Origin of the sequence: Bradyrhizobium sp. Mp27 (assembly GCF_029953005.1) — a bacterium.
In the GTDB taxonomy this organism is placed as follows: Bacteria; Pseudomonadota; Alphaproteobacteria; order Rhizobiales; family Xanthobacteraceae; genus Bradyrhizobium; species Bradyrhizobium barranii.
Genome location: NZ_JASAUS010000022.1, coordinates 1 through 82,089 on the forward strand (window position 1 = coordinate 1; position 82,089 = coordinate 82,089).

Sequence of the window (82,089 nt, forward strand, 5' to 3'; positions counted from 1 at the left end):
TGAAGCTCTTGCCCGGGAAACAAACTCAAACTAACAGTCCCTTGTCCTGCCTCGCGGGTGGAGGAATTTGACTGACCACACCCGGAGGAATTTGAAGTGACCCGCGGGGGCTGCGGCGCTCGCGTGGCTGTGGCCTAATGCCTGGGCCCGCTGGCAGCGCCGCAACCGCCGCTATCTGGGCCTGAGCTTTGCGACCTCCCACGCCATCCACGCAGGCGCGATCGTTGCCTTCGCCAAAATGGACCCGGCCGGCTTTGCGGAGGCGACTTCAACCGCCTCCTACATCTTTGGCGGCATCGGCTATGCGTTCATCATCGCCATGAGCGCGACCTCGTTCGACCGCACCGTCGCGCAGCTCGGGCCGCAGGCCTGGCGCGTGCTGCACCTCGTCGGCGGCTATTACCTCTGGTTCCAGTTCATGGTGTCGTTCGGCAAGCGCGTGCCGGCGATGCCGCTCTATGCCGCCTTCCTCATTCCGCTGCTCGCCGTGATGGCGCTGCGGCTGATCGCGATGGCCGCCCACCCCCGCCGACGCACGGCCGAAGCGAGCTGAACGTCGATCAGCCCTGCGGCAGGAACCCGAGGCGCTTGGCAATGATGCGATCGACGGTCCGTTTCGGCAGCAATGCGCCGATCAGATGGCGCAGCGGGTCCGGCGTGATCTGGTAGCGCACCTTGGGGCTCGCGGCGGTCAGCGCCTCGAACACGATTTCGGCGATCCGCTCGGCCGGCAGACCCTTCGCACCGAGGTCCATCATGAACGCCATGACCTTGTTCAGCGCCGGCAGATAGGGCGAGTTCTGGTAGACGGAGAGATCGATCTCTTCGGCCTTGCTCCAGATCGGCGTCTTCACTGCGCCCGGGGCGACAATGATGACGTCGATCCCGAACAGCATCAGCTCGCGCCGCAGGCTCTCGGACAGGCCTTCGATGGCGTGCTTGGAGGTGCAGTAAGGCGCCGACAGCGGATTGCCGTTCTTGCCGGCGACCGAGCTGATCATCACGATCCGCCCCTTCGGCCCCTTCAGCGATGGGTCCGCGCCGAGCAGCGGCCCGAAGGCTTGCGTCGCGATGACCGGGCCGATGACGTTGATGTCGATCTGGCGGCGGAAATCGTCGACCGACAATTCCAGGACCGGGCCCGCGACCGCAATGCCGGCATTGTTGACGAGGCCCGCCAGCGTCTCGCCAGCCAGCACCTCGCGAACCTGGCGCGCAGCGGCGAGCACGGCGGCCTCGTCGGTAACGTCGAACAGGAGCGGCGTGAAGTTCGCGCCGAACTCACCCTTGAGCCGGTCGGCGTCGGCCTGCTTGCGGACGCTGCCGAAGACGCGGTAGCCGCGCCCGATCAGAAATTTCGCAATGGCCCAGCCGATGCCGGTGGACGCGCCGGTGACGACGACAGATCGCATAGACCCCTCCCCCTCAAGTTCCCGCGATCATGGAGAGAAGGATGTGTCAGTGCAATCCCAACCAACGCTCAAAGGGACGTCGCGGGTGTCGATTCTTAAGATGAAGCGGCGCGCGAACTTCGCGACATGAGATTGGTTGCGCCGTGAGGATGCAGATGAAGATCCGAATCCTCGATCTTGAAGACGCTGGGCTTTTGGCGATCGCGAGCTTCTGGAGAAGTTATGAAAACGACGCGAGACCAAGAATGTGGTTTAGGCGTCAGTTCTTCGCGCTCAGAGGGCATGTCAGCTCGCGAAGAATTTGAATGAAGCAGCAATGCTTCGCGCGAGATGAAAGGAGCAAGACCGCCGTTCGCGATCTCGCTCCGATGTAGTCGAGAAGGTTTAAAATTTGGTTTGGCGAGCGAAGCTTGTGTTTCGCTCGTCATTCCGGGGCGCGACGAAGTCGCGAACCCGGAATGACGGCGCAGCCGTCAGTTCTTGCTCTTGTCGACCAGCGCGCCCTTCTTGATCCAGGGCATCATGTCACGGAGCTTCGCGCCGACTTCCTCGATCGGATGCGCGGCGAGCTTGGCGCGGGTCGCCTTGAACGAGGTCTGGTTGACCTTGTTTTCGAGCATCCAGTCGCGGGCGAACTTGCCGCCCTGGATGTCGGCGAGAACGCGCTTCATCTCGGCCTTGGTCTCCGCGGTGACGATGCGCGGACCGGTGACGTACTCGCCGTACTCCGCGGTGTTGGAGATCGAGTAGTTCATGTTGGCGATGCCACCTTCATAGATCAGGTCGACGATCAGCTTCACTTCGTGCAGGCACTCGAAATAGGCCATCTCCGGGGCGTAACCGGCTTCGACCAAGGTCTCGTAGCCGGCCTTGATCAGTTCGACCAGGCCGCCGCAGAGCACGACCTGCTCGCCGAACAGGTCGGTCTCGCACTCTTCCTTGAAGGTGGTCTCGATGATGCCCGCACGACCGCCGCCGACAGCGGAGGCGTAGGAGAGGCCGAGGTCATGGGCATTGCCCGAGACGTCCTTGGCGATCGCGATCAGGCAGGGCACGCCGCCGCCGCGCTGATACTCGGAGCGCACGGTGTGGCCGGGCCCCTTCGGCGCGATCATGAGCACGTCGAGGTCGGCGCGCGGGTCGAGCAGGTTGAAGTGGACGTTGAGGCCATGCGCGAACACGAGGGCGGCGCCCTTCTTCATGTTGCCGTGCAGGTGCTCGCGATAGATGTCGCCCTGGAGCTCGTCCGGGGTCAGCATCATGACGAGGTCGGCCCATTTGGCGGCTTCGGCGACTTCCATCACCTTGAAGCCGGCGGCTTCCGCCTTCTTGACCGAGCCCGAGTCCTTGCGCAGCGCAATGGCGACTTCCTTGACGCCGGAGTCCTTGAGGTTGAGCGCATGGGCGTGGCCCTGGCTGCCATAGCCGACGATGGCGACCTTCTTGCCCTTGATCAGGTTCAGGTCGGCGTCGCGATCGTAATAAACACGCATAGTCGTTTCCTCGTTCAGGGCCAGAATCGGCCAAAGGTCAGTGTCCGAAGGGTGAAATTTGCGGATTTCGGGGGCTGTCTAGAGCATTTTCAGCCCCTAGGGAAACCCGTTTCTGCATGGAAATCCGCGACATCATGCATCCATGAAAACGGGGTAGAGGGAGGCGAGCAGCAGGAGCGCCATCACGATATTGAAAGCGCGAACCAGCCGCTCCGAGGTCAGTACCGGTCGTAGTGCAGTGCCGAACAGGGCCCAGACCACCGTCGAGACCGTGCCGACGAGCAGGCTGATCAGGGTCTGGATCGCGATGTTCAGGGGGAATTGGGCGATGGCCGCATAGGCGGTGATGGTGCCGATCACGATCACCCAGCCCTTGGCGTTGATCCACTGGAACATCGCCGCGCCCCAGAAGGTCATCGGGCCACGGCCGTCCTCCTCGCCCGGCTTGGCCGGCCCCGAGAAGGCGATCACCGCGGCGAGGTAGATCAGGTAGGCGGCGCCGGCATATTTCAGGATGCTCTGGAGGATGGGATAGGCCAGAAACACCGTGCCGAGCCCGAGGCCGACGGCGCCGACCATGAAGGCGAAGCCGATCGTGATGCCGGCGATATGCGGGATGGTGCGGCGGAAGCCGTAAGTCAGTCCCGACGACAGCAGCATGATGTTGTTCGGCCCCGGCGTGAAGAACATCACGAGGGCGAAGATGATGAAGGCATAGAGCAGCGACTGGGACATGCTCACCTCACGCGGTCTTCGGCAGCGGCTGCGGGCGCCTCGCCAGCACCATCACCGCGATGCCGCCGATGACTGTCAGCATCCCGGCCAGCCGCAACGGGCCGAACTTCTCGCCAAACACGATGCTGGAAGCGGCCGAGCCGACGAACGGCACCAGCAGCGCGAACGGCACCACTTGAGCGGCTGGATAATCACGCAGCAGCCGGCCCCACAGCCAATAGGCGATGCTGGTCGAGATGGCGCCGATCGCCAGCAGGCACACGAGGCCAGTCGGCGACATATGGATCAGCGACTGGAAGGTCGGCGCCGGCCCGTTGACGACCAGCGCCAGCGCGAACATCGGCGCGCCACGGGCGCCGCGCAGCAGGAGATTGCCGACGGCAAAGCAAATCGGGGCGATCATCAGCACCGCGAAGGCACCAACGCTGAAATCGTAACCGACGGTGCCGCAGATCAAGAGCAGGCCGACTGCGGCGACGACGATGCCAAGCGTCTGCACCGGCGTCGGCCGCTCGCCGAATGCGATCGCGGCAAAGCCGATGGTGAACAACGCCTGGCTCTGCACGACGACGCTGGTCAACCCCACCGGCACACCGTGGGCGATGCCATAGGCCTGGCTCAGGAACTGGCCGAGGAACAGCGTGAAGCTGATCGCGATCAGCAGCGACCAGGCGATCTTCGGCTTGGGAATGAACAGGCAAGGCACCGCGGCAATGGTGAAGCGCATCGCCGTCATCAGCTCCGGCGAAAACTCGTCGAGCGCGATCCGGCTCGCCACGAAGGCAAGCCCCCAGATGACCGCCACCAGAATGGCGATGAAGATATCGGCCGGCTTCATTGTTGTTCTCGGTTCTGCTTTGTCGCGCAGCCCTGTTTGTTGTTCTGTTCTAGCCTTGCTCGCCGGCTTTCGGTTTCCGCAGCAGATAAGTGCCGTGCATGGGCGCGTGGTAGTCGACCGAGACCAGCGTGAAGCCGACATCGGTCAGCATCCGTTCCATCACCCAGCCGAAGGTGGAATATTCGTCGCGCATGTGCGTGACGACGCTTTCGCGCGAAAAATCGTGGTTCTTGATATGGAAGTCGGCCCATTGCTCGACGTCGCGCTCGATGGCGTCGGGCATCGAGGCGTAGACGATGTCGCGCAGATAGAAGCTCGCGCCCGGCTTCAGTGCACGGTGGATCCGCGACATCGCCACCGCCTTCCAGAAATCCGGCAGATGGTGCAGCGTGAACTCGCTGACGATCAGATCGTAGGATTCCGGCTGGTAGGCGAAGCTGAGCAAGCCGGCCGACTGCGTGCGCACCGGCGCCTTGCGGTCGCGGGCGTAGATCTCGGCGAGCGCCAGCATCGCCGGCGAGATGTCGATGGCGTCCACCTCGGCACCCATCAGCGCCGCTTCGGTCGCGAGCACGCCGTTGCCACAGCCGATATCCGCGATGCGCCAGCCGCGCTGCACCCCGAGCATTTTCAGCGCGGCGCGCGCCCGCAGATCGGCATCGTCATGGGCGTCGTAGATCGAGGCCACTGCGGGCTCGATCCCCATCCGGTTGCGCTCGTTGTAGTACCAGTCGCGCGCCAGCATGGCTCACATCCCCTCAGGCCCGCGGCCAATCGCGGCAACGCCGGTGCGCGACACCTCGACAAGGCCGAGCGGGCGCATCAGGTCGATAAACTGGTTGATCTTGTCCGTATTGCCTGTGATCTCGAACACAAAGCTCTCGGTGGTGGCGTCGATCACGCGGGCGCGGAACGCATCCGCCAGCCGCAGCGCCTCGACACGATGCTCGCCCTGCCCGCGCACCTTCACCATCGCAAGCTCGCGCTCGATCGAGCGCTTGGTCAGGGTCATGTCGACGACGCGATAGACCGGGATCATGCGGTCGAGCTGGTGCTTGATCTGCTCGATCACCATCGGCGTGCCCGTGGTGACGATGGTGATGCGCGACAAGTGCTTCTGGCTCTCGGTCTCCGAGACGGTGAGACTTTCGATGTTGTAGCCGCGCCCGGAGAACAGCCCGATGACGCGCGCGAGCACGCCCGGCTCGTTCTGCACGAGCACCGAGAGCGTATGCGTCTCGTTCGGATCGTGGCGGTCTTCGATGAAATAGGCGGATGCCGGCTGGTTCATGGTCGTCCCCTCTTGTCTCTCCGTCACGCCATCGCTGGCGCCTCTCCCCCGACCCAACTGCGGAACAGATCGAAATCGATATTGCCGCCGGACAGCACGAGACCGACGCGCTTTCCTGACAGCTTGGTCTTCTCCTGAAGCGCCGCGGCGAGCGAGGCTGCGCCGGCACCTTCGGCGAGATTGTGCGTGTCGGTCCAGTAGGCGCGGATCGCGGCGGCGACCTCGTCGTCGGAAACCTGCACGATGCGCGCGGCCCCCTTCCGGATCAGCGCGAACGCGTCTGCGTCGGGAATGCGCGTTGCCATGCCGTCGGCCAGCGTGTTGCTGGTCTTCGTCGTCACGACTTTGCCGGCCGCGAACGACAGCGCGTAGGACGGCGCTTCGGTCGACTGCACGCCGACGATCTCGGTCTTCAGGCCGAGCAGGTCGCGCGCCATGATGCAGCCGGAGATTCCAGAGCCCTGCCCGATCGGCACATAGAGAACATCGAGATCCGGCGCCGTCCGGAACAGTTCGAGCGCATAGGTGGCGACGCCGAGCACGAGATCCGGATGGAACGACGGCACCATATGCAGGCCGGTAAACTGCGCGCGCCGCTGCGCCTCTTCGGCGGCCGCCTGAAAGTCCTCGCCATGCTCGACCAGCTCGGCGCCAAACGCCTTCATCGCCCGGTTCTTCTCGACCGAGTTGCCGCGCGGCACGTAGATCACTGCCGGCACGCCGTGGCGGCTCGCGGCAAAGGCCAGGCTCTGGCCATGGTTGCCCCGCGTCGCCGAGATGATGCCGGGTGTATTCGGCCGCTCGCGCTTCAGCCTTTCGAGATAGACGAGACCGCCGCGCACCTTGAAGGCGCCGATCGGCGTATGGTTCTCGTGCTTGACGATGACCTGCGTCCCGAGGCGCTCGGCGAGCAGCGGCCAGCCGCGTGCCGGCGTCGCCGGCACCGCCTGCCCCACGATCGCATGTGCGCGCTCGAGCTCCGTCAGGTCGAACATGACGTCACACCAGCGCCTTGCCGCCGGCGAACGCCTTTGCTGTGGCCTCGTCGTTCGCCTGCTCAGGCAACAGCATCTCGTTGTGCGCCTTGCCGGAGGGGATCATCGGGAAGCAGTTTTCGAGCGCCGCGACGCGGCAGTCGAACAGCACCGGACGCTTGACCGAGATCATCTCCTGGATGGCACCGTCGAGATCGGAGGGCTTGTGCACCTGGATGCCGACGCCGCCATAGGCTTCCGCGAGCTTGACGAAATCCGGCAACGCCTCCGAATAGGAATGCGACAGCCGGTTGCCGTGCAGCAGCTGCTGCCATTGCCGCACCATGCCCATGTACTGGTTGTTCAGGATGAATATCTTGATCGGTAGTTCGTACTGAACCGCCGTCGACATCTCCTGCATCGTCATCTGCACCGAGGCATCGCCCGCGATATCGATGACGAGGCTGTCGGGATGGGCAACCTGCACGCCGATCGCGGCCGGCAGGCCGTAGCCCATGGTGCCGAGACCGCCCGACGTCATCCAGCGATGCGGCTCCTCGAAACCGAAGAACTGCGCCGCCCACATCTGGTGCTGGCCGACTTCCGTCGTGATGTAAGTGTCCCTGCCGCGCGTCGCCTCGAACAGGCTCTGGATCGCGTGTTGCGGCAGGATCACGTCGTTGCTCTTCTTGTAATAGAGCGAATTGCGGGCGCGCCACTGCGCGATCTGCTGCCACCAGGCCTTGATGTCGGGCTTCTTCGCTTCCGCCTTGAACACCTGGAGGATGTCGCCGAGGATGTTGCCGCAGTCGCCGATGATCGGCACGTCGACACGGATGTTCTTGTTGATCGAGGACGGATCGATGTCGATGTGGATCTTCTTCGAGCCCGGCGAGAACGCATCGACGCGGCCGGTGATGCGGTCGTCGAAGCGCGCGCCGACGCACAGCATGACGTCGCAATCGTGCATGGTCATGTTGGCTTCATAGGTGCCGTGCATGCCGAGCATGCCGAGCCAGTTCTTGCCCGACGCCGGATAGGCACCCAGACCCATCAGCGTGGAGGTGATCGGGAAGCCGGTGACCTCAACCAGCTCACGCAGGAGCTTGGTCGCCTCGGGGCCGGAATTGATGACGCCGCCACCGCTGTAGATCACCGGACGCTTGGCATTGGCGAGCAGCGACACGGCCTTGCGGATCTGCGTCGCGTCGCCCTTCACGCGCGGCGCGTAGGAGCGGTGCACGTCCGACTTGCGCGGCGGATGATAGGTGCCGGTCGCGAACTGCACGTCCTTGGGCACGTCGACGAGCACCGGGCCGGGACGGCCGGAGGTCGCGACATAGAAGGCCTCGTGCAGCACCTTGGCGAGATCGTTGACGTCGCGCACCAGCCAATTGTGCTTGGTGCAGGGCCGCGTGATGCCGACCGTGTCGCACTCCTGGAAAGCGTCGTTGCCGATCAGATGCGTCGGCACCTGGCCGGAGATGCAGACCAGCGGGATCGAGTCCATCAGCGCGTCGGTCAGCGGCGTCACCATGTTGGTGGCGCCGGGACCGGAGGTCACCAGTGCAACGCCCGGCTTGCCGGTCGAGCGCGCATAGCCCTCGGCGGCGTGGCCCGCGCCCTGCTCGTGGCGGACCAGGATGTGCTGGACCTCGCTCTGCTGGAAGATCTCGTCATAGATCGGAAGCACGGCGCCACCGGGATAGCCGAAAATGTCGGTCACGCCATGATCGATGAGCGCGCGGACGATCATCGCGGCGCCGGTCATCTGGTTCGGATCGTGGCTCTTGTCGCTCATTGTCTTGCTCCGGATGCGCTGTTGTCAGCGGCTTCGTTCGTGTCGGGTTCGGGAAATAAAAAAGGCCCCGAAGAGGGCCCATGCACACCGCCTGTCTTGGATGGCAGCTAGCCACCCCCGGCGGTGTGCCTGGGTACGACGGCGATAAGGAGTTTGGTAATAATGTTACGCATGGCAGGCGCTCGGCTTCCCAAAGGTTGCGCGAAACATAACGGCCAAAGCCCGGATGTCAAGGCGATGCGGCCGTTCCCGCGCGATTTTGGCAGTGTAGCGGTGTTCCCGGGGTTCGGCGAGAGGTAAATGCGGGAACCCGGGCACAAAAGCGCGTCAGTCCCCGCTCGTCATTCCGGGGGCGATGTTTCGCATCGCCCCGGAATGACGATGGAGCGAGGCCCTCACCCCTCTTCCCGCTCCGCATTCACGATGGCGGCGAGCCACCCCCTCGCCTCCTCGGGTTTGACCCATTCGAATTCGGGCAATTGGTGCCGGAACCAGGTGAATTGCCGCTTGGCGTAGTGGCGGGTGTCGGCGCGACCGATCATGGCGGCATCGTCCAGGCCGATCTCACCGCGCAGATGCCGGATCAGGGCCGGCACGCCATGGGCTTTCATCGCCGGCAGCAGCGGATCGAGATGTCTTGCGGCGAGCCGCTCAACCTCCCTCAACGCGCCGGCACCGAGCATGGCATCGAAACGGGCATCGATGCGGGCATAGAGCTCGTCGCGCTCGGGGGCGAGAAACACCGCGTGAAAACTGTCCTTGGGCAGCAGCGGCGGCTGGCCTTCATGGTGCCAGTCGAGCAGCGAACGGCCCGTCGCTTCGACCACTTCGAGCGCGCGCGCGATCCGGGTGCGGTCGCGCAGGTTCAATCGTTCCGCGGCGCGCGGATCACGGCGTGCAAGTTCCTCATGCAGCGCCTCGACGCCGTTCTGCTCCAGCCGCGCGCGCACGCCCTCACGTATTTCGGCGGGAATCGGCGGCACCACGGAGAGCCCCGCCGTCAGCGCCTTGAAATAAAGGCCCGTACCGCCGATGAAGATCGGCAGGCGGCCTTCGGCTTTCGCCTCTTCCAGCGCATTCGTCGCGTCGACCACCCAGGCGCCGGCCGAGAAATTCACGGCCGCATCGACGTGGCCGTAGAGACGGTGCGGCGCACGTCCTTCCTCGCCATGTGTGGGGCGCGCGGTGATGATGCGGAGGTCGCGATAGACCTGCATGGAATCGGCATTGATGACGATTCCGCCCGTACTCAGGGCAAGCTCGACCGCCAGCGCCGACTTGCCGCTGGCGGTCGGGCCTGCGATAAGCACGGCCTTGCCAACATGCCTTCTGCTGACTTGCCCCTCGCTCACGAAAACCTCAAATGTCCCTCGTCGCCACGCTGATCTGCAATCCCGACAATCCCGCGCTCGACAGCACCATCGTCGACGGCGCCCGCGCCGTGCTGCCCCAGGCGCAACCTGCGCACTGGCTGTTCGACGGGGTTGCGGTCGACATTCCCTTCGGCGCGCAGGATAACCTCCAAGGCGACCGTCACGCCATCGAACAGCGGTTGCGCGAGCTTCGCGGCGACCTTCCCATCGACATCGTGGTGCAGCCAGTCGGCTTCCGGCGCAAGAAGCTTTTTCTCGCCGACATGGATTCCACCATGATCGGCCAGGAATGCATCGACGAGCTCGCCGATCTCGTCGGGATGAAGGCCCACGTGGCCGCCATCACGGAACGCGCGATGCGCGGCGAGATCGAGTTCGAGCCGGCGCTGCGCGAGCGCGTCGCGCTGCTGAAGGACCTTCCCGCCGGCGTGGTCGACGAGGTGCTGGCCAAGCGCATCACGTTGACGCCGGGCGGCCGCGAACTGGTCGCGACCATGCGCGCCCACGGCGCCTATACCTGTCTCGTCTCGGGCGGCTTCACGCTGTTCACGCGCGCGGTCGCCGCCAAGCTCGGCTTCCAGGAGAACCGCGCCAACGAGCTCGTCGTCCGCGACGGCAAGTTCACCGGCGAGGTCAAGGAGCCGATTTTGGGCCGCGCGGCAAAGCTTGCAACGCTGGTGGACCTGATGGAGTCGTTCGATCTCGACGACATCGACTCGGTCGTGGTCGGCGATGGCGCCAACGATCTCGCGATGATCCAGGCGGCGGGGCTGGGCGTGGCGTATCACGCCAAGCCAGCGGTCGCGGCTGCGGCCGCCGCGCGGATCGACCATGGCGATCTCACCGCGCTGCTTTATGCGCAGGGGTATCGGCGGGACGAGTTCGTGGAGGCGTAAATCTCAACATCGTCATGCCCGGGCTCGTCCCGGGCATCCACGTCTTGGTCGGTCCACGTTGCAAAGGCGTGGATGGCCGGGTCAAGCCCGGCCATGACGAGCAGCAAGAGCGAGTGCCCTTTACTGCACGCTCAGCGCCACAAACCGCAGCTCGCCGTCGGCGTTGGAGACGAGCAGCAGCACGGACTTCTTGCCGTCCTTCTTGAGCTGGTCGACCCGCTTCTGGACGTCGGCGCCGCTCGACACCGCTTCCTGCGCAACCTCGACGATGACGTCGCCGGCGGAGAGGCGCTTCTCGGCAGCGTCCGAATTGGCCTCGACATTGGTGACGACCACGCCCTTGACGCTGTCCTTGATCTTGTAGCGCGTGCGCAAATCCTTGCTGAGCGCCGCAAGATCGAGACCGAGCGCCTTCTGCGTCACCAGCTTCTCGGGCGCCGGCTCGTCGGTCTTCACCGCGGCCTGCACCTTGTCGGGATCCTGGAGACGGCCGAGCGTGACCTTCTTGGTCTCCTCCTGGCCCTTGCGGATGATGACGACATCGACTTCCTTGCCGACCGCCGTGTCGGCGACGACGCGGGAGAGATCCTTGGGGTCCTTGACGTCCTTGCCGTCGAACTTGACGACGACATCGCCGGGCTCGATGCCGGCGGGCTTGGCCGGGCCCTTGTCGTCGACGCCGGCGACCAGCGCGCCGCGCGCGGGCTTGATGTTGAGGCTCTCGGCGATCTCGTCGGTAACGCTCTGGATGCGCACGCCGAGCCAGCCGCGGCGCAGTTCGCCGAACTGGCGGAGCTGGTCGACCACCGCGACAACCGTCTTCGACGGCACGGCAAAGCCGATGCCGATCGAGCCGCCGGAGGGCGAGATGATCAGCGTGTTGACGCCGATGACGTCGCCATCGAGGTTGAACAGCGGACCGCCGGAATTGCCGCGGTTGATGGAGGCGTCGGTCTGGATATAGCTGTCATACGGCCCCGAGGAGATGTCGCGGTTCTTGGCCGAGACGATACCAGCCGTCACCGTGCCGCCGAGGCTGAACGGATTGCCGATCGCGATCACCCAGTCGCCGAGGCGCAGCTTGTCGGAGTCGCCGAACTTCACGGCAACCAGCGGCTTCGGCGGCTTGAACTTCAGCACGGCGAGGTCGGTCTTCTTGTCGACGCCAACCAGGTCGGCCTTGATCTTGGTGCCGTCGTTGAGGATGACGTTGATCTCGTCGGCGTCCGCGATGACGTGGTTGTTGGTGACGACGACGCCGGCGGTGTCGATGATGAAGCCGGAGCCGAGCGAGTTGGTCTTGCGGGGCGGGTTGTCACCGCGCTCGCCGCCCTTGCTGCCGCCGCCGGGGCCGCGGCGGTTCTTGAAGAAGTCGTCGAAGAACTCCTCGAAGGGCGAGCCGGGCGGCAGTTGCGGCATGGTGTTGCTGCCGCCGCCCTTGGCTTCGACGGTCTGCGAGGTCGAGATGTTGACGACCGCGTCGATCACCTTCTCGGCGACGTCGGCGATCCCGTCCGGGCCGCGCGCGAGGGCCGGCGTGCCGAACGCGCTGAATGCACTGACGGCGAGCGCGGCCAGCCCTAAGCGCAAGCGGGTCGGGGCAATGGTGGCAGCGGTCATTGGTATCTCCAGAGAAAAGGATCAGGCGCCAAGGATTCGCCTCCAAGACTGCGCTCGAACGGGGGGACGGCGCAAGCGCGGAGCTTAACGGGCCTCAAGACCCGGATATTACGGCGAAAACCAGTCTCTCGCCTTCACTTTGGCGTTGGCGTGGCGCCTAAATCGGACGGCGCATAACCCAGATCAAGACCAGGCCGGCCACGGCCGAACCGATTCCAACCGCCCGCAGGATATTGTCCGGCGTAGCGATGGCGCTTTTCATGGCCTTGCGCATCCAGTTGGGACTTGCCGCGAACATCAAGCCTTCCAGCACGAACAGGATGCCTAAGCCGATGAGGAAGTCGGCGAACGCAATGGACCTCATCGGAATGGAACCTCCCGTTGTGCTGTTCTTGTCTGGACGAGGGGCGGCAGAACTGCCGCCCCCTGTCTAGCTCACGGCTTCGCCGGCGTCTCGGTCGCCGTCTTGCCGGACGGGTTACCAAAGAACCGGAAGAAATCCGAGTCCGGCCGCAGCAGGAAGCGGGTGTCGTTCGCGCGCAGCCCGTTCTCGTAGGCTGTCATCGACCGGTAGAAGGCGAAGAAGTCGGCGTCCCTGCCGTAGGCTTCCGCGAACAGGCGGTTGCGCTCGGCGTCGCCGACGCCGCGGATCTGCTCGGCCTGCGATTTGGCTTCCGCCTCGATCACGGTCGCCTCGCGGTCGGCCTTGGAGCGGATCTCCTGTGCCTTCTGGCCGCCCTGCGCACGGAACTCGGCGGCTTCGCGCTCGCGCTCGGTCTTCATGCGCTGGTAGACCGCCTGGCTGTTCTGCTCCGGCAGGTCGGCACGGCGGATCCGGACGTCGACGACCTGGATACCGTAGCCGTCGGCCTCGCGATCGAGCTGGTCGCGGATGCGCTGCATCAGCTTCTCGCGGTCGTCGCGCACCACGTTGATGAAGGTGACCTCGCCGAGCACGCGGCGCAGCGCCGCGTTCAGGAGCGTGGTGAGCTGGATGTTGGCGGCCTGGATCGAGCCGACGCTCTGGTAGAAGCGCAGCGCGTCCTTGATGCGGTAACGCGCGAAGGCGTCGACCACGAGCCGCTTCTGGTCGGACGCGATCGCTTCCTGCGACGGGTTCTCCAGATCGAGGATCCGCTTGTCGATGTTGATCACCGAATTCCACGGCGCCTTGAAGTGCAGGCCGGGCGCGGTGACGACGTCGACGGGACGGCCGAACTGCAGCACGATGGTCTGCTCGGTCTGTTGCACCGTGAACAGCGACATGTAGCCGACGATCACGACGAGCAGGAGGGCGAGCAGCGTGACGATACCTGTGACCGGAGACCTCATCGGTTGCCTCCGCTCGACTGCTGACCGGTGGTAGGCGGCCGCTTGGTCGTCAACTCATTGAGCGGCAGATAGGGCACGACGCCCTGGCCCGAGGGGCCGCCGTCATAGACGAGCTTGTCGGCGCCGCCGAGCACGCGCTCCATCGTCTCCAGATAGATCCGTTCACGCGTCACGTCGGGCGCCTTCTTGTATTCTTCGTAAACCTTCAGGAAGCGGGAGCTCTGGCCCTTGGCCTCGGCGACCGTCTGCTCCCTGTAGCCTTCGGCGGCCTGCGTGATCTGCGCCGCACGTCCGCGGGCCTGCGGCACGACCTGGTTGGCGTAGGTCTGCGCCTCGTTCTGCAGCTGCTCGAGATTGGCGCGCGCCGCCTGGACGTCGCGGAACGCGTCGATCACCTGCGCCGGCGGGTCGACCTTCTGCATCTGCACCTGGCTGATGAGAATACCAGCGCCGTAGCTGTCCAGGGTCCTCTGGATCAACTCCTGCACGCCCTGTTCGGTGACGTTGCGCGCACCGGTCAGGATCGGCTGAATCTGCGAACGGCCGATCACCTCGCGCATCGCGCTCTCGGAGACCGCCTTCACGGTGCCTTCGGGATTCTGGATGTTGAAGAGGAAGTCGCCGACGCCGTCCGGCTTGATGCGCCAGAGCACGGTGAAGTCGACGTCGACGATGTTCTCGTCGCCGGTCAGCATCAGGCTCTCTTCCGGCACGTCACGAATGGAGCGGCCGCGCCGCGCCGGATCGTCGATCAGCGTCATGCCGATGGAGATCGTGTTGACGCGCAACGCCTTCGGCAGCAGCACGGTTTCGATCGGATAGGGCAGATGATAGTTCAGACCCGGCTGCACGGTGCGGACATGCTTGCCGAAGCGCAGCACGACGCCGAGCTCTTCGGATTGCACCCGGAAGAAGCCCGACAGCAGCCAGAACGCGATGATGAGCAGGACGATCAGCGTGATGCCGATGCCGGAGAAATAGCCGCCCGGCATGATCTGCTGGAGGCGGTCCTGGCCGCGCCGCAGAAGGTCTTCCAGATCCGGCGGCCTTGGCCCGACCGGTTGCGGGCCGTTGCCCCATGGTCCCTTCGGACCCGAGCCCCATGGGCCACCGCCCTGATTCTTCCACGGCATTCGACGCTCTCCTCGGCAGGGTGAAAATCGCCCCCGCCCGCTTTGTCCGGTCCGGCTTTATAGGGGACAGGCAAGTCCCTTACAACGCGGCCCGGGCTGTCCTTCGAGCTATGCTCGGGCACGAAAAAGTCAATGTAAACATTGACGAATGCGGTTAATTGCCCGCCCGCCGACGATATGTCACATAGGAGTAGTCGGCGCTGTCGTCGGGTCCGGCAGGATGACGGATGCGCCCAACCTCATCCCACTCTGCCTTGTCGATGTCGAAATGCGTGTCGCCTTCGGGGCGCGCATGCACTTCGGTGATTTCGAGGCGATCGGCGCGATCGAGCCATTGCCGATAGATCTCGGCGCCACCGATCACCGCGATCTCGGCGACCGAACGCCGCAGGGCATCGCCAAGCGCAACCGCGCCCGCATCGGCAGCCGATGTCGTGACGATGGCGCCATTGGCGCGATAATCCGCATCGCGCGTGATGACGATGTTGGTACGGCCAGGAAGCGGCCGGCGCAGGGTTTCGAAGGTCTTGCGGCCCATGATCACGGGCTTGCCGATCGTGAGCGCCTTGAAGCGCGCCATGTCGGATTTCAATCGCCACGGGAATCCGTTGCCGGCGCCAATGACGCCGTTCTCCGCAATTGCGACGACGAAGACGATCTCCATCAGGACGCGCCCCCTGCAAGCCGTGTCAGCGCAGGGCCCGTGACGCGGCACAGCGTCCAGTCGTCCATCATGACGGCGCCGAGCGATTTGTAGAACGCGATCGACGGCGCATTCCAGTCGAGCACCGCCCATTGCAAGCGCGACCAGCCGTTGTCGACGCATTCCTTGGCGAGATGGACCAGCAGCGCCTTGCCGAGGCCCCTGCCCCGATGCGACGGCCGCACATACAAATCTTCGAGATAGATGCCGTGGCGGCCGCTGAAGGTGGAGAAATTGAGAAACCACACCGCGAAGCCGACCGGCTCGCCGTTCCACTCGGCGACCGCACAAAAGAGCCGCGGATCGTTGCCGAACAGCGCTTCCGCAATCATCGCCTCGGTCGCCACGACCTCGTGCGAGAGTTTTTCGTATTCGGCGAGTTCGCGGATGAAGGCAAGAACGAGCCCGGCTTCACCGGGACGCGCGCGGCGGATGTTCAACGACATCGGCGCTAGACCGCGACCGCCGCCTTGATGTGCGGATGCGGGTCGTAGCCGACGAGCTCGAAATCCTCGTAGCGGAAGGAGAAGATGTCCTTCACCTCGGGATTGATCCGCATCACCGGCAGCGTCCGCGGCGCGCGCGTGAGTTGGAGCCGCGCCTGCTCCAGGTGATTGGAATAGAGATGGGTATCGCCGAGCGAGTGCACGAAGTCGCCGGGCTTCAATCCCGTGACCTGCGCGACCATCATCGTCAGCAGCGCATAGGACGCGATGTTGAAGGGCACGCCGAGGAACACATCGGCCGAGCGCTGATAGAGCTGGCAGGACAATTTGCCGTTGGCGACATAGAACTGGAACAGCAGGTGGCAGGGCGGCAGCGCCATCTTCTCGACGTCGGCGGGATTCCAGGCTGTGACGATCAGCCGGCGCGAGTCCGGGGTGCGCTTGATCATGTCGATGACATTGGCGATCTGGTCGATGCTGCGCCCGTCGGCCGTGGGCCAAGAGCGCCATTGATGGCCGTAGACCGGCCCGAGATTGCCATCGGCGTCCGCCCACTCGTCCCAGATGGTGACGCCGTTGTCGCGCAGATATTTGATGTTGGTGTCGCCCTTCAGGAACCACAGCAGCTCATGCACGATCGCCTTCAGCGGCAGCCGCTTGGTGGTCAGCATCGGGAAGCCGGCGGACAGGTTGAAGCGCATCTGATGGCCGAACACCGACAGCGTACCGGTGCCGGTCCGGTCGGTCTTCTCGGCGCCGTCTGAAAGAATCCGCTCGAGCAGGTCCTGATACTGGTGCATGTGCCATTGAGCCTTTGGGGAGGCGGCGAACTTAACGGCGCGCCCCGCGCTACGACAGCAGCGATTCGCTGCTTAAGCGCATTATACCCCGAAAAGTGACTGTTCCCGGCGCAAACAAAAAGGGGCGGAACTTGCGTCCCGCCCCTCGCCTATCGGCTTGAAAGTGCTGGTTAAGTTGCCGGCTTGAGCACCGGGGTCCACTTCGCGATCTCGTTCTTGACGAGGGTCGCCAGCGCCTCCGGCGTCCGGTCCTTGGGGCCCGGAATGACGCTGCCGAGCTCGAGCAGGCGCTTCTTCACGGTCTCGTCGTCGAGCGCCTTGATGGCGGCGGCGTTCAGGCTCGCGATGATCGCGGGCGAAGTTCCCTTCGGCGCGAACATCGCGTTCCAGGCCTGGGCCTGGAAGGCAGGCAGGCCGGCCTCCGCCGTGGTCGGCACGTTCGGCAGCGACGGATTGCGCTCGGCCGTCGCAATCGCATAGGCCTTGATGGTGCCGGCATTGATCTGCGGCACCGCATTGACGATCTGGTCGCACATGTAATCGACCTGTCCGGCCACCAGCGCATTCATCGCGGGCCCCGTGCCGTTGAAGGGCACGCCGACCGGCTTGACGTCGAGGATCGAGTGCAGGAGCTCGCAGGAGACGTGCGAGACCGAACCGACGCCGGCATGCGCGGCGTTGACCTTCTCGGCGTTCGCTTTCACGTAGGCGACGAACTCCTTGAGGTCTTTCGGCGGAAAGTCCTTGCGCGCCAGGATCAGGATCGGCGTGCCCGCGAGCAGCGCGACCGGCTCAAAATCCTTTTCCGGGTGGTAGGCGAGTTTCGGATAGAGCGGCACGGAGGCGGCATGCGTGCCCATATGCCCGGTAATGAGCGTATAGCCGTCATTGGCCGCGCGCGCAGCGCGCGTGGTCGCGGTGGTGCCGCCAGCGCCGACCACGTTCTCGATGATGATGCTCTGTCCGAGCGTCTGCGCCATGTGCCCGGTGACGATGCGCGAAATCACGTCGGTCGGTCCGCCGGCCGCGAACGGCACGATCATGGTGATGCTGCGCGTCGGATAGGTCTGCGCGTCCGCCGGTGCGACAAAGGCGCACAACGATGCGAACGCCGCAGCACATGCGCCCGCAAGCGCGCGAATGGAAGTCATCTCGATCCCCTCGGACGTAAAACAAAAATGCGGCCACAGGGCCGGCATTTTCATTTCACGAAGCGGTCACACAAGTCGATTCGACTTCCGAATGCGGCGTGCGGACGCAGGGCGCCGCGACGACGCAGGCGCGGTCAGTTCTCGGATTCGGTGAACACCTCGTCGCGCTTGGCGCGCAGCACCGGCAGGACCGTGAGGATCAGCAGAAACGCCGCGATCGCCAGCAGCACCGCCGACAACGGACGCGTCAGGAACACGCTCCAGTCGCCGCGCGAAATCAGCAGCGCACGACGCAGGTTCTCTTCCATCAGCGGTCCGAGCACCATGCCGAGCAGCAGCGGCGCCGGCTCGAAATCGTGCTTGATCAGCCAGTAGCCGACCAGACCGAAGACGCCCGCGAGGATGACGTCGACCGGTGCGTTGTTCACCGAGTAGATGCCGATCGCGCAGAAGATCACGATCGAGGGGAACATCAGCCGGTAAGGCACGCGCAGCAGCCGCACCCAGATTCCGACGAGCGGCAGGTTGATGATGATCAGCATCAGATTGCCGATCCACATCGAGGCGATCATGCCCCAGACCAGATCCGGCTGCTTCTGCATGACCTGCGGGCCCGGCACGATGCCGTGGATGGTCATCGCGCCGACCATCAGCGCCATCACCGCGTTCGGCGGGATGCCGAGCGTCAGCAGCGGAATGAACGAGGTCTGCGCCGCGGCGTTGTTGGCGCTTTCCGGCCCCGCCACGCCCTCGATCGCGCCGCGGCCGAACCGCGACGGGTTCTTGGCGAGCTTCTTCTCGAGCGTATAGGCGGCAAACGACGCGATGACCGCGCCGCCGCCCGGCAGAATGCCGAGGATCGAGCCGAGCACCGTGCCGCGCAGGATTGCAGGCGCCGAGTCGGTCAGGTCTTTCCTGGTCGGCATCAGGCCGGTGATCTTCTGCTGCACGAGATCGCGATTCATCTCGGCGCCGGCGTCGAGATTGCGGATGATCTCGGCGAAGCCGAATACACCCATCGCCACCGTCGCGAAGCCGAGGCCGTCGGCGAGCTCCGGAATGTTGAAGGCCATGCGCGAGGCGCCGGTCTCGATGTCCGAGCCGACGATCGAGAGCAGCAGGCCGAACACGATCATCGCGATCGCCTTCAGCACCGAGCCTTTGGCCAGCACCACCGCGAAGATCAGGCCGAGCACCATCAGCGAGAAATACTCGGCCGGACCGAACGCCAGCGCGAGCTTCGTGAGCGGCGCGCCGAGGACGGCGATCAAAACGGTCGCAACGCAGCCAGCGAAGAACGAGCCGATCGCGGCGATCGCCAGCGCCGGGCCGGCGCGGCCCTGCTTGGCCATCTGGTGGCCGTCGATGGCGGTGACGACCGATGTCGCCTCACCGGGTATGTTGACCAGGATCGACGTGGTCGAGCCGCCATATTGGGCGCCGTAATAGATGCCGGCGAGCATGATCAGCGCACCGACCGGCGGCAGGCCGAAAGTGATCGGCAGCAGCATCGCGACCGTCGCGATGGTGCCGATGCCCGGCAGCACGCCGACCAGCGTGCCCACGAGGGCGCCGATCAGGCACATCAGCAGGTTGATCGGAGAGAACGCGACGGCAAAACCGTGAGCGAGGTTGGCAAAGAGCTCCATTACACCCTCACTGAACTAGGAAACGCGGGAACATCGGCATCGGCAACCCGAGCACGTACGGGAACAGGATTGCGCAGCCGAGCGTCAGGCAGGCGCCGACGATGGCGGCCTCCAGCCAGCGCGTCTCATGCGAGCCCAGCGCTGCAATCATGAAGCTCACGAAGGCCGTGACCACGAGGCCGAGCGGCCGGATCGCCAGCGCGAAAAACAGGATCGCGACCATCACGAACAGAGGCCCGCGCCAGGAATAATGGGCCATCGCCGGCCCATCGGTCAGAAGGCCCGTCAAGGCGATGCCGGCCGACAAGGCCACCAGCAATCCACCGAACATCCGCGGTGCCGTGCCGGCGCCGAAGGAGAAGCCGCGCATGCCCTGCAGATCGCTCGACGCCCACAGCGCGAACAGGGCGAGCGCCATCAGGATGACGCCACCGACATAGTCCTGCGCCGACCGGATCGTCATGAACAGCGTGAGGATCGCCACAGCAAACAGCGGATAGGAATAGATCAGCGCCAGCAGCACATCGGATGACGCCTTCTTGGTGCCGCCACCGAACGATCCGAATATGGCACTGGGCGCGCCGGCGAGCAGCGCCGTCGCATGGCCGGTTACGACCTGCAGTGGGCCGCGCCCGGCACCCCAGCCGAAGATCGTCCCGATCGACCAGATGAATTCGAAAATCTGCGGCGCTATCGCCAGCAGGCAGAAGCCGAGCGCCACCGCCGTGTTTCGGGTGGCAGTCGCCGAGTGGCCCATCGTGTCGGCCATGCTTGTCTCCTCCGCGACTTCTAAGTCACGAGCACTGTTGTTCTAATCGGCTGGAAAAGGATCCCCCCGCCCGGATCACTGCCTAGCGATTTTCATCACACAATGCCAGCAAAACCAAACAGGCCTCCGGCGAGCAGAAGCCAGAGTGGATTGATGCGCGAGACGGATGCGAGCACTGCAACCGCCGCGGTCAGAAGCAGCGCAGCAAAGGTGCGATCGGTCGACTGGGCCAGGATCAGGGCGCTGGCTGCCATCAATCCAATCGATAGCGGAACCAGTGCAGTCTGAATCAAGGCTGGCCAGCGCGATTGGCTGGGCCGGCGCAACAGACGGCTGACATAATAGGCAAGCAGCGCCGTCGGCAGGCACATCGCCAGCGTTGCCGCCAGCGCGCCGGGGATGCCGGCGACGGCATAGCCGATTAACGTGACGATAAGTACGTTCGGACCTGGCGAGAGCTGTGCGATCGCATAGGCGTCGGCGAACTGCTTCTCGGTCATCCAGTGATGCACGTCGACCGCGATGCGGTGCATCTCCGGCACCGCCGCCGCAGCGCCGCCGACTGCGAACAGCGACATTAGACCAAAGGTGGAGATCAGCGCCCAGATCGGGTTTTCGCTGTTCATGCTGCTACCTTCCGCCGCACCCAATATGTGACGCCGATACTGATGGGAATCGCGACCAGCAGCACCGCCTGGAGCGGCAGGCGAAGCACGCCGATCGCAACGAACACGCCGAGCATGAGAATGAGCACGACGACGTCCATCCGCTTGAGCAGTGGCATCATCATGCGGAAGACCACCGCGATCAGCAGCCCGACCGCCGCGCAGGAGATGCCCGCGAGAATCCGGCGCAGCACCTCCACGTCGCCGAACCGGGCGTAGATGATCGCAAGCACCGTCATGATCACCGTCGGCGGCAGCAACAGCCCGGTAAAAGCGGCAACGCCGCCGGCGATGCCGCGCAGCCGCGACCCGAACACCATCGACAGGTTGACGATGTTGGGCCCTGGCAGGAAATGGCAGAGCGCAAAGGTCTCGTTGAACTCGTCCGCCGTCATCCAGCGTGCTGATCGACGATGGCGTGGCGGGCAAACACCAGGACCCCGCCGAAGCCGGCCAGCGACATCCGGGCGAAGGCCAGGAACAGCGCGACGAGGCCGGGCGGAGGAGCGTGGGCGGCTGGATGGTCCAGCTCTTGATCTGGCTCTTGATCCGGCTCTTGGGCGGCCGGTGCTGAATCCGTGGACATGTCAGGAGCTTAGAACGCTGGCCGTCCCAGGACCAAGATCATACGGAGGCGCGGCCGGAACTATCCAAAGGGAACCGTGGGATCGCCGCTCGAAACACCTGTCATTTGAAACCTTTGCCCCCTATATTGGGGGTGCCGGTTCGCCGGCTATGGAAATAAACGGTCGTCGCAATAAACCATTCGGACCCGGGGGCGGTACCCGGCGCCTCCACCAAAGCCCACCAGCGGGCTCACCCAGAGCGGGTTTTGGCGGGGGCGAAATAGGATCGACGAGGGCGTAAAGGGCGTGCTTTTTCCCGGTATTGTTCCGCCGTTATCGGGCTACTGCAATAGTTGCCAACGACAACTTTGCTCCGGTTGCTCAGGCTGCGTAACGCAGTTTGAAAGACCATCTTAAAGTCCTAACGGGTTAAGCTCCGTTAGGCGGGGTTCGGAGGCACCTGGCAACAGAAGCCTCCACTTACCTCTTATTTCCTTCCCGGCGGGGACTCCTGCTGACCCGTCAGGCGCGGTACTATTGCGGCTTGGCGAGTCGGGCCGGCAGGGCCCAACTCCTGGAATGCAACAGGACCACCATGGCGACCGATCATATCCGATACGATGTGCTGGCCCGCGACGCGCTGCGCGGCGTGCTGCGGAAGGTGCTGACCGATGCCGCGTCCCATGGACTGCCGGGCGAGCACCATTTCTTCATCACCTTCGTGTCGAAGGCCGAGGGCGTGAAGCTGTCGTCGCGGCTCCTGGCGCAATACCCGGAAGAGATGACGATCATCCTCCAGCACCAGTTCTGGGATCTGACCGTGCTCGAGGACCGTTTCGAGGTCGGCCTGTCCTTCGGCGGCATTCCGGAGCGGCTGATCGTGCCGTTCAGCGCGATCAAGAGCTTCCTCGATCCGTCCGTGAAGTTCGGCCTCCAGTTCGACACCTCCGATGTCGCCGAGGTCTCGCCCGAGACATTGCCGGCCGCTCCCGCGCCGTCGGCCGTCGCGGTGCCCGCGCCTGCCAGCGAGCCGGCGGAAAGCGCTGAGGAGCCGACCGCCCCGAACCAGGGCGGCGCCGAGGTGGTGCGGCTCGATCGTTTCCGCAAGAAATGATCTAGGTTGGACGCGAAACGGTCGCGCCCGGCCAAACTGCCGATATAGAAGAGCACATCAAGAGGCTGCACGGCATTCCGTGCCGCAGAATGGATGTGCTCATGGCCAAGACTGCTCGCTCGAACACTGCTCGCTCGAAGACTGCCCGCCCCGCCAGCCGCACCGAGACCGACAGTTTCGGCCCCATCGAGGTCCCCGCCGATCGCTATTGGGGGGCGCAGACCGAACGCTCGCGCCAGAATTTCCGCATCGGCATCGACCGCATGCCGATCGAGCTCGTGCATGCGCTCGGCATCGTCAAGCTCGCCGCCGCACAATCCAACCTCGCGCTCGGCCTGCTCGACCAGCGCCGGGGCAAAGCCATCATCCGCGCCGCGCGCGAGGTGATCGAGGGCAAGCTGGACGATCATTTCCCGCTTGTCGTGTGGCAGACCGGCTCGGGCACGCAGAGCAACATGAACCTCAACGAGGTCATCGCCAACCGCGCCAATGAGCTGCTCGGCGGCGAGCTCGGCGCCAAGGAGCCGGTGCATCCCAACGATCACGTCAACATGAGCCAGTCGTCGAACGACTCGTTCCCGACCGCGATGCACATCGCGGCCGCGAGCCGCATCAATGCCGATCTCGTCCCTGCCCTCGGCGAGCTGCTGCGCGCGCTCCGCAAGAAGGAGAAGGAGTTCGCAAAAATCGTCAAGATCGGGCGGACACACACCCAGGACGCCACGCCGCTGACGCTCGGCCAGGAATTTTCCGGCTACGCCGCGCAGGTCGAAAGCGGCATCGCCCGCCTCAAGGTCGCGGTGAAGGACCTCTATCCGCTGGCCCAGGGCGGTACCGCCGTCGGCACCGGCCTCAACTCCAAGCCGCGCTTCGCAAGACTATTCGCAAAGCACGTTACCGGGATTACGAAGCTACCCTTCACCAGCGCCGCCAACAAATTCGAGGCGCTGGCCTCGAACGACGCCTATGTGCTGGCGCACGGCGCCATCAATTCCGTCGCGACAGGCCTGTTCAAGATCGCCAACGACATCCGCCTGCTCGGATCGGGCCCGCGCTCGGGCCTCGGCGAACTGATCCTGCCGGAGAACGAGCCGGGCTCCTCGATCATGCCCGGCAAGGTCAACCCGACGCAGTGCGAGGCGATGACGATGGTGTGCTGCCAGGTGTTCGGGAATCACACCGCGATCACAGTCGCCGGCAGCCAGGGCCATTTCGAGCTCAACGTCTACAAGCCCGTGCTCGCCTACAACATGCTGCACTCGATCCGGCTGATGGCGGACGCCGCGCGCTCCTTCACCGAACATTGCGTCAGCGGCATCCGCGCCGACGAAAAGCGCATCAGGGAGCTGATGCAGCGCTCGCTGATGCTGGTGACCGCGCTCGCCCCGAAGATCGGCTACGACAACGCCGCCAAGGTGGCGAAGACCGCGCATGCCAACGGCACCACGCTGAAGGAGGAGGCGCTGCGGCTCGGCTTCGTCTCGGCTGACGAGTTCGACCGGCTGGTGCAGCCGGAGAAAATGACGCGGCCTGGATGAATTCCGAATTCCGATAGTCATCCGTAATGATACGGTGCCTTGGGGCTCATAAATATAAGGCTTAAGGGCCGGGATTTGATTACCGTCAATGTTGTGGCGAGGCGGCGTGCTACGCAGGCCTCTCTGCCCTTTGACGGGGCTAATTCATCGTTTGGTGGCCCAAGGGGCCAATTGACGAGGACGAGCGAATGGCGATCAAGTCTCATAGGGCGCAACACGGCACCCAGTTTCTGAATGTTTCATCCAGCCTGAAGAGGAGCGGATGATGGAGACGCGGCATGGGGAACGTCATCAACCTGAATCGTTTCAGGAAGCGCGCCGAGCGGGAAGCATCGGCGAAGCAGGCGGACACCAATCGGGCGAAGTTCGGCCGCACGAAGGCGGAGCGGTCGGCGGAGGAGACGCGCGCGGACAAGGCGAAGGCGCATCTGGACCAGCATCAGATCGATCGCGAGGATCAGTCATGAAGTCGCCCGTGGTGAAACGGTCGATCGTGGTCGCCGGCCACAAGACCAGCGTCAGCCTGGAAGAGGCGTTCTGGAACGGCATGAAGGAGATCTCGGGCCTGCGCAACATGACGCTGTCCGAGCTGGTCGGCGAGATCGACGGCAACCGCCAGCAGGGCAATCTGTCCTCGGCGATCCGCCTGTTCGTCCTCGACTACTTCAAGAGCCGCGCCATGGCCGCCATCCAGCCGGAAAAGGTCCCGGCCCAGTAGCCGTTGGGCGTCCTCCAAGGGCGCCTCACGGTTCTGCACTTTAAAATCACTCTAAGGTGCAGTTTCAGCCGACCCGCGCGCTTGACCTCACTGCCCTGCGTTGAAAATACAGGGCATGACCGACACCAATGACACGCGTTCGCGGATTCCGCTGGGCCTGGCCCAGCGCGGCTATATCGGCGTCATCCAACACCTTTCCGCCGGGGATGCGGGCTCGGCGCTCTCGGACATCGAGCTCGAGAGCCGGCTGATCGAGCTTGGCTTCGTCGAGGGCGCCCGGGTCGAGGTCCTGCACGAGGGCCTGGTCGGGCGCGACCCGATCGCCGTCCGTGTCGACAACATCACGATTGCGGTCCGCCGTCGTGAAGCCATGGCCATCATTGTCGCCTAGATAGCGACCGGAAATCCGATCCCATGGAAGCTCCTCTGCTGCATCTCGCCCTGGTGGGCACGCCGAACAGCGGCAAGACGTCACTGTTCAACGCGCTGACCGGCAGCCGACAGAAGGTCGCGAACTATCCGGGCGTCACCGTCGAGCGCAAGGAAGGCTTCTTCGTCACGCCGCTGGGACGCCAGGTCTCGGTGGTCGACCTGCCCGGCACCTACTCGCTGCGCGGCCGCAGCCCGGACGAGGAGATCACCCGCGACTTCGTGCTCGGCAAGGCGTCCGGCGAGACCGTTCCCGACCTCGTGCTGTGCGTGGCCGACTCGACCAATCTGCGCCTGACCATCCGCCTGCTGCTGGAGCTGAAGCGCACCGGCCGGCCGATGATCCTCGTGCTCAACATGTTCGACATCGCGAGCCGCCGCGGCATCACCGTCGACGTGGAGCGGCTCGCCAAGGAGCTCGGCGTGCCCGTGGTCACCTCGATCGCGGTGCGCAAGAGCGGCACGGCCGATCTGTTGGCGCTGACGGACGAGATCTCGGCGAAACTCGCCGCGGAGCCGCGGGAGAACAGCTGGCGCGCGCTCAGCGTCGCCGAGCTGCGCGCCACCCAGCGCGAGGCCGACCGCATCATCGCCGACTGCGTCAGCCTGCCTGCTAGGCCCGACACCTGGACCGCACGGATCGATGCCGTTGTGCTGCATCCGGTCGGCGGCCTGATCGTGCTCGCTCTCATCCTGTTCGTGATGTTCCAGGCGGTGTTCGCCTGGGCGCAGCCGCTGATGGACCTGCTCAACAACGGCTTCGACGCGCTCGGCGAATTCGTGCACGCCACCCTGCCCGCCGGCCTGCTGCAGAGCTTCCTTCAGAACGGCGTGATATCAGGCGTCGGCAGCGTCATCGTGTTCCTGCCGCAGATCATCATCATTTTCCTGTTCATCCTGCTGCTGGAAGACTTCGGCTACATGGCGCGCGCCGCGTTCCTGATGGACCGCATCATGGGCGGCGCCGGCCTGCACGGCCGCGCTTTCATTCCGCTGCTGTCGAGCTTTGCCTGCGCCATTCCCGGCATCATGGCGACGCGCGTGATCGACAACAAGCGCGACCGGCTGACCACGATCCTGATCGCGCCGCTGATGACCTGCTCGGCGCGCATTCCCGTCTACACGCTGATCATCTCCGCCTTCATTCCGGCCAGGGACGTCTGGGGCTTCATCAACCTCCAGGGCCTCGTGATGTTCGGCCTCTACGCCGCCGGCATCACCAGCGCGCTGCTCGTCTCGTTCCTGATCAAATTCTTCATGCTGCGCGACTTTGCGCCGGCGCCGTTCATGCTGGAGCTGCCGGACTACAAGATGCCGCGGCTGAAATCGATCGTGATCGGCGTCTACACGCGGGCAAAGATGTTCCTCTACCGCGCCGGCACCACGATCTTCTCGATGATGGTGCTGATCTGGTTTCTGGCCTCGTTCCCGCAGCCGCCCGCGGGCGCCACCGAGCCGGCGATCGACTTCAGCCTGGCCGCGATCATCGGCAAGGCGCTCGAGCCGCTGCTCGCGCCGGTCGGCTTCAACTGGCAGATCGCGGTCGCGCTGATCCCGGGCATGGCGGCGCGCGAGGTCGCGGTCGCAGCGCTCGGCACCGTGTACGCGATCGAAGGCGGCAAGGAAGCCGCCGAGCAGATCGGCCAGGTGCTGGCGACGAAATGGTCGCTCGCGACCGCGCTGTCGATGCTGGCCTGGTACATCTTCGCCCCGCAATGCGCATCCACGCTCGCCGTGATCCGGCGCGAGACCGGAAGCTGGACCTGGATGGCCGTGACCTTCTTCTACATGCTGGTGCTCGCCTATGCCGCGAGCCTCCTGACCTACAACGTCGCGGTCGCGTTAGGGGCGGGATAAGGCCCCCTCAAACCAAAACTGCGAAAACAACCCCATGCACAGTAGACGTGGGTTGTGAAATCAATGGCTTACGCATTTGCAAAAACCACCCGGGCCAAGGACTAATGCGCGCCGGTTGCACCGTCGGGCAAAACACTGGCACAATGGTATCGTCGAAGAATTGCCAAGACCGGGATCAGGATCGGGATAGAGATCCGCTAGCGCGGATACCACTGACCGCGAGGGTCATACTGATGCGCGAAGGCGTAGCTCGGATTGACGCCGCAATAGGCACTGATCCCTGAAGCGGTTGCCATGCACTGCTCATAGGTCGCGAATTGGCAATTGCCTGGGTATCCCCAAATCCGCCCCTGCAAGCAGTAGCTATTAGGAACACCCGGGGCGACGTTGCCATGGCGATACTGGCGTTCGGCCGCGGACGAGATCGAGGCTGCCGACACCAGAATTGAGCTAACCGATAGAATTGCGAAAAGTAGGCGGGTCATCTTCATCTCCTGATTTAAGTTCCGTCGGATGCTGCGCGCCAACCTGCCTTCTGGCTGCGAACATCAACACAATTGGGCGCGCGCGGTCCCAACGAAAATCAACGGATCTAAGGCAGGGGGCACGAGGCCGCACACACGAATGCGGCTGCTGCCGCAGTAAGTCGTCTTGCATCCATAGTTGTCTCCGTGAGCTGGTGAAGTCCAGCCATCGAAGCATGGAAACCTTACGAGGCCTCACGTTGCGCTAGATCAAGGCGGCGTATCGCGACATGCCAAACCTCGTCCTGTCCGTTGGTACAATGAACCTTAGGACGATAGTCACTCGTCCCGCTTTCGAACAAGCTCGATATCAGGAACAACAAGAGCCGCGCGACACTGTCCCCGTTTCAGCACATGCTCCGCGACTGACGAACCCGATCGCTATGAGATTGAGGAGTTGGTCCAATGCTGATGCACGCAACGCCGGTCTCCCTTCCCCGCCCGCATTCTCTTAGCGAACTCGGAATGACCGCCGCCTCGAATCCGGTGGTCAGCCTGCGCGAATTCACCTACAGGCGCGACAGCGAGATCTACGGCGAGAAGGAGCCCGCCGAATACATCTACCAGGTCAAGTCAGGCACAGTACGAAGCTACAAGCTGCTGTCCGACGGGCGCCGGCAGATCAATGCGTTTCATGTTCCCGGCGACACCTTCGGACTGACGAATGGCGGTGTCCATCGCTTCACGACGGAAGCGGTGACGGACACGACCGTGCAGCTGATCAGGCGGGAGAGCCTCGACGCTGTTGCCGGGAGCGACGGCACCTTGGCCGGAAGCCTGCTCCATATGACCACGACGAATCTCCGGCATGCCGAGGACCACATGCTGCTGCTTGGACGCAAGACGTCGCTGGAGCGGGTTGCTGCCTTTCTGATCGAAATGGACAGGCGGCTCACGGCCGCAGGCGTCCTCGCGCTGCCGATGTCGAGGCGTGACATCGCGGATTATCTCGGTATGACGCTCGAGACCGTCTCGCGATCTCTCTCGCACTTGCGCGCGCTTGGGATCCTCGGTTTCATCGACAACAACCAGCGTCACATCGTGCTCTTGGACAGACGACAACTCGCCGGGTTCGACCGTCGGAACTGACGCCGGAAGCGGCGGACATCCTCGCGTTTTCGCGCTTCCCATGAAAAAGGCCCCGGTCCATGCCGGGGCCTGAAGTCACTGGGAAGACACAGGCTCAGTAGCGAGCACCATAACCAGCACCATAACCGCCGAAGCGATAGTTCACGCGAACCGTGACCATGTCGATATCCTGGGTGACACCGCTGCCGGTGAGGGTGAACCCACCGGGTGTGACCACGCCTGCGAAGGAGGTGTTGTCACGCCCCATCCAGAGGTGGTCGTATTCGACACCGACCGTCCAGTTCGGGCTGAAGCCATACTCCCAGCCAACACCCAGGGCACCGCCCCAGCGCGTGTGACCTGCCGAGGCGAGGCCGACGCCTGTGACGTTGTTGAAGATGTCAAAGCGATTGCGCGTCACGGCGGCGCCGCCCTTCACGTAGAGCAGTGAGGCGTTCCATGCCCAACCGAGCTGAGCCGTGAACAGCCCGATCGCATCGGTCTTGCCCGTGGTCGAGATAAACGGATCGATCACGCTGACGCGTGTGTTCTTGATCTCAGCCCAATCACCCTGGGCTTCCAGGCCGAGCACGAACTGATTGGTCTGCCAGCGATACCCGATCTGTCCACCGACGAGGCCTCCGGAGCGATCGGCGCAACCACTTGCGACGTTGCCTGCGGGCGTTATCAAATCGACGCAACCGTGGCTCTGCCCCCAGCCTCCGTTGGCGCCGATGTAAAATCCGGTCCAGTTGTAAACCGCCACCACCGGTGCCGGCGGCGGCGCCTTGACGGCCATATCGGCCGCCATGGCCGGAGCCGCCATGCTCAGCGCAGCGAAGCCGATCGCCGCGATCGAAAGCTTTTTCTTCATCGTTTCGTCCCCTTTGCTCAAATCTCGTCCGTCAAAAAAGCGAGCCCTTATGCAGGCTGGCGTGCATAAGTGCTGCGAACAGCCTGAAGTCTATGCGCGAGGGGGTTCCTGGCCCGTACCAAAATGGCAACACGCAAACGCCATCGCTATGCACGGCAATGTGCTTAGTCGGTATTCACAGCTCCGGGCGGTGCGGCGCTGTCCTGTCCTTCCGCAAGCCACGCGTTGATGTCGGACGCTGGAATGAGCCGCCTGGGCAGGTGGGGATTGATCGTGCCCGCAAAGACAGCGAGGCCTTCGTCGAGTTTTGCGCGCGCGAACAGCTTTGCGTCGTGCTCCGTCACAAACGTCCTTGTCTCGCGAGGACTCCGCTGTCTCGGCAGGATGCCCCGCTTTTGCACTTCAAAGGTGACGTACCAGGTCGGGATCATCGCACGCGCCAGCTTCTCACAAACCGCACAGAGGCGGTTGTCGTGCGGCCATGATCGCGGCGCTTGATTCAGATCAAGTCGCTACTGGACGACGTGATGCGGCGATTGAAACGTTGGGCAGAGCTGCGGCAGAAGCCTATCATCGGCGTCATCGTCGAGGCCGATGTGGCGAAGGAGACTGCGCGATGGACGAGCGGCGCGCGGTTCATCCGGGCTGCGGAGCCAGTTGACCCGCATGGCAAAACACGAGCACGATGGCATCATCGGCTTCAGTGACATCCGGCTCCCGACCTTCTCCGTCCTGCGGGCCGCGAGTGGCGGCGCGGTACCGTCTTCGGGCTGGATCGGCGTCGTGATCAGGGCCGACCGCCAGCCCATCAGCAGGGAACCCGGCGCCGAGCTGAGAGTTCGTTCCAAGGCCGTTCGGCTTAACCGGGCGCGAGCCCTGGGACTCGCGCAGGGGCGGTGGCGCCCTTCTCTCGAAGCGTCAAAGGGGATCAATGAGTAGTCCATCCAGCACTGTTACGGACAGTGCGCCCCGAGAGCTGTCCAGAATATCGACCGGCAGCGCCGGCCTCGACGACATCCTGGGTGGCGGCTTCGACGCCAACCGGATGTATCTCTACGAGGGGCAGCCCGGCACGGGGAAAACCACCATCGCGCTTCAGTTCCTGCTGAAGGGGGTGCGGGGCGGCGAGCGCGTGCTCTACATTTCGCTGTCCGAAACCAAGCGCGAGCTGGACGTCGTGGCGCAGCGGCACGGCTGGACGCTGGACGGCATCGACATCTTCGAACTGGTGCCGCCGGAGACGACGCTCGATCCGGAGCGCGAGCTCACGGTGTTTCATCCCGCCGAAATGGAGCTGAGCGAGACGACCGGCCTGATCTTTAGGGAAGTCGAGCGGATCAATCCCACCCGCGTGGTGCTCGACAGCCTGTCCGAACTGCGCCTGCTTGCCCAGAACCCGCTTCGTTACAGGCGCCAGGTGCTGGCCCTGAAACATTTTTTCACCAACCGCAATTGCACGGTGGTCCTGCTCGACGATCTTTCGTCATCTCAGGACGATCTGCAGCTCCATTCCATTGCACACGGCGTGGTGATGCTCGAGCAGGTTGCGATCGACTACGGCGCCGAGCGGCGCCGGCTCCGCGTGATCAAGATGCGCGGCATCCGGTTTCGCGGCGGGTTTCACGATTTCACGATCGAGCGAGGCGGCCTGCAAATCTTCCCCCGCCTGGTGGCGGCCGAACATCACAAGGCCTTCCTCGGCGAATTCACCCCCAGCGGCAACGCCGAGCTCGACCAGCTCCTGGGAGGCGGTCTCGAGCGCGGCACCAATGCGCTGCTCATCGGCGCCGCCGGCGTGGGCAAATCGTCGGTTGCGCTCACCTACGCGATCGCGGCGGCCGAACGTGGCGAGCACGCGGTGTTCTTCGCGTTCGATGAAGGCCGCGGCACGGTCGAAGCGCGCGCCCGGACGCTTGGCCTGCACCTGCAAGAACACGTCGATACCGGGCTTGTCCGGTTTCAGCAGATCGATCCCGCCGAGCTGTCGCCGGGTGAGTTCGCCGCCAACGTGCGAAAGAGCGTCGAGGCCGACAATGCCCGGCTCGTCATCATCGACAGCCTGAACGGCTATCTGGCCGCGATGCCCGACGAGCGATTCCTCATCCTGCAGATGCACGAACTCTTGAGCTACCTCGGGCAGCAGGGTGTGCTGACCATCCTGGTCCTCGCCCAGCATGGCCTCGTCGGTCCGATGGATACGCCACTCGACATCAGCTATCTCAGCGATTCCGTGCTCATGCTGCGCTATTTCGAGGTCGGCGGAACGGTGCGGCGCGCTCTGTCTGTCGTCAAGAAGCGCAGCGGCCGACACGAGCATACCATCCGGGAATTTCGGCTCGGCAGCACCGGCATCACGCTCGGCCCGCCCCTAAGGGAGTTCAGCGGCATCTTTTCCGGCAATCCGCGTTATACCGGGGCATCGACGCCCGAAGGGGCGGATGAATGAGCGTCGAGCGAGATCACCATGTTCTCGTCTTTGCTCCGATCGGGCGCGACGGACTTGCCTCCGTCGAGCTGTTTCGGAGTTCGCACCTGGAAGCGATCAGCTGCCGCAGTCTGCCCGAACTCGTCAGCGAGATGGCAGCCGGCGTCGGCGCCGTTTTCGTTGCCGAGGAAGCGCTGTTCGGGAAAGACACCTTGCCGCTGGCACAATGGATCGAGAGCCAGCCGCCCTGGTCCGACCTGCCCTTCGTCGTCCTGACCAGCCATCGCGAGCAGCCGGCCATCCTCGCCTGGCGCCGCAGCATTGTCGCGCTTCTCCGTAACGTCTCGCTGCTCGAACGGCCGGTTCAGCCAATGACGCTGACCAGCGCCGTTCAATCGGCACTGCGCGCGCGGCGGCGCCAATATGAAATCCGGGCCCTGTTCGCGGCGCGCGAACAGGCGGCTCAGGAGCTCGAGACGTTGGTGGTCGAGCGCACGCGGGCCCTTGCAGAAGCCGTCGAGCAATTGCGCGTCGAGATGGACGAGCGTGCCCGGGTCGAGGAGACGCTTCGGCAAGCCCAGAAGATCGAAGCCATCGGACAGCTGACCGGCGGGGTGGCGCACGACTTCAACAATCTGCTGATGGTGATCTCCGGTGGCCTCGACATACTCGACCGCCAGACCGATCCGGATCGTCGCCGCCGGCTCATGGACGGGATGGTCCAGGCCGCCCAGCGCGGGGCCAGCCTGACCAGGCAGCTTCTCGCGTTCTCCCGCCGGCAGACGCTCCGGCCGGAGCCCGTCGACGTCGCCTCGCAGATGGGCGGCATGCGCGAACTGCTCGATCGAAGCCTGAGAGGCGACGTCCATGTCGAGTTCGATTTTCCGGACACGCTCTGGCCGGTGGAGGTCGATCCCGGCGAGCTCGAACTCGTGATCCTCAACCTCGCCGTCAACGCCCGCGACGCCATGCCCAATGGCGGCACGATTCTCGTGCGCGGGGAAAATCTGCCCGATCTGAATGACGAGCAGATCGCCGGAGACTATGTGCGCCTGTCCGTCGTCGATACCGGTGTCGGCATGAGTCCGGAGATCCTGTCACGCGTTTTCGAACCGTTCTTCACGACCAAGGAGGTCGGAAAGGGCTCGGGGCTCGGGCTTGCCCAGGTCCATGGATTCGCGACGCAGTCACGGGGGACGGTCCGCATTCGATCCGAAGTCGGTCGAGGCACCAGCATCGAACTCTATTTGCCGCGATCACTCAGCATTCCTTCCAGGGAGCGACACCTGATCGATCTCAACATGGTGCGGCCGAAGAAGAGCAATCATGGCCGCATCCTTCTGGTCGAGGACGACGACGAGGTTGCCGCACTGGTGAGCGAGATGCTGGGCCAGCTCGGTTACGATGTCACCCACGCGGCGAGTGGCGCGGCCGCGCTCGGTGCCCTGGCCGACGGCCGCGCCGTCGACCTCGTCTTTTCCGATATCATGATGCCCGGCGGCATGAATGGGGTCGAGCTGGCGCGGGAGATCAAGAGAAGGCGAAGCGACATACCCGTGCTTCTGACCAGCGGATACTCCGAAGCCGCAGTTCAAGACGCCGAATTGGCGGGTCTTCAGATTTTGCCGAAACCCTACCATATCGACGAGCTGGCCGCGGCGCTCAGCGCGGCAAAGGCAGAACCCGCGCGCGACATGGAGTCCAAGCGGTCCAGCCGCTGCTGATGACGTGCGGTGTCGCATCGCGAAAGCGGTCGACGACCGGCCGCCAAAGCGGCAATCTGTTTCCATGAATCGCTTCAGCACCCGAAGGCTGACTGCCGAAAAACTGCGCGAGGATCACCTCGCCGATCTCGTCGCGCTGCATCTCGATGCCGAGGTGTCCCGCTATCTCGGCGGCGTGCGCACGCCCGAGGTGACGAAGACCTATCTCGCCGTCAACATGGCCCATTGGGACCGGCACGGCTTCGGATTGTGGGTGCTGCGCAAAGACGGATCCTTCGCCGGGCGGGCGGGGATCCGGCATATCCTCGTCGATGGCGTGGACGAGGTCGAGATTGCCTACACGTTCAGGCGCGAATTCTGGGGTCAGGGCCTTGCGAGCGAGATCGCGACGGCGCTGACGGAGATCGGGCTGACGCAACTCGAGCTGCCGTCGCTCATCGGCCTCGTCTTTGTCGGACACCGCGCATCCCGTCGCGTGCTGGAGAAGTCGAACTACGTCCTGGAGAAGAGCACGACGCATCACGGCGAAGCCGTCGTGATCTACCGTATCCGGCGGTGAGAGGCGTCTCGTAGGATCGGTAGAGCGAAGCCGCTTTACGCTCAGCCGGTGCGGAGCCGGACAACCGATTGCGGCAACGAAGCGAGAAACAGAACGACGCAGACACACAGCAGGACGATGTCCTTGAACAGGAACTCGCCGGCCAGATTCCACGCCATCGGATCGGTTGAAAGGCTCCATTTGACGACGCCCGGCGTCGTGAAGAAGAACGACCACGTGATCGCGAAGGTGACCGTGCCCATGAACGAACCCAGCGCCGACAAGACCGGACTGAAGCTGCCTGCCACGAGCAGCGCCGCAATCACGAATTCGGCGACACCGAGAACATAGGCCTCTCCCCTCAGACCGAATACCGACAGCCAGGAGATGAACGGGCTGTTGCTGATGAACTGGGCGATGCCCTGTGCGGATTGCAGTGTGAATTTCTGCATTCCAAACGATACGAATATGACCACCATGACCCAGCGCAGAATGGCGAGCGGACGATAAGAGCCTCCACCATTCTCCGCGACGTTGAATCCCATCATGCGACGATTTCTCCCCGGATTGCGCATCCATCTGTTGGCGAACGAAGCGTCCGCTACGGGCTATTCGGAGCGGAGCGTCCGTCGTTACATGCGTGGCGAGGTTCCGCGATCACAGCTGCGTGCAACGCGCGTGTTCGCGGACGGCAAGCCATGGCTCGCAGGATGGGTAGAGCGCAGCGAAACCCATCACACCTCGGCACGCTTGGACTCAATGATGGGTTTCGCTGCGCTCTACCCATCCTACAGGCCGCGAGCTACCGCTCGCCCGGCCACATCGCCATGGCCGCCTTCGCTACGCCTCCCAACTCCTCAGGCGTCGCGCCGTCCTTGGCCTGGATGGCCATGCCTTCGAAGACGCTGAGGTAGAACCGGCTCAGCGCATCGACGTCGGTTGCGGCAGGCAGTTCGCCGCTCGCGACCGCAGCCTCCAGCCGCCCGCGCAAATTGCCGAGCATGTCGAGCCGGACCTTCCTGATCTCGCGGGCAATCGTTGTCGGCCATTCGTCGCTGACGGCGCCCAGCACGGCCATGCAGCCGGCCGGCGCTGTCCGGGATTTCGGCAGGGTCTCGGCGGCCCCGATCAGCAGATTCTCGATGCCGGCGCGCGCGGTCGCGCCTTCCGCAAGCCGGTCCCAGACCGGCTGGCCCTGGGTCTCGACGTAATGCTCGATCGCGGCGAGGTAGAGCGCCTCCTTGCTTTCGAAGGCCGCATAGAGGCTCGGCGAGCGGACGCCCATGGCGTCGCAGAGGTCGTGCATCGAGGCCGCCTCGAAACCCTTGCGCCAGAACAGGAACATGGCGGCTTCGAGGGCTGCCTCTCGATCGAATTCCCGGGGTCGTCCGGCCATCTCGCCCTTTCTGTAATGATCAACACATAATTGACTTGACGCGCCCGTTCAAGACTCCACATATTCTGTGTCGATCGTTACATAATTGGAGAGATCAAATGAATCTGGCAGGAAAACGGGCCCTGGTGACGGGCGCAAGCAGGGGTATCGGTGCAGGCATTGCAAAAGCGCTGGCCGCGGAAGGCGCCGATGTTGCAATCACTTACGAGAAGTCCGCAGACAGCGCCGCGAAGATCGTGGACGCCATCAAGGCAGGCGGGCGCAAGGCCGTGGCGATCCAGGCCGACAGCGCCGATGTCGCTGCCGTTCAGGCCTCAATTGCCAAGACCGTCGCTGCGCTGGGCGGGCTCGATATTCTCGTCAACAACGCCGGAATTCTTCGGTTGGGCGGCCTCAATGACATCTCGCTGGGTGACATCGATGCGCTGCTGAACGTCAACGTGCGCTCGCCAATGATCGCGAGCAAGGCCGCACTGCCCCATCTCGGCAAAGGCGGCCGCATCATCACCATCGGCAGCTATTTCGCCGACCGCGTGCCTGCGCCGGTGCTCGGCGTGTACGCGGCGTCGAAGTCGGCGCTTGCAGCGTTCACGAAGGCGCTGGCGCGCGAGCTCGGCCCCAGGGACGTCACGGTCAACCTGGTGCAGCCGGGATCGATCGACACCGACATGAACCCGGCAAGCGGCCCGACCGCGGAGACGCTGAAACAGTTCATGGCACTGGGCCGGTATGGTGCGACGGATGACATCGCGAATGCCGTGGCATTCCTGGCGAGCGCGAAGGCAAAATACATCACCGGCTCGACCTTGACCGTCGACGGCGGCGCGAACGCCTAGGCGTCCCACGCCGGACGCGAATTCCGGTCGGACCGATCCGGGATGACGGCGAACCTGGCTACGTCCGGCTGCAGGAGGCCGCCCACGAAGGCGACCTCTTGCCGGTGGTCGGCCTCAAATCACTTGGTGTGGCCTTACTTGGTATAACCCTGGCTCGTACATGGCGTCAGCCCCGGTCGAGCCATGCTCGATGACGTATTTTCGGCACGCTTCGTAGTTGACGGCATAACGCTTGGCACACGGGACCGGGGAAATGGTGCCGCTACTCCATGAGCATTTGTATTGGGCGTTGGCTGTCGGCATTGAAAGGGTTGCGACAGCGAGCCCGACGACGAGGAACGCGAAGGTCTTCATGGCTATCTCTCCCGAATTCAGGAATAGCGAACGCTATCCCTGGTGGTATGATAGCATACTTTCGACTGCGCCAGGAGATAGCGCGCTGCAAGAGCCATCCCTTCCGATACACTCAGCCGCGCAGCCCAGATGAAGCGAAGCGTAATCCGGGTCTTCTTGCGCGGACACGGCGGTCCCGGATTGCACTGCGCTTCATCCGGGCGACGGCGTCTTACCGGAAATAACCCAGCACGAGATCGATGTCCGAACTGCCGGCGACGGTGCCGTTGAGCTCGGCGTCGATGACGCGGCGGCAGGCCGCTATCGCGGCGTGATCGCCGAGATCGTTGGCGGCTTCGAGCACGAGCCAGGCGGCGTCGACGGAAGCCTTCTCGGGAGCCGAACCGCCGGCATCGATGGGCAGGCGCTTGTTCTTGCGAATTGCGGTGCCGAATTGAGGCAACATTGCAGATACTCCCCTCTGGCTCAGTGCACCTGGAGCTCGGGCTGACGGCCCGTATCGACACCCGCGCCGGTCTTGCGCGACTGGTAGAACTTCAGAATGCTGCGCGAGGTCTCGATCTTGAGCTTGCCGAACTCGCGCTCGCTGTCATGAAGCTCGCGCGCCGTGATCAGATGATCCTTGGCGCCGAGGAACAGCAGCGACATGGTCGTGTCCCACGAGAAGTCGAGCGCCTTGCACAGCACCAGAAGTATCTCGCGATTGCGGTCCATCATCGCGCGCTCGATCACGTCGACCGGAAGCGACGACAGCAGCGACAGGCCGATCTGCACCTCGTCGAAACGGTGCTGGCGCGCATAGTTCGAGATCGAGTCCTGGTTGAGGTTGCCCTGGCGGTACTGCGTCGTCACCACGCGCTTGGCGACGAAATAGCTGCGCGAGGACGGACCGAACTTGGACTGGAGATCGCCGGTGACGTCGGTCACCGAGCTCTGGATCTGCGACATCATCTCGGGCCGCTCGCTCGCGAGGCGGCGGCGGACGTCTTCCGACGCCTTGGAAATGAGCTGCTGGAAGATGTGGCGCGGCACGTCCTTGCGGAGGCCGAGCTGCTCGGCGAGGATCGAGTCACCCTCGGCGCGCCTGACCATGTGCAGCAGGCCCGAACCGGAGAAGCGCGCGCCCTCGTTTTTGGCGACGGAGGTCACGACCTCCTGGTCGCCGCGCTTGACCAGCACGTCGGTGACGGCTTCGCCGATCGACTTGCGCTGGGCGATCGCAAGCAGATGCGCCTGGCCCTTGGTCATGGCGCTCTCGACCAGCATCTTCTCGTCGATACGACTGGAATCGCGCAGCACCGGACCGGCCACGTCGATCTCGTCGTCGAGGGCGAGCTTTTCGATGACATTGAGCGGAGCGTGGTCGCAGGCCGACATCAGCTCGGAGAGCTGCGCCCGCGCGGCGACCTCGATCTCGTCGGCAAGCCGCCCGATCACCTCGCCGAACATGCTGATCTCGTCGTCGCTGTAGCGGCCGGTGATCAGGATGTCAGTCGCATGCCACAACGCCTTCGCCCGGCTCTCGTCGGTGCCGCGCGCGATCGCGTCGTCCAGATCCTGCAGAAGCGATTTTGCCCCGTTCATCTCGGTACCCCAGTTCTTGGTTAGCCATCCCGCTCGTGCTGGCGCGATGCCGAATTCCTCTGGGAACAGAGACTAGGGAACAAACGCGAGAATCCGGTAAAGTCGGCAGATCAGTTTTGCCGGGCAAAATTCGTTAAAATGCGCGGGAATGGGTTTACCGGCGGGCAAGGGCATGCGCTTGCCGAAGCTGCTGCCCTCACGGATTCGACGGCGTCAGCACCAGCGGTGGCTTCGGCTTGGGTTTTGCGGGCGGCGGGCCTGGCGCCGGCCTCACCTCGATCGGCGGCGGCAGCGGGGCGATCTGCTGGCTCGCGAGCGGCGGGCTTGTGAGTGGAGGACTTGGTACCGCGGGGGCGGCCTGCGGCGCCTTCGGCGTCGGCGCGGCCTTTGGCTTCGGCGGCGCGCGGCGCGGATCGCGGCCGGGCAACGGCACGTCGGTCAGCGACGGCTCGGGCACCGGATCGGGCGAGACCAGCGTCGGCAGCGCCGCGGTCGCCGGCGGCGGTTCGCCGCGTTCGATCGCGTCCAGCCGGCGCGTCTCGCGATCGATCGTGCGCACCGCGAGCCATGACGACAGCGGCGCGAGATCGACGGTGCGGTTGAGCCTGTCGGGGGGACCTGCCGCGAACAGCTGGATCTCCGGCGGCGCGCCGGAAAGCCCGGTCATGATCGGCGTCAGGCTGGCGCGGATGTCGGCCTGGTCGGCGGGAATGTCGTAGCCGCCAGAGACGATGGCGCGGGCGTTCTTTGCTTCCAGCGGTGTCGCGCCGACGCGCAGGCGCCCGTCGCGGATCGTGAACGGGATCTGCGCCGAGGCGACCGCGATCGGACCTGCCGACAGCGCGGGCTCGACGAGCTGCCGCAGCCTGTTGTCGTCGGCAACCTGGCCGCCGTCGCTGGCGCGGATGGCGATCTCGAAGGCACGCGGATTGAGCCCGCTGATTTCCGCGGCCTCGAGCGTCACCGTGCCATTGCCGGCGAGCGCACCGGTCAACGCCGCAACGCTGCGGCCCTGGCTGGTCAGGGCCATCTGCACCGAGGCGCGTCCCTTGGGCAATGCGAGATCGCGGTAGCGCAGCGCCGCTGCATCGACATTGCGCAGCGCGATACGCGCGTTCAGCGCAATGCCATTGGCGCCATTGCGCGCGTCGAAGCTCGCCGACATCTCACCGCCGCCGACACTGCCCTTGAGCGCATCGAGCGCGAGCGACTGGCCGTCGCTCCGGATCGTGCCGCCGACCGGGCGCAGCTCGATGCCGTCAGGCAAGGTGCCGCGCAAGGCCTGGAAGGCGATGCGGCCGCGCCAGCCGCCGAGCAGCCCCGTACTCAGGGGATCGCCGGCATCATGTCCGGCGGCGCCGATGGCCATTGCGAACGCGGGCCCAAGATCGAGCGCATCGAGGCCGATTTCGCCATCGACGCTCTTCTCCTGATCGAGCGTCACCGCGAGATGGCCGCGCAGATGCGAGCCGGCCGCGCTGCTGTCGAGATCGTCGAAGGTCAGGCGGTTGCCGGAGAGGCCGACGCGCGAGGACAAGTTAACGCTCTGCACCGATCTGTCGGATGGACTGGTCCCGAACAGCGGCGCCAGATTGGCATTGCGCACGCGCAAATTCACGCTGGCCTTCGGCTGGGACGAACTGGGGTCCGACAATTCGATGCTGCCTTGCGCATCCGCATCCAGTCCGCCGCCACTGAGCTTTGCGTTCAACTGCAACGGCCGGCGCCACGCGCCGCTCAACCGGCCCTCGAACTGTGAAGGGCCCTCGCCCGCGGCGGCGACGCGATCGAGACCGAGCAGCGCCAGCAATGCGCCGGCCTTCGGCGTCGAGATTTTTGAGTCCAGCGTGAAGTCGCTGTTGCGCAGGCGGTCGATGTCGATGCCATTGACCGCCGCCACCGGCGTCTGCCCGGCCAGCGTCGCGGTGGCCTTGAGCTGCGGCGCATCGAGATCGAGCACGGCGCGCGCGTCGTTACGATCGGCATGGTCGGCGTTCTTGTCGAGGCTGAGGTCGAGCTTTAGCCGCGTCGCGCCGGGCAATGACGGGATGGCGTCGAACCGCGCGCGCACCGAAGGCGCGATCGGCTCGAGCAGCGCGGTGAGCTCGCGCAGCGAATTGGCCGAGGATTTCAGCGCGAGCTTGCCGGTGGCATGAACGCGGTCGAAGCTGCCGCTCGCTTCGGTGGTCACGCCGCTCGCCTGGCCGAACCGCAACTGCTCCAGCGACAGCGCCGCCGGGCCGTAGCCGAGCTTCGCCGTGAACGACCGCAGCTCCTGTCCGGCCGACATCGCGCGGCCGACATCGAGCGCGAGCCTGGCTTCCTCCGGCCATTCGCCCTGCGGCCCCGCGAGCGCGCGCACGAAGCTTGCGGCGGCATCGAGATCGAGACGGTCGGCCTTGAGCTCGGCGTCGATCCGCGAGCCCTTGCTCGCACCGGTCTGGACGAAGGCGATGCGGCCCTCCACCGCACCGCCCTCAATCTCTGCCTTCAGCCTGTCGACGGCGAGATGGTTGGCGGCGATGGTCACGTCGCCCGCAAGGCGCAGCGGCCGCGTGCTGCGGCGGTTGATCTCGCTGCGGCCCTGGAGCCAGGCCACCAGCGCATCTGGATCGGACGACTCGACGCTGAGACGGCCGCTAAAGCTGTCGGCACCGGGCGTTGCGCCGTTGAGCGAGAGCTGCGTCATGCCGGGTGCGCGCAGCTCGAGCCGCTGGAAAGTCCAGGACCTTCCGTCGGTCTGAAGCTCCGCCGTGATGTTCTGGAGCGGACGCCCGCCCAGCATGATCTGGTCAGAGTTGAACTCGATCTGCGCCGGCATCGGCGCCTGCGGGATCGCCGCAAGGCCCGCGCGCAGCGCCGGCAGGACGCGCTGCGGCTCGGCATCGTCCTTGCCCGCCAGCTTGTCGGCATCGACCTGGCGCGCCGACAGCACCGCGCGCAGCAGCGGCGAGGCGCCGAACCTGACATCGCCGACACCGCCAAACTTGAGCGCATTGTCCTCGGCGCCGAAGCTCGCGTCGATCTGATCGAATTTGGCGCCGGCCGGATCGGCCTTGAGCTTTGCCGTGAGCTTCCACGGTGTCGGCCCCGCCGTGCCCGCCTTCTTGACCGGGGGCACGGCAAGCGTCAGCGCGCCGTCGAATTTCGGCAGGCGGTTGTCGAAGGCGAGCACGCCTTCGAGATCGGCCAAGATCGCGCGCTCGCCGGGATCGATGTTGAGGTGGAGACGGGTGGCGCTGCCGTCGGCGCTCGGGCCGGAGGAGACGCGGAACGGATAGCGCACCCCGGTGGCGGTGAAACTGCCGTCGCCGCGGACCGAGCCGGCCAGCGAGCGCACGTCGCCGGAAAAGGTGATGTCGTTCAATTCCAGCGTCGAGCGGCTGGCGGCATCGTGCAGGGCGATGCGGCCGGTGAGGTTCAGCCGTTCGATCGCGAGCGAGGCCAGGTTGAAGGTGCCGCTCGCGGTGGACGGCAAATCGACCCGGCCCTTGGCATCCAGGCCGAGATCCACCGCCATGCCGTTGACGGTCAGCTCGGTGGCGCGCCATTCGCCGCGCATCAGCGAGCTCAGGCTGAACTCGACGTCGAGCTTGTCGGCGCGCAGGCGGCCGAGATCGTTGTTGCCGCCGAAGGTGACCGAGCGCAGCCGCAGCGTCGGCGCCGGCAGCAGCCGTGCATCCAGCTCGCCCGCCACCCGCACCGGCACGCCCATGATCGTGCCCGCCTCCGCCTCGAACTGGGGCCTGAACTGGTTCCAGTCGATGAAGTAGGGCCCGATCAGCGCGGTCAGCAGCGCAATGATGAAGGCAATCGCCAATCCGAGCAGCGTCGTCTGCACGGGTCTCCCCTCGGCCAAACCGGCCCGGGCCGAACCTGAGGGCCTCAGGCGCGCCGGAACAGCCCCTTATATAAAGGGAAGTGTGGCGAAGTCACAGCGACTGTTGCGCGCGGAGGTTAACGCCGCCGGCCATCACCAGCTCGCCGGCAGGCGTTTCAGGCCGCGCAGCACGAAGGTCGGGCGCCATTCCGGGTTCTCGACGTCGTCGATGCGCAGATCCGGCAGCCGCCGCAGCAGCGTCGCGATGGCGATTTCGGCCTCGATGCGCGCCAATTGGGCGCCCAGGCAGAAATGGATGCCGCCGCCGAACGACAGCGGCTTGACGTTGGGCCGGGTGACGTCGAGCCGGTCGGGGCGATCAGGGTAGACCGCCGGATCGCGGTTGGCCGAGCCGAGCAGGCAGAGCACGGTCTCGCCCTTGGGGATGCTCTTGCCGCCGAGATCCTCGATGTCCTCCAGCGCCACGCGTCCGGTCATCTGCACCGAGGAATCGTAGCGCAAGAATTCCTCGATCGCGTTGACCATCAACTCGGGCCGCGCCTTCAGGAGCGCGAGCTGATCCGGATTGCGATGCAGCGCGAGCAGGCCGTTTCCGATCAGATTGACGGTGGTCTCGTGGCCGGCGCCGAACAGCAGGATGATGTTGGCGGTCAATTCCTCGTTGGTGAGCTTGTGGCCGTCTTCCTCGGCCTGCACCAGCTGGGTGGTGAGATCGTCGCCGGGATTGCGGCGGCGCAGCTCGAACAGCTGCTGGAAATACATCTGCGCCATCATGTTGCCGGCGTTGCCCTTCGCGATCTCCTCCGGCGTCAGCGGCACGGGGTCGAGCAGCCGGCCGCCATCGCGCGAGCTGTTGTAGAAGGTCTCGCGATGATCCTCGGGGATGCCGAGCATGTCGCAGATGATGGTGACCGGCAGGCGGAAGGCGAAATCCTCGATCAGGTCCATGTGGCCGCGCTCGATCACGGCATCGATGGCCTGGTCGACGATCGCCTGGATCCGCGGCCGCATGTCCTCGACGCGGCGGGCGGTGAAGGCCTTCACGACGAGGCCGCGCAGGCGGGTGTGGTCGGGCGGATCGGATTGCAGCATCCAGTGGCTCATGCTGCGGAACACCGGCTCGTCCATGATGGCAGGGCTATAGCGGCGCTTGGAGCGCTCGACAAAGTCCTTGCCGAAGCGCTTGTCGCGCATCACGAGGCTGACGTCGGCGTGACGGCTGGCGACGAACTGGCCGAACGGCGTCACATGGATCGGCTCGATCGTGCGCAGCCGGTCATAGTGCGGATAGGGATCGCGGATGAAGTCCGGCGACAGCGGGTTGAACAGCGGTCCGCCTGCGGGTTGCACTTGCTCGTTCATGGTGACCTCAATCGGTTGCCGCATGACACGAATACGCCGGCAGCCCCTGCGCGCGGCGTAACCATCCCCAAGATTATAAATTCGATACATTGTTGTATCGAGTTGCATTCTGCCCTAACCTGCGCCGATGTCAAGGCTGAGAACCAGGCCGACCAGGGACGACACGCGCGACAAACTGTTCGAGGCGGCCGCGCGCGTGTTCGAGGCGGAGGGCATCGGCGTCGCCAGCATCGAGGCGATCGCGGCCGCGGCGGGCTTCACCCGCGGCGCGTTCTATTCCAACTTCAAGAGCAAGGATGAATTGATCATTGCCATGCTCGAGGATCATGTCGAGCAGTCGATCCGGCGCAACCTCGACATCCTCGCGCAGCACGACAATCTCGACGATTTCATCGCGGCGCTGAAGACGATGGATCGCAGCCGGCAAGACCCGCTCGGCCGCTCGCCCCTCCTGCACATGGAGATGATCCTGTTCGTCGCGCGCGCCGAGAAGCGCCGCCCGGAGCTTGCCAAGCGGCTACGCGCGCGGCGCAAGCTGGTCGCCGACATCGTCGAGGCCACGTTGAAGAGCAACGGCAGGAACGACACCCTGAATCCGCCGTGGATGGCCTCCGTCGTGCTGGCGCTGGAAGACGGCTTTCGCCTGCACCGCCTGATCGATCCGGAGACAACGCCGGCCGACAGTTTTCTGCGCGCGATCACGGATCTCAGGCGCAGGACGGGATTGTCGTCGAACTAGCCTGGATAGCCGATATCAGGCGCACGACCGGACCCACCATCCGACCCGCGTTCGCTTCTCCGACAACTCGTCGTCCGCCCCCCATCGTGCGTTTGTGAAAACGTGGGCCTGCTTGCAGCAGGATCGGGCAAGGCATGGCCGCTTCGGGAAATACGCCGGGCCTCGGCGCCGCTAACCGGCTAGGCGCCGGGCGATTGGCGCAGGCGCGTCCGTTAGCAGCAATCTCTCGACAGGGACGGCAATCGCTCTGGCGCAGTCGACGATCCGGTTGGCTAAACATCGCAACGTCACATCATGGGGACGGAGACAAACGATGGACAGGAAACGGTTTGCAATCGCGCCACGACGGAAGGCCGTCTCGACGGCGCTCATATACGGGCTCTCACTGACCGTACGTTTCACCTCGCCGACGGCCGAAGAGACGCCGCCACAAGCCGCGCAGAACGCCAGGGTCTCGACGTCGCTCCTGATCGATCGGGGCTGGACCAACAAACCTGCGCTGCCGGTCGCCCTGCGCGGCTGGCCATCGGGCCCGCGAAGCTGCCGCACAGGATGTGAAGGCCCTGCGCTGCTGTCCTCGCTGCCGAACTGCACCGCGCCGTAAGGGCCCGGCGGCCTCCGTCTCACCTCTTCGCGTCATCATCGCTCGCAACAGGCTCTGCTCGCATCGAGCGGCGGCGATGGCGCGCGCTTCGAACAACAAACCCAGAACCAAATCAAGGAGTGAACCACATGCGACTGCTCATCATTGGCGCCGGCTTCGCCGGCATGTACGCCGCCCTCTCCGCCGCCCGCCTGCGCGACATTCAGGGCGTCTCGCCGGAAGATCTCGAGATCGCGCTCGTCGCACCGGAGCCGACGCTGGTGGTCCGCCCTCGGCTCTATGAGCCGAAGCCGGAAACCCTGACGGCACCGCTACTCGATGTCCTCAAGGCGATCGACGTCGACTACGTCCAGGGGAGCGCCGAGACCGTCAACACCGAGGCGCTGACGGTGCAGATCTCGACTCCCAAAGGCACCCGCAAGACCCTGTCCTACGACCGCCTGGTGATCGCCACCGGCAGCCGCCTCTTCCGACCCAACATTCCCGGCCTGGCCGAGCACGGCTTCAGCGTCGACTCGCTCGACGATGCGGTTGCCCTCGACAAGCATCTGCATGGCCTCGCCGACCGGCCGGCCGTCAATGGACGCGACACGGTCGTGGTCGCCGGCGGCGGCTTCACCGGCATCGAGGCGGCGACCGAGCTGCCCGCACGCCTGCGCGCCATCTTCGGACAAAACGCCAGGACGCGCGTGATCATCGTCGAGCGTAACGGCGCGATCGCTCCCGACATGGGCGAAGGCTCCCGCCCGGTCATCGAGCAAGCGCTGCACAAGCTCGGCGTGGAGACAAGGCTCGGCACCGGCGTTGCCTCGCTCGACAAATCCGGCGTGACGCTGTCGACCGGCGAACACATCGAGACCGAGACGGTGGTCTGGGCAGCCGGTATTCGCGCCGCGCCGTTGACGGCGCAGATTCCCGCCGAGCGCGACAATTTCGGCCGGCTGCTGGTGGACCGCGATCTGCGCGTGACGGGCGTCGCCGGCGTCTTCGCCACCGGCGATGCCGCGCGGGCCGCATGCGACGACGAGGGCAATTACGCGCTGATGTCGTGCCAGCACGCCACGCGGATGGGCGCGTTTGCCGGCAACAATGCGGCAGCCGAACTCCTGCGCGTCCCGACCAGGCCGTATCACCAGAAGGCCTACGTCACCTGCCTCGATCTCGGCGAAGCCGGCGCGCTGTTCACGCGCGGCTGGGAGCGCAAGGTCGAGATGGTCGGCGACGTCGCCAAGAAGACCAAGCAGGAGATCAACACGGTCTGGATCTACCCGCCCCGCGCCGAGCGTGCCGCAGCGCTCGCGTCAGCCGATCCGGAGCGTGTGACGAGCCTCTAGAAGCACGAAACGATCACGGCCGCACCTCCCTGGCTGCGCGGCCTGCTCAACCAAGACCAGCCGGGAGCCCTACCTTGCAACAGGAGACCAACATGAACCTGCACAACACCTCATACCCCGCGACATCGAAGCCGGAAGAGCTCGTTCCATCGCGCTACGCGCTGAAGGTCGGCGAAATCGACGTGCTGGTGGTCAGCGACGGCGTGCTGCCGCTGCCAACCACGATGCTGGCGCACAATGCCGACCCGGCCGTCCGGGCGACCTGGCTGCACGACATGTTCCTGCCGCAGGACGCTTTCGACTGGGCGTTGAATGTGATCGTGGTCCGCAGCGGCGACAAGACCATCCTGATCGACGCCGGACTGGGGTCCGACCCAGATCTGCACTTGCCGCGCGCCGGCCAGTTGATCAAGCGACTGGAAGCCGCCGGCATCGACCTTTCGTCCGTGACCGATCTGGTGCTGACCCACTTGCACATGGACCACATTGGCGGACTGCTCGTCGACGGGGTGAAGGAGCGGCTGCGCAAAGACCTGCGGATCCACGTGGCCGCCGCCGAGGTCAAATTCTGGGAGGCGCCCGATTTCTCCCACACCGCCATGCCGCCGGGCTTCCCGGACGCGCTTCGGGCGACCGCCAAGCGGTTCGTCAAGGAGTACGGAAGTCAGCTGCGGCAGTTCGATGAGCAGCACGAGGTTGCGCCGGGCGTCGTCGTTCGTCGCACCGGCGGTCACACCCCCGGACACAGCGTGGTTCGCGTGGCATCCGGCGGGGACGGGCTGACATTCGCCGGCGACGCTGTGTTTGCTGTCGGGTTCGATCAACCCGACTGGCACAACGGTTTCGAACACGACCCCGAAGAGGCGGCGCGCGTTCGGGTCGGTCTGCTGCGAGAGATTGCCGCGAGCGGCGAGATGCTGGTGGCGACCCACATGCCGTTCCCGTCCGTCGGCCATGTGGCGGTCGCCGGCGACGCCTTCCGCTGGGTGCCGGTGTTCTGGGACTACTGATCGCTCGCTGAGCCAACGTGAGACCAGGGCGCGCATTGATGGCGGGCCCTGGTTTCGATGCGGCGAACGAGTCAGCGCGGCGCGCCGCCGATATCAGATCCGATCGTTGATCAGGACGCCGGACAACGACGGATCGTTCGCATTGGTCGTATCGCCTGCTTTCGTCGCGCTATAGGTCGAGTCCGCAAGCGAGCTTTTCAGCTGCTGGAGAAACTGTTGCAGCAGCTCCGCCGTCGAATTGCCGCTTGACGAGTCGTCCGTGCCGTTGACCGAGGGAGGCTCGCCGGATGGCGGTGGCCCGTCCGGCGGCGGTCCACCCGCTCCGTGCGGTCCATGCGAGAGCGCCGCCTTGAAAATTCCTTGCAGCTCGGTGGCCTGCTCGTCCGTCAGCTTGCCGGCCGACACTTGCTGCTGGATGAGGCCATTAATCTTCGACGCGAAGGCGTCGGTCGAAGATGTCCCGCCGCCGGATTGATCGCTTGCGCCGGTTGACTGCAACGCAGAGCCGATGCTGCCGAGCGCGGCCGACAGCGCTGACTGGTCCGACGCATCGATCGTGCCGGAACTGACTTCCGTTTGCAGCTCGTCTTGTAATTGTTGCAACGGTGATGAGCGGTGGTGATGGGAGGAGAGCGCAGAAATCGAGGTCATGGTGGCTTTCCGTGCTTTTGGCGGACCCGAGGTGACGTTGCCCCGAGTCCTTTCCAGTCCTGAGTTCGCCCCGGCAGTTGGATTTGCCCGGTTGCGCGGTGGTAGGAACGGGAGCTGGCGCGGAGCATTTGGCAGGGCGCCGCTCCGGTTGCTCGATATTGCCAATCGGCAATCAGTAATATCCAGAAACAAAAATCCGACCAGCCGATCATCAGCCGGCGCTGGAGCTACCCGTTGAAAGGGATGACTGCCGGATTGTGCGCGAACGCCCTGGAGCCGACTATGCCGACCGCTTCACCACGTCGCGATCTGCCGGCGTAACATCGAGCCGCCCCAGCATCGCCCTCGCCTGCTCGGCGCAGTGCTCGATCAGCCAGCGCTCGAACGCGACCGGCGGCAGCGCGGGCGCGTAGAGGAAGCCCTGGACGACGTCGCAGCCGAGCTCGGCCAGCGTCTTGCGCTGGCCTTCGGTCTCGACGCCTTCGGCGACGACGGTCATGCCGAGGCCCTGTCCGACGCGCACCACGGCGGTGGCAACCGCGAGCGCGCCCGCGTCTCTCTCGATGTCGCGCATGAAACTGCGGTCGATCTTCAGCTCACGGATCGGCAGATGCGCGAGCCGGCTGAGGCTGGAATAGCCGGTGCCGAAATCGTCCACGGAAAGCCCGACGCCGAGCTCGCGGATCGCGTTCATCGTCTCCAGCGCGGCGGCGCTGTCCCGCATGAACGTGCCCTCGGTGATCTCGAGCATCAGCGCGTCCGACGGCAGATCGTATTCGGCGAGGATGTCCTTGAGCCGCGCCGCCAGCGTGACGTTGCGGAAATTGATCGGCGACAGGTTCACCGACACGCTGGGAATGTTGAGCCCGGCGCGGCGCCAGTCCGCCATCTGCCGGCAGGCCTCACGCACCGACCACAGGCCGATCTGCTCGATCAGGCCGCACTCTTCGGCGAGCGGGATGAATTTCGCCGGCGAGACGTCGCCGAGCACGGCATCATGCCAGCGCGCCAATGCCTCGACGCCGTGGACGGCACCGTCGCAACTGCGGATCTGCGGCTGGTAGCTGAGGGTCAGCGCGCCCTCGGCGATGGCGCGGCGCAGCGCTGCAATCAGCGCCAGGCGCTGCTCGGTGAGCCCGTTCATTTCGGCGCTGAAGATGCGATGGGTGGAGCGGCCGGCCTGCTTGGCCATGTACATGGCCGCGTCCGCCTGCTGCATCAAGGTGTCGATGTCGGTCGCATGGTCGGGATAGAGGCTGATGCCAATGCTCGCCGACATCTGCAGCTGCCTGGAGCCAAGCCGCAGCGGCGCGGCGAGCGCTTCCATGATCCCGGCCGCGACGCGTTCGGCGCTCTCGGCATTGCGCTGCGGCAGCAGGATGACGAACTCGTCGCCGCCGAGCCGTCCCAGCATATCCTCAGGGCCAATCTGCTCGCGCAGGCGCTGCGCGAGCTGGATCAGCAGCTCATCGCCCGCGGCGTGGCCGAACGTGTCGTTGACGTCCTTGAAATGATCGACGTCGAGGAAGGCCAGCGCGACGTGGCTGCCGGTCGGGCAGGCATCGATGGCCGTGGTGATCAGGTGCCGCAGTTGCGCGCGGTTCGGCAGCCCGGTGAGAATGTCGTGATAGGCGAGCCGCGCGATCTCGGCCCGCGCTTCCTTGCGCTCGATCGCGAAGGCGCCGAGGTCGACGCAGGCGTTGACGATGCGGCGGTGCCAGTTGCTCGGCGCGCGCGTTTCACGGAAATAGAAGGCGAAGGTGGCGATGACCCGGCCGTCCTTGGCCTTGATCGGTGTCGACCAGCAGGCGCGCAGGCCCACTTCGAGCGGACGCGTCTTGTAGGGCTGCCAGCGCGGATCGGTGTCGAGATCTTCGGCCAGCACCGGTTCACCGTAGAAGGCCGCGGTGCCGCAGGATCCGACATTCGGACCGATCGCGATGCCGTCCAGCGCACGCGAATAGTCCTCGGGCAGGCTGGGGCCGCCGAGCGGATGGACGAGGCCTGCGGCATCGACGTGAAGCAACGAGCAAACCACGTCGGGCGCGATCTCCTCGACCCGGCGGCACAGCCTGTCGGCGATATCGGTGATCGGAACCTCATCGGCCAGCGCACTCATGATGAGCTGCTGGAGCGAGCGCAGCTGCCTGGTCTCGGTGATGTCCTCGAGCAGCGCGAAGATGTGCCTGGCACGGCCCTTCTTGTCGCGGAAGACGTCGACACGGGCGCAGACCCAGATCTCCTCGCCGCCCTTGTTGTAGACCAGCGTCTCGATTTCGCCGCGGCGGCCCCCGGTCATCAAGCGCTTGACGAGCTTCGCGACGGCCTTCCGATCGGTGTGGCGGCCGGCGATCAGCTCGCCGGCGCGGCGGCCTTCGGCCTCCCCGCTGGTGTAGCCAAACAGCGTCGCGAAGGTGGAATTGACGTAGACGATGTTCTGTTCCGTGTCGGTGATGAGCACCGCGCGGTTGGTCTGGTCGGAGACGGCGTGGAGAAGCCCGATTCTGACGCGGCGCTCGGCCTCCGCGGTGACGTCACGCGCGAACACGACGTGATGGATGACGCCACCACGCGTGACGGATGAAAGCGAGATGACCGCCCGGATCCGGGTGCCGTCGCGCCGCACGAGGCTGATCTCGTCGCGGAACTCCGCGACGGGATCCGCCTGAAGGCATTTGAGCGTGAGAAGTTCCGCGTCGCGGCCGAGCACCTCGGCGCGCGCGAGTTTCCAGATCCGCTCTGCGCCGGCATTGAAATGCGTGATGCGACGCGCGCTGTCGACGATGACGATACCGTCGTCGGCGCATTCGAGCGCAGCCAGCAGCACGTCCGGAATTTCTGTCATGGGACAATCAGCGGCGGACATCGTTGGACCCGGATGCATCGGGAAGATGGCAAGGGGCCGACGCTAGCGCCGCGATGGTGTCCAAGATGTTTTTGCGGCCGGGTCGCGTCCGGCCAAGATGCGACATGCTTAACGGCTCGCGAAAGATGCGAAGGCAATTCGATGCATTCGGAACCTGGACTCTCGTTTTGACGCGTTTTCTTTACGCGAACCGGTATCCACTTCGCTCGAAAACGCTAGTTCGCGCTTGTGGGCTTGAGCTTGTGCAGCCGGCCGGCCACCGCCCGCACCTTGCGGGGAGCGGCCTGCCAGACCGAGAGCGCCGACAGTCCGCTCACGACCATGGCGATGGCGAAGGCGAGCGTGTAGTCGCCGGTGCGATCATAGAGGACCCCCGTGAGCCAGGGACCCGCCGCGCCGCCGGCCAGGGCCGCCAGCATGATCGTTCCAAAAATGCTGCCCTGGTGCCTGCCCTGGAAGATCTCGAACACCACCGCGCCCATGATCGAGGTGAGGCCGTAGCCGAGCGCGCCTTGCGCGAACACCATGACATAGACCAGCCACAGCGACGGCTGGAATTTCAGCGCCATCAGCGCCGCGAAGCATATCGCAAAGCCCGCGCAGCTGATCGCCCACACCCATTCCCGCCCGATCCGGTCGGAGACGTGGCCGAGCAGGATCTGGCCGGGAATGCCGAGCAGGCTGACGATGCCGAGCGCCCACACCGCGACACCGGGGCTGAAGCCGATGTCGAGCAGGAATTTGGTCTGGTGCACCTGCACCGCGTACCAGATGTACAGGCCGCTGAAATAGCCGAGCGCGATCCACCAGAAGCGCGCGGTCGCAACCGCCCGCTTGAGCGTCCAGTCGGTGCCGACCCAGACGGGATCGACGATGTTGGAGACCGGTGTCGCCGCGCCCGCCGCCGGCGTGGCATCGCCGTCCGGCTGAAGGCCAATGTCTTCGGGGCGCTTGTGCAGGAACAGATTGATCGGCGCCAGCACGACGAGGATGAGCAGTCCCATCGCGGTACAGGCGGTGCGCCAGCCGGTCTGCTCGATCATGTGCTGCACCCAGGGCAGCAGCGTCACCGAGCCGATGCCGACGCCGGCAAAGGCAATGCCGATGGCGAAGCCGCGCTTGCGGATGAACCAGTTCGGCAGGAACAGCGACTGGCCGGAATAGCCGAGACACACCGAGCCGGCACCGACCATGACGCCGATGGTCACGTAGAGATGCCAGGGCGTGCTGGTGAGTGGCGCGAGCAGCAGCCCGCCGCCCATCAGCACGACACCGAGCTCCATCACCGCGCGCGGGCCGGCGCGATCCATCAGACGACCGATCAGCGGGCTGACGATGCCCGACACGACGAAGCCGAAGGAGAACGCGCCGGCAGTGACGCCGCGTTCCCAGCCGAATTCGGAGATGATGGGAGGAAAGAACAGCGAAAACGCGGTGCGTGCGTTGACGCCGATCGCCATGGTCACGAAGGTCACCGCGACCACGACCCAGCCGTAGAAGAACGGAAGCCGCATGTTGAGCTTATTTCATCCCTAGATGGTGCTACCGACCATCTGGGGCCGTCCGGGTCAAGCGATTTTCGCGAAGGTGTTTCTTGGCGGGCGCAGAAGCTGCCACATCGTCATGGCCGGCCGTCCACGTCTTCGCTACGCGGAACAAGGAACGCGGATGCCCGGGACAAGCCCGGGCATGACGACCTCTCGTATGTGTTCAAATGTTGCGAGGCCCGCGCTCAGGCCGCGTCGCGCCGCGAAGGCTGAGCGGTCTCGTCGAATGCGATCCGGTCGACCGGCTGCGGGCGTCCGAACAGATAGCCTTGCGCGAAATTGACGCCGAGCGCCGTCAGCCGCTCGAACTCCTCAGCTGTCTCGACACCTTCGGCGGTGACCGACATATCGAGGCCGCGCGCGAGCGTCACGATCGAGGCGATGATCGCGGAGCTGCGCGGCTGATGCGTGAGGTTGCGGATGAAGGACTTGTCGATCTTGATCTTGTCGAACGGGAACGCGGTCAGATAGCTGAGCGAGGAATAGCCGGTGCCGAAATCGTCGAGCGCCAGCTCGATGCCGATGTGCTTCAACCGCTCCATGAAGGCGAGGTTCTCGACGCCGCGTTCCAGCAGCACGGATTCGGTGATCTCGATCTCCAGCCGCTCCGGCGCCAGGCCGGAATCCGCCAGCGCCGCGCAGATCGTCTCGAACAGCTCGGCTTCCTTGAACTGGATCGGCGACAGGTTGACGGCAACCATGAGATCGCACGGCCAGGCCGCGGCGTCCGCACAGGCGCGCCGCAGCACGAATTCGCCGAGCGGCACGATCAGCCCGGTTTCCTCGGCAAGCGCGATGAACTGGTCCGGCGGGATCAGGCCGCGGCTCGGATGCCGCCAGCGCACCAGCGCCTCGAAGCCGCGACGGCCACCGCCGGCGACGTCGACAAAGGGCTGATAGTGCACCTCCAGCTGGCACTGCGCGATGGCATCGCGCAGATCGCCTTCGAGCGTATTGCGGGCCTCGAGCTCTGCCGACATCGCCTCGTCGTAGACGGTGAAGCAGTTGCGGCCGGCCGATTTCGAGCGGTAGAGCGCGAGGTCCGCCTTCTTCAGCAACTGCTCCTGGTCGCTGCCGTGGTCCGGTGCGATCGCGATGCCGATGCTGGTGCCGATCTCGACACGATGGCCGGGCAGCAGGAACGGTTCGGCGACCAGCTTCGCGATCCGCGCGGCGAGCTCGGTCGCAGCGGCCCGCTGATCGTCACAAGCCTCCTGGATGATGGCGAACTCGTCGCCGCCGAGCCGCGCCAGCACGTCGGTGGCACGCAAGGCAGATCTCAGCCGCAGCGCCACCTGGCGCAGCAGCGCATCGCCCGCACCGTGGCCGAGCGAGTCGTTGACGTTCTTGAAGCGGTCGAGATCGAGCATCAGGATCGCGAATGGCGGGCCCCGCACGCTCAACTGGCTGTTCATCATGTCGAGCCGGGTCAGGAAGAAGGCGCGGTTCGGCAGCCCGGTCAGGATGTCGGTCTGGGCGAGCTCCAGCACCCGCCGGTTCGCCAGCGACAGCCGCCGCGAGCTGCGGCTTGCGAGCATGAGATAGGTTGCGAGCGACAGCGTCAGCAGCATGCCGACGACGATGACCGCAACGGCGCGGTCGTAGGCCGTCTCCAGCGAACCGCCGGCCGTCGGCATGGCGCGCACCTGCCAGTCGGTATCCCCGATCTTGAGGCTGCCCGACCAGTGCAGCGTCCGGGCGACGTCCCGCATCGACTGCGGCGACGTGGCGGCCGACGAATAATCCGGCAAGGTTTGTTCCAGGCTGACGATCTGCCCCGTGAAGGGCGGATAGACGTTCACGCTGACCGCGGGGCTTGCACCCGTGGTCACGCGAATGGACTGGATCAGCAGCGGCAGATCGAAGACGCCGACGACGAAGCCCGCCAGATTGCGGCGCCGGTCCGCCACCGCCTCGCGCGAGGTTCCCTTGGCGTAGACGGGAATGGCAACGAGCACGTCGGGCTGCCGGCCGCCCTCCTTCGGGTCGTAGAGCCGCGTGCGAATGGCGGCGACGCGATCGTTGTCGCGCGCGCGCTCGAGGATTGCGCGGCGCTCTGGAACGGTCGCGTAATCCATGCCGTAGACCGACGACGTCTTCGGCTGCGTCGAATAGAACACCGGGAAATATTCATCGGCTTGCGGCGCGGTCGCGAAGGTCTCGCCCTGGAGCGACTTGATACGATAGCCGGACACGCCGTCCGTGGCCGCGGCGGCCTCGTATTCGGCGCGCTCCTTGCGGTTGACGCGCGGCAGCCATGAGATGCGCAGCATGCCGGGATGACGTTCGAACAGCCGGGAGCTGAAGGTCTCGAATTCGCTGCGGGTGATTTCCTCGTTGGTCGATTCGAACAGCGTACGCAGCGCGACGAGCCTGGAGATGTACTCGCTCATGCCGTTCTGCATGACGATGGCTTCGGTTTCGGCGGCGTTCTCGAACTCGATCCTGTTGACGCGGTCTTCCCATCGCGCCACGGCGGCGGCGCCGACGAGCGAGAACAGGAGACCGACGCCGACTGCGACGAGCGCAGGGCGATAGAGTCCGAGCAGCGGCGCGGCGCGCCACCATCCGATCCTACGTTCCCGATCCTGATTGTTCTGACCCCGACCGCCCATCTCGATCCCGCAAGTCCCCCTCGGCGCGGCAACCCACTTCTGGTTGAGCTGCCGGAACTGCTATCGGACAAGGATCGGGGTTAAGAACCGCACAATTTCAGATCCGGGTCGTCGCAGATTGCGCGGCTTAGTTAATGATTGGCCTGCAAGCAGGGCCCATTGTGCGAGCAATTTGCCGCTTTTCCCCGGAGTCTTACGGAGCACCGTTACATCAGGGGTTAGCGAGCTGTTCAGGGCGACCGGACTATCGTTTCCGGCAGGTATTCCCTTATCCGGCATGCATCCTCATGACACGATCGCGATCAGCGGCCTGCGTCGCATTGGCCGTCGCGCTACTCGCCGCGGCCAATCCTGCAGCGAAAGGCGACGAGGTCGGCGTCAGCGACGATGCGATCCTGTTCGGCCAGGCGGCCGCGCTCGAAGGCCCCTCCTCCGCGCTCGGACAGCGGATGCGGCAAGGCATCGTCGCGGCATTCACCGAGATCAACGAAAAGGGCGGCGTCCACGGCCGCAGGCTCCAGCTCATCAGCCGCGACGACGGCTACGATCCCGACCGCTCAGTGGCGCAGACGCTGCGGCTGATCGAGGAGGACAAGGTGTTCGCGCTGATCGGCGCGGTGGGCACGCCGACCGCGATGGCGACGATACCGATCACCAGTACCAGGAACATTCCCTTCATCGGTCCGTTCAGCGGCGCCGAATTCCTGCGCGACCTCGAGCTTGCGAACGTCGTCAACATCCGCGCAAGCTATGGCGCTGAAGCGGAGGCCTGGGTCAAGCACCTCACCGAAGATCGTCACTTCACCCGCATCGGCATCTTCTACCAGGACGATTCCTTCGGCCGCGACGGTCTCGCCGGTGTGAAGCGCGCACTCGCCAGGCGCGGCCTCGAGCTCGCAGCCGAAGGCACCTTCGAGCGCAACACCCGCGCGGTCGGCTCGGCCTGGCGCATGATCAAGCGCGCCGAGCCCGAAGCCATCGTCATGGTCGGGACCTACGGCCCCTGCGCGGAGTTCATCAAACTCGCGCATCGCAGCGGCTTCCATCCGACCTTCGTCAACATCTCCTTCGTCGGCGCCAATGCGCTCGCCCGAGAGCTCGGCCCCGACGGCGAAGGCGTCATCGTCTCGCAGGTCGTGCCGTTTCCCTGGGATCGCTCGCAAAAGCTCGTCGCCGACTACCAGGAGGCGCAGAGGGCGTTCGACCCGACGCTGACACCGGACTTCGTGTCGCTCGAAGGCTATCTCTCCGGCCGCCTCGCGGCCGCGGCGCTGGAAAAGGCCGGGCCACAGCCGACCCGCGCGAGCCTCCTGCGCGCCATCAACGACGTCGGCCGCTTCGACATCAGCGGCAGCATCGTCACCGTCGGCGCGCGCGCGACCGACGCGCCGCCGAAGGTGTTTTTGACCGTGATCCAGAAGGACGGGACGTTCAGGGCGGTGGATCGGCTTTAGCTGCAGCAGGACGTCGTCATGCCCGGGCTTGTCCCGCCTGCGCGGCCGAAGCCGCTTCGGCGAGGCGAAGGCCCGGGCATCCACGTTCTTGGCATCGCAGGCAAAGGGCGTGGATGGCCGGGTCAAGCCCGGCCATGACGATGCGGAAGCCTTGGTGCGCACAGCGACTGTATAACTTGCGTTAGCTCCGCAGCTTCAAGGCCGCCGCGTCCAGCGGTCGGCGTTCACTGCGCCTTGCGGGACTTCGCCTTTCACGATCGCCTCGACCTGCCGCACCGTTTCCAGCGACTGGTATTCGATCGCCTCCGGCGTCAGCCCGCCGACATGTGGCGTGGCGATAACGTTGGGAAGCCTCGCCAGCTCCGGGCTCGGCATCTGATCGGGCGCGCGGCCGACGTCCATCGCCGCGCCGGCGATGCGGTTTTCGCGCAGCGCACGTGCCAGCGCGGCCTCATCGACGAGATTGCCGCGCGAGAGATTGATGAAAACGGCATGCTTCTGCATGCGCGCCAGCGCCGCCTCGCCGATCAAATTCTCGGTCTGCTCGTTGGCGATCGCGAGGCAGACGACGTAGTCGGACGCACCAAGAAGCTCGTCGAGACTGACCTGCCGGATCGCGCTGTCGCTGACATCAGCGAAGGGATCGGAGACCAGCACCTCCATGCGCATCACCTTGGCGATCTCGGCGAGGTAGCGACCGATGCTGCCATAGCCGATGATGCCGATCCGGCTGCCCGCGAGCTGGCGGCCCATCCGCGCCTCGACCTTGCGGCCGGCCTGGTAATCCGCCGTCGCCCGCGACACGCCGCGGGAGAGATCGACCATGAAGCCGAGCGCGAGCTCGGCCACCGCCTGCACGAAGCCGGGCCCGGCGCGGGTCACGAGCACGCCGGCTTGCGAGGCCGCTTCCACATCGACGTTGCGGATGTCGACGGCGCAGCGGACGAAGGCGCGCAGGCGCGGCAATTGCGCAAAGATCTCGCCGCGCCCTTCGGTCATGCGATCGGCCACGATGATGTCGACATCCTTTGCAGCGCGCACGAGGCTTGCTGCGTCCAGCGTGTCATCGCTCTCGTGCAGGATCACCTCGGCGGCCGCCCGCAGGCCGTTCAGGCTGCGGTCGCCGTAGTAATTGCGACGCATCTCCGGCGTATGGGCGAGCAGGACTTTCACGAGAGAACTCCGTCAGTAGCCGAATGCCCGCGGCAGCGCGGTCGAGAGCCATGGCACGAAGGCGATGACGAGCAGGCAGAGGAACAACAGGCCGAGATAGCCCATGATCGGCTTCACCGTCTGCTCGATCGGCACATTGCCGATCAGGCATGCGCCATAGAGTCCGAGCCCGAGCGGCGGCGCGAACAGGCCGATGCCCATCGCGATGACCAGCACGACGCCGAAATGCAGGGGATCGACACCGAGCTGCACGGCCACCGGCAGCAGCAGCGGCCCGAAGATGATGAGCGCGGCCGCGCCTTCCAGCACCGAGCCCATCACGATCAGCACGCCGATCGCGAGCAGTATGAACAGCCACGTCCCTGATGTCTTGGACAATCCCAACATGAAGTCGCCGACCGCGTGCGGCACCTGCTGCAGGGTCAGCGTGAACGCCAGCGACTGCGCGGCGGCGACAATGAACAGCACGAGCCCCGCACGCGTCGCGCCCTGCACGAAGCTGTGTGCGGCCGACTTAAACGTGAGCTCGCGGAACACGACGCTGCCGACGACAAGCGCATAGGCCACGGCAAACGCGGAGATCTCCGTCGCCGTGGCAAATCCGCTCTTGAAGCCGAAGAAGATCATGAAGATCAGGCCGAACGAGGCGATTGCGCCGCTCCACAGGCCCGACACCGGCATCTGCGGCGCGACATCCTCGGTATCCGCCGGCCGCTTGCCGAAGATGATCGACACCGCGATCAGGACCAGCGCCATCAGCGCCGCCGGCAACAGGCCCGCCACGAACAGGCCGCCGATCGACAGGTTCGCGACGAAACCCAGGATGATCAGGTTGATGCAGGGCGGAATGGTTTCCGCCATCACCGCGGATGCGGCAAGCAGCGCCACCGCGCCGCCCGGGTTCTGCTTCGAGCGTCGGGCCGCCGGGATCAGCACCGAGCCGACCGCGGCGACATCAGCCATCTTCGAGCCCGAGATGCCTGAGAACAGCACCATCGAAGCGACCATCACGACGTTGAGCCCGCCGCGCATTCGGCCGACTCCGCGTTGCAACAGCTCGATCAGGCGCACCGACATGCCGTTGGCTTCCATGAGGTAGCCGACGAGGATGAAGAAGGGGATCGCGAGCAGCACGAAATTGTCGATGCCACGCGCCATCTGCTGGGCGAAGATCACGCCGGGCAGCGCGCCTTCGACCCAGATGAAGATCAGCGCGGCCAGCGCCAGCGCGAACCCGATCGGCAATCCGCCGAACAGGGTTGCGAAGAAGCCGATAAACATCAGCGTGCCCGCCGACGGCACCGTGGACGGCGACAGATAATCCCAGGCGAGATAGAGGCCGCTGACGATGACGACCGCAACGAGGCCCCTGACGATGTCAGGCAGCGGCCGCGCGCAGAGCTGGTCGATCGCGAACACCGTCATGAACAGCGCGCCGATGCCCATCGGGTAGAAGGTCAGTTCCAGCGGCAGGCCGGATCCCGTGGTCTGCCCTGACGTCAACGATCCCAGCTTGATGGCGTTGTAGGCGACATAGCCGGAGATCAGCACGACCAGAAGCGCGCTCGCGGCGTCGACCAGCGTGCGCAGCCGCACCGGCAGCAGATCGCGGAAGAAGGACACGCCGACATTCTCGCCGCGCGCGAGCGCGCTGGCCGCGCCGAAGAAGGCCGAGCCGACCATCAGGCCGCGCGCGACGTCGTCCGACCATTCGACCGGCGCATTGAAGCAGAAGCGCAGCAGCACGGAGGCGCACACCACCACGAGATCGGCGGCCAGGAGGATCGCCGCGATCGCGTCGCTGAAGCGAAGCAGCAGCGCGATGCTCCCGTGGCGGCCGCCCGAGAGGGGTACGGCGGCTGTCATCGCCATCTCAGACTTGGTCATCTCAAGCTTGCGTCGCGCGGATGATGTCGATGACCGGCTTGGACTCCGGCCGCGCCTTGATGAAGTTCTCGTGCTGCGGCGCGACGCGCTTCTTGAAGGCTTCGCGGTCGCATTCGGCCACCGTCACGCCCTTCTCGGTCAAAGCCGTCAGCGCCTCCTTCTCGACCGCAAGCCCATGGGCACGCGTGTCGGCCGCGGCCTTCTTGGCGGCATCGAGGAAACCCTCGCGCAGCTTCGGATCCATGCGGTTGTAGGTCACGTCGCTGAAGTAGATCGCGAGCGGCGAGAAATTGTGCTGCGTCAGCGAGTAGAATTTTGCCGTTTCGAAGAACTTGCTGGCCAGGATCGTCGGCGGATCGTGCTCCAGCCCGTCGAGCACGCCGGCCTGGAGCGCCGTATAGATCTCGCCGAAGGCCAGGGGCGTCGCGGCGGCGCCCATCAAGCGCAGGCATTCCGTGATCACCGGATTCGGCAACGTCCTGATCTTGAGGCCGGCGAGATCCTCCGGCGTCTTCACCGGCTTCCTCGCGAGCACGCTGCGTGAGCCGAAATTATAGGCCCAGGCGATGATGCGGATGTTGCCACTCTTGAGCAGCGCGTCCTCGATCGGCTTGGCGGCGCCGGAATCGAACGCCTTGGTCTGCTGCGGGAAGCTCGAGAACAGAAAGCCGAGGTCGAAGGTGCCGACCAGCGGCACCAGGTTGGCGGAGATCGACGAACCCGATACCATGAGGTCGATGACGCCGAGCTTCACCGAATTGATGACGTCGATCTCCTGCCCGAGCTGGTTGTCGGGAAAGAAGGCGACCTCGACCTGCTCGCCGAGCCCGTTGCCCTTCAGGTTCTTGACGAGGTTGTCGTAGTAGACGCGGCCGTTGGCGTATTTCGGATCGTTCGGCAGCGAGGAGGAGCATTTCAGCTTCAGCGTCGCCGCTTCGGCGCGACCGATGATGGCAGGAGAGAGAACGAGGCCGGCGGTGACCGCCGTCGACGACTTGATGAACGTGCGACGGCTCACGGGCACGATGGTCATGGCGCGGTCTCTCCCCGAATATTCTTGCTTACGGCCGAGATCGCTGCCACGGCCTGTTGCGAAGACTGTATGGCCAAAGCGACGGGGCAGGCAAGGGTTGCGGCCGGCCGCCGCAAAGCGGCGTGTCGCGAACATCGACGGCATCGGCACGGTCAAAACCACCGTGTTTGTCCGGGATTCTCGCTTGGATCGGCCTGCGGGTAGATGTGCGAGAGGACGCTTCGCGCAGCAGCAGGGATCAATCCAATTGGTGCATGGATCAATGCGCAATTCACATGGATACCACCGGAGCGATGCCACCGCGGCTTCGGCAGACGCCCTGCCCCATTTTGCCGCAGCTTGCAGCGTGATCCAGCGCACAGACGGACGCGTGGCGGCAACCTAGAAAAGCTGACATCATCGTGCGCATTGCCGATGGAGGTGACACCATGCGCCGTCCAGTCCTTCGCAATTTGTTTCTTGCATCCAGCCTTGTCGCGCTCGCGCAATTGATGACGCCGACGGACGCCGACGCCGAGGCGCGGCTCGCACTCGTGATCGGTCAATCGGCCTATCGCACCGTGCCGGAGCTGCCCAACGCAGCCAACGACGCCAAGGGCATGACGGAGCTGCTCGGCAATGCCGGCTTCACCGTCACCACGGCGGCCAACCTGGCGCAGAACGAGATGCGCGCTGCAATCTCCGATTTCGCCGGCAAGGTCAGCGCCAGCGGCGCCGACACCGTCGCACTGGTGTTCTATGCCGGCCACGGCCTCCAGATCGACGGCGAGAACTATCTGGTGCCGGTCGATCTCGATCCCAAGCGCGAGGCCGACATTCCGCTCCAGGGCGTGCGGCTGAACGATCTGCTCAACACGCTCGGCGCGCTGCCGACGCGGGCACGCATCTTCATGCTCGATGCCTGCCGCAACAATCCGTTCCCGGCGCTCAGCGGCGCCGGCCGCGGGCTTGCGATCGTCGACACCAAAGCCGGCGCGCCCGGCTCCTTCATCTCCTATTCGACCTCGCCCGGCGCCGAAGCCGAGGACGGCTCCGGCATCGACAGCCCCTACACCACGGCCGCGCTGACCGTCGCCAAGCAGCCGAACCTGCCGATCGAGGAAGTGTTCAAGCGCATCCGCATCGCCGTGGCGCAATCGACCGACGGGCGGCAGATCCCGTGGGAAAGCTCGTCGCTGACGACCGACTTCAGGTTCTTCGGCGGCGAGAGCAGCGGCGGACAGCCTGCTCTCCCGGGCGCATCCGCCATGGCACTCGCCAGCGGCACGCGCAGCGTCGCGGACTGGCGCAAGGATTTGCAGGGCAAGGAGCCGAAGGCTGCCTATGAGCTGGTGATCGCCGACGACACCGTGGAGGCGTATCAGGCCTATGTCGAGCTCTATGCACAGGCCTCCTACACGCCGCGTCTGCGCACGATCCTGGAGCGCCGGCGTCAGATGCTGGCCTGGGAGCGCGCCACCGCGATCAACACCCGCGCCTCGTTCGAGGCCTATCTGGCGAATTGGGATAACAGCGATCTCGCCGCAACCGCGCGCCGGCTGCTGCTCCGTGTGCAGAACCGTAACTATGCCTTGCCGGTCGCGGCTGCTGCGGCCGCTGCTCCGATCGCGGTCGCAATGGCCCCGACCTGCCCGTGCTCGGCGCCGTCGACACCGGCAACGCCGGTCAATCCGGCGGTGGCGCCCATCATCAAGAAGCGCGTCGACGACACGCCGCCGAAGCGAAAGGTGGTCGAGACGCCGTCAAAACCGCGCCGGCCGCCGCCCGACGAAGTGGTCTACGAGCGCGCGCCGCCACCTGGCCCGCCACCTGAAGCCGTGGGCGTCGGAATTGGTGTCGGGATTGGTCTCGGCATGGGCATGGGCGGCCGTGGCGGAGGCGGCTACGGACGCGGCGACTACAACCGCGGCAGGTACTGAGCCCCAGTTCACCAAGCGAATGGATGTCCGCAGGCCCTGCCTGCGGACATTTCTGTTGATGGTGAGCGGCCAGCAACTCTCGTGCCCCGGACGCAGCGCTCCCGGCGATGCGAAGCATCGTCCGGTGCGGTGCGCTGCAGAGCCGGGGCCCGCGTACCAGCGAACTGTGCGGCGCGATGGGTCCCGGCTCTGCGCAGCAACGCTGGGCGTTGCAGCGCGTCCGGGACACGAGAGTTGCGGATATTTCGCCTTCTGTGGCCTTCCGGAAGTACTGTAGGCTGATCTGCTGACGCCAGCCTTCCCGGGGATTCCATGTCGATGCCGCACGACGCGCCCGCCAAGAGCTCATGGCCGCTGTTCCGGTCACTCGCGTCCTATTCCCTGCCCGGCGACCTCATGGCGGGCCTGACGCTGGCGGCGATTGCGATCCCCGAGCAGATGGCCACGGCGCGGCTTGGCGGTTTTGCGCCGCAGATCGGCTTCTTCGCGTTCATGGCGGGCTCGCTCGGTTTCGCACTGCTCGGCGGCAACCGCTTCCTGTCCTGCGGCGCGGATTCCACGATCACGCCGATCTTCGCCGGCGGACTTGCCGCGCTCGCTGCCACCGGCTCGCCCGAATATCAGGGGCTTGCGATCGCACTGGCGCTGATGGTCGGCGCGATGATGCTGGCCAGCGGCGCTTTCCGCCTCGGCGGCATCGCCAATCTTTTGTCAGTGCCGGTCATGGTCGGCTTCCTCGCCGGCATTTCCGTCCACATCATCGTGTCGCAATTGCCGGGCGTGCTCGGGCTTCAGTCACCGAGCGGGCCGACGCTCGATCGCATCGGCGTACTCGCGACCGAACTCGGCCACACCAACCCCTTCACGCTCTGCATCGGGCTCGGTGTGCTCGCCGTGGTCTTCATCGCCGAGAGGGTCAGCGCGAAAATTCCGGGTGCGCTGATCGGGCTCGTCGCCGCGACACTGGCCACAATCGGGCTCGGCCTCGAAAGCAAGGGCGTCAACGTCGTCGGCGCGGTGCCGGGCACGCTGCCGCGGCCGACCCTGCCCGACCTTGCGCCGGAGCAATGGGTTCGCCTGGTGCCGCTCGCCTTCGTGATCACCGTCGTGGTGATGGTGCAGACCGCCGCGACGACGCGGTCGTTCCCGTCCGATCCCGACAAGCCGGCCGATGTCGACCGCGACTTTCTCGGCGCGGGCGCCGGCAGCGTGCTGGCCGGCCTGTTCGGTGCCTTTCCGGTCGATGCGAGCCCGCCGCGGACCGGGATCGTCGCCGAGACCGGCGGACAATCGCAGCTCGCGGGCCTCGCCGCCGCGCTGATCGTGCTGGCGCTACTCGCGTTCGGAACGGGATTGCTGCGGCACGTGCCGGATGCGGCGCTCGGCGGCATCCTGCTGTTCGTGGCGCTGCGGATCATCCGCCTCAAGCAGATCGTCACGATCTACCACCAGTCCTTCAGCGAATTCCTGCTGATCGTCGCCACCGCCGCGCTGATCATCGTGCTGCCGATCGAGCAGGGCGCGTTCCTCGGCATCGTGCTGTCGCTGCTGCACGGCATCTGGAGCACGACGCGCGCCAAGCTCGTCGAGTTCGAGCGCGTGCCCGGCACCACGATCTGGTGGCCCGCCCATCCGCACATCACCGGCGAGCGCATCGCCGGCGTCGCCGTGATCGGGCTCCAGGCGCCGCTGTCGTTTCTCAATGCACCTGGCTTTCGCAGCGACGTGACCAAGGTTCTCACGACGTCGACGCCGCAACTGCTGGTGCTGGAGGCGAGCGGCATGGTCGAGATCGACTTCACCGCCGCGCAGATCCTGCTCGACGTCTTCAAGTCGTGCAGCGAACAGGGCGTCACCGTCGCGCTGGCGCGGCTGGAATCGGCGCGCGCGCAGAACGCGTTCGAACGTTTCAGACTGTTCGACGCCCTGCCCCGCGAACACGTCTTCCACAGCGTCGACGAGGCCGTGCGCAAGTTGGCAAAATAACCACCGCCCTCACTCGGTCCGCCGCCCCAAAGGGAGCGATACTTTTGGTCGCCGGCCAGTTCGCGGAGTAAGACCATGGCCGCCGCGTCAAAGCTAGCACTTGATTTCCTGCTGCGACGGGCGACAATGATGTCGCGCCAGCTTCCGGTACCGAACTTCATATAAGACGGGGAAAACCCGCTTGGCCGCGGCTATACCGTCGCTGCGCGGGAGGGATCGTTATGACGGTAGGGTTCAAGCGCTGGCTGCAGCGCCGACATGATCCAGGCCGCCGATCGTATCGCCGTTACGATTGGGTGCGATGCAATCGCGCCGCTGCTCCGCGAAGAACGCCCCCTGGTTCGCGGCGAACTCGCCACCCCGGCGCTGCAAGTGGAACGCCACCAAATGATCATCGAGCCAATACATTGCGGACGTTGTCGCGGGCGCATGCGTTGGGCCACGGAGGCGCGATAGACTGAAAGAGACTCCAAGCCGGCGCAAGACTGGCCGTAGAGCATCAACTCGGACACATCGAGGGAGGGATGCATGACGACAGTAACCCGACGTAACGTCCTCAAGGGCGGTACCGCGCTTGCGGGCGGCATGGCCGGAATCCTGGCGGTTGGTAGGGCGCCCGCCTATGCGCAAGCCGCTACGGTGCACTGGCTGCGCTGGACCGACTTCGTTCCGGCGTCAGATCAGCTGCTGCGCAACGAAATCGCCAAGGAGTGCGAGAAAGCGCTCGGCATAAAGCTCAATATCGAGACCATCAACGCCAACGACATCCAAGCCCGTGTCACCTCGGCGATCCAGTCCGGGTCCGGCCCCGACATCGTCTGCGTCCTCAATAATTGGGGGCAACTTTACGGCGAAAGCGTCGTAGACGTCAGCGACATCGCGGAAGCACTCGGCAAGAGCCAAGGCGGCTTCTACGAAACATCCCGCGCTGTCGCCAATGACGGCAAGAAGTGGATCGCAGTGCCGTGGTCCATCGTCGGCTTGCAGATCGCGTACCGAAAGTCCTGGTTTGCCGAGATCGGCTACACGGACGGAAAATTCCCCCAGACGTGGGAGGAGTATCGCGAGGCCGGCAAGAAGCTGAAGGCAAAGGGACGGCCAATCGGCCAAACGCTGGGTCATACCTTCGGCGATGCGCCCGCCTTCGCCTACCCCTACCTGTGGTCCTGGGGCGGCAAGGAGGTCGAGGCAGACGGCAAGACGATTGCGCTGAATAGCCCGGCAACCGTCGAGTCGGTTAAATTCATGGTGGCCTTCTGGAAGGACGCCCACGACGAAGGCGGGCTCGCCTGGGACGATTCCAACAACAACCGCGCTTTTCTGTCCGGGACATGCAGCGCCACGCTCAATGGCGCCTCGATCTACATCGAGACTCTGCGCAAGCCGGATACCTACAAGACGGAGGCCGGCGGGCCGCTGAAGGACGACATCCTGCATGCCGCGCTGCCCAAGGGCCCCGGCGGACAGTTCAGTTATCACGTCCCGTTCTCGAACCTCCTGATGGGTTATTCGAAGAACCAGGATGCGGCGAAGAAATTCCTTGGCTGGATTCATTCCAAGGATGTCTACGACAAATGGTTCGTCTCCCAGAAGGGCTTCTCTGTCGGCCCGACCACGGATTGGGAAAAGCACAAGCTGTGGGGCGACGACCCTATCATGCTGCCCTACAAGCAAGCCGCGCGCACAGGGCGCTTCGCTGGCTACGAGGGACCCTCTACCCGCAGGGCAGCCGAAGTCGTGACCAAGTACGTCATCGTCGATATGTACGCAAAGGCCGTCCAAGGCATGCCCCCCGAGGACGCCGTGAAATGGGCAGAGGCTGAGCTCAAGAAGGTCTACGTCTGAGGATAAGCCGCCCCCCGCCCATTTTTCGAGGGGCGGCGGAATCTTCCGGCCGACGAGGATCGAACATGGCGATAAGCGCGGTCTCCGACACCACGCTCCGCGAGGCGCCCCCTCCCCGGCGACAGCGTTTGCTTGAGGACGAGCGCTGGCTGGCGTTCGTGCTGCTGGTGCCGACCATCGTGCTGCTCGGCCTGTTCATCGCCTATCCCTTCATGCGAGGGATATTGCTGTCGGTTACCAGCTCGCGCGTCGGTGTTCCCGGCGACTTCGTCGGCCTCGCTAACTTCTACAAGATCTTCAACGACGGGATCTTTCGCACCGCCGTTTACAATACCTTCCTCTATACGGGTGTGACCACCGTCTTCAAGCTGGCGCTAGGGCTGTGGCTGGCCATGCTGCTCAACCGTAATTTCCGCGGCAAGGCTTTTACCCGTGCTTTCATCCTGCTGCCATTCATTATTCCGACCGTGCTCTCGACTTTCGCCTGGAAGTGGATGTTCGACCCGACGTTCAGCGTTCTCAATTGGCTCCTCTACCATCTCGGTTTGATCACCGGGCGGATCAATTGGCTGGGCGACCCGGACCTCGCCATGATCTCGATTATCATCGTCAACATCTGGCGCGGGGTGCCGTTCTTCGCCATCAGCCTGCTCGCCGGCCTGCAGACCATCAGTCCCGAACTCAACGAGGCCGCCGCCATCGACGGCGCCAAGCCGTGGCAGCGGTTCTGGCACATCACCTGGCCGCTGCTGTTGCCCGTGACCATGGTCGTAATGCTGTTCTCGGTGATTCAGACGTTCGCCGATTTCCAGATTGTCTATGTGATGACGGGCGGCGGGCCGGCCAACGCAACGCACCTGTTCGCCACCTACGCCTATCAGATCGGCGTCGGCACAGGCCTCCTAAGCGAGGGCGCCGCCATCTCGCTCGCCATGTTTCCGGTCCTGTTTCTGGTCGTCGTCATCCAACTTCTCTACATCCGCCGCGTGGAGGTCCGCTGAGCCATGATCGAAGGCGCAAGGTGGCGAAAGTGGGTGTTCTTCTACGTCCCCATGACGTTGTTCCTGCTTTTCCTGCTGTTCCCGTTTTACTGGATGGTGATCACTTCGGTGCGGCCGGACGGCGAGCTTTACCGCCCCTGGAATTCGAGCAACTACAATCCGTTCTGGACCTGGGAACCGACCTGGGACCATGTCAGGTACCTGTTCGAGGAGACGCTGTTCGCATCGTGGCTGTGGAACACGACGTTCATCGCGCTCGCATCAACCGCCATCTCGCTCGTGTGCGGTGTGTTCGCCGGCTATGCTCTGTCGCGGCTGAACTTTCCATTTGCCGGCAGCCTGGGCACCGCCATCTTCATTACCTATCTGGTGCCGCAGACGCTGCTGTTCATTCCGCTGGCAGAGATCATACGCAACTATCGGCTGGGTGACACGCCTTGGTCACTGATCCTGACCTATCCGACCTTTCTGATTCCATTCTGCACCTGGATCATGATGGGCTACTTCAAGGCGGTACCGAAGGAGCTCGAGGAATGCGCGCGTATTGACGGCGCCTCGCGCTGGCAAGCGATGCTCTATATCGTCATCCCGGTGGCGATCCCAGGCATCCTCTCGGCCGGCATCTTCGCTTTCACGCTGTCGTGGAATGAGTTCATCTACGCGCTCGTCTTCCTGTCCTCGCCTGAGCAGAAGACCGTGCCGGTCGGCGTCACGTCGGAGCTGATCCGCGGCGATGTATTCTACTGGGGGCCGCTGATGGCTGGGGCCCTGCTTGGATCGATACCGGTTGCTATCGCCTATTCGTTCTTCGTCGAGCACTACGTCGCGGGATTGACCGGATCAGTGAAGGGCTGACAGCACCGCGGATCGCAGGGATTCGAAAGCGCGCATAGCGACAGCGCATAATCCGCTGGAGGCAGGTGGAAGCGAATGGGCCAGGTCGTCCTCAAGGGGATCAACAAGTTCTTTGACAACGTGCACGCTGTCAAAGACGTCAATCTGCAGATCCGCGACAAGGAATTCATGGTGTTCGTCGGCCCCTCCGGCTGTGGCAAGACGACGACGCTCAGGATGATCGCCGGGCTCGAAGCGATCAGTTCCGGCGATATCTCCATCGACGGCAACGTGGTCAATGAATTGGCACCCATGGACCGTGACATCGCCATGGTGTTCCAGAATTACGCCCTGTACCCGCACATGACCGTGTACGACAACATGGCGTTCGGCCTGAAGATGCGCAAATTCGATAAACCCGAGATTGACAAGCGCGTACTGGAGGCGGCTGACATCCTCGGCATCGGCGAATTGCTCACGCGCAGGCCACGCCAGCTCTCAGGCGGTCAGCGCCAGCGCGTGGCGTTAGGCCGTGCTATCGTGCGCCACCCCCGCGTTTTCCTGTTCGACGAGCCGCTGTCGAACCTCGATGCCAAGCTGCGGGTGCAGATGCGCGTTGAGCTGAAGAAGCTACATCTGCGTCTCGGCACCACAGCCATTTACGTTACTCACGATCAGGTCGAGGCTATGACGCTGGGTGACCGAGTCGTCGTCATGAAAGACGGCGTGGTGCAGCAAGTGGGGGAGCCGCTCGAACTCTACAATCATCCCTCCAACAAGTTCGTCGCCGGCTTCATAGGCTCCCCAGCCATGAATTTCGCGGCCGTTACGGTGACCGAGGCGAACGGATCGCTGATAGCCGAGAACTCCGGCCTGCGCATCAAGCTGCCGGACGAGACCGCGCAGCGGCTGCGCGGTTGTACCGGACGCAAGGTCATGCTCGGCGTGCGGCCGGAGGACCTCACCATGGCGGGTAGCGCGGATCTCGGCCACCCATGCTTCGATGCTGTGATTGAGGTGGTCGAGCAACTCGGCTCGGAAATCCTGCTCGATATGAAGGTCGGCGAGAGTATCATGGTGGCGAGCGTCGAGCCGACCGCGAGGGTGAGGGTCGGCGACAAGCTGCGCGTTGCCATGCGGCCTTCCAGGCTTCATGTTTTCGACGCGCAGACCGAGGCGGCCATCTAACGCCGGCAGAGGATCAACTCCACCGGTGAGCGGGAATTCGCCTTCTTGTCACCAGCTTCGATGACGCCCGGAGAGCGCGATGGCACTTGGCTCGTTGCCGGGCACACCGGATTTACGATTACACTAGGCCAGGGTCGGATGATCCCGCTGCACGGCCTCGCGGATCCAGCTGGCATGGATCGCGCGAAACAGGATCTGCGCGGTCTTGAGGTCGTTCGCCTTCATGCAGAGATCGACGATGCGATGGACGGCGGCGTCGCGCATCAATCCATCCGAGATATTCATCGCAATTTCCATCGCCACCTTGGCCGCGCGTTCATAGCGCTCGCCTTCGCGCTTGTCGTTGCGCGCCGAACCTGCCGCGCTCGCCGCTGCGGCGTCACAGATCGCGCGGATGTGCTCGACGGCCTCGATGTCGCCGAGCGGTACTTCGATCGTCTCGTCCCAGATGTCTGCCGGCTTCTGCTTCGCGAACCACTTCATCGCCCCTCACCAATGGTCTTCCAGCCGCCGTAGTTCCACGCTCCCGCCTCGCCCAGCATAGAGAGGTCGATCGAGATCGGCGAGGCGATTTTTCCGCCACGCATTATCGATATGCAGTCAGGACGTCCGACGTGGTCCGATGGCCTCGAACTGCGCCTTCTGCTCGTCATTCAGCGTGGCGTAGAAATCCTCCAGCGCTGCTCTAACCGACTTGACGCCGTCGAGCATCGTGTCGAGCCGCTTGCGAACCGCCGCCATTCGCGCCGGCGGCGTCATCACCTCGCCGGGCTCGCAGGCCGCCTTGAGCGATGCGCTGACCTTGGCGCTGGTATCCTGGAGCACCTGTAGCGCAGCACGCTGGGTGTCGTTGGGATGAAGCCTCGCCTCGATGTCAGTGCTGGGCCAATCGAGCGCAGCAGGCGTCGCGCAATTCTGGACCAGCGATCCCCCGGTGTTGCTGGAAGCCGTCGCACGACGCTGATCCTCGGCCAGCGCATTGAAGCGCGCCTTCTGCTCGTCGGTGAGCGAGCCGTAGAATCTATCGAGGGCGGGCTGAACGAGATCGACGGCTTTCTCCATCGCCTCGATGCGCTGCTGCATCGCCGTCAGCCGACCTGGCGCTGTCGCCGCGACCTGCGACGGGCAGGACGCGCGGATCATCTCGGACGCCAGGATCGAGGCATTGCCGAGTTCGTCGAGGCTTGCACCTTGCGCCTCGGTCGGCTGCACCGCGGCGGCGATCTGGTCGATCGGCAGACCGACGATCTCGCGGCGGTCGCTGCCGCAAAGCCGATCCAGCGGCACGCCGCGCGCCTGGCGCCGTCCCTGCGGCAGATAGGCCGAGAGACCGTCATAGCCATAGGGCCCGAAGATGCCGGCATAGATGTCAGGATAGCCGTAGCCCCAGAAGCCGAGACCATCGCCCCAGATCGTGTAATCGTAGAGATCGTTGTAGGCGAACGGCCAGAACAGCGGTCCGACCCAGCCATAACCGCCGCCCGCATGCTGCCACCACCCGCTGCTGGCGCCGTGCCAGCCGGCGAGTGCGGCCGCCGCCGCGATCTGCGCTCGCGCCGCCGGATTGCTGATCAGACGGCCGTTGCGGAAGGCGCTGGAATGCACGTTGAGGGCGTTTCGAAAATTCGCAGGACGGACGGCCGCATTGCGGATCTGGCCGAAGTTCGGGCCACGATGTCGGGCGCCCGTTGCGAAGCGGGGCCCGCCATGATGCCCGCCACCATGCGCATGTCCGAAGCCATGACCACCAAAATGGCCGCCTCCATGATGACCACCGCCGTGATGACCACCGCCGTGATGGCCACCGCCGTGATGGCCACCGCCATGCCCGCCTCCGTGCCCACCACCATGGCCGCCACCGTGCCCGCCCTTGCCCAGAGCCGTGCCCGTCAGCATGCAGGCAAGCGCCATCACGGCAATTCCAATGACAGGTCGCAACATCGCATCCTCCCGCACAGCCGCGCCATTGAGGCAGCGGAAATTGACGGGAATTGGAACCGGCCTGACTGCCGAAAGTTCCGCGACCGCGACGCAGCGGACGGCGCGCTATGCCTCCGGCACGATCTTGCCGGGATTGAAGATGTTCAGCGGATCGAGCGCCTGCTTCAGCGCCCGCATCGCGTCGAGCGCTTCGGGGCCGAGTTCCGCCTTGAGATATTTCTGCTTGCCCTGGCCGATGCCGTGCTCACCGGTGCAGGTGCCGTCCATCGCCTGCGCGCGCTCGACCAGGCGATGCATGAACTCCTCGCCGCGCGCCATCTCGTCGGCATCGTTGGTGTCGCAGACCAGCGAGCAGTGGAAATTGCCGTCACCGACATGGCCAACGATCGGCGACAGCAGATTGAGGCGCTTGAGATCTTCCTCGGTCTCGCCGACGCAATCGGCAAGCCGGGAGATCGGCACGCAAACGTCGGTTGCAACCACGCCGATGCTGTCGCCGGGACGCAGCGCCTTCACCGACCAATAGGCGTCGTGCCGCGCCTGCCACAGCTTGGTGCGATCCTCCGGCTTGGTGGTCCAGGAGAAATCGCCGCCGCCGCAATCCTTTGCAATCTCGCCGAACGCCTTGGACTGCTCGCCGACCTCGACCTCGCTGCCGTGAAATTCCATCAGCAGCAACGGCGTTTCCGGCAGCGTCAGCTTCGAATAGGCGTTGCAGGCCTTCACCTGCGCGGCGTTGAGCAGCTCGATGCGCGCCACGGGAATGCCGGTCTGGATCGCCAGGATCACGGCCTGACACGCCCCGTGCACGGTCTCGAACGACACCGCGCCGGCCGCGATCGTGTCAGGGATGCCGCGCAGGCGAATGGTCAGCTCGGAGATGATGCCGAGCGTGCCTTCGGCGCCAACGAACAGATGTGTCAGGTCGTAGCCGGCCGATGATTTCTTGGCGCGCGTGCCTGTGGTGATGATCTCGCCGTCGCCGCGCACGACCTTCAGCGCCAGCACGCTGTCGCGCATGGTGCCGTAGCGCACCGCGTTGGTGCCGGAGGCGCGGGTCGAGGCCATGCCGCCGAGCGAAGCATCCGCGCCGGGGTCGATGGGGAAGAACAGGCCCTGGTCGCGCAGATGTTCGTTCAGCGCCTTGCGGGTCACGCCGGGCTGGATCACGCAGTCGAGGTCCTCGGCATGCACCGCGAGCACCTTGTTCATGTCGCGCAGGTCGATCGAGATGCCGCCGGCCGGCGCGTTGACCTGGCCCTCGAGCGAGGTGCCGGTGCCGAAGGCAATGACGGGCACGCGGTTCCTGGCGCAGATCCGCACCACGTCCTGGATGTCCGCGGTCTCCTGCGCCATCACCACGCCGTCCGGCGGCTGGTTGACGATCCATGTGGTGGTATGGCCGTGCTGCTCGCGAACGGCCTGCGAGGTGATGAGGCGGTTGCCGAACCGTGCGGCGAGCTGCTCCAGCGCGCTTGCGAGGGCTTTCGGCTCGACCCGCGGCGGATTATTGGTGATGGTCGTACCCACGGACATTCCTCCCGACAGAAGAACCGTGGCAAAGGACATCTAACCGGTCAAGTCAAGCGACCGCGCGCATAGCAGGAAAGACACATGCCGGAGACCGCCGCTGCCGAGCCGTTCCGCTCCTCGATCATGCAGATCGAGCCGCAATGGATCGACTACAACGGCCATCTCAACATGGCCTATTACAACGTGATGTTCGACCGCGCGATCGACCAGATGTGGTTACAGCTCGGGATCGGGCCGGGCTACATGAAGGAGCGAGGCGGCTCGACCTTCACTGCCGAATGCCATGTGCGGTATCTGCGCGAAATCCACCTCGGCGATCCCGTGCAGGTGTCGGTCTGGCTGCTCGAAGCCGACGACAAGCGGCTGCATACGTTCCAGGAGTTGCGGCACGCGACCGAAGGCTGGCTGTCGGCGACCTCCGAAAACATGTCGCTCCACATCGACATGGGCTCGCGAAAGGTGGCGGCCTTTCCGCCCGATATCCGGCAGCGCATTGCGGCCGTCGTCGGGGCCCACGGCGCCGTGCCGCGGCCCGAGGGCATCGGCCGAAACGTGGCGATGCCCTCGAAGCGGTAGTGCAAGATCCGGAAAAGTGTGAAGCGGTTTTCCGGTAAGATCATGCACCAATCAGACCGCGCTATATCCTGTTGCGGCCGCGGGCAAGGCCCACCACGGCCGAAACAAGGAACAGCACGACGGCGATGAAGAAGATGATCTTGGCGATCTCGATCGAGGCGCCGGCGATGCCGCCGAAGCCCAGGATGCCGGCGATCAGTGCGATAACCAGAAACGTCACAACCCAGCCTAGCATGGTCAAACCCTCGTCTTGATGTCTGTCTGCGTCGGCGCGGCTGGCCGCGCCACCTGTCCAGACAATCTCGACGCGGGAACGATGGTTCCGGCCCACGCAAGCTGGAAATTCGCCCTCGCGCAGGGAACAAATCGGTCCGCCGTGCACGTGGAAAACCGCTCCCGGCGCCCCATATAGGCAGCAATCCCTGTTAAGAAGGCTCCCTTCCACCACCCCGCGGTGCCATCGTGGGGCCAATGATTCGCATGACCGAGCCGAGCAAGATCACCAGCGTACCCGACCACCAGCCCGCAGCCGGCGGCATCGCCGCGCGTGCGCGCGCCTCCGTGGGCCCGAAATATCTGTCCGGGCTCAATCCCGAGCAGCGCGACGCCGTGGAGACGCTGGACGGCCCGGTCCTGGTGCTGGCCGGCGCCGGCACCGGCAAGACGCGCGTGCTGACCACGCGCATCGCCCACATCCTCAGCCAGGGCCGCGCCCGCCCGGCCGAGATCCTGTCGGTGACCTTCACCAACAAGGCCGCGCGCGAGATGAAGCATCGGCTCGGCCAGATGCTCGGCCATGCGGTCGAAGGCATGCCGTGGCTCGGCACCTTCCACTCCATCGGCGGCCGCATCCTGCGCACCCATGCCGAGCTGGCGCAGCTCAAGTCGAACTTCACGGTGCTCGACACCGATGACCAGGTGCGGCTGCTCAAGCAACTGCTGCAGGCCGACAACATCGACGACAAGCGCTGGCCGGCACGCATGCTGGCCGGCCTGATCGACGGCTGGAAGAACCGCGGCCTGACGCCGTCGCAGGTGCCGTCAGGCGAAGCCGCCGTGTTCGCCAATGGCAAGGGCGGCAAGCTCTATGCGAGCTACCAGGAGCGGCTGAAGATCCTGAACGCCGCCGATTTCGGCGATCTGCTGCTGGAAGACATCCGGATCTTCCGCGAGCATCCGGACATCCTGCGGCAGTACCAGCAGCGCTTCAAATTCATCCTGGTCGACGAATATCAGGACACCAACGTCGCGCAATATCTGTGGCTGCGGCTGCTGTCGCAGGCGCCGACGTCTCCCTCCTTCACCTCTCCCCGCGTGCGGGGAGAGATCGCATCGCAAAGCGATGCGGATGAGGGGGACTCTCCGAAGACTGAACTCGTGGAGACAGCCCCTCACCCCGACGCTCTCAGCGCGAGCGAAGCTCGTCGCGACCCCGCAAGCGGGGCGAGGGAGCAGACGCCTCACGTCAAAAACATCTGCTGCGTCGGCGACGACGACCAGTCGATCTATGGCTGGCGCGGCGCCGAGGTCGACAACATCCTGCGCTTCGACCACGATTTCCCCGGCGCCAAGGTCATCCGCCTCGAGCGCAATTACCGCTCGACCGGCCACATCCTCGCCGCCGCCTCGCATTTGATCGCGCACAACGAAGGCCGGCTCGGCAAGACGCTGCGCACCGAGGACCATGACGGCGAGAAGGTCACGGTGACGGGCTCGTGGGATTCGGAAGAGGAAGCCCGCGGCATCGGCGAGGAGATCGAGCAACTGCAGCGCCAGGGCGAGAAGCTCAACGAGATCGCGATCCTGGTGCGCGCCTCCTACCAGATGCGCGAATTCGAAGACCGTTTCGTCACGCTCGGCCTGCCCTACCGCGTGATCGGCGGCCCGCGCTTCTACGAGCGCGCCGAAATCCGCGACGCGCTGGCTTATCTGCGCGTCATCAATTCACCGGCCGACGATCTCGCCTTCGAGCGCATCGTCAACGTGCCCAAGCGCGGCCTTGGCGACGCCACCGTGCAGATGCTGCACGACCACGCCCGCAAGCGCCGCATCCCGCTATTCGAGGCGGCGCGCGCGGTGGTCGAGACCGACGAGCTGAAGCCGAAGGCGCGCGGAAGCTTGCGCGACGTCGTCGCCCAGTTCGACCGCTGGCGCGCCCAGCGCGAGGTCACCGCGCACACCGATCTCGCCCAGATCGTGCTCGACGAGAGCGGCTATACCGAGATGTGGCAGAAGGACCGCTCGGCGGATGCCGCGGGCCGGCTGGAGAATCTGAAAGAGCTGGTGCGCTCGATGGAGGAGTTCGAGAACCTGCAAGGGTTTTTGGAGCACATCTCGCTGGTGATGGATCGCGACGGCGGTGCCGAGGAAGACGCGGTGTCGCTGATGACGCTGCATTCGGCCAAGGGTCTCGAATTCGACAACGTGTTCCTGCCCGGCTGGGAGGAAGGCCTGTTCCCGAGCCAGCGCACGCTGGACGAACAGGGCCGCGCCGGCCTCGAGGAAGAGCGCCGGCTCGGCCATGTCGGCCTGACCCGCGCGAGGCGCCGCGCAAAGATCTACTTTGCGACCAACCGCCGGATCCATGGCACCTGGTCGACCACGATCCCGTCGCGCTTCCTCGACGAACTGCCGTCCGCCAATGTCGAGATCACGGAATCCAAGGGCGGCTCGGCCTGGGGCGGCACCGGCGGCTACGGCGCCTCGCGTTTCGACGACATGGAGGCGTTCGGCTCGACCTATTCGACCCCTGGCTGGCAGCGCGCCCAGGCCAACCGCAACCGGGGCGGCGGACGCAGTGGCGGCGGCCAGGGCGGCTTCGAGGAACAAGCCTCGTCGTTCTCCTCCTCATCCGGCCCGGATTTCGGCAGCTTCTCCTCACGCCGCCGCGGGCCGATAACGATCGAGGGCGAGCTGGTCGCCAAATCCACCGGCACCACCTCGGAATTTTCCCTCTCCGACCGCGTCTTCCACCAGAAATTCGGCTACGGCCGCGTCACCAAGATCGACGGCAACAAGCTCACCATCGCCTTCGACAAGGCTGGCGAGAAGAAGGTCGTGGACAGCTTCGTACAGCGGGCGTGAGGCCTGACATGCCTCAGTACGTCGCCATCATCGAGGACGCAGGCCCGGACGACGCCGTCAGCTTGTGGTTTCCCGACCTGCCGGGCTGCATTTCCGGCGGCGACGACGTCGACGAGGCCCTGGAGAGTGCGCCCGAGGCGCTCGCGTTCTATGCGCAGGAGCTGAGCGCGGACGGCCGCCAGCTTCCCCCACCAAATACGTTGGACGAGCTCAAGGCCGACCCTGAAGTGGCCGACGACCTCAGGAAACACACCGTCGTCCTGATCGAATGGCCGCCCCTCCCTGAGGCCGAGTGAGGACTGTTCGCCGCACTGGCCGGACGTTCGACAGTTCTCGCCCGAACAGCCCTTGACCACCGCGAACTTCCCCGTATCAGATGCACCCATGGTCCGGGGCATCACACTGATCTTGCTGGCATTGGGGATGCCGTCGCTTGCGGCGGCGGAGACCATGAGCTTTGGCGATTCGATCGGGCTGCTGGCCAAGAGTTGCGGCGCGGAAATCGTCGCCAATTGCCGCGGCGTCAATCCGGACTCGACCCGGCTGAAAGAGTGCCTGTCCCGCAACCGCGACGTGCTCTCCCAGCAATGCCAGAGCGATTATCTCGGCGCCTTCGATGCCATCCAGAAGCGCGTCGCCGCGCGCGTCACGGTGGCGAACGCCTGCCAGCGCGAGATCGTCAAGGTCTGCGGCGGCTCGACCAAGGAGACCAGCAAGTCGATCCCCTGCCTGGTCTCGACGCCCAAGGGCATCAGCAACAACTGCCTGAAGGCCGTCGACGACGCGGGGTATCGGTGATGCGCGCGAACGGAATCGCCATCACGCTGGTCGTGGTCCAGGTCCTGGCCCTGCTCGCGGGAGCAGCAAGCGCGCAGACGGCAGCGCCGACCCGTGACGACATCGTCGGCAAGCTGAACCATTTCGAACAGGCCGCCGAGGTCGACCTTCCCGCGATGAAGCAGCAGGTGATGGAGCGCGCCAAGGCCAGGATCAAGAACGATCCGGGTCCGGTGAACCGCCCGCTGATCGCGCCTGACCTCGCCAACCTGCCCGCCTTCAACGCGCAGATCCAGTTCGACGCCGACACGCCGATCATCCAGCCGGCGTCCTACCAGACCGTCGGCCGCATCGCGGACGCGCTGGTCCACTCCTCGCTGCTGCCCTACACCTTCCTGATCGTCGGCCATGTCGAATCCAATGCGAAGACGCGTGAGGCCAATGCGATCCTGAGCCAGCGACGCGCCGATGCAATCCGTGACGTCCTGGTGAACACCTTCAAGATCTCGACCAAGCGGCTGCATCCGATCGGCCTCGGCGAGGAGCAGTTTCTCGACCGGGCCAAGCCGACCTCGGCCGTCAACGGCCAGTTGCAAATCCTGACCTATGCCAAGGTGCCGGAGGACGCGCCTGCACATCCGGCTGCGGCGCCCGGGCCTGCGGCGAAAAAGCCCGCCAAGAAGCGCTGAGCGAGATCGCTTCCCCCGACGGAACTCTTTGAAGTTCCGACCGTTTTACGGCCTGTCGAAAGCGCAACAGCCATGCTTTGCGCGACACGCGAGCCGGTTTGTGCACTGCCCTATCCGGTGCTATAGCCTGTTCTCGCCCTTCCCCGACCCCATGCTGCACGAGACCGAGATGGCTGGTTATTTTCAACGCCAACTGGCCGATTACGTCGAATATCATCGCGATCCCTGGAACTGCGCGATGCACGTGGTCGGAATCCTCCTGCTCTTCACCGGCGCGGTGCTGCCGCTCACCCTCGTGCGTTTTCCCATCTTCGGGATCGAGGTGAGCCTGGCCGTGGTTGCGGCCCTGCCGGTGCTGGTTTACTGGCTGATGCTGGACGCCGGGATCGGACTCGGCATCCTCGCCGCGATGATCGTGCTGCTTTCGGTCGCAACCGCAATCGGCAATCAGGCCTCGATCGTCATGATGTGGTCGATTTTTGCGGTGCTGATCGCATCTGGCGTCGCAGCGCAGATCGTGGGCCACAGGGTTTTCGAGGAACGGCAGCCGTCGATGGTCGACCACCCCGCGCATTTCCTGCTTGGACCGATGTTTGTCATGGCGAAATTATTCATTGCACTGGGCTTCCGTCGCGACCTTGCCGCGATTCTGGCGCCTGTTCCGACCAATTCCCTTTCAACCCGATAGCTCTAGAAGCGAAACAGTAAACCTTCTGCATGGCTCTCGTACTGGTTACCGGTGGCAGCGGCTTCATCGGACATCATCTCGTAGAAGCGCTCCGCGCCCGTGGGCAGCGGGTACGCGTTCTCGATGTCCGTGCGCCGGCCGCGGCGAACGCGGACGTTGAACATATGCACGGTTCGGTGCTTGACGCCGCTGCCGTCGATGCCGCGATCGCCGGTGTCGATCAGATCTATCACCTCGCCGGCCTGCCCGGCATGTGGGTCGCCAACAAGCAGGACTTCCACGACGTCAATTGCCGCGGCACCGAAATCGTGCTTGCCGCGGCGATGAAGCGCGGCGTGTCGCGCTTCCTGCACTGCTCGACGGAATCGATCCTGTTCCCCTATTCCGACCTCAACGGCGTTGCCGCCGAAGAGGCGCTGCAGCCGGCCGATGCGATGCCCGGCGCCTATACGCGGTCGAAGTCGCTCGCAGAGCACCACGCCGCGAAGGCGGCGGCCGCAGGCTTCCCGCTCGTGATCGGCACGCCGACCATGCCGATCGGCGCCGCCGACCACAATCTGACGCCGCCGACGGCGATGCTCTGGTACTTCCTCCAGAAGAAGGTGCAGCCGCATCTCAACTTCCTGGTCAATCTCGTCGATGTTCGCGACGTCGCGATGGGGCTCGTGCTGACCATGGAGCGCGGCCGCATCGGCCAGCGCTACATCCTCGGCGGCGACTGCGTCCCGCTCGGCAATATCCTGCGGATGATGTCGGCGATGAGCGGCCGCCGGCAGTTCCCGGTCGTCGTGCCCGGCAAGATTGCCGAGCTCTCCGCTATCATGCTCGAAGCCATCTCCGATCGCATCACCCGCCGGCCGCCCAACGGCACTGCCGAGGGCGTGCGCATCGCGCTTGCCGCGAGCGACCTCTCGATCGGCAAGGCGCGCACCGAGCTCGGCTACGCGCCGCGCCCAATCGAGCCGGTCTTGCGCGAAACCATCACCCATCTGCTCGCCCGCAACGGCCAGCGGCCCTCCGGCGCCATCGAGCATCACGCGCTGTCCTCGCGCGCGAGCTGAAGCCGCCGCCCAAACGCAAAGAACCTTCATGTCCTTCGATTTCAGCAAGCTTCTCTCTGTCGCCTGGGGTGGTTGGACCACGACCTGGCCGACGCAACTGCTCGCCCTGATCTGGCTCGCCTGGCTTGCCAGCTGGGTCGGCGCCTCGTTCTGGCAGGGCCGTACCCAGAAGCAGGTGATGACGCTGGAGTCCGGCCGCTATCGCATCCCGATCCTGGTGGGCGGCATCCTGTTCACGCCGTGGACCGCGGAAGTGCTGGGCGAAAAGCCGCTCTGGGTGTTCAGCAACGCCGGCGTCTACATCGTGGCGCTGATCGTGCTCGCCGGCATCTCCTTCACCTGGTGGGGACGGCTGCATCTCGGCCAGTTCTGGTCCAACACCATCACCCACAAAGAAGACCACCGCGTCATCGACACCGGCCCGTATGGCATCGTGCGCCATCCGATCTACACCGGCCTGATCCTCGGCATGCTGGTGACCGGCATCGCGGTCGGCACGGTGACCGCCATGCTCGGCGCGATCCTGATCTCGCTCGGCATGTGGCAGAAGGGCCGGATGGAAGAGGTGTTTCTGTCCAAGGAGCTCGGCGAAGACGCCTACGGCGCCTATTGCCGTCGCGTGCCGATGATCATCCCGTTCCTGTCGCCGCGGTGAAGCGTCCTGAAGGCGCGGTCGCTGCGTTCCGCTTTCTCTGCACGACGTTACTGCACGCGACGATCAAATTGCGTTCCTCGCTCGATTGCATGATGAACGCGGAAGCAACAGCCGCCCGATGTCTCGCGCCAATGGGGCACCACAATGAAAAGGGACCATCGGAGTAACCGATGGTCCCAAAAGCCTCAAAGGCTGTTCGCTGGCAAAGGCCTTGCCGTGTCTTGCCAAGTTGGGCTGCGAGCAGACTTGGCGGGCTGCTTGCAGGGTTGATGCTCGCTCTACGCTGGCCTTCTGGACCCTGGCCTCTTTGACGCTGGCCTTACGGACGCTGGTCCCGTCGGACACTGGTTGCCATCGGCTCTGGTCACGTCGGCGCTCGTCGCTCTCGGCGCTGGATGGTGCGAGAAACCGACTCGATCAACCAATGCCAATTGAACTGCCGACCCGACGAATAGTCTAGGTGTTGTTGTCTGTTCCTCTCGAAGAAATTTGGGTTAGCGAGGCTGCCAATTCCCGCATCGTTGGATGTCATTTCTAACGACAACCGGCAGCCCGCCGACCGAATTGCGAATGGCGCACGTCCTCGCTCTGGACCCGTCAGCGCGAGTTTTGCTTTTTCGGGGATCGCACCCTTCTGGCGGGTTTTGTCACTGCTATGTCAGCCACGGCAGGGTTTGCGACTGACGCTTCGAGAATTTCGTATTGAGCATGCATCCAATGGACTTCCGCCTTTCCGTCGGGTTGCCCATCGGCGACCCAAAGGTGGTAGGCGCGCTCGCGAATTGCCTCTTCCAGATTTGGCATGGGATTTTCCTTGCGAATGATCCGCCCAGCCCGGCCAAAAGACTTGCTCCAGTAGGGTTAATGAAATCTTAACGGGGCAGCGGAAGCCATGAGTCGTGCGGGTGCGGCCCAGGGGCGGTCGGCGCTCATTGCGAGAAATCTCGGCGGCCGTCGCGGACGCCGGTCGCAACGAACGATAATCCGCATGCCGCGACCGGCATCAAACTCATGCTTACCGAGGGTCGACGAGGCCGTGCACGCGCCGCCTCTTTGGGGGCTCGGGGCCCGATTGACACCAGCACAGCGAAACTAGTCAGTCGATTGGCGCGAGCCGTTCGTTCCACCGCGCCGCAAGGTTTTTGATCTGCTCGAAATGCAGGATCGCCGGCTCACCCTCGCGGACGATTGTCGTCCGCTTGCGTTCCTTGGGTGGCAACGTCATCGCGCGCGATACTGCCGCGCGCAGTTTCATCGAGCCGTGATCTGTCAGGGTGACGAGTTCTTCCGGGTCAAGGGCCATGGGTCCACGCCTACGCTACCGGCTGGCCCGCAAGCCAGCACACGCGCCCCGAATGCCCAATTCTCCAGATAGCCCAACATGGTTAATGGTTCGTTATCGTTTGGCTCTGTCATTGGATTGGCGCGCGCGGGTAACGCGGCGTGTTGTCCCGTAAGTCCCCGCGGGTCACTTCAAATTCCTCCGGGTGTGGTCAGTCAAATTCCTCCACCCGCGAGGCAGGACAAGGGACTGTTAGTTTGAGTTTGTTTCCCGGGCAAGAGCTTCAGC

General features: G+C 64.8%; 76 protein-coding genes, 1 other RNA gene and 2 pseudogenes. 34 read left to right on the forward strand and 45 right to left on the reverse strand.

Features of this window, described 5'->3' with window-relative positions:
• Positions 1-109 precede the first annotated feature (109 nt).
• Positions 110-553 (forward strand): annotated as a pseudogene (locus QJT78_RS14420) (hypothetical protein); the annotation flags it as partial.
• Between the two features lie 7 nt (positions 554-560).
• Here the strand turns inward: QJT78_RS14420 and QJT78_RS14425 are convergent.
• The 9 genes from QJT78_RS14425 to miaA form a co-directional block, all read right to left on the reverse strand.
• Positions 561-1,412 carry an SDR family oxidoreductase gene (locus QJT78_RS14425; RefSeq protein ID WP_038942285.1) on the reverse strand — a complete coding sequence of 284 codons (852 nt, stop codon included), beginning with the start codon at positions 1,410-1,412 and terminating at the stop codon, positions 561-563.
• A gap of 473 nt (positions 1,413-1,885) precedes the next feature.
• A complete protein-coding gene (gene ilvC, locus QJT78_RS14430) occupies positions 1,886-2,905 on the reverse strand; it encodes a ketol-acid reductoisomerase (protein WP_028147723.1) in 1,020 nt (339 codons plus the stop codon).
• A 132-nt stretch (positions 2,906-3,037) separates the two neighbouring features.
• A complete protein-coding gene (locus QJT78_RS14435; protein WP_038942286.1) occupies positions 3,038-3,640 on the reverse strand; it encodes a LysE family translocator in 603 nt (200 codons plus the stop codon).
• A 7-nt stretch (positions 3,641-3,647) separates the two neighbouring features.
• Entirely contained in the window at positions 3,648-4,478 is an 831-nt protein-coding gene (locus QJT78_RS14440; RefSeq protein WP_281460257.1) for an EamA family transporter, read from the reverse strand.
• 49 nt (positions 4,479-4,527) lie between these two features.
• Complete coding sequence (locus QJT78_RS14445; protein WP_028147720.1) at positions 4,528-5,223, reverse strand: class I SAM-dependent methyltransferase; 696 nt, start codon at positions 5,221-5,223, stop codon at positions 4,528-4,530.
• Between the two features lie 3 nt (positions 5,224-5,226).
• Positions 5,227-5,769 (reverse strand): acetolactate synthase small subunit, encoded by a 543-nt coding sequence (gene ilvN, locus QJT78_RS14450; protein WP_014493064.1) that lies wholly within the window; start codon positions 5,767-5,769, stop codon positions 5,227-5,229.
• 23 nt (positions 5,770-5,792) lie between these two features.
• Positions 5,793-6,764 (reverse strand): threonine dehydratase, encoded by a 972-nt coding sequence (locus QJT78_RS14455; RefSeq protein WP_028147719.1) that lies wholly within the window; start codon positions 6,762-6,764, stop codon positions 5,793-5,795.
• Between the two features lie 4 nt (positions 6,765-6,768).
• Positions 6,769-8,544: an acetolactate synthase 3 large subunit gene (locus QJT78_RS14460; RefSeq protein WP_028147718.1), complete on the reverse strand. Its 1,776-nt coding sequence runs from the start codon at positions 8,542-8,544 to the stop codon at positions 6,769-6,771.
• Positions 8,545-8,939: 395 nt separating this feature from the next.
• Positions 8,940-9,896, reverse strand: coding sequence for a tRNA (adenosine(37)-N6)-dimethylallyltransferase MiaA (gene miaA, locus QJT78_RS14465; protein WP_038942287.1), 957 nt, complete (start codon positions 9,894-9,896; stop codon positions 8,940-8,942).
• A gap of 11 nt (positions 9,897-9,907) precedes the next feature.
• Between miaA and serB the strand changes: the two genes are divergently transcribed.
• A complete protein-coding gene (gene serB / locus QJT78_RS14470) occupies positions 9,908-10,813 on the forward strand; it encodes a phosphoserine phosphatase SerB (protein WP_038942288.1) in 906 nt (301 codons plus the stop codon).
• A 120-nt stretch (positions 10,814-10,933) separates the two neighbouring features.
• Here serB and QJT78_RS14475 read toward each other — a convergent pair whose 3' ends face one another.
• From QJT78_RS14475 to QJT78_RS14530, 12 genes and pseudogenes are all read right to left on the reverse strand, one after another.
• Positions 10,934-12,433, reverse strand: a complete 1,500-nt coding sequence (locus QJT78_RS14475; protein WP_028147715.1) for a Do family serine endopeptidase — start codon at positions 12,431-12,433, stop codon at positions 10,934-10,936.
• Positions 12,434-12,590: 157 nt separating this feature from the next.
• A complete protein-coding gene (locus tag QJT78_RS14480; RefSeq protein WP_025038031.1) occupies positions 12,591-12,797 on the reverse strand; it encodes a DUF2065 domain-containing protein in 207 nt (68 codons plus the stop codon).
• Between the two features lie 71 nt (positions 12,798-12,868).
• Positions 12,869-13,765 carry a protease modulator HflC gene (locus QJT78_RS14485; RefSeq protein ID WP_028147714.1) on the reverse strand — a complete coding sequence of 299 codons (897 nt, stop codon included), beginning with the start codon at positions 13,763-13,765 and terminating at the stop codon, positions 12,869-12,871.
• Positions 13,762-14,898 carry an FtsH protease activity modulator HflK gene (gene hflK / locus QJT78_RS14490; RefSeq protein ID WP_028147713.1) on the reverse strand — a complete coding sequence of 379 codons (1,137 nt, stop codon included), beginning with the start codon at positions 14,896-14,898 and terminating at the stop codon, positions 13,762-13,764. Before hflK ends, QJT78_RS14485 begins: the two co-directional genes overlap by 4 nt.
• Positions 14,899-15,052: 154 nt before the next feature.
• Complete coding sequence (locus QJT78_RS14495) at positions 15,053-15,562, reverse strand: dihydrofolate reductase (RefSeq protein ID WP_028147712.1); 510 nt, start codon at positions 15,560-15,562, stop codon at positions 15,053-15,055.
• Positions 15,562-16,047, reverse strand: a complete 486-nt coding sequence (locus QJT78_RS14500) for a GNAT family N-acetyltransferase (protein WP_028147711.1) — start codon at positions 16,045-16,047, stop codon at positions 15,562-15,564. Before QJT78_RS14500 ends, QJT78_RS14495 begins: the two co-directional genes overlap by 1 nt.
• Before the next feature lie 5 nt (positions 16,048-16,052).
• Complete coding sequence (locus tag QJT78_RS14505; protein WP_028147710.1) at positions 16,053-16,847, reverse strand: thymidylate synthase; 795 nt, start codon at positions 16,845-16,847, stop codon at positions 16,053-16,055.
• 170 nt (positions 16,848-17,017) lie between these two features.
• Positions 17,018-17,998 (reverse strand): tripartite tricarboxylate transporter substrate binding protein BugD, encoded by a 981-nt coding sequence (locus QJT78_RS14510; protein ID WP_028147709.1) that lies wholly within the window; start codon positions 17,996-17,998, stop codon positions 17,018-17,020.
• A 134-nt stretch (positions 17,999-18,132) separates the two neighbouring features.
• Entirely contained in the window at positions 18,133-19,647 is a 1,515-nt protein-coding gene (locus QJT78_RS14515) for a tripartite tricarboxylate transporter permease (RefSeq protein ID WP_028147708.1), read from the reverse strand.
• 7 nt (positions 19,648-19,654) lie between these two features.
• Positions 19,655-20,416 (reverse strand): tripartite tricarboxylate transporter TctB family protein, encoded by a 762-nt coding sequence (locus QJT78_RS14520; RefSeq protein WP_028147707.1) that lies wholly within the window; start codon positions 20,414-20,416, stop codon positions 19,655-19,657.
• A 95-nt stretch (positions 20,417-20,511) separates the two neighbouring features.
• Complete coding sequence (locus QJT78_RS14525) at positions 20,512-21,042, reverse strand: chromate transporter (RefSeq protein ID WP_028147706.1); 531 nt, start codon at positions 21,040-21,042, stop codon at positions 20,512-20,514.
• Positions 21,039-21,667 (reverse strand): annotated as a pseudogene (locus tag QJT78_RS14530) (chromate transporter). Before QJT78_RS14530 ends, QJT78_RS14525 begins: the two are co-directional and overlap by 4 nt.
• 95 nt (positions 21,668-21,762) lie before the next feature.
• On the opposite strand from QJT78_RS14530, the gene ssrA reads away from it, so the two are divergent.
• The 7 genes from ssrA to QJT78_RS14565 all read left to right on the forward strand — a co-directional run bounded on the left by ssrA (position 21,763) and on the right by QJT78_RS14565 (position 27,303).
• Positions 21,763-22,128: a transfer-messenger RNA gene (gene ssrA / locus QJT78_RS14535) on the forward strand.
• Positions 22,129-22,242: 114 nt separating this feature from the next.
• Positions 22,243-22,761: a ClpXP protease specificity-enhancing factor SspB gene (locus QJT78_RS14540; protein ID WP_028147704.1), complete on the forward strand. Its 519-nt coding sequence runs from the start codon at positions 22,243-22,245 to the stop codon at positions 22,759-22,761.
• Between the two features lie 89 nt (positions 22,762-22,850).
• Positions 22,851-24,299 carry a class II fumarate hydratase gene (gene fumC / locus QJT78_RS14545; RefSeq protein WP_028147703.1) on the forward strand — a complete coding sequence of 483 codons (1,449 nt, stop codon included), beginning with the start codon at positions 22,851-22,853 and terminating at the stop codon, positions 24,297-24,299.
• Between the two features lie 278 nt (positions 24,300-24,577).
• Positions 24,578-24,766 carry a DUF4169 family protein gene (locus QJT78_RS14550; protein ID WP_028147702.1) on the forward strand — a complete coding sequence of 63 codons (189 nt, stop codon included), beginning with the start codon at positions 24,578-24,580 and terminating at the stop codon, positions 24,764-24,766.
• Complete coding sequence (locus QJT78_RS14555) at positions 24,763-25,017, forward strand: ribbon-helix-helix domain-containing protein (protein ID WP_014493044.1); 255 nt, start codon at positions 24,763-24,765, stop codon at positions 25,015-25,017. The genes QJT78_RS14550 and QJT78_RS14555 overlap by 4 nt, the downstream gene beginning before the upstream one ends.
• Positions 25,018-25,132: 115 nt before the next feature.
• Positions 25,133-25,408 carry a FeoA family protein gene (locus tag QJT78_RS14560; RefSeq protein ID WP_028147701.1) on the forward strand — a complete coding sequence of 92 codons (276 nt, stop codon included), beginning with the start codon at positions 25,133-25,135 and terminating at the stop codon, positions 25,406-25,408.
• Between the two features lie 23 nt (positions 25,409-25,431).
• A complete protein-coding gene (locus QJT78_RS14565; RefSeq protein ID WP_028147700.1) occupies positions 25,432-27,303 on the forward strand; it encodes a ferrous iron transporter B in 1,872 nt (623 codons plus the stop codon).
• A 197-nt stretch (positions 27,304-27,500) separates the two neighbouring features.
• Here QJT78_RS14565 and QJT78_RS14570 read toward each other — a convergent pair whose 3' ends face one another.
• The gene (locus QJT78_RS14570) at positions 27,501-27,788 is read right to left on the reverse strand and encodes a DUF3551 domain-containing protein (protein ID WP_080586562.1); all 288 of its coding nucleotides are present in this window, start codon (positions 27,786-27,788) and stop codon (positions 27,501-27,503) included.
• A gap of 504 nt (positions 27,789-28,292) precedes the next feature.
• Between QJT78_RS14570 and QJT78_RS14575 the strand changes: the two genes are divergently transcribed.
• Positions 28,293-28,916 carry a helix-turn-helix domain-containing protein gene (locus QJT78_RS14575; protein ID WP_240537575.1) on the forward strand — a complete coding sequence of 208 codons (624 nt, stop codon included), beginning with the start codon at positions 28,293-28,295 and terminating at the stop codon, positions 28,914-28,916.
• Positions 28,917-29,010: 94 nt separating this feature from the next.
• On the opposite strand, the gene QJT78_RS14580 is transcribed toward QJT78_RS14575, so the two are convergent.
• Entirely contained in the window at positions 29,011-29,769 is a 759-nt protein-coding gene (locus tag QJT78_RS14580) for an outer membrane beta-barrel protein (protein ID WP_028147698.1), read from the reverse strand.
• Between the two features lie 164 nt (positions 29,770-29,933).
• Positions 29,934-30,200 (reverse strand): hypothetical protein, encoded by a 267-nt coding sequence (locus tag QJT78_RS14585; RefSeq protein WP_049807586.1) that lies wholly within the window; start codon positions 30,198-30,200, stop codon positions 29,934-29,936.
• A 63-nt stretch (positions 30,201-30,263) separates the two neighbouring features.
• On the opposite strand from QJT78_RS14585, the gene QJT78_RS14590 reads away from it, so the two are divergent.
• The 4 genes from QJT78_RS14590 (at position 30,264) to QJT78_RS14605 (ending at position 34,477) form a co-directional block, all read left to right on the forward strand.
• Positions 30,264-30,476, forward strand: coding sequence for a hypothetical protein (locus QJT78_RS14590; protein WP_157790241.1), 213 nt, complete (start codon positions 30,264-30,266; stop codon positions 30,474-30,476).
• A 224-nt stretch (positions 30,477-30,700) separates the two neighbouring features.
• On the forward strand, positions 30,701-32,215 hold the full coding sequence (locus tag QJT78_RS14595) for an ATPase domain-containing protein (protein WP_028147695.1): 1,515 nt from the start codon (positions 30,701-30,703) through the stop codon (positions 32,213-32,215).
• Positions 32,212-33,918, forward strand: coding sequence for an ATP-binding protein (locus tag QJT78_RS14600; RefSeq protein ID WP_038953300.1), 1,707 nt, complete (start codon positions 32,212-32,214; stop codon positions 33,916-33,918). Before QJT78_RS14595 ends, QJT78_RS14600 begins: the two co-directional genes overlap by 4 nt.
• Before the next feature lie 64 nt (positions 33,919-33,982).
• Complete coding sequence (locus QJT78_RS14605; protein ID WP_028147694.1) at positions 33,983-34,477, forward strand: GNAT family N-acetyltransferase; 495 nt, start codon at positions 33,983-33,985, stop codon at positions 34,475-34,477.
• 41 nt (positions 34,478-34,518) lie between these two features.
• Here the strand turns inward: QJT78_RS14605 and QJT78_RS14610 are convergent, their stop codons facing one another.
• Together QJT78_RS14610 and QJT78_RS14615 are read right to left on the reverse strand one after the other, a co-directional pair.
• Complete coding sequence (locus QJT78_RS14610; RefSeq protein WP_028147693.1) at positions 34,519-35,004, reverse strand: DUF417 family protein; 486 nt, start codon at positions 35,002-35,004, stop codon at positions 34,519-34,521.
• Between the two features lie 254 nt (positions 35,005-35,258).
• Positions 35,259-35,852, reverse strand: a complete 594-nt coding sequence (locus QJT78_RS14615) for a TetR/AcrR family transcriptional regulator (protein WP_028147692.1) — start codon at positions 35,850-35,852, stop codon at positions 35,259-35,261.
• A 98-nt stretch (positions 35,853-35,950) separates the two neighbouring features.
• Between QJT78_RS14615 and QJT78_RS14620 the strand changes: the two genes are divergently transcribed.
• The gene (locus tag QJT78_RS14620) at positions 35,951-36,688 is read left to right on the forward strand and encodes a 3-oxoacyl-ACP reductase family protein (RefSeq protein ID WP_028147691.1); all 738 of its coding nucleotides are present in this window, start codon (positions 35,951-35,953) and stop codon (positions 36,686-36,688) included.
• A 114-nt stretch (positions 36,689-36,802) separates the two neighbouring features.
• On the opposite strand, the gene QJT78_RS14625 is transcribed toward QJT78_RS14620, so the two are convergent.
• The 5 genes from QJT78_RS14625 to QJT78_RS14645 all read right to left on the reverse strand — a co-directional run bounded on the left by QJT78_RS14625 (position 36,803) and on the right by QJT78_RS14645 (position 43,829).
• Positions 36,803-37,042 carry a hypothetical protein gene (locus tag QJT78_RS14625; protein ID WP_240537574.1) on the reverse strand — a complete coding sequence of 80 codons (240 nt, stop codon included), beginning with the start codon at positions 37,040-37,042 and terminating at the stop codon, positions 36,803-36,805.
• Between the two features lie 211 nt (positions 37,043-37,253).
• The gene (locus QJT78_RS14630; RefSeq protein WP_028147690.1) at positions 37,254-37,487 is read right to left on the reverse strand and encodes a hypothetical protein; all 234 of its coding nucleotides are present in this window, start codon (positions 37,485-37,487) and stop codon (positions 37,254-37,256) included.
• A 20-nt stretch (positions 37,488-37,507) separates the two neighbouring features.
• Positions 37,508-38,626, reverse strand: a complete 1,119-nt coding sequence (locus QJT78_RS14635; protein ID WP_028147689.1) for a DUF2336 domain-containing protein — start codon at positions 38,624-38,626, stop codon at positions 37,508-37,510.
• Positions 38,627-38,822: 196 nt separating this feature from the next.
• Positions 38,823-42,467, reverse strand: coding sequence for an AsmA-like C-terminal region-containing protein (locus tag QJT78_RS14640; protein ID WP_028147688.1), 3,645 nt, complete (start codon positions 42,465-42,467; stop codon positions 38,823-38,825).
• Between the two features lie 132 nt (positions 42,468-42,599).
• Positions 42,600-43,829, reverse strand: a complete 1,230-nt coding sequence (locus tag QJT78_RS14645; RefSeq protein ID WP_028147687.1) for a cytochrome P450 — start codon at positions 43,827-43,829, stop codon at positions 42,600-42,602.
• Between the two features lie 127 nt (positions 43,830-43,956).
• Here QJT78_RS14645 and QJT78_RS14650 point away from each other — a divergent pair, with 127 nt between their 5' ends.
• The 4 genes from QJT78_RS14650 (at position 43,957) to QJT78_RS14665 (ending at position 47,516) form a co-directional block, all read left to right on the forward strand.
• Positions 43,957-44,568, forward strand: coding sequence for a TetR/AcrR family transcriptional regulator (locus tag QJT78_RS14650; protein ID WP_028147686.1), 612 nt, complete (start codon positions 43,957-43,959; stop codon positions 44,566-44,568).
• Between the two features lie 313 nt (positions 44,569-44,881).
• Complete coding sequence (locus QJT78_RS14655; RefSeq protein WP_028147685.1) at positions 44,882-45,172, forward strand: hypothetical protein; 291 nt, start codon at positions 44,882-44,884, stop codon at positions 45,170-45,172.
• A 128-nt stretch (positions 45,173-45,300) separates the two neighbouring features.
• Positions 45,301-46,506, forward strand: coding sequence for an NAD(P)/FAD-dependent oxidoreductase (locus tag QJT78_RS14660; RefSeq protein ID WP_038943099.1), 1,206 nt, complete (start codon positions 45,301-45,303; stop codon positions 46,504-46,506).
• Between the two features lie 92 nt (positions 46,507-46,598).
• Entirely contained in the window at positions 46,599-47,516 is a 918-nt protein-coding gene (locus QJT78_RS14665) for an MBL fold metallo-hydrolase (RefSeq protein WP_049807584.1), read from the forward strand.
• Positions 47,517-47,609: 93 nt separating this feature from the next.
• Here QJT78_RS14665 and QJT78_RS14670 read toward each other — a convergent pair whose 3' ends face one another.
• The 4 genes from QJT78_RS14670 to QJT78_RS14685 all read right to left on the reverse strand — a co-directional run bounded on the left by QJT78_RS14670 (position 47,610) and on the right by QJT78_RS14685 (position 55,195).
• Positions 47,610-48,359: a hypothetical protein gene (locus QJT78_RS14670; protein ID WP_312016841.1), complete on the reverse strand. Its 750-nt coding sequence runs from the start codon at positions 48,357-48,359 to the stop codon at positions 47,610-47,612.
• An 88-nt stretch (positions 48,360-48,447) separates the two neighbouring features.
• Positions 48,448-51,033 carry an EAL domain-containing protein gene (locus QJT78_RS14675; protein WP_038943097.1) on the reverse strand — a complete coding sequence of 862 codons (2,586 nt, stop codon included), beginning with the start codon at positions 51,031-51,033 and terminating at the stop codon, positions 48,448-48,450.
• Between the two features lie 215 nt (positions 51,034-51,248).
• Positions 51,249-52,547, reverse strand: coding sequence for an MFS transporter (locus QJT78_RS14680; protein WP_038943096.1), 1,299 nt, complete (start codon positions 52,545-52,547; stop codon positions 51,249-51,251).
• 218 nt (positions 52,548-52,765) lie between these two features.
• Positions 52,766-55,195: an EAL domain-containing protein gene (locus QJT78_RS14685; protein ID WP_281460258.1), complete on the reverse strand. Its 2,430-nt coding sequence runs from the start codon at positions 55,193-55,195 to the stop codon at positions 52,766-52,768.
• A gap of 287 nt (positions 55,196-55,482) precedes the next feature.
• Between QJT78_RS14685 and QJT78_RS14690 the strand changes: the two genes are divergently transcribed.
• On the forward strand, positions 55,483-56,649 hold the full coding sequence (locus QJT78_RS14690) for an ABC transporter substrate-binding protein (protein ID WP_028147678.1): 1,167 nt from the start codon (positions 55,483-55,485) through the stop codon (positions 56,647-56,649).
• Positions 56,650-56,844: 195 nt separating this feature from the next.
• Here QJT78_RS14690 and QJT78_RS14695 read toward each other — a convergent pair whose 3' ends face one another.
• The 3 genes from QJT78_RS14695 to QJT78_RS14705 are packed head-to-tail and all read right to left on the reverse strand — an operon-like array spanning position 56,845 to position 60,742.
• A complete protein-coding gene (locus tag QJT78_RS14695; protein ID WP_028147677.1) occupies positions 56,845-57,822 on the reverse strand; it encodes a hydroxyacid dehydrogenase in 978 nt (325 codons plus the stop codon).
• 12 nt (positions 57,823-57,834) lie between these two features.
• Entirely contained in the window at positions 57,835-59,709 is a 1,875-nt protein-coding gene (locus QJT78_RS14700; RefSeq protein ID WP_028147676.1) for a TRAP transporter large permease subunit, read from the reverse strand.
• Position 59,710: 1 nt separating this feature from the next.
• The gene (locus tag QJT78_RS14705; protein ID WP_028147675.1) at positions 59,711-60,742 is read right to left on the reverse strand and encodes a TRAP transporter substrate-binding protein; all 1,032 of its coding nucleotides are present in this window, start codon (positions 60,740-60,742) and stop codon (positions 59,711-59,713) included.
• 428 nt (positions 60,743-61,170) lie between these two features.
• On the opposite strand from QJT78_RS14705, the gene QJT78_RS14710 reads away from it, so the two are divergent.
• A complete protein-coding gene (locus QJT78_RS14710; RefSeq protein ID WP_028147674.1) occupies positions 61,171-62,661 on the forward strand; it encodes a caspase family protein in 1,491 nt (496 codons plus the stop codon).
• A 318-nt stretch (positions 62,662-62,979) separates the two neighbouring features.
• The gene (locus tag QJT78_RS14715) at positions 62,980-64,647 is read left to right on the forward strand and encodes a SulP family inorganic anion transporter (RefSeq protein WP_028147673.1); all 1,668 of its coding nucleotides are present in this window, start codon (positions 62,980-62,982) and stop codon (positions 64,645-64,647) included.
• A gap of 234 nt (positions 64,648-64,881) precedes the next feature.
• Here the strand turns inward: QJT78_RS14715 and QJT78_RS14720 are convergent, their stop codons facing one another.
• Positions 64,882-65,055 (reverse strand): hypothetical protein, encoded by a 174-nt coding sequence (locus tag QJT78_RS14720; protein ID WP_155257718.1) that lies wholly within the window; start codon positions 65,053-65,055, stop codon positions 64,882-64,884.
• Positions 65,056-65,175: 120 nt separating this feature from the next.
• Between QJT78_RS14720 and QJT78_RS14725 the strand changes: the two genes are divergently transcribed.
• The 4 genes from QJT78_RS14725 to ugpC all read left to right on the forward strand — a co-directional run bounded on the left by QJT78_RS14725 (position 65,176) and on the right by ugpC (position 69,515).
• Positions 65,176-66,492, forward strand: coding sequence for an extracellular solute-binding protein (locus tag QJT78_RS14725; protein ID WP_028147672.1), 1,317 nt, complete (start codon positions 65,176-65,178; stop codon positions 66,490-66,492).
• 158 nt (positions 66,493-66,650) lie between these two features.
• Positions 66,651-67,493 (forward strand): sugar ABC transporter permease, encoded by an 843-nt coding sequence (locus tag QJT78_RS14730; RefSeq protein WP_240537573.1) that lies wholly within the window; start codon positions 66,651-66,653, stop codon positions 67,491-67,493.
• A 3-nt stretch (positions 67,494-67,496) separates the two neighbouring features.
• Positions 67,497-68,348, forward strand: a complete 852-nt coding sequence (locus QJT78_RS14735; RefSeq protein WP_038943094.1) for a carbohydrate ABC transporter permease — start codon at positions 67,497-67,499, stop codon at positions 68,346-68,348.
• 75 nt (positions 68,349-68,423) lie between these two features.
• Entirely contained in the window at positions 68,424-69,515 is a 1,092-nt protein-coding gene (gene ugpC, locus QJT78_RS14740; RefSeq protein ID WP_028147669.1) for a sn-glycerol-3-phosphate ABC transporter ATP-binding protein UgpC, read from the forward strand.
• Between the two features lie 123 nt (positions 69,516-69,638).
• Here the strand turns inward: ugpC and QJT78_RS14745 are convergent, their stop codons facing one another.
• The 3 genes from QJT78_RS14745 to QJT78_RS14755 all read right to left on the reverse strand — a co-directional run bounded on the left by QJT78_RS14745 (position 69,639) and on the right by QJT78_RS14755 (position 72,986).
• On the reverse strand, positions 69,639-69,998 hold the full coding sequence (locus QJT78_RS14745; RefSeq protein ID WP_028147668.1) for a hypothetical protein: 360 nt from the start codon (positions 69,996-69,998) through the stop codon (positions 69,639-69,641).
• 117 nt (positions 69,999-70,115) lie between these two features.
• Positions 70,116-71,456, reverse strand: coding sequence for a Spy/CpxP family protein refolding chaperone (locus tag QJT78_RS14750; RefSeq protein WP_212490537.1), 1,341 nt, complete (start codon positions 71,454-71,456; stop codon positions 70,116-70,118).
• 105 nt (positions 71,457-71,561) lie between these two features.
• Complete coding sequence (locus QJT78_RS14755) at positions 71,562-72,986, reverse strand: FAD-linked oxidase C-terminal domain-containing protein (protein ID WP_028147666.1); 1,425 nt, start codon at positions 72,984-72,986, stop codon at positions 71,562-71,564.
• An 84-nt stretch (positions 72,987-73,070) separates the two neighbouring features.
• Between QJT78_RS14755 and QJT78_RS14760 the strand changes: the two genes are divergently transcribed.
• Positions 73,071-73,565, forward strand: coding sequence for a thioesterase family protein (locus QJT78_RS14760; protein ID WP_028147665.1), 495 nt, complete (start codon positions 73,071-73,073; stop codon positions 73,563-73,565).
• Between the two features lie 61 nt (positions 73,566-73,626).
• Here the strand turns inward: QJT78_RS14760 and QJT78_RS14765 are convergent, their stop codons facing one another.
• Complete coding sequence (locus QJT78_RS14765) at positions 73,627-73,800, reverse strand: DUF1328 domain-containing protein (protein ID WP_008556598.1); 174 nt, start codon at positions 73,798-73,800, stop codon at positions 73,627-73,629.
• 236 nt (positions 73,801-74,036) lie between these two features.
• Between QJT78_RS14765 and QJT78_RS14770 the strand changes: the two genes are divergently transcribed.
• The 7 genes from QJT78_RS14770 to QJT78_RS14800 all read left to right on the forward strand — a co-directional run bounded on the left by QJT78_RS14770 (position 74,037) and on the right by QJT78_RS14800 (position 80,519).
• Positions 74,037-76,649 carry a UvrD-helicase domain-containing protein gene (locus tag QJT78_RS14770; protein ID WP_028147664.1) on the forward strand — a complete coding sequence of 871 codons (2,613 nt, stop codon included), beginning with the start codon at positions 74,037-74,039 and terminating at the stop codon, positions 76,647-76,649.
• Between the two features lie 8 nt (positions 76,650-76,657).
• On the forward strand, positions 76,658-76,945 hold the full coding sequence (locus QJT78_RS14775; RefSeq protein ID WP_028147663.1) for a type II toxin-antitoxin system HicB family antitoxin: 288 nt from the start codon (positions 76,658-76,660) through the stop codon (positions 76,943-76,945).
• 88 nt (positions 76,946-77,033) lie between these two features.
• Complete coding sequence (locus QJT78_RS14780; RefSeq protein ID WP_014493005.1) at positions 77,034-77,447, forward strand: hypothetical protein; 414 nt, start codon at positions 77,034-77,036, stop codon at positions 77,445-77,447.
• Positions 77,447-78,115: an OmpA family protein gene (locus QJT78_RS14785; RefSeq protein ID WP_028147661.1), complete on the forward strand. Its 669-nt coding sequence runs from the start codon at positions 77,447-77,449 to the stop codon at positions 78,113-78,115. The genes QJT78_RS14780 and QJT78_RS14785 overlap by 1 nt, the downstream gene beginning before the upstream one ends.
• 151 nt (positions 78,116-78,266) lie before the next feature.
• Positions 78,267-78,803, forward strand: coding sequence for an Mpo1-like protein (locus QJT78_RS14790; RefSeq protein ID WP_049807582.1), 537 nt, complete (start codon positions 78,267-78,269; stop codon positions 78,801-78,803).
• 29 nt (positions 78,804-78,832) lie between these two features.
• Positions 78,833-79,864, forward strand: coding sequence for an NAD-dependent epimerase/dehydratase family protein (locus QJT78_RS14795; protein WP_028147659.1), 1,032 nt, complete (start codon positions 78,833-78,835; stop codon positions 79,862-79,864).
• 28 nt (positions 79,865-79,892) lie between these two features.
• Positions 79,893-80,519, forward strand: coding sequence for an isoprenylcysteine carboxylmethyltransferase family protein (locus QJT78_RS14800; RefSeq protein ID WP_028147658.1), 627 nt, complete (start codon positions 79,893-79,895; stop codon positions 80,517-80,519).
• A 597-nt stretch (positions 80,520-81,116) separates the two neighbouring features.
• Here the strand turns inward: QJT78_RS14800 and QJT78_RS14805 are convergent.
• A complete protein-coding gene (locus QJT78_RS14805) occupies positions 81,117-81,323 on the reverse strand; it encodes a DUF2934 domain-containing protein (RefSeq protein ID WP_071910441.1) in 207 nt (68 codons plus the stop codon).
• Positions 81,324-81,615: 292 nt separating this feature from the next.
• Positions 81,616-81,822, reverse strand: a complete 207-nt coding sequence (locus tag QJT78_RS14810) for a hypothetical protein (RefSeq protein WP_028147657.1) — start codon at positions 81,820-81,822, stop codon at positions 81,616-81,618.
• Between the last annotated feature and the right edge of the window lie 267 nt (positions 81,823-82,089).

Bases quoted from the DNA above. Each gene is read 5' to 3' on its own strand.
- QJT78_RS14760 (WP_028147665.1), top strand. From the start codon at position 73,071: ATGCCGGAGACCGCCGCTGCCGAGCCGTTCCGCTCCTCGATCATGCAG.
- QJT78_RS14630 (WP_028147690.1), bottom strand. From the start codon at position 37,487: ATGTTGCCTCAATTCGGCACCGCAATTCGCAAGAACAAGCGCCTGCCC.
- QJT78_RS14650 (WP_028147686.1), top strand. From the start codon at position 43,957: ATGTCAAGGCTGAGAACCAGGCCGACCAGGGACGACACGCGCGACAAA.
- QJT78_RS14745 (WP_028147668.1), bottom strand. From the start codon at position 69,998: ATGAAGTGGTTCGCGAAGCAGAAGCCGGCAGACATCTGGGACGAGACG.
- QJT78_RS14445 (WP_028147720.1), bottom strand. From the start codon at position 5,223: ATGCTGGCGCGCGACTGGTACTACAACGAGCGCAACCGGATGGGGATC.
- QJT78_RS14785 (WP_028147661.1), top strand. From the start codon at position 77,447: ATGCGCGCGAACGGAATCGCCATCACGCTGGTCGTGGTCCAGGTCCTG.
- QJT78_RS14720 (WP_155257718.1), bottom strand. From the start codon at position 65,055: ATGTATTGGCTCGATGATCATTTGGTGGCGTTCCACTTGCAGCGCCGG.
- QJT78_RS14620 (WP_028147691.1), top strand. From the start codon at position 35,951: ATGAATCTGGCAGGAAAACGGGCCCTGGTGACGGGCGCAAGCAGGGGT.
- QJT78_RS14770 (WP_028147664.1), top strand. From the start codon at position 74,037: ATGATTCGCATGACCGAGCCGAGCAAGATCACCAGCGTACCCGACCAC.
- QJT78_RS14525 (WP_028147706.1), bottom strand. From the start codon at position 21,042: ATGAACAGCGAAAACCCGATCTGGGCGCTGATCTCCACCTTTGGTCTA.
- QJT78_RS14765 (WP_008556598.1), bottom strand. From the start codon at position 73,800: ATGCTAGGCTGGGTTGTGACGTTTCTGGTTATCGCACTGATCGCCGGC.
- QJT78_RS14605 (WP_028147694.1), top strand. From the start codon at position 33,983: ATGAATCGCTTCAGCACCCGAAGGCTGACTGCCGAAAAACTGCGCGAG.
- QJT78_RS14675 (WP_038943097.1), bottom strand. From the start codon at position 51,033: ATGTCCGCCGCTGATTGTCCCATGACAGAAATTCCGGACGTGCTGCTG.
- QJT78_RS14515 (WP_028147708.1), bottom strand. From the start codon at position 19,647: ATGGAGCTCTTTGCCAACCTCGCTCACGGTTTTGCCGTCGCGTTCTCT.
- QJT78_RS14595 (WP_028147695.1), top strand. From the start codon at position 30,701: ATGAGTAGTCCATCCAGCACTGTTACGGACAGTGCGCCCCGAGAGCTG.
- QJT78_RS14780 (WP_014493005.1), top strand. From the start codon at position 77,034: ATGGTCCGGGGCATCACACTGATCTTGCTGGCATTGGGGATGCCGTCG.
- QJT78_RS14500 (WP_028147711.1), bottom strand. From the start codon at position 16,047: ATGTCGTTGAACATCCGCCGCGCGCGTCCCGGTGAAGCCGGGCTCGTT.
- QJT78_RS14440 (WP_281460257.1), bottom strand. From the start codon at position 4,478: ATGAAGCCGGCCGATATCTTCATCGCCATTCTGGTGGCGGTCATCTGG.
- QJT78_RS14725 (WP_028147672.1), top strand. From the start codon at position 65,176: ATGACGACAGTAACCCGACGTAACGTCCTCAAGGGCGGTACCGCGCTT.
- QJT78_RS14580 (WP_028147698.1), bottom strand. From the start codon at position 29,769: ATGAAGAAAAAGCTTTCGATCGCGGCGATCGGCTTCGCTGCGCTGAGC.
- QJT78_RS14585 (WP_049807586.1), bottom strand. From the start codon at position 30,200: ATGATCCCGACCTGGTACGTCACCTTTGAAGTGCAAAAGCGGGGCATC.
- QJT78_RS14510 (WP_028147709.1), bottom strand. From the start codon at position 17,998: ATGACTTCCATTCGCGCGCTTGCGGGCGCATGTGCTGCGGCGTTCGCA.
- ilvC (WP_028147723.1), bottom strand. From the start codon at position 2,905: ATGCGTGTTTATTACGATCGCGACGCCGACCTGAACCTGATCAAGGGC.
- QJT78_RS14555 (WP_014493044.1), top strand. From the start codon at position 24,763: ATGAAGTCGCCCGTGGTGAAACGGTCGATCGTGGTCGCCGGCCACAAG.
- QJT78_RS14775 (WP_028147663.1), top strand. From the start codon at position 76,658: ATGCCTCAGTACGTCGCCATCATCGAGGACGCAGGCCCGGACGACGCC.
- QJT78_RS14520 (WP_028147707.1), bottom strand. From the start codon at position 20,416: ATGGCCGACACGATGGGCCACTCGGCGACTGCCACCCGAAACACGGCG.
- QJT78_RS14505 (WP_028147710.1), bottom strand. From the start codon at position 16,847: ATGCACCAGTATCAGGACCTGCTCGAGCGGATTCTTTCAGACGGCGCC.
- QJT78_RS14710 (WP_028147674.1), top strand. From the start codon at position 61,171: ATGCGCCGTCCAGTCCTTCGCAATTTGTTTCTTGCATCCAGCCTTGTC.
- QJT78_RS14715 (WP_028147673.1), top strand. From the start codon at position 62,980: ATGCCGCACGACGCGCCCGCCAAGAGCTCATGGCCGCTGTTCCGGTCA.
- QJT78_RS14805 (WP_071910441.1), bottom strand. From the start codon at position 81,323: ATGCCAAATCTGGAAGAGGCAATTCGCGAGCGCGCCTACCACCTTTGG.
- QJT78_RS14645 (WP_028147687.1), bottom strand. From the start codon at position 43,829: ATGAACGAGCAAGTGCAACCCGCAGGCGGACCGCTGTTCAACCCGCTG.
- QJT78_RS14655 (WP_028147685.1), top strand. From the start codon at position 44,882: ATGGACAGGAAACGGTTTGCAATCGCGCCACGACGGAAGGCCGTCTCG.
- QJT78_RS14690 (WP_028147678.1), top strand. From the start codon at position 55,483: ATGACACGATCGCGATCAGCGGCCTGCGTCGCATTGGCCGTCGCGCTA.
- QJT78_RS14570 (WP_080586562.1), bottom strand. From the start codon at position 27,788: ATGACCCGCCTACTTTTCGCAATTCTATCGGTTAGCTCAATTCTGGTG.
- fumC (WP_028147703.1), top strand. From the start codon at position 22,851: ATGGATGTGCTCATGGCCAAGACTGCTCGCTCGAACACTGCTCGCTCG.
- QJT78_RS14460 (WP_028147718.1), bottom strand. From the start codon at position 8,544: ATGAGCGACAAGAGCCACGATCCGAACCAGATGACCGGCGCCGCGATG.
- QJT78_RS14485 (WP_028147714.1), bottom strand. From the start codon at position 13,765: ATGAGGTCTCCGGTCACAGGTATCGTCACGCTGCTCGCCCTCCTGCTC.
- QJT78_RS14575 (WP_240537575.1), top strand. From the start codon at position 28,293: ATGACCGCCGCCTCGAATCCGGTGGTCAGCCTGCGCGAATTCACCTAC.
- QJT78_RS14665 (WP_049807584.1), top strand. From the start codon at position 46,599: ATGAACCTGCACAACACCTCATACCCCGCGACATCGAAGCCGGAAGAG.
- QJT78_RS14625 (WP_240537574.1), bottom strand. From the start codon at position 37,042: ATGAAGACCTTCGCGTTCCTCGTCGTCGGGCTCGCTGTCGCAACCCTT.
- ilvN (WP_014493064.1), bottom strand. From the start codon at position 5,769: ATGAACCAGCCGGCATCCGCCTATTTCATCGAAGACCGCCACGATCCG.
- QJT78_RS14550 (WP_028147702.1), top strand. From the start codon at position 24,578: ATGGGGAACGTCATCAACCTGAATCGTTTCAGGAAGCGCGCCGAGCGG.
- ugpC (WP_028147669.1), top strand. From the start codon at position 68,424: ATGGGCCAGGTCGTCCTCAAGGGGATCAACAAGTTCTTTGACAACGTG.
- hflK (WP_028147713.1), bottom strand. From the start codon at position 14,898: ATGCCGTGGAAGAATCAGGGCGGTGGCCCATGGGGCTCGGGTCCGAAG.
- QJT78_RS14705 (WP_028147675.1), bottom strand. From the start codon at position 60,742: ATGACCATCGTGCCCGTGAGCCGTCGCACGTTCATCAAGTCGTCGACG.
- QJT78_RS14560 (WP_028147701.1), top strand. From the start codon at position 25,133: ATGACCGACACCAATGACACGCGTTCGCGGATTCCGCTGGGCCTGGCC.
- QJT78_RS14480 (WP_025038031.1), bottom strand. From the start codon at position 12,797: ATGAGGTCCATTGCGTTCGCCGACTTCCTCATCGGCTTAGGCATCCTG.
- QJT78_RS14660 (WP_038943099.1), top strand. From the start codon at position 45,301: ATGCGACTGCTCATCATTGGCGCCGGCTTCGCCGGCATGTACGCCGCC.
- QJT78_RS14475 (WP_028147715.1), bottom strand. From the start codon at position 12,433: ATGACCGCTGCCACCATTGCCCCGACCCGCTTGCGCTTAGGGCTGGCC.
- QJT78_RS14600 (WP_038953300.1), top strand. From the start codon at position 32,212: ATGAGCGTCGAGCGAGATCACCATGTTCTCGTCTTTGCTCCGATCGGG.
- QJT78_RS14565 (WP_028147700.1), top strand. From the start codon at position 25,432: ATGGAAGCTCCTCTGCTGCATCTCGCCCTGGTGGGCACGCCGAACAGC.
- serB (WP_038942288.1), top strand. From the start codon at position 9,908: ATGTCCCTCGTCGCCACGCTGATCTGCAATCCCGACAATCCCGCGCTC.
- QJT78_RS14810 (WP_028147657.1), bottom strand. From the start codon at position 81,822: ATGGCCCTTGACCCGGAAGAACTCGTCACCCTGACAGATCACGGCTCG.
- QJT78_RS14425 (WP_038942285.1), bottom strand. From the start codon at position 1,412: ATGCGATCTGTCGTCGTCACCGGCGCGTCCACCGGCATCGGCTGGGCC.
- QJT78_RS14750 (WP_212490537.1), bottom strand. From the start codon at position 71,456: ATGTTGCGACCTGTCATTGGAATTGCCGTGATGGCGCTTGCCTGCATG.
- QJT78_RS14700 (WP_028147676.1), bottom strand. From the start codon at position 59,709: ATGACCAAGTCTGAGATGGCGATGACAGCCGCCGTACCCCTCTCGGGC.
- QJT78_RS14685 (WP_281460258.1), bottom strand. From the start codon at position 55,195: ATGGGCGGTCGGGGTCAGAACAATCAGGATCGGGAACGTAGGATCGGA.
- QJT78_RS14800 (WP_028147658.1), top strand. From the start codon at position 79,893: ATGTCCTTCGATTTCAGCAAGCTTCTCTCTGTCGCCTGGGGTGGTTGG.
- QJT78_RS14795 (WP_028147659.1), top strand. From the start codon at position 78,833: ATGGCTCTCGTACTGGTTACCGGTGGCAGCGGCTTCATCGGACATCAT.
- QJT78_RS14495 (WP_028147712.1), bottom strand. From the start codon at position 15,562: ATGGAGATCGTCTTCGTCGTCGCAATTGCGGAGAACGGCGTCATTGGC.
- QJT78_RS14435 (WP_038942286.1), bottom strand. From the start codon at position 3,640: ATGTCCCAGTCGCTGCTCTATGCCTTCATCATCTTCGCCCTCGTGATG.
- QJT78_RS14615 (WP_028147692.1), bottom strand. From the start codon at position 35,852: ATGGCCGGACGACCCCGGGAATTCGATCGAGAGGCAGCCCTCGAAGCC.
- QJT78_RS14635 (WP_028147689.1), bottom strand. From the start codon at position 38,626: ATGAACGGGGCAAAATCGCTTCTGCAGGATCTGGACGACGCGATCGCG.
- QJT78_RS14735 (WP_038943094.1), top strand. From the start codon at position 67,497: ATGATCGAAGGCGCAAGGTGGCGAAAGTGGGTGTTCTTCTACGTCCCC.
- QJT78_RS14455 (WP_028147719.1), bottom strand. From the start codon at position 6,764: ATGTTCGACCTGACGGAGCTCGAGCGCGCACATGCGATCGTGGGGCAG.
- QJT78_RS14790 (WP_049807582.1), top strand. From the start codon at position 78,267: ATGCTGCACGAGACCGAGATGGCTGGTTATTTTCAACGCCAACTGGCC.
- QJT78_RS14680 (WP_038943096.1), bottom strand. From the start codon at position 52,547: ATGCGGCTTCCGTTCTTCTACGGCTGGGTCGTGGTCGCGGTGACCTTC.
- QJT78_RS14540 (WP_028147704.1), top strand. From the start codon at position 22,243: ATGGCGACCGATCATATCCGATACGATGTGCTGGCCCGCGACGCGCTG.
- QJT78_RS14610 (WP_028147693.1), bottom strand. From the start codon at position 35,004: ATGATGGGATTCAACGTCGCGGAGAATGGTGGAGGCTCTTATCGTCCG.